The organism is Oceanospirillum maris DSM 6286 (assembly GCF_000422865.1).
Classification (GTDB): domain Bacteria; phylum Pseudomonadota; class Gammaproteobacteria; order Pseudomonadales; family Halomonadaceae; genus Oceanospirillum; species Oceanospirillum maris.
In genome coordinates, this window is record NZ_AUGW01000003.1 from 115,343 (window position 1) to 230,685 (window position 115,343).

General features: G+C 46.1%; 88 protein-coding genes and 1 tRNA gene (2 of these 89 running past the window's edge). 51 read left to right on the plus strand and 38 right to left on the minus strand.

The genetic code is table 11. From position 1 onward, the window contains the following. Window positions 1–427, minus strand: partial view of a pseudouridine synthase gene (locus tag G517_RS0100510; RefSeq protein WP_028302763.1) — the 5' portion only. It extends 260 nt beyond the left edge of the window; the window shows 427 of its 687 coding nt (coding positions 1–427); it begins with the start codon at window positions 425–427; its stop codon lies off the left edge, out of view. A 501-nt stretch (window positions 428–928) separates the two neighbouring features. On the opposite strand from G517_RS0100510, the gene clpS reads away from it, so the two are divergent. Both clpS and clpA read left to right on the plus strand, forming a co-directional pair. Continuing rightward, entirely contained in the window at window positions 929–1,291 is a 363-nt protein-coding gene (gene clpS, locus G517_RS0100515) for an ATP-dependent Clp protease adapter ClpS (protein ID WP_028302764.1), read from the plus strand. A gap of 73 nt (window positions 1,292–1,364) precedes the next feature. Then, the gene (clpA, locus tag G517_RS0100520; protein WP_028302765.1) at window positions 1,365–3,644 is read left to right on the plus strand and encodes an ATP-dependent Clp protease ATP-binding subunit ClpA; all 2,280 of its coding nucleotides are present in this window, start codon (window positions 1,365–1,367) and stop codon (window positions 3,642–3,644) included. A 144-nt stretch (window positions 3,645–3,788) separates the two neighbouring features. On the opposite strand, the gene infA is transcribed toward clpA, so the two are convergent. The 3 genes from infA to aat form a co-directional block, all read right to left on the minus strand. After that, on the minus strand, window positions 3,789–4,007 hold the full coding sequence (gene infA, locus G517_RS0100525) for a translation initiation factor IF-1 (protein WP_028302766.1): 219 nt from the start codon (window positions 4,005–4,007) through the stop codon (window positions 3,789–3,791). A 329-nt stretch (window positions 4,008–4,336) separates the two neighbouring features. Then, on the minus strand, window positions 4,337–5,086 hold the full coding sequence (locus G517_RS0100530) for an arginyltransferase (protein WP_028302767.1): 750 nt from the start codon (window positions 5,084–5,086) through the stop codon (window positions 4,337–4,339). Beyond that, entirely contained in the window at window positions 5,083–5,817 is a 735-nt protein-coding gene (aat, locus tag G517_RS17180; RefSeq protein WP_051205775.1) for a leucyl/phenylalanyl-tRNA--protein transferase, read from the minus strand. The genes G517_RS0100530 and aat overlap by 4 nt, the downstream gene beginning before the upstream one ends. Window positions 5,818–5,912: 95 nt before the next feature. Here aat and G517_RS0100540 point away from each other — a divergent pair, with 95 nt between their 5' ends. From G517_RS0100540 to G517_RS17185, 9 genes are all read left to right on the plus strand, one after another. After that, window positions 5,913–7,571, plus strand: a complete 1,659-nt coding sequence (locus G517_RS0100540; protein WP_028302768.1) for a DNA translocase FtsK 4TM domain-containing protein — start codon at window positions 5,913–5,915, stop codon at window positions 7,569–7,571. Window positions 7,572–7,597: 26 nt separating this feature from the next. After that, complete coding sequence (gene lolA, locus G517_RS0100545; RefSeq protein ID WP_051205778.1) at window positions 7,598–8,245, plus strand: outer membrane lipoprotein periplasmic chaperone LolA; 648 nt, start codon at window positions 7,598–7,600, stop codon at window positions 8,243–8,245. A gap of 18 nt (window positions 8,246–8,263) precedes the next feature. Then, window positions 8,264–9,592, plus strand: coding sequence for a replication-associated recombination protein A (locus tag G517_RS0100550; protein ID WP_028302770.1), 1,329 nt, complete (start codon window positions 8,264–8,266; stop codon window positions 9,590–9,592). A gap of 209 nt (window positions 9,593–9,801) precedes the next feature. Beyond that, a complete protein-coding gene (locus tag G517_RS0100555) occupies window positions 9,802–10,356 on the plus strand; it encodes a hemerythrin domain-containing protein (RefSeq protein WP_036589970.1) in 555 nt (184 codons plus the stop codon). Between the two features lie 270 nt (window positions 10,357–10,626). After that, entirely contained in the window at window positions 10,627–11,004 is a 378-nt protein-coding gene (gene crcB, locus G517_RS0100560) for a fluoride efflux transporter CrcB (RefSeq protein ID WP_028302772.1), read from the plus strand. A 34-nt stretch (window positions 11,005–11,038) separates the two neighbouring features. Further along, window positions 11,039–12,313 carry a serine--tRNA ligase gene (serS, locus tag G517_RS0100565; protein WP_028302773.1) on the plus strand — a complete coding sequence of 425 codons (1,275 nt, stop codon included), beginning with the start codon at window positions 11,039–11,041 and terminating at the stop codon, window positions 12,311–12,313. Between the two features lie 171 nt (window positions 12,314–12,484). Further along, entirely contained in the window at window positions 12,485–13,927 is a 1,443-nt protein-coding gene (cysG, locus tag G517_RS0100570; RefSeq protein ID WP_028302774.1) for a siroheme synthase CysG, read from the plus strand. Window positions 13,928–14,026: 99 nt separating this feature from the next. Next, on the plus strand, window positions 14,027–14,521 hold the full coding sequence (gene msrB / locus G517_RS0100575; RefSeq protein WP_028302775.1) for a peptide-methionine (R)-S-oxide reductase MsrB: 495 nt from the start codon (window positions 14,027–14,029) through the stop codon (window positions 14,519–14,521). 311 nt (window positions 14,522–14,832) lie between these two features. Beyond that, window positions 14,833–16,506, plus strand: coding sequence for a methyl-accepting chemotaxis protein (locus G517_RS17185; protein ID WP_051205780.1), 1,674 nt, complete (start codon window positions 14,833–14,835; stop codon window positions 16,504–16,506). Window positions 16,507–16,542: 36 nt separating this feature from the next. Here the strand turns inward: G517_RS17185 and G517_RS0100585 are convergent, their stop codons facing one another. The 4 genes from G517_RS0100585 to G517_RS0100600 all read right to left on the minus strand — a co-directional run bounded on the left by G517_RS0100585 (window position 16,543) and on the right by G517_RS0100600 (window position 20,119). Beyond that, window positions 16,543–17,232, minus strand: a complete 690-nt coding sequence (locus G517_RS0100585) for a response regulator (RefSeq protein ID WP_028302776.1) — start codon at window positions 17,230–17,232, stop codon at window positions 16,543–16,545. A gap of 133 nt (window positions 17,233–17,365) precedes the next feature. Further along, entirely contained in the window at window positions 17,366–18,505 is a 1,140-nt protein-coding gene (locus tag G517_RS0100590; RefSeq protein ID WP_028302777.1) for a 5-(carboxyamino)imidazole ribonucleotide synthase, read from the minus strand. 130 nt (window positions 18,506–18,635) lie between these two features. Beyond that, window positions 18,636–19,124, minus strand: coding sequence for a 5-(carboxyamino)imidazole ribonucleotide mutase (gene purE, locus G517_RS0100595; RefSeq protein WP_028302778.1), 489 nt, complete (start codon window positions 19,122–19,124; stop codon window positions 18,636–18,638). A gap of 332 nt (window positions 19,125–19,456) precedes the next feature. Then, entirely contained in the window at window positions 19,457–20,119 is a 663-nt protein-coding gene (locus G517_RS0100600) for a carbonic anhydrase (protein ID WP_028302779.1), read from the minus strand. A 249-nt stretch (window positions 20,120–20,368) separates the two neighbouring features. On the opposite strand from G517_RS0100600, the gene G517_RS17190 reads away from it, so the two are divergent. Continuing rightward, window positions 20,369–21,352, plus strand: coding sequence for a LysR family transcriptional regulator (locus tag G517_RS17190; protein ID WP_051205783.1), 984 nt, complete (start codon window positions 20,369–20,371; stop codon window positions 21,350–21,352). Window positions 21,353–21,673: 321 nt separating this feature from the next. Continuing rightward, window positions 21,674–22,639 carry a LysR family transcriptional regulator gene (locus G517_RS0100610; RefSeq protein ID WP_028302780.1) on the plus strand — a complete coding sequence of 322 codons (966 nt, stop codon included), beginning with the start codon at window positions 21,674–21,676 and terminating at the stop codon, window positions 22,637–22,639. On the opposite strand, the gene G517_RS0100615 is transcribed toward G517_RS0100610, so the two are convergent. The 3 genes from G517_RS0100615 to G517_RS20830 all read right to left on the minus strand — a co-directional run bounded on the left by G517_RS0100615 (window position 22,632) and on the right by G517_RS20830 (window position 26,279). Further along, window positions 22,632–23,642 carry an alpha-L-glutamate ligase-like protein gene (locus tag G517_RS0100615; protein WP_425413763.1) on the minus strand — a complete coding sequence of 337 codons (1,011 nt, stop codon included), beginning with the start codon at window positions 23,640–23,642 and terminating at the stop codon, window positions 22,632–22,634. The two genes, G517_RS0100610 and G517_RS0100615, sit on opposite strands and share 8 nt — an antisense overlap. A 1-nt stretch (window position 23,643) precedes the next feature. Next, a complete protein-coding gene (locus tag G517_RS0100620) occupies window positions 23,644–25,149 on the minus strand; it encodes an inactive transglutaminase family protein (protein WP_211224212.1) in 1,506 nt (501 codons plus the stop codon). 62 nt (window positions 25,150–25,211) lie between these two features. Then, entirely contained in the window at window positions 25,212–26,279 is a 1,068-nt protein-coding gene (locus G517_RS20830; protein WP_028302783.1) for an ATP-dependent zinc protease family protein, read from the minus strand. A 262-nt stretch (window positions 26,280–26,541) separates the two neighbouring features. Here G517_RS20830 and G517_RS0100630 point away from each other — a divergent pair, with 262 nt between their 5' ends. Next, the gene (locus G517_RS0100630) at window positions 26,542–27,465 is read left to right on the plus strand and encodes an AraC family transcriptional regulator (RefSeq protein WP_028302784.1); all 924 of its coding nucleotides are present in this window, start codon (window positions 26,542–26,544) and stop codon (window positions 27,463–27,465) included. Between the two features lie 32 nt (window positions 27,466–27,497). Here G517_RS0100630 and G517_RS0100635 read toward each other — a convergent pair whose 3' ends face one another. Both G517_RS0100635 and G517_RS0100640 read right to left on the minus strand, forming a co-directional pair. After that, complete coding sequence (locus G517_RS0100635) at window positions 27,498–28,100, minus strand: LysE family translocator (RefSeq protein WP_028302785.1); 603 nt, start codon at window positions 28,098–28,100, stop codon at window positions 27,498–27,500. 158 nt (window positions 28,101–28,258) lie between these two features. Next, window positions 28,259–28,912 (minus strand): LysE family translocator, encoded by a 654-nt coding sequence (locus G517_RS0100640; protein ID WP_036589974.1) that lies wholly within the window; start codon window positions 28,910–28,912, stop codon window positions 28,259–28,261. 178 nt (window positions 28,913–29,090) lie between these two features. On the opposite strand from G517_RS0100640, the gene G517_RS0100645 reads away from it, so the two are divergent. From G517_RS0100645 to bfr (G517_RS0100695), 11 genes are all read left to right on the plus strand, one after another. After that, window positions 29,091–29,564 (plus strand): Lrp/AsnC family transcriptional regulator, encoded by a 474-nt coding sequence (locus tag G517_RS0100645; RefSeq protein WP_028302787.1) that lies wholly within the window; start codon window positions 29,091–29,093, stop codon window positions 29,562–29,564. 227 nt (window positions 29,565–29,791) lie between these two features. Continuing rightward, window positions 29,792–54,622, plus strand: coding sequence for a hypothetical protein (locus G517_RS0100650; protein ID WP_028302788.1), 24,831 nt, complete (start codon window positions 29,792–29,794; stop codon window positions 54,620–54,622). A gap of 58 nt (window positions 54,623–54,680) precedes the next feature. Beyond that, window positions 54,681–55,004: a DUF3467 domain-containing protein gene (locus G517_RS17205; protein WP_084631992.1), complete on the plus strand. Its 324-nt coding sequence runs from the start codon at window positions 54,681–54,683 to the stop codon at window positions 55,002–55,004. A gap of 104 nt (window positions 55,005–55,108) precedes the next feature. After that, window positions 55,109–56,887, plus strand: coding sequence for an efflux RND transporter periplasmic adaptor subunit (locus G517_RS0100660; RefSeq protein WP_028302789.1), 1,779 nt, complete (start codon window positions 55,109–55,111; stop codon window positions 56,885–56,887). A 3-nt stretch (window positions 56,888–56,890) separates the two neighbouring features. Beyond that, window positions 56,891–59,029 (plus strand): biotin/lipoyl-binding protein, encoded by a 2,139-nt coding sequence (locus tag G517_RS0100665; protein WP_028302790.1) that lies wholly within the window; start codon window positions 56,891–56,893, stop codon window positions 59,027–59,029. After that, window positions 59,026–60,783, plus strand: coding sequence for a hypothetical protein (locus G517_RS0100670; RefSeq protein ID WP_028302791.1), 1,758 nt, complete (start codon window positions 59,026–59,028; stop codon window positions 60,781–60,783). Before G517_RS0100665 ends, G517_RS0100670 begins: the two co-directional genes overlap by 4 nt. A gap of 13 nt (window positions 60,784–60,796) precedes the next feature. Next, window positions 60,797–62,263, plus strand: a complete 1,467-nt coding sequence (locus tag G517_RS0100675) for a TolC family protein (RefSeq protein WP_028302792.1) — start codon at window positions 60,797–60,799, stop codon at window positions 62,261–62,263. 49 nt (window positions 62,264–62,312) lie between these two features. Next, window positions 62,313–63,113, plus strand: coding sequence for an efflux RND transporter periplasmic adaptor subunit (locus G517_RS0100680; RefSeq protein WP_157833123.1), 801 nt, complete (start codon window positions 62,313–62,315; stop codon window positions 63,111–63,113). An 8-nt stretch (window positions 63,114–63,121) separates the two neighbouring features. Further along, window positions 63,122–64,243: a tetratricopeptide repeat protein gene (locus G517_RS0100685; RefSeq protein ID WP_028302794.1), complete on the plus strand. Its 1,122-nt coding sequence runs from the start codon at window positions 63,122–63,124 to the stop codon at window positions 64,241–64,243. A gap of 262 nt (window positions 64,244–64,505) precedes the next feature. Next, on the plus strand, window positions 64,506–64,976 hold the full coding sequence (gene bfr / locus G517_RS0100690) for a bacterioferritin (RefSeq protein WP_028302795.1): 471 nt from the start codon (window positions 64,506–64,508) through the stop codon (window positions 64,974–64,976). A gap of 12 nt (window positions 64,977–64,988) precedes the next feature. Continuing rightward, on the plus strand, window positions 64,989–65,459 hold the full coding sequence (bfr, locus tag G517_RS0100695; RefSeq protein ID WP_028302796.1) for a bacterioferritin: 471 nt from the start codon (window positions 64,989–64,991) through the stop codon (window positions 65,457–65,459). Window positions 65,460–65,559: 100 nt separating this feature from the next. On the opposite strand, the gene G517_RS17210 is transcribed toward bfr (G517_RS0100695), so the two are convergent. Then, complete coding sequence (locus tag G517_RS17210; protein ID WP_051205785.1) at window positions 65,560–65,781, minus strand: (2Fe-2S)-binding protein; 222 nt, start codon at window positions 65,779–65,781, stop codon at window positions 65,560–65,562. Between the two features lie 175 nt (window positions 65,782–65,956). Continuing rightward, on the minus strand, window positions 65,957–66,505 hold the full coding sequence (locus G517_RS0100705) for a carboxymuconolactone decarboxylase family protein (protein ID WP_028302797.1): 549 nt from the start codon (window positions 66,503–66,505) through the stop codon (window positions 65,957–65,959). A 291-nt stretch (window positions 66,506–66,796) separates the two neighbouring features. On the opposite strand from G517_RS0100705, the gene G517_RS0100710 reads away from it, so the two are divergent. Then, window positions 66,797–67,408: a TetR/AcrR family transcriptional regulator gene (locus G517_RS0100710; protein WP_028302798.1), complete on the plus strand. Its 612-nt coding sequence runs from the start codon at window positions 66,797–66,799 to the stop codon at window positions 67,406–67,408. A 175-nt stretch (window positions 67,409–67,583) separates the two neighbouring features. Continuing rightward, complete coding sequence (locus G517_RS0100715; RefSeq protein WP_028302799.1) at window positions 67,584–68,930, plus strand: DUF4236 domain-containing protein; 1,347 nt, start codon at window positions 67,584–67,586, stop codon at window positions 68,928–68,930. Between the two features lie 244 nt (window positions 68,931–69,174). On the opposite strand, the gene G517_RS0100720 is transcribed toward G517_RS0100715, so the two are convergent. The 8 genes from G517_RS0100720 to thrS form a co-directional block, all read right to left on the minus strand. Then, a tRNA-Pro gene (locus tag G517_RS0100720) sits at window positions 69,175–69,251 on the minus strand. A gap of 208 nt (window positions 69,252–69,459) precedes the next feature. Continuing rightward, window positions 69,460–69,771, minus strand: coding sequence for an integration host factor subunit alpha (ihfA, locus tag G517_RS0100725; RefSeq protein WP_028302800.1), 312 nt, complete (start codon window positions 69,769–69,771; stop codon window positions 69,460–69,462). Between the two features lie 5 nt (window positions 69,772–69,776). Further along, window positions 69,777–72,152, minus strand: coding sequence for a phenylalanine--tRNA ligase subunit beta (gene pheT, locus G517_RS0100730; RefSeq protein WP_028302801.1), 2,376 nt, complete (start codon window positions 72,150–72,152; stop codon window positions 69,777–69,779). A 128-nt stretch (window positions 72,153–72,280) separates the two neighbouring features. Beyond that, entirely contained in the window at window positions 72,281–73,264 is a 984-nt protein-coding gene (gene pheS / locus G517_RS0100735; RefSeq protein ID WP_028302802.1) for a phenylalanine--tRNA ligase subunit alpha, read from the minus strand. Window positions 73,265–73,387: 123 nt separating this feature from the next. Further along, window positions 73,388–73,744: a 50S ribosomal protein L20 gene (rplT, locus tag G517_RS0100740; RefSeq protein ID WP_028302803.1), complete on the minus strand. Its 357-nt coding sequence runs from the start codon at window positions 73,742–73,744 to the stop codon at window positions 73,388–73,390. A gap of 30 nt (window positions 73,745–73,774) precedes the next feature. Continuing rightward, window positions 73,775–73,969, minus strand: coding sequence for a 50S ribosomal protein L35 (gene rpmI / locus G517_RS0100745; RefSeq protein WP_028302804.1), 195 nt, complete (start codon window positions 73,967–73,969; stop codon window positions 73,775–73,777). Window positions 73,970–74,076: 107 nt separating this feature from the next. After that, window positions 74,077–74,646, minus strand: coding sequence for a translation initiation factor IF-3 (gene infC, locus G517_RS0100750; RefSeq protein ID WP_425413765.1), 570 nt, complete (start codon window positions 74,644–74,646; stop codon window positions 74,077–74,079). Further along, entirely contained in the window at window positions 74,640–76,535 is a 1,896-nt protein-coding gene (thrS, locus tag G517_RS0100755) for a threonine--tRNA ligase (protein WP_028302806.1), read from the minus strand. Before thrS ends, infC begins: the two co-directional genes overlap by 7 nt. Before the next feature lie 487 nt (window positions 76,536–77,022). Between thrS and G517_RS0100760 the strand changes: the two genes are divergently transcribed. Both G517_RS0100760 and G517_RS17215 read left to right on the plus strand, forming a co-directional pair. After that, window positions 77,023–78,657, plus strand: coding sequence for an HD family phosphohydrolase (locus G517_RS0100760; RefSeq protein WP_051205788.1), 1,635 nt, complete (start codon window positions 77,023–77,025; stop codon window positions 78,655–78,657). 92 nt (window positions 78,658–78,749) lie between these two features. Next, a complete protein-coding gene (locus G517_RS17215) occupies window positions 78,750–79,517 on the plus strand; it encodes a 3',5'-cyclic-nucleotide phosphodiesterase (RefSeq protein ID WP_051205790.1) in 768 nt (255 codons plus the stop codon). Between the two features lie 71 nt (window positions 79,518–79,588). Here the strand turns inward: G517_RS17215 and G517_RS0100770 are convergent, their stop codons facing one another. Then, window positions 79,589–80,653, minus strand: a complete 1,065-nt coding sequence (locus G517_RS0100770; RefSeq protein ID WP_028302808.1) for an AI-2E family transporter — start codon at window positions 80,651–80,653, stop codon at window positions 79,589–79,591. A gap of 167 nt (window positions 80,654–80,820) precedes the next feature. Next, a complete protein-coding gene (locus tag G517_RS0100775; protein WP_028302809.1) occupies window positions 80,821–81,876 on the minus strand; it encodes a DUF2066 domain-containing protein in 1,056 nt (351 codons plus the stop codon). Between the two features lie 205 nt (window positions 81,877–82,081). On the opposite strand from G517_RS0100775, the gene purM reads away from it, so the two are divergent. The 3 genes from purM to G517_RS17220 are packed head-to-tail and all read left to right on the plus strand — an operon-like array spanning window position 82,082 to window position 84,552. Beyond that, window positions 82,082–83,137 carry a phosphoribosylformylglycinamidine cyclo-ligase gene (gene purM, locus G517_RS0100780; RefSeq protein WP_028302810.1) on the plus strand — a complete coding sequence of 352 codons (1,056 nt, stop codon included), beginning with the start codon at window positions 82,082–82,084 and terminating at the stop codon, window positions 83,135–83,137. Further along, window positions 83,137–83,781, plus strand: a complete 645-nt coding sequence (gene purN / locus G517_RS0100785) for a phosphoribosylglycinamide formyltransferase (RefSeq protein ID WP_028302811.1) — start codon at window positions 83,137–83,139, stop codon at window positions 83,779–83,781. The genes purM and purN overlap by 1 nt, the downstream gene beginning before the upstream one ends. Window positions 83,782–83,829: 48 nt before the next feature. Continuing rightward, complete coding sequence (locus G517_RS17220) at window positions 83,830–84,552, plus strand: DUF3108 domain-containing protein (RefSeq protein WP_051205793.1); 723 nt, start codon at window positions 83,830–83,832, stop codon at window positions 84,550–84,552. Between the two features lie 107 nt (window positions 84,553–84,659). Here G517_RS17220 and G517_RS0100795 read toward each other — a convergent pair whose 3' ends face one another. The 4 genes from G517_RS0100795 to apbC all read right to left on the minus strand — a co-directional run bounded on the left by G517_RS0100795 (window position 84,660) and on the right by apbC (window position 89,451). Next, complete coding sequence (locus G517_RS0100795; protein ID WP_028302812.1) at window positions 84,660–86,789, minus strand: TonB-dependent siderophore receptor; 2,130 nt, start codon at window positions 86,787–86,789, stop codon at window positions 84,660–84,662. Window positions 86,790–86,948: 159 nt separating this feature from the next. Continuing rightward, window positions 86,949–87,851 (minus strand): AraC family transcriptional regulator, encoded by a 903-nt coding sequence (locus G517_RS0100805; RefSeq protein WP_036589979.1) that lies wholly within the window; start codon window positions 87,849–87,851, stop codon window positions 86,949–86,951. 159 nt (window positions 87,852–88,010) lie between these two features. Continuing rightward, window positions 88,011–88,577, minus strand: coding sequence for a dCTP deaminase (gene dcd / locus G517_RS0100810; protein ID WP_028302814.1), 567 nt, complete (start codon window positions 88,575–88,577; stop codon window positions 88,011–88,013). Between the two features lie 70 nt (window positions 88,578–88,647). After that, the gene (gene apbC, locus G517_RS17225) at window positions 88,648–89,451 is read right to left on the minus strand and encodes an iron-sulfur cluster carrier protein ApbC (protein WP_084631997.1); all 804 of its coding nucleotides are present in this window, start codon (window positions 89,449–89,451) and stop codon (window positions 88,648–88,650) included. Between the two features lie 280 nt (window positions 89,452–89,731). On the opposite strand from apbC, the gene metG reads away from it, so the two are divergent. The 8 genes from metG (at window position 89,732) to G517_RS0100855 (ending at window position 99,839) form a co-directional block, all read left to right on the plus strand. Continuing rightward, complete coding sequence (metG, locus tag G517_RS0100820) at window positions 89,732–91,765, plus strand: methionine--tRNA ligase (RefSeq protein ID WP_028302815.1); 2,034 nt, start codon at window positions 89,732–89,734, stop codon at window positions 91,763–91,765. A 259-nt stretch (window positions 91,766–92,024) separates the two neighbouring features. Next, a complete protein-coding gene (rsxA, locus tag G517_RS0100825) occupies window positions 92,025–92,606 on the plus strand; it encodes an electron transport complex subunit RsxA (RefSeq protein ID WP_028302816.1) in 582 nt (193 codons plus the stop codon). Window positions 92,607–92,698: 92 nt separating this feature from the next. Then, window positions 92,699–93,325, plus strand: coding sequence for an electron transport complex subunit RsxB (gene rsxB / locus G517_RS0100830; RefSeq protein WP_028302817.1), 627 nt, complete (start codon window positions 92,699–92,701; stop codon window positions 93,323–93,325). After that, on the plus strand, window positions 93,325–95,793 hold the full coding sequence (rsxC, locus tag G517_RS0100835) for an electron transport complex subunit RsxC (protein ID WP_028302818.1): 2,469 nt from the start codon (window positions 93,325–93,327) through the stop codon (window positions 95,791–95,793). Before rsxB ends, rsxC begins: the two co-directional genes overlap by 1 nt. 14 nt (window positions 95,794–95,807) lie before the next feature. Next, a complete protein-coding gene (gene rsxD, locus G517_RS0100840; RefSeq protein ID WP_028302819.1) occupies window positions 95,808–96,878 on the plus strand; it encodes an electron transport complex subunit RsxD in 1,071 nt (356 codons plus the stop codon). 9 nt (window positions 96,879–96,887) lie between these two features. After that, window positions 96,888–97,583 carry an electron transport complex subunit RsxG gene (gene rsxG, locus G517_RS17230; protein ID WP_084631998.1) on the plus strand — a complete coding sequence of 232 codons (696 nt, stop codon included), beginning with the start codon at window positions 96,888–96,890 and terminating at the stop codon, window positions 97,581–97,583. A 73-nt stretch (window positions 97,584–97,656) separates the two neighbouring features. Then, window positions 97,657–98,367 (plus strand): electron transport complex subunit E, encoded by a 711-nt coding sequence (locus G517_RS0100850; RefSeq protein ID WP_036589981.1) that lies wholly within the window; start codon window positions 97,657–97,659, stop codon window positions 98,365–98,367. A gap of 128 nt (window positions 98,368–98,495) precedes the next feature. Beyond that, a complete protein-coding gene (locus G517_RS0100855) occupies window positions 98,496–99,839 on the plus strand; it encodes a DUF2252 family protein (protein ID WP_028302821.1) in 1,344 nt (447 codons plus the stop codon). Window positions 99,840–99,882: 43 nt separating this feature from the next. Here the strand turns inward: G517_RS0100855 and G517_RS0100860 are convergent, their stop codons facing one another. Both G517_RS0100860 and G517_RS0100865 read right to left on the minus strand, forming a co-directional pair. Next, on the minus strand, window positions 99,883–100,161 hold the full coding sequence (locus G517_RS0100860; RefSeq protein ID WP_028302822.1) for a Fic family protein: 279 nt from the start codon (window positions 100,159–100,161) through the stop codon (window positions 99,883–99,885). A gap of 182 nt (window positions 100,162–100,343) precedes the next feature. After that, window positions 100,344–100,976, minus strand: coding sequence for a LysE/ArgO family amino acid transporter (locus tag G517_RS0100865; RefSeq protein WP_211224204.1), 633 nt, complete (start codon window positions 100,974–100,976; stop codon window positions 100,344–100,346). Between the two features lie 113 nt (window positions 100,977–101,089). On the opposite strand from G517_RS0100865, the gene G517_RS0100870 reads away from it, so the two are divergent. Then, window positions 101,090–101,983, plus strand: a complete 894-nt coding sequence (locus G517_RS0100870) for a LysR family transcriptional regulator ArgP (protein ID WP_036589983.1) — start codon at window positions 101,090–101,092, stop codon at window positions 101,981–101,983. A gap of 24 nt (window positions 101,984–102,007) precedes the next feature. On the opposite strand, the gene G517_RS0100875 is transcribed toward G517_RS0100870, so the two are convergent. After that, the gene (locus tag G517_RS0100875; RefSeq protein ID WP_084631999.1) at window positions 102,008–103,189 is read right to left on the minus strand and encodes a benzoate/H(+) symporter BenE family transporter; all 1,182 of its coding nucleotides are present in this window, start codon (window positions 103,187–103,189) and stop codon (window positions 102,008–102,010) included. Between the two features lie 138 nt (window positions 103,190–103,327). Between G517_RS0100875 and G517_RS0100880 the strand changes: the two genes are divergently transcribed. Next, complete coding sequence (locus G517_RS0100880) at window positions 103,328–103,900, plus strand: helix-turn-helix domain-containing protein (protein ID WP_028302826.1); 573 nt, start codon at window positions 103,328–103,330, stop codon at window positions 103,898–103,900. Between the two features lie 28 nt (window positions 103,901–103,928). Here the strand turns inward: G517_RS0100880 and G517_RS17235 are convergent, their stop codons facing one another. From G517_RS17235 to G517_RS17240, 4 genes are read right to left on the minus strand one after another with little or no spacing between them, the layout of a single operon-like run. Then, complete coding sequence (locus G517_RS17235) at window positions 103,929–104,546, minus strand: DUF3299 domain-containing protein (RefSeq protein ID WP_051205795.1); 618 nt, start codon at window positions 104,544–104,546, stop codon at window positions 103,929–103,931. Between the two features lie 44 nt (window positions 104,547–104,590). After that, window positions 104,591–105,895: an ABC transporter permease gene (locus tag G517_RS0100890; protein WP_028302827.1), complete on the minus strand. Its 1,305-nt coding sequence runs from the start codon at window positions 105,893–105,895 to the stop codon at window positions 104,591–104,593. Beyond that, window positions 105,895–106,611, minus strand: a complete 717-nt coding sequence (locus G517_RS0100895; protein ID WP_245543156.1) for an ABC transporter ATP-binding protein — start codon at window positions 106,609–106,611, stop codon at window positions 105,895–105,897. The genes G517_RS0100890 and G517_RS0100895 overlap by 1 nt, the downstream gene beginning before the upstream one ends. After that, window positions 106,601–107,320 (minus strand): ZrgA family zinc uptake protein, encoded by a 720-nt coding sequence (locus G517_RS17240; protein WP_051205798.1) that lies wholly within the window; start codon window positions 107,318–107,320, stop codon window positions 106,601–106,603. Before G517_RS17240 ends, G517_RS0100895 begins: the two co-directional genes overlap by 11 nt. A gap of 194 nt (window positions 107,321–107,514) precedes the next feature. On the opposite strand from G517_RS17240, the gene nth reads away from it, so the two are divergent. The 8 genes from nth to G517_RS0100945 all read left to right on the plus strand — a co-directional run bounded on the left by nth (window position 107,515) and on the right by G517_RS0100945 (window position 114,028). Continuing rightward, window positions 107,515–108,150 carry an endonuclease III gene (gene nth, locus G517_RS0100905; protein WP_028302829.1) on the plus strand — a complete coding sequence of 212 codons (636 nt, stop codon included), beginning with the start codon at window positions 107,515–107,517 and terminating at the stop codon, window positions 108,148–108,150. A gap of 214 nt (window positions 108,151–108,364) precedes the next feature. Beyond that, window positions 108,365–108,538 carry a hypothetical protein gene (locus G517_RS20800; protein ID WP_169447895.1) on the plus strand — a complete coding sequence of 58 codons (174 nt, stop codon included), beginning with the start codon at window positions 108,365–108,367 and terminating at the stop codon, window positions 108,536–108,538. A 467-nt stretch (window positions 108,539–109,005) separates the two neighbouring features. Further along, window positions 109,006–109,980, plus strand: a complete 975-nt coding sequence (locus G517_RS0100920) for a cobalamin-binding protein (protein ID WP_211224205.1) — start codon at window positions 109,006–109,008, stop codon at window positions 109,978–109,980. Further along, on the plus strand, window positions 109,977–111,029 hold the full coding sequence (locus G517_RS17245) for an iron chelate uptake ABC transporter family permease subunit (RefSeq protein ID WP_084632001.1): 1,053 nt from the start codon (window positions 109,977–109,979) through the stop codon (window positions 111,027–111,029). Before G517_RS0100920 ends, G517_RS17245 begins: the two co-directional genes overlap by 4 nt. Then, window positions 111,026–111,805: an ABC transporter ATP-binding protein gene (locus G517_RS0100930; RefSeq protein WP_036589986.1), complete on the plus strand. Its 780-nt coding sequence runs from the start codon at window positions 111,026–111,028 to the stop codon at window positions 111,803–111,805. The genes G517_RS17245 and G517_RS0100930 overlap by 4 nt, the downstream gene beginning before the upstream one ends. 56 nt (window positions 111,806–111,861) lie before the next feature. Then, a complete protein-coding gene (locus G517_RS17250; protein ID WP_051205799.1) occupies window positions 111,862–112,494 on the plus strand; it encodes a diheme cytochrome c in 633 nt (210 codons plus the stop codon). Window positions 112,495–112,634: 140 nt separating this feature from the next. Further along, complete coding sequence (gloA, locus tag G517_RS0100940) at window positions 112,635–113,045, plus strand: lactoylglutathione lyase (RefSeq protein WP_028302832.1); 411 nt, start codon at window positions 112,635–112,637, stop codon at window positions 113,043–113,045. 188 nt (window positions 113,046–113,233) lie between these two features. Further along, complete coding sequence (locus G517_RS0100945; RefSeq protein ID WP_028302833.1) at window positions 113,234–114,028, plus strand: crotonase/enoyl-CoA hydratase family protein; 795 nt, start codon at window positions 113,234–113,236, stop codon at window positions 114,026–114,028. Window positions 114,029–114,060: 32 nt separating this feature from the next. Here the strand turns inward: G517_RS0100945 and G517_RS0100950 are convergent, their stop codons facing one another. Continuing rightward, window positions 114,061–114,531 carry a hypothetical protein gene (locus tag G517_RS0100950; protein WP_028302834.1) on the minus strand — a complete coding sequence of 157 codons (471 nt, stop codon included), beginning with the start codon at window positions 114,529–114,531 and terminating at the stop codon, window positions 114,061–114,063. 280 nt (window positions 114,532–114,811) lie between these two features. Here G517_RS0100950 and G517_RS0100955 point away from each other — a divergent pair, with 280 nt between their 5' ends. Beyond that, on the plus strand, window positions 114,812–115,138 hold the full coding sequence (locus G517_RS0100955; RefSeq protein WP_028302835.1) for a hypothetical protein: 327 nt from the start codon (window positions 114,812–114,814) through the stop codon (window positions 115,136–115,138). 16 nt (window positions 115,139–115,154) lie between these two features. Here the strand turns inward: G517_RS0100955 and G517_RS0100960 are convergent, their stop codons facing one another. Then, on the minus strand, window positions 115,155–115,343 hold the 3' end of the coding sequence (locus G517_RS0100960; protein WP_084632002.1) for a SulP family inorganic anion transporter. 1,617 nt of this gene lie beyond the right edge of the window; only the last 189 of its 1,806 coding nucleotides appear in the window; the start codon falls outside the window, past its right edge; it ends in the stop codon at window positions 115,155–115,157.

The following is a 115,343-nucleotide window of genomic DNA, read 5'->3' on the forward strand; positions in this document are numbered from 1 at the left end:
GCACTTGTCGATTACGGCCTTCACTAATAATCAACTCAACCCAGCTTGTTGGAATACTTTCCCGCTTTCGTACCGGAGGGTTACGCTCGGCAATGTTTGGCGGGGCAATTTTTCGAGCCTTGGCCGGGCGGGTTGGGCCATCCTTAAGCTCGACCCCTTGACGCAATTGCTGCAACGCCTCCTCTGTTACCGTACCCTCCACTTGAATCACATAGGTTTTCGGCAACTTCATATCCGGCGACGCGATTCGGTGTTGCAGCTTGCCATCATCCGTTAGCAGCAAAAGACCTTCTGAATCATAATCCAAACGCCCAGCCGGATAGATACCCGACGTAGAAATAAAATCGGCAAGCGTCGCACGACCTTCAGAGTCGGTAAATTGAGATAATACTTGGAAAGGTTTATTAAACAGAAAAAGCCGACTCATAGTTAAGGATGGTCCTTTTTAGCGTCAATTGGATATCAAAATCGTCAGGGAAAAGCGTGATCTATAGTACAACCAAGATAGATAATACAACCTAGAAGTGAGCAGATGCCAGGGATGAGAGGAACTGGAAAAAGCAACAAGCAGCCAAGAAGTACACGCCAAACAACCGGAGCAGGAGTTATACATGCTAGAGTTGAGGCTTAACTATGAGGGCTGTGTCTTTTCAATCTTTCAACAATTTTTCCTTACTTTTGCTTTATAACAAGATTATCAGCCCCATAATAGAAGTAGAAGGGTGCTAAACGTTGAAAGAAACTGAAGGGTATAAGGGTTTAAAAAAACTGAAACGTTAGAATTCTGACTCCATCACAAGAGCCTAAAATGATGAATTTTGTCTTTGTGAATGATTTATAAACTTGAGTTTAATGAAGACAGTGCTTATTTTTCTAACTAATGTGTCATTTAAACTAAACTTAGAAATAGAGGATTAGCGGTACTGCTATGACAGATCTTTTTTTCACCATCGTTAATCAGGACGAACACTCAGATCCTTTTCAGGACGACGGTGACAGCGGAGTAGCCGTTGCTCCCTCAAAACCTGAACTTCAGCGTCCATCCATGTACAAAGTAGTGATGCTGAACGATGACTACACACCGATGGAGTTTGTTGTTGAAGTGCTCTCCGTATTTTTCAATATGGATGAGGAGAAAGCCACGCAGGTCATGCTGGCAGTGCATACTCAAGGCAAGGGTGTGTGCGGAATTTTTACCAAGGATATTGCTGAAACCAAATGTGCCCAAGTAAATCAATGTTCAAGAGAACATGAACATCCGTTGATGTGTGATATTGAGCAGGCCGATTGATTAAGGCCTCGCGGGCTGATACCAGAATTCAGGGCCGATACTAAAAAATAGAGCGGCAAGAGAGGGTAGTCTCATGTTAAGCAAAGACCTCGAATCAACATTAAACGCTGCATTCACCGTAGCGCGCAGTAAACGTCATGAATTTATGACGGTAGAGCATTTACTTCTGGCATTGCTAGATAATGACTCTGCATCACGCGTGCTTCAGGCTTGCGGTGCCAATATGAATAAGCTGCGCATCGAGCTGCAGGACTTTATCAACTCGACGACGCCTCTAATTCCTGATGATCAACTTGAACGTGAAACCCAGCCTACTCTAGGCTTTCAGCGTGTACTGCAGCGTGCTGTTTTTCATGTGCAATCTTCCGGTAACAGCGAAGTAACCGGTGCCAATGTACTGGTCGCGATCTTTAGCGAACAGGAAAGCCAAGCGGTTTACTTCCTACGTCAACAAAATGTGGCTCGGGTGGACGCGGTTAACTATATCTCCCATGGTATCTCTAAAGTGTCCGGCCATGATATGCCGATGGAGCAAGAGCAGGGCCATGAAGAGACTGAAGATGGTACTCAAGAAGGCAGTGCAAACAATCCATTAACCAGCTACTCCACCAATCTCAATGAACAGGCCCGCCTAGGTCGAATCGACCCTTTAATTGGTCGTGAGCATGAGGTTGAACGTGTTATTCAGATTTTAGCGCGTCGTCGCAAAAACAACCCCTTGCTAGTGGGTGAGGCGGGCGTAGGTAAAACCGCCATCGCGGAAGGTTTAGCAAAACGCATTATTGATGGCGAAGTCCCCGATGTTATTGAAGAGAGCATCGTTTATTCCCTTGATATGGGCGCGTTGTTAGCTGGTACAAAATACCGTGGTGACTTTGAAAAACGCCTAAAAGCGTTGCTCGGCGAGCTAAAAAAACAACCCCATGCCATTCTGTTTATTGATGAAATTCATACTATTATCGGTGCCGGTGCCGCTTCTGGCGGTGTGATGGATGCATCGAATCTACTAAAACCCTTGCTTAGCTCCGGTGAGATTCGCTGTATTGGCTCGACAACCTTCCAAGAATTCCGAGGCATCTTTGAGAAAGATCGTGCTCTGGCTCGACGCTTCCAAAAAGTGGATGTAATGGAACCATCGGTTGATGACACCATTGCGATTCTTAAGGGTCTGCGTAGCCGGTTTGAGAAACACCATGAACTCAGCTACACCAACGAAGCACTAGAAGCCGCTGCTAAGCTGGCTGATCGTTATATTAATGATCGCCATATGCCAGATAAAGCCATTGATGTTATTGATGAGGCTGGCGCTTATCAGCGTCTGCTGCCCGTCGATCAACGGGTGGATACCATTGATGTGCCGCAAGTTGAAGCCGTTGTGGCCCAGATTGCTCGTATTCCACCAAAAAGTGTTACGACCTCTGATAAAAAAGTGCTTCTGGATCTGGAGAAGAATCTACAGATGTTGGTGTTTGGTCAGGATAATGCCATTACATCCCTGTCAAATGCGATTAAGCTTTCCCGTGCTGGACTGAAATCCGTTGAAAAACCGATAGGTTCCTTCCTATTTGCAGGGCCGACAGGGGTGGGTAAAACTGAAGTCAGCAAACAGCTGGCTAATATCATGGGCATCGAACTGATTCGCTTTGATATGTCGGAATATATGGAACGTCATACGGTTTCACGCTTAATTGGCGCGCCCCCTGGCTATGTTGGCTATGATCAAGGCGGCCTACTGACCGAAGCTGTGACGAAGAATCCGCACTGCGTTCTTTTACTGGATGAGATTGAAAAAGCGCACCCTGAAGTCTTCAACCTGCTACTGCAGGTTATGGATCACGGTACGCTAACCGATAACAATGGCCGCAAAGCAGACTTCCGTAATGTTGTTCTCATTATGACAACCAATGCGGGTGCTGAGGCGATCAGTCGCCGCTCTATTGGCTTCTCACATCAGGATCACAGTACGGATGGTATGGAAGCTCTGCGGAAAACCTTTACGCCAGAATTCCGTAACCGCCTAGATGGTGTTATTCAATTCTCGGCACTGAACTTTGAGATGATTCGCAACGTGGTTGATAAGTTCCTGGTGGAACTGCAAGCACAGCTGGATGAGAAAAAAGTACAGTTGGTACTGGATGATGACGTGAAATACTGGTTAGCGGAAAATGGCTATGATCCAGAGATGGGCGCTCGCCCAATGGCGCGCTTAATCCAAGAGAAGATCAAGAAGCCGTTAGCAGAAATTATTCTATTCGGTGATCTATCAGAAACCGGCGGCGGAGAAGTACATGTCTCCCTCGACGATAATGGCGAGATTGTACTAGAAGCTGAAAAAACAGGTGAAATGGCGTAACCCGCGCCAGCTCAGAAAAAAAGCTCTGTTTAGGCAGGGCTTTTTTTTGCCCTGTTTTAATTCAACCAAAAGCTTTAACGTTAGCCCAGATATGAAAAAACCCAGCAATTGCTGGGTTCTCCTAAAACTGTACCGCCGGTTATATTAACGAGCGCGGTAAACGATACGACCTTTAGTTAGGTCGTAAGGCGTCAGTTCCACTTTAACCTTGTCGCCAGTCAGGATGCGGATGTAGTTTTTACGCATCTTGCCGGAAATATGGGCAGTTACAATGTGACCGTTTTCCAGTTCTACACGGAACATTGTGTTTGGCAGCGTGTCAACCACAGTGCCTTCCATTTCAATAGATTCTTCTTTTGCCATGCAGGAATTACCTCGGGTTCTTCTGCTGTACTTAATGCCATGCTCACTTTAGCTAGGCTAGCTAATTTGTTAGAGCATTGAATGCGAATAATTGAGTGCTGCTAAGCTCAGTGGTAAATCGGATGACGCCACACACAAACGCCACACAAACAAATAAGCGCGCGTATTTTGCCTTATTTTCTCTCTCTAATCAAAAGTTCCCAGTAAAAAGCTAAAAAAAGAGTGAGAGAAAGGTCAATTGCCACTAATTTAGGCAGTTCAGTCCCTTTATTTCAGAACATTTGGTGCCAAAAAGATCATCCAACGGTATTACTCATTAAAGTTGTTCATTAAGATCCGTGCTCATCATCAATAAAAGTCACGGGATGCCAATGATGATCTTTTAACTGCTCTAAGGGCTGGTATTCGGTTTTGTAACTCATTTTATGACAGTTCTCAATCCAATATCCCAAATAAACGTAGGGTAAATGGTGAACTCTGGCATGTAGAATCAACCATAATACCACGAATACCCCTAATGAACGGCGTGTTAGATCAGGATCAAAGAATGTATAAATAGCCGACAGACCGTCGCTTAGGGTATCCATGGCGGATACCGCCACGAGCGTGCCCTCTGAGTCTCGAAATTCGACTAGATGAGCAAAGTTTTTATCCAAATTGAGAAACGACTTGTACTGCTCTTCTGAAGGCGGGTACATATCTCCATCGGAATGACGCTCATTAATATAACGCTCGTATAAAGCGTAATGATCTTCTCTAAAGCGTGCAGGCATCACCTTCGCTTTCAAATCTTTATTACGGTTTAATGCCTTACGATGCTTACGCTTTAACTGAAAGCTTTCCGTCGGCACTCGCACAGAAATACAAGCATTACAGCCCTTACAGTTAGGGCGGTAAAGGTGTTTACCACTTCGACGAAAACCTACTAAGGTGAGCAAATCATAAACTTGCCGAGTAACCGGTTGTTCTGGGTCTAAAAATAACGAGGTTGCTATGTGATCATCTAAATAGCTGCAATCATGAGGCACAGTCATATAAAAACGCAGTTGAGGTTCTATAAAGGGCGTATCGCTACTCAAAGCACAGACTCCTTAATGCGTTGTTCCAAACACCAGAGTTCAGGTGATGTTGATTCCAGTGGCATCGCTACATTGGCATATTCTGCAAGATAACCAAGAAAAACCTGCCTTTCGATCTCTTTAGCACCGAAACTAGCTAAGTGATCAGTGTAAACCTGACAGTCGATTAGCTCAAACTTCCATGCCTTTAGCTGCTCAACTAGATGGACAAAGGCAACCTTGGATGCATCCGTTGCTTTAGCAAACATCGACTCACCACAAAAAATACGTCCAATAGCAACACCATAAAGGCCACCAACTAATTGTCCGTCTTGCCACGCTTCAACAGAGTGCGCATATCCAGCGTGGTGTAGCGCTAAATAAGCTTGGCGCATTTCTGGTGTTAGCCAAGATTCTTCGGTGTAATTTCTTGCTGCTGCACAACCTTCTAAAACGGATTTAAAATCCTGATCAAAGGTAATATCGTATAATTGCTTGCGGAGTGTTTTTTTTAAGCTGCGTCGCACCTTGAACTCCGCTGGCAAAATCACCATGCGTGGGCTAGGAGACCACCAAAGAATTGGCTCTCCTGGATTGAACCACGGGAAAATACCGCTTTGGTAGGCATGTAGTAACCAATGGGCATTCAACTGCCCACCAAAGGCTAACAAGCCTGGGGGATCGCTTAAAGCCTCATCTACCGATGGAAATAACGGGGGTTGCTCGGGGTCGAGCCAGGGCAGTTCTATCATAAAAACAGCTCATTCATAGGTTTTTGGATGCCTTCGTTTTGCTTCTCTCTTCGCTAAGGTATTATAAGGCCATAATTCAATAGGGTGGATGTTTCATGACAACAGACGAACAACCTTCATCGAACAAGCCGTTTGAGACCGATCACCTACTTGCAGACCGTATTCGTAATGGAGCCCGTGAATGGGTTGTTATTCTAGTGCTAGGACTGTGCAGTCTTATTGTATTGGCCCTAGCAAGCTTTGACCCGAATGATGGCGGTTGGTCCAGTAGCCGTTCTCAAGGTATGCCTGAGAACCTGCTGGGGCGTTTTGGTGCCTATTTTTCAGATCTATTGCTCAGCTTTTTAGGCTACTCCGCCTATATGATCCCTATGGTGATGCTTTACTATGCATTCCACCGTATATTTTTCAGAGGTGAAAGAGAAGAGCTAGTAGGGCCGCAAGAAGAATGGCAGGAAGAACAGAACACAGAGCAACAGGAGATCGGCGGCAGCGCGCTTGGTCTGCGCGGCTTAGGGTTTGTCGTTTGGGTCTGCGCTAACGCAACTCTTGCAAGCTTGCACTTTTTCCAGCCTGACAGTCTATTGCCCAGTGGGCCAGGTGGCGTGGTAGGTGAGGCATTTACCAGTTTATTTCAGTACAACCTAGGCCTGATGGGCGCAACCCTAATAATGCTAGGCCTTTGGATGATCGGCTTTTCATTATTAACGGGCTGGTCCTGGCTTTTGATCATAGACACCTTAGGTTTTCATGCTGAAACCAGTACGATCAAGGTGTTTGAATGGCTACGACAGGAAGCCCGCGATTCAAGCGCAGGCTTACCTGAACAGTTCTCTGCACCGGATACCAGCCAGGTATATCGACGTAAGATAAGTGAACAATTTGGAAACGGTGACGGACTAGGAAATAGCGCCGAAAGCAGCGAGCTTAAGAATAAACCCGAAAGCATTTCTGAAAAAAATGATCTTGAAAATCAAGACGATGCTTTTTTCACACCATCGTCATTCACCACTACGCCATTAACACCAGCTCCCTCAATGGCTCCATTTACACCTGTTTTGATGCCGGATTCTTTTCCCCAAGAAGAGATTGATACGGAGTCTCAGGATGGTCATCAAGGTGATAGTCAAGATAACAGCCCCTCGCTTCAAGCCGATGCGAACGAGCATGGCCAGGCAGATATTCATGACAATGATCCGGCAGTATTCTACGACGAGCCTCAAGAACAAGAGCATTGGTTTCAACGCCTTAAAAACCAGCTCCCCCTGCTGCCGCCTATTTTCAGCCTAAAAGAGCCCTATAAAACCCCACGACCAAGCTCTGAACGTATATCTGAACGCATTGAGCCAGAAATTTCATTTCCATCTGCCTTTATTCCGGTAGATGAGCCAGAATCAGAACCCCATTTAGGCTTCAGCGAAGACAGAGCTAAGGCAGAGTCCCTTAGCGATAAAACAGAGAGAGCACCTGAAACCATAGAAAGCCTTGAGATGGAAAATCCTGAAATAGAACGCGATGAAATGGAAAGCTCTGAGATAAAGGATTCGGAAGTAAAAGGCTGGGAAATAAAAACCTCAGAAACAAAAAGCATTGATAAAAATATCAATCAGGATATCGAAAACGAAAGCCCCCATGATTTACCGGAAGATACGGCCTCTACATTGAACGGATGGGGAGAAAGTGGTGTCTCAGAAGAAGGCGGTATCTCGTTTGAGAGCTTAGGTAAAAGCCCTGATCTTAATCGTCATTCATGACTCATAGCATCTTAGTAAGGAATTATATGCAGCGTTTTGTATCGTTTTTTATGGCGTTTTCTTGCGCTTTCTTTTTCGTTATGGCCCTTCAGGTTTCCTCTGTACAGGCTGCTGCAACGCCCGTTGATCAGCTAACAAGGTTACTGAAAAACATGGCCAGCCTAGATGCTAATTTCCAACAGCGTATTTTGGATGCAAAAGGTGGCCGCTTACAGGAAGTGTCCGGCCACTTAAGTTTGGCCCGTCCGGGGAAATTTTATTGGCGTACCGAGACACCGTTCCCTCAAACCGTTGTTTCTGATGGTGAAACCCTTTGGCTGTATGATCCTGATCTGGAACAAGTCAGCATTCAGACCCTTGACCCAAACCAGAGCAGAACACCAGCTATGTTATTGAGCGGTGATATTGACGCTATTGAGCAACGCTTTATCGTCAAACTCACCCGAGACAGCGAACGCTTCCAAGAGTACTTACTGGTGCCTATTGAGCAAGACTCGCTCTTTGAAGAGTTGCGTTTGAGCTTTACAGGCGGTCAGCTATCCAGCTTGCTGCTGTCTGATAGCCTAGGCCAGCGCACATCCATTGAGCTGTATGATACCCAGCTTAATCCTTCGTTGCCGAATGACCGTTTTAGCTTTGCGGTACCGGAAGATGTTGATGTTATTTTGCAATAAACGGGAACGCTACTAACAATGGATCTTTTTGCTGAAGAGCCTAAATGGCAGCCCCTAGCGGCTCGAATGCGCCCAAAAGCCCTAGATGAATACTGCGGTCAGCAACACTTACTGGCTAAAAATAAGCCCTTGCGTCAAGCCATCGAACGTGACCAATTACACTCAATGATCTTTTGGGGGCCGCCGGGGGTAGGTAAAACAACCCTGGCCCGTTTGATTGCAGAACTGACAAAAGCGCGCTTTGAAAGTATCTCCGCCGTACTTTCTGGGGTAAAAGAGATTCGGGCAGCGGTAGAACGCGCCCAACAAACCCGCGCCCACGGCGGTAAAACGCTGTTATTTGTTGATGAGGTACATCGCTTCAACAAATCCCAGCAGGATGCATTCTTGCCCTACGTGGAAGATGGCACCTTTATTTTTGTCGGTGCGACAACAGAAAACCCCTCCTTCGAACTCAACAACGCCCTGCTTTCCCGAGCTCGGGTATATGTTCTGCGCCGCTTAGAAAATGCAGACTTAGTTGATGTATTGCGCCGGGCGTTAAGTGACTCTGAGCGAGGTCTTGGCCAGGAAGCACTACAGGTTACCGATGAGCATCTGGAGTTATTAGCTAAAGCCGCTGATGGCGATGCCCGCCGTGGACTTAACTTACTAGAGGTTGCCGCTGATTTAGCAGAGGATACCGATCAAGGCCGCAGGATTAATGCTCAAGTTATGTCCGAAGTGCTGGCGGAAAGTACGCGGCGTATGGATAAAGGTGGCGATCTATTCTACGAGCAGATCTCCGCCCTGCATAAATCAGTACGAGGCTCAGCGCCGGATGCTGCTCTATACTGGTTTTGTCGCATGTTAGATGGCGGCTGCGACCCTCTTTATATCGCAAGGCGGGTCGTGCGTATGGCGAGTGAAGATATTGGTAATGCAGACCCTAGGGCTTTACAGCTATGCTTAAGCGCCTGGGATGTTCAGGAGCGTCTTGGCAGCCCAGAAGGTGAACTGGCGGTGGCTCAAGGGATTCTTTATTTGGCCTCTGCACCAAAAAGTAACGCTGTCTACAAAGCTTATAATAAAGCCCGTGCCCATGTGACTGAAACCGGCAGCTTTGATGTGCCCGTTCACCTGCGCAACGCACCCACCAAATTAATGAAAGGGATGGGCTTTGGCCAGGAGTACCGTTATGCCCATGACGAACCCGACGCCTACGCAGCCGGTGAAAACTACTTTCCAGAGGCGTTAGCCGATACCCGTTATTATTTCCCCGAACATCGAGGCCTTGAGCAAAAAATCGCCCAAAAGCTGGAGTGGCTAGCGGAAAAAGATGCCGTTAGTGATCGAAAACGATATTAATACAGAGATCAAAAACGACACAAGGATCAAAAGCGATGGCTATGACCTGTGCCTCCTCCCCTAGCACCCTTAAAAAATATCAGGCATTTTTGATATAGGTCACTCCTCATTTCACCAAGGGTGACTATATTCGATAGAGACGCGGAATTAATCAATACGCATAATCGCCCAAGCGATTGCCCTCTCTACCGGATACACAGGAGGTGATCATGAGTCATATCATGTCACAACTGCATTTAGATCATTTGAATCTCAGCCGTTTATTAAATGTTTTAAAAGATAAGCTTGATCGGCTTAAAGCAGGTGAACGACCGGATTATCAGTTGATTCTGGATGTTGTCACCTACATTGTTGATTATGCCGACGCCCACCACCATCCTCTTGAAGATCAAATCTACGATCATGCCATTGCGCACTACCCTGACAGCCAGCCAGTACTAGAGGCCGTTGAGCAGGAACATAAAGTGATTCGCCACGACACCCATGAATTCCAACAGCTCATTAACAGTATTTTAATGGATAGCATTGTGTCGATGGATCTCTTTAACCAGCAGCTTGAAGACTTTATACGCCAACAATACGATCACCTTAACCAAGAAGAGGGCAACGTATTTCCTCTATTGGAGAAAACACTTCAGAACAGTGACTGGCAACAGCTTGAAAGCCGTTTACAGCACCATGATGACCCTTTGTTTGGTGAACATGTCGCCCAGGAGTATAAGCGTTTGTACAAATCACTCACTCAGTCTGATGCGGCGGCATAACCTCAATCACTGCTAAATATTAACTAAAAATAAGCTGATAATTGACGATGAACGGGCTGAAAGCTCGCTAATTGTTAACAAGTCGATGGATGAATCAAGCAATTCAGCCATATATCTTATGGATATCCTGCAATAATCCACCTCAAGGGCTTTGGTTAAGCCCTGCTTTTCACTACAATGACCCCCTTTAGATTTCCGTGATCCAATCAATACTCGTTATTTAGCCTAATGATGGCTAAACCATGATTAAACCTAAAACAAGGGGGCATCATGAATCAGATGTTAGCCGTAGCCATTGGCGGAGCATTTGGGGCTATGGGGCGCTATTGGGTGGTAGGGCTAGTAACGCAGTGGCTTGGTCGAGGTTTCCCTTATGGCACGCTGACCGTCAATATTGCGGGTTCTGTGCTCATTGGCTTTTTGTATACTGTTATCGTGCAGCAACTCAAGCTAGAGCCCCATGGTCAGGCAATACTGATGGCCGGATTTACAGGGGCATTCACCACCTTTTCCACTTTTGCACTGGAATCATTGAATCTTTTTCAAAGCGGACGGATATACGCAGCGCTGTTATATATAGTGCTTAGTGTCGCTTGCTGTTTAGCTGCGGTAGCCGTCGGCATGTGGTTAGGCAAATATTTTGCCTAACCGAGAATATGACTGAAACTAATGGGTAATCAAAATGCTTGATCCAAGGCTGATCCGTACGGATCTGGACGCTGTTGCGGAAAAACTGAAAATTCGCGGTTTTAAACTCGATTCAGCTCGCTTACAGGAGCTGGAAGCGCAGCGTAAAGCGCTGCAAACCGAAACTGAACAGCTTCAGAATGAGCGCAACACGCGATCCAAAGCGATTGGTAAAGCCAAAGCCTCCGGCGAAGATATTCAGCCATTACTAGCAGAAGTTAGTGATATGGGCGACCGTTTGGATGCAGGCAAACAAAAGCTGGCAGAGCTCCAAGAGCAACTCACCGACCTACTGTTAACCTTGCCGAATATCCCACATGAATCCGTACCGGCGGGTAACAGCGAAGATGATAACGTTGAAATACGTCGCTGGGGCACACCAAAAGAACTGGCCTTTGAGCCGAAAGATCATGTGGACCTAGGCGCACCTAACGGTCTGTTGGACTTTGAAACTGGCGTAAAAATCACCGGCTCACGCTTCGCGACCATGCGCGGTGACCTGGCGCGCCTACACCGCGCCCTAACGCAGTTTATGCTGAATACCCATACGGGTGATCACGGCTATACTGAAGTGTATGTGCCTTACATGGTGAATAAAGACTCACTACGTGGCACAGGCCAGCTGCCTAAGTTTGAAGAAGATCTATTTAAACTGCAGGGTGAAAGTGAATATTATTTGATTCCAACGGCAGAAGTCCCTGTAACCAACATGGTACGTGACGAGATTTTGGCCGCTAAAGATCTACCCTTGAAAATGACCGCCCATACGCCATGCTTCCGTAGCGAAGCGGGTTCTTATGGTCGTGATACCCGAGGTATGATCCGCCAGCACCAGTTTGAAAAAGTAGAAATGGTGCAGATCGTTGAGCCGTCTAAATCTTACGAAGCTTTAGAAGAACTTATCGGCCACGCTGAAAAGATTCTACAGCTGCTTGACCTACCCTACCGCGTTGTTAACCTGTGTGGCGGCGATATCGGTTTCTCTGCCGCTAAAACCTATGACATCGAAGTTTGGTTGCCAGGTCAGCAGAAATACCGTGAAATCTCATCATGCTCTAACTTTGAAGATTTCCAAGCCCGCCGTTTGCAAGCGCGCTACCGTAACCCAGAAACCAACAAGCCAGAATTACTGCACACGCTTAACGGCTCTGGCCTAGCGGTTGGTCGTACACTGGTTGCAGTGATGGAAAACTACCAAGATGCCGAAGGTCGTATCCACGTACCTGAAGTACTACAACCTTATATGGGTGGTGTAACGGTTATTGGTTAATTGATTCCCAATAAAGTCTATCACCGACAGAACGGCCTGTGCTGAAAAGCATGGGCCGTTTTTTTTAGACAAAAAACCAGCATAAAAGATATAAAAGACAACTTGTATATTTATTTTTGTTATAAGAAAATAATATAGACCTTTATTTGACCTGCCTGTGAGACCCGTTTAATGAAAATGCTTCCGTTAATGGCCAATACCCAAGAGTTTGGCGCTGTTGTGATTGGTTATGATGATGTGGCACGGCGTAAGCTACAGGCACTACTACGGGCGGAAGCTCGGGTGACAGTGGCAGCATCTCAGCCACTGTGTGATGAACTGAGGGCTTTGGTTGCAAAACACCATATACAAGAAGTGTCTGTGGAGCAGGCCTTAAGTCAACAGGAGCAATTTCCTCTGGTTATTCTGGTGGAGGGTGAGCCTGCTCAACTAAAAGCTCAAGCAATGCGTTTAAAGGCTCAGGGGCGCTTAGTTAATGTGGCGACGTATCCTGAATGGTCGAATGTTTCTCTACCTTATTTGATTGATCGTCATCCGGTAATGATCGCGGTGGGATCAACCGGTGAGGCACCGGTGCTGGCACGTATTATGAAAGCGCGACTGGATGCCCTTATTCCTCGCTCATTTGGCCGTTTAGCGCACCTGGTTCACCTTGGCAGTGAGCGTGTAAAAGCTTTGTTTCCAACACTGAAACAGCGTGAACGTTTTTGGTCTCAGCAATTGGAAGGTGCCGCCGGAGAATTAATGCTGTCCGGTCGGGAAGAGCAATCAGAACAGCTACTGAGTAATAATTTAGCCACTGCGGAAAGCCAAGTTAACCCATTATCTGCAGTTGTAGGTGAGGTCTATCTGGTGGGCGGTGGCCCTGGTGACCCTGAGCTACTGACGTTACGTGCAGTACGTCTAATTCAGCAGGCCGATGTGGTGCTGTACGATCGCTTGGTTGCCCCTGAAATTGTAGACCTGTGCAGGCCCGATGCTGAACGCATCTATGTGGGTAAAGCCCGTTCAGATCATGCGGTGCCTCAAGGGGATATCAACCAGTTGCTCGTTGAGCTTGCCTTACAGGGGAAGCGAGTACTGCGTTTAAAAGGCGGAGATCCTTTTATCTTTGGCCGAGGTGGGGAAGAAATCGAAACACTTAGCCAAAACCGAGTACCCTTTCAGGTAGTGCCGGGAATTACTGCGGCCTCTGGCTGCGCCGCTTATGCGGGCATTCCGTTAACCCATCGGGATCACGCCCAGTCCGTACGCTTTGTTACCGGTCATTTGAAAGATGGCAGTACAAACCTACCTTGGTCAGAATTAGCCATGCCCGCACAAACTCTTGTTTTTTATATGGGTTTGGTTGGTTTGCCAGAGATTACTCGTCAGTTGATCGCCCACGGACGCTCAGCGGATACGCCAGCGGCTCTGATTCAACAGGGAACAACTCGGAACCAGAAAAACTATATCGCAACCCTTGGCACACTAGCAGAACATATTGCGGATAAAGCAGTAGAGCCACCATCATTGATTATTGTGGGTGAAGTTGTCTCACTACACGACACACTTAACTGGTTTGACCCCGAACAGGCCGGTGGCAGCCAAGGCTTTTGGCAACGAAAGCATTAAGATTGGCTCAGATGAATATGGCCCTGCATCCAGTTACGCCGACACGACGTATATACTCTAAACCCTTTCTTATGCGTAAGAGATAATGAGGAGTAAGAGATGAAACGTCGTACTTTTTTACAGGCTTTAGTTGGATTGCCTGCGGCCATAAGCTTCGTGCCCTCTGTTGAGGCTAGCCATAAACCGGATCATCGTATTACGCCATTAAAGCTGAGTGAAAAAGAATGGAAGGCTCGCCTCAGCGATCAACAGTTTTATGTCCTGCGAGACGAAGGCACCGAACGGGCTTTTTCGAGTCACTTGAATGATGAAAAACGTGAAGGAGAGTACCGTTGTGCAGGCTGTGATCTTGCACTGTTTACCTCTGATCTAAAATTCGATAGCGGTACAGGATGGCCGAGCTTCTATACCGTTATTAAAGGGCATATTGATACCTCTACCGACTTTAAACTGATTTACCCTCGTACCGAATACCACTGTGTACGATGTGGAGGACACCAAGGACACGTGTTTAATGACGGCCCTCAGCCAACAGGGGAACGCTGGTGCAATAATGGCGTTGCTCTGCGTTTTGTACCCAAAGAACAGATATAGAAAGATCAGGCATAAGTGAGCAAAGCTTTGCTAGATTGATAAGCAACAGAAACATCTGAAACCGTTTGTGAAAACAAGCGGTTTTTTGTTGCCTGCTATTTGCTTTTGTCATCGTTATTGTGCGCTGCATATATAAATTACGACTAAATGTCCATGAATAATGCCATTATATTTTGTTTCTTGGACTAAAGTAGTGAATATACACATGGTTTCAAGCTTTATGATGAAGCGACTTAATAATAAGAAAGCATTTCTAAAATAATTACAAAAATAATACATTTTCCTGTGCAGGCAGGTGGAGCAGAATTGATATGAGTTTAGCTGCGAATCAAAAAGTAATACGAGGGGTTTTGGGGATACCTATTCTCGGAATAATTGGCTACGGCATCACGTCAGGGAGTATTTCGTTAGGGATAGGCATCGCTTTAATCGTAACAGCCCTTATCCCTATTGTTGGGATGATAGCAGGGGCCGGTGGTGGTCGCTCTCACCCGATATTAAACAACTTACTAAAGCTAGATGACGTTTCAACAACAGACCTTACCGAAGCTAGAAATATGCTACAGCAAAGAGGCATGGCAGGTTCATCCATCAGCCGCTTTGTGGGAGGCTATGCCAAGTTGCGTCAAATGGCAGAAGCCTTAGGCGGCACTGCCAGTAAAACAGCGATCGCAACCGCTGAGGTGTCTTATTTAGCCGATCAGATGGGAAAGCGCCTGGATACTCAGCAGGGTGAGGTTGAAACCGTAGCCACCCGAGTTGAGTCCATTACAGTGACCATGCATCAGGTATCGGTCAACGCTAGCAGCGTAACAGAGCTGGCAACTCAAGCTAAAGAATATAGTTTTACAGGCAGAGACGAGCTACAAGAGGCGATCACTCAAATGCGTGATATTAGCGCACGCACCGATCATGCCTTAGAACTGATTAACCAGCTCAATGAAAAATCTGGCCGTATTCAAGACGTTACTCGTGTGATTGAAGGGATTGCTGAACAGACCAACCTTTTAGCGTTAAATGCAGCGATTGAAGCCGCCCGAGCAGGGGAACATGGTCGTGGCTTTGCGGTAGTCGCAGATGAAGTACGTAACCTTGCCAGTAGAACCGCAGACTCAACCCAGCAAGTAGGGGATATTGTTCAAGAGATTCAATCCAGCACTCAAGAAGTGGTGACAACTATTGAGGATTTGGTTTCCCGCATCAATTTTGGCTCTGAAAAAGTTGAAACCGTAGGTAATCGCCTTGGCGATATGGCTGCCCAGTTCGACGAAGTTGAAAATCAGATCAGTGGTATTGCGGATGCGGTGGTTCATAGCCATGAGCATATCGAGGATATCTCCCGCTCTATCACCTCTTTAAAAGAAGAGGTGACGGAAGGTAATGACCAAATGCACGACCTTTCCCAGCAAGCAGAAAGTCTAATGGCGGGTGCTGAAACCATTACTGCAGAGCTCGCTCGACAAGCCTCTGCGGGACAACACCGAGAGTGCTATGCCGCATGCCGCGCTGCCGCATTAAGTGTGCAGCAGGCTTTTGAGAAAGCGATTAAAGATGGCACCCTAAGCCAAGACGATCTGTTTGATCGCAACTACAAACCCATCCCAGGCACCAGCCCGCAAAAATACTCGACCCGCTTTGATCAGTTCACTGACCGAGTATTACCGGCGATACAGGAGAATACATTAAACAGTAACGGCTTTGCTTATTCGATTATGATTGATGATCAGGGCTATGTACCCACCCATAACAACCAATACAACCATAAAGAAACAGGGAACCCCGAGGTTGATCTGGTAAAAAGCCGCAGTAAGCGACTCTTCAATGATAAAACCGGTATCCGTGCCGCCCAAAGCAAAGAAAAGCTGTTACTACAAACCTATAAACGTGACACTGGAGAGGTGTTACACGATCTTTCTGTACCTGTAGTGGTCAATGGACGTCACTGGGGTAGTTTCCGTGTGGGCTATTTACCTACAAACCGTTAACTCAATTTACCTACTTAATTTACCTATAAACAATGGCTAACGGCGTAAATAGTCTTCAACGTTAATATCCCGTGCAGCAATCACCGCTTGAATCCGGTTGGAAACCCCTAGTTTACGCAAGATGGCAGAGACATGAGCTTTTACCGTTGTCTCTGCAATGGATAGGGTGTAAGCGATCTGCTTATTAGATTCACCTTGAATCATATGCTGCAGCACAATAATTTGACGGCGAGTTAAGGATGACAGTAACTCAGGGTCAATAGCATCCGCTTGCTTTTGCTGTCGCAGAGCTTGAGCGCCGGATAAAGCTGTCGTGGAAGGGGTATCCCCTCGAATAATATCAGATGGTAGGTAGACACTACCGGCTAGAATCTGTTCTAGTGCTTTTTGCATTTGCTCTCTTGGTGATGATTTCGTGATAAAACCAACCGCCCCGAAGGTAATGGCTTGCAATACCACTTTTTTATCTTCCTCCGCAGAGACAATAACCACAGGAATAGAGGGCGCAGCCTCTCTCAATTTCATTAAGCCTTGAAAGCCATCCATACCATCCATATTGAGATCAAGCAGCACTAAATCAATATCATCATCGTCACTCACCTGCTTGAGGGTATCTTCTAGGTTGCAGGTTTCAATAATGTCGCTATCTGGGTAACGGCTACGAACAACATTAGCGATGGCTTCTCGAAAGATAGGATGATCATCAGCGGTAATTATTTTATACACGACAGATCCCTTGTTTATTATCATTCATTAGAATGCTAATAAGCATAATACAAAAAAACCGCGAGGCCAGTCGCGGTTTTTTTTGTCGCACCTTACGCACTTGGGCTAGAAAACTAGATCTGCCCGCCTATGCTTAGCCTTGAGGGTAAACTTTGGCTAAAGTCGCTTTAAGCTGTTCATCTAGCGCTTCATAGCTATCAGCGACCAAGTTGATATGCCCCATTTTACGACCTGGGCGTAGACTCTTGCCATAGCCATGTAGCTGTTGTTCGCTATCGACCAATACCGTCGGCTGAATATCAACACCCAATAGATTCACCATACCACTGATTTTCAGCGCTTGGGTATTACCAATCGGTAAGCCGGTAATTGCCCGTAAGTGGTTGTTAAATTGACTGCTGATGCAACCAAGCTGCGTCCAATGCCCAGAGTTATGAACCCGTGGGGCCATTTCATTAACGACTAAATGATCCTGACCGTTGCTAGCCTCTTCATTTACACCCTTGCCTTCCGTCACAAAGAACTCGATCGCAAGTACACCTACATAGTTTGAGGCGGTCAGTAGCTTATTACCGATCTCTTCTGCTTGTTGCTGCAATTCTGGTGTTAGGTTCGGGGCTGGAGCCTTAGAGGTGAGCAACGTGCCTGAACGGTGTAGATTTTCGGCCAGAGGGTAGAATCGAACATCACCCTTTGCATTACGCACAGCGATCAAAGAGACTTCACGTTTGAAATCAACAAAACCTTCCAAAACGCAATCCAAACGGCATACGTCTTCGTCTAAAGCCGCCGCATCTTCGGCGGTTTTAATACGCCATTGGCCGTAGCCATCATAGCCACCAGTACAGGTTTTCAGGATGGCAGGATAACCAATGACCTCTAGGGCCTCTAGAATATCTTGGCGGCTGCCGGTACGACGGTAAGGCGCTACATCAACACCTTGCTCATTGATCCAGCTTTTTTCCAGTCCACGATGACGGCAAGTCTCTAGCATTTTAGGATCAGGGTAAACAGGACAAAAAGCCTGTAGAGCCTTAAGGCGTTCTGTATCAACCGCTTCTTTTTCCACGGTGATGACATCTGGCTCGCCTAGCGCGCGATATAAAGCTTCAGCGTCTGGATAGTCTTCATCGTAAACGACCTCACCAAGGCTTTGAATGGGATCAAGAGAGTCGCCTTGTTGAACCAAATAGCGAAATTCAATACCCATAGGCCAACCAGATAAAGCCATCATGCGAGCCAATTGGCCGCTACCGACAACGGCAACTTTCATTATGTCATCCTCGTTCTTTCAAATGCTGCAACCCATGCTAGCGCTATAACCGATGCTATACCGCTATGACATGCTTTTAAACGGCTCAGTTTTAAACCCTAAATGTGTTTAAAACAGTGAAAGCCAAGTGCTAATCCGTAATCAATTCAAACGCCACGCTATCCGTTTGCTTTTTACGGAAGGCGATCAGGCGTTCACGTAGGGCTTCATCGTTCATAGCAAGCATTTGTGCCGCCATAAGACCCGCATTGTAAGCGCCAGCTTCACCAATAGCTTGAGTGCAAACGGCAACACCCCGTGGCATCTGTACGATAGAAAGCAGGCTATCCATACCTTTCAGGTAACGACTTGCAACAGGAACGGCAATGACCGGCAAATGAGTTTCGGCTGCGATCATACCTGGCAGATGTGCTGCACCACCAGCACCGGCGATAATCACTTCGGTACCTTCGTCATGGGCGCGCGTTGCAAACTCAACCAATCGTTGTGGGGTTCGATGAGCAGACACAACACCTGCAACATACTCAACACCTAACGCCTCAAGTGGCTTGGTGGCTTCTTGCATGGTGGCCCAGTCAGACTGGGAACCCATTACGATAGTGACTTTGGCAAATTTCATACGGTGGCTCTCCGATTTAATAGCCGATTTAAAACCCATTAAAAATAACAGTACCAACCCTGACCCAATATCGGGTAAGGCAACTGACAAAGAAGCGGGCTGAAAAATTAAGCTGTTTGTCTTAACCAACCTAGACCCAAATAGGGTGAAATGTCTGTTTAATCAATTAAATACGAAATTAACCAACAGGGCTGATTCAGCGAAAAAGAGGCGCACTATTATGCATTAATTTACCAAGAGATAAAAATAGATAATCACGACAAGAGACGTACTAACCTGTCCAAAGGTAAGTTAGTACGCTTAATCTAACAATAACAGGCCTAATGACGACCTTAATCTGTAAATGCACGAATCACATCAGCGTACTGCTCATCAAAATCATGGAACTCGGTATCTTGATAATTACAGCAGCGGACATCCCCTGTTTTAATATTGTAAATCCAACCATGGATATCCACTTTTCCGGTCGCCAGTTTGGCCGCAACAGCTGGGTGAGTACGTATATGCTGCACCTGTTGCAACACATTTTCTTCGATCGCTTCATTCAAGTGCTCATGGCCAACACAGGTGTTATGAGGAATTCCGTGTCGTTCTCGCACAATCTCCATCGCCGACCGACAGTGGCTTAGCCACTCTTTAACGTGGGGTAATCCATCTAGCGCGTTAATATCAAGAGCACCTTTAATCGCACCGCAATCGGTGTGACCACAAATAATAATATGGCGAACACCTAGCACAGCAACGGCGTACTCCACAGAGGCTGTCATACCACCGGTTTCATTACTGTGGGGTGGAATAATATTACCCGCATTACGACAGATAAACAGATCCCCCGGCGATGTACCCGTTAATAAGTTAGGGTCAATACGAGAGTCAGAACAGGTGACAAAAAGCACGTCAGGGTTTTGACCCGACGCCAGAGCACCAAACAAATCTTTATGTTCAGGGTAGACATTTTGGCGAAAATTGAGCAAGCCTTTAATGATTTTATCCACGCAGAGCCATCTCCAAAGTATTGTTATTATCGAGCTATCATCTTGGTTATATATCACGCCAACCAAATGCAAACCGCCCATTGGTTGTTATTTATAAGCATAATTTATACAGACTATTGTCTACTAAAGCTTTAATAGATAAAAATAGATAATATCTAGCTGATACATAGATTTTTATCTATGCTTTAACCTGCAATGCTTATCGCTACCTGTCACGATCAAACCCGATACGCAATAACGGAGCACGTCATGTCTGAGTCACGGCTGCAAGCCCGAGTTGGTACGTTACGCCAGTTAGAAATTCTATTAGCGGTATATCATCACGGCAGCATTAGCGAGGCCGCACGACAGTTGCACCTGACCCAGCCAACCGTGTCAATGCAGCTACGTAAGTTATCCGATGGCATGTCGATGCCCCTGTATTATCAAGTAGGGCGGCAGTTACAGCTAACAGAGGCCGGTCATGCAGCGGTAAAAACGGCGATTGAGGTACAAGGTTGTTTTGAACGCCTTGATATGAAACTGGCAGGCTTACAAGGGCTAACCACAGGTACGTTAAATCTTGCGATTGTAACTACGGCTAAATACTTTATTCCTCACTTGATCGGTGATTTTAGCCGTAAATTCCCCCAAATTGACGGCCGCTTTCACGTGGGTAATCGACAGCAAATTATTAAACGTTTACGCTCCGGCGAAGAAGACTTTTATGTCTTCAGCCATCCGCCAGAAAGCGATGCCCTAGAAATGATGGAGCTGCTTCCCAATCGACTGCAAGCTATAGCTCCTTTAGATCACGTATTAGCCCAAAGAGCAGAGCAAGGTGTTATCCCTTTAATCGAGTTTTGCCAAGCCCCCTTTTTGATGCGAGAAGAAGGCTCCGGCACCCGTCATGCCATAGAGATGCACCTGGCAAAGCAAGGCCTACAGCTTAATATTCGTATGACGATTGAAAGTAACGAGGCGATAAAACATTCGGTGATGTCAGGGCTAGGTGTATCCATTCTATCCGAACATACATTGGCGTTTGGTGAGCGGCAGGGCCTAGCAGTATTAGATGTTGACCACTTACCTATTATCAGCCACTGGTATTTAGCATGGTTAAAGGATAAACCGCTATCGCCAGTTGCTGCCGCCTTTTTAAATTACATCAAGCAATCAGGGCGGGAGCAAATTATGGCAGGCTTGGATCGTCGTAAATTTGAGTTTGAGCAAACAGAGCAAGACAAGGCATGAAGAAAGATTAGAGCGTAAATAAAGATTAGCGCGGGTCGAAGTAAAAGGCTCTTGTCAGTAAGTCGCTAAACCCTAAACCGCAAAGAAACCTGATACTTTGACCGCTGTCTTAAGGGGCCGCCCTAAGATCTGCGGCAAGGTTAACGGCTGATCACGATAAGGTAAAATTGATATTTTTTCGTTTACCTATAACCTATTACTTATAGATAAAATTCGACCAACTAGCCTGACTTAACAGGCTTAACCGATAAATTTAATGGTAATAGGAGTAGATCTAATGGAAACAGGAATAGATCTAATGAAAATAGGAATAGGTGATGCATGCCTCTCTCGGTACACAAACTAACAGGTCGTTTGACCTTTCGTCAGCTCCAGGTTTTTCAAGCCGTTTACGAACAAAGTAGCTACAGCAAAGCCGGGCAACTACTGGGATTGACACAACCCGCAGTCAGTAGCCAAATTAGACAGCTAGAGCAAGCGGTTGACCAACCTTTGTTTGAATATGTTGGACGACGGCTTTTTAGTACAGCGGCTGCCGAGCGTTTATCCGACAGTATTGAACACATTTTTATCGAACTCTCTAACTTGCAATCAGATTTAGGGGCACTAAAGGAAAATGTAGCAGGGGAGCTGCGCCTAGTGGCCGTCAGCACAGCGCAATATATGGTGCCTTACTTGCTGAAGGGCTTTTTAGATCTGCATCCTCAAATCAATGTCAGCGTTAAGGTCGTCAATCGTGCGACAGCGTTACAGCGCTTAAACGATAACAATGATGACCTGATTATTATGGGCATGGTGCCCGTGGATCGTGCGCTGATATCTTTACCTTTCCTAGATAACGAGCTTGTACCTGTCGTGCCAGAGGGTCATCCGTTATTATCCGACCCAAAGTCTAAAGTGACCCCTCAAGCTTTTTTAGACAGCCAACTCTTGGTACGAGAGCCCGGCTCCGGCAGTCGACTGGCATTAGAGCAACATTGCCAACAGCAAAAGCTAAGATTTAAGCCTACGATGGAGTTAGGTTCTAATGACTCGGTTAAACACGGCGTGATAGCAGGGCTTGGCGTAGGCGTTTTACCCAAACTGAGTATTACTGCAGAACTGGAGCTGGGCAAACTGAATATCGTCGATATACAGGGCTTTCCGTTACGCCGTGATTTCTGCGTGGTACATCCTCAGGCAAAACATCCAACCCCAGCGATGCAGGCTTTTTTAGATTACACCCAGCACAATATTGCTCAGTTTGAGGCTCTTTTCTTAAAAAGGTGCTCGCTTGATCTTAGGTAGCAAAGGCCTGCAAGCACCATGCAACACGTTCTTCCGCTGTTGCATGGGCAGCACCCTGCGCCTTCAGGGCTTCAACTTTTTGAAGTCTTGGCAATAGACCACAGCCATTAGCGGTCTGAATGGCAAGACCAGGACGGGCGTTTAACTCTAACACCATGGGGCCTTTGGTTTTATCCAGCACCATATCAGCGCCGATATAACCTAAACCTGTCATCTCCCATGCGCTGGCTGCCAACAATAACAACTGCTGCCAATCGGGAATAACTAAGGTATTTAGGGCGCGGCGGGTATCGGGATGATGGCTAATCGGTTGGTTATGCTGCACAGCCCGAACGGCTTTGCCGGTGGCAATATCCAGACCGACACCAACAGCCCCTTGATGCAAATTTGCTTTACCATCCGAACTTGCCGTGGAGCAACGCATCATCGCCATAATAGGATAGCCCTGAAAAACAATCACACGAATATCAGGTACACCTTCGTAACTAAAATCGACAAAATTATCGTTAAATTCAATCAGATTCTCAACCACGGCCACATCATTCTTGCCGCCTAACGAGAATAAACCGGCAAGGGTATTGGTTATATGGCGCTCAACATCTTGCTGATTAAGCTCAGCCCCTGATGCCTTAAAGTAACGCCCATCTTTGTGGTGAGTGATCACTAAAATACCTTTCCCACCCGACCCTTGAGCGGGCTTAATGACAAAGCCCCCCCAGTCAGAAACCATCTGATGTATTTCAGGCACATGCACTTGGCTGCGAATAACGCCGATAAGCTCAGGAACTGTCGCGCCAGCTCTCTGGGCAATAAACTTGGTTTTAAGCTTGTCATCCACCAGTGGATATTTGCTGCGATCATTGTAGCGACCAATATAACTATGGTTGCGTTTATTCATGCCTAAAATGCCGCGTTGATGCAACTTTTTTGGCCGACAAAAATGGCGACTAAAAGGCATCATAAGCCACTTAACACGGGCGCTAATACTGTGTCCAATACCCATATTAACGGTCTGCCAGAGGTTTAAAACGGCGTAATTCGCTAAGGCGATAACCGGTATAATTCCCTAGCATTAGGATTAGGGCCAAAATCATCAGCTGCAAACCTACAAAGTTAAAAGTGAGGTGACGTACCAGCTCTGAGGTCATAGCAAGATAAACGAGGATAGCAGTCAATAGTGAACCTCCTCCTTGAATAAACACCTCTTTTGCACCTTCTTCTTCCCAGAGAATTGACATACGTTCAATAGTCCATGACAAAATAATCATAGGGAAGAAAGTAATGCTTAATCCCTCAAGTAGCCCAATGCGATAGGCGATAACAGTAAAGACCGAGATAATTAAAATCACCGCGATAATCACAGCAGAGATACGAGCGACCAACAGAAGATTAAGCCGAGATAGGTAGCTGCGAATCATAAGCCCTGTGCCAACAATAAGCAGAAAACCGATAATACCGGTGAGTAACTGCGTTTGAACAAAGGCAACAGCAATCAGTACAGGCATAAACGTGCCAGAGGTTTTAAGGCCAACAATGATACGTAAAAAGACCACCAGTAAAGCACCGACAGGAATCAGCATGATGGTTTTAAACATCGCCTGCTCTTCCACTGGTAAACTGTGAATTGAGAAGTTAAGCAGATCTTCCGCTTCGATTTTCTCTCGGGTCGCTTGCTGAGGTGAAATATCTTGAGCAATCATCGAAAAGCTAATGGCAGACTGGCGGCCTCCGACTACATCAAGCAAACTGTGATAATCGTGGCTCCAGATCAGTAGATTACTGGGTTTACCTTCTGCTCCTGATATCGGATTGAACAATTGCCAACGCAATTTATTAGCATCCCAAACCTGCACCATAGGACGTATAACTTGACGACGGCGACCATCTTCAAGCTTGAGGCTAGCAACGATACGAGCCGGTATTTTTCGCATAGATAGCAAACTAACAATGGCATCTTCTCGATTGATAGAGTTAAGCAATAGCGCTGCATTTTGGTTCTTTGGGTCATTAAGCTGACGAATAATCTCACGGGTTAAGGTCAGATTGCCTGCAGATTGCTTAAAAGCTTCACTCAATAACGCTTGGGCGGCTGTTTGGCGTAGCTCTTCAAAAACATGTGGCGTAGGGATGCGCGGCGGATAAATAGTATATTCGGCATCAGGGTCAACTAAAAAGCGAGCTTTATAGTAGATCAGCTGCTTTCCCTCAGCAGACCGTATTGCCCATTGAGCACTACGCTTACCTTCATTCTCTTGCAAAGCAACACCATAGCCTTGAGAAGATGTGCTCTCGTTGATTAAGATAAAGCCCTGCTGGCTATTAGGCGCGGCCATAGATGCTTTAACAGGGTCACCGGTGGCATCAAATGCAATTCTAGCCTCAACTTCCCATTGTGCTCGGGATTCACCGGGCAACCAAGGCACACCATAAACAGAGTGACGATAAAGACTCAGTGCAAGGCCGATAACAACTAATGCAGCCACGAACAGATAAAAGGGTAGGCGATTGATCATAGAGTTCCGTTGTCGAGTCGATGTTAGGTTAGCAAGAATCTTCTGCACGGCTTAAAAGGTTAGCTTTTATTATCTTCCGCATCCTTATTTTCAGTGTCCTTTCTATTTTTGTCGCCATCCTTTTTTTCGTTCGCACTGGCGCTTTCAACGGTACTTTCTGGAGCTTGATACTTGGTATGAATATAAGATTTTCCCACATCAATTAGAGCAACATCTTTGAAAAACTCACGACCTAAGAGTATCGGATAAGTCATATTCGCTCGATTAGCTAATGTGAATTCTGTTTTTTCCCGTAATCCGCCAACTTGAATCCAAGCTTCAATAACAGGACGGCGCTCAGCTTTATCAGAGGATGCTTGAATGATTCTAACCCAACGAACAACCGGAGCTTCAATCACTTTAATGTTGCTCGCCTTGTCACTATGCAGCTCTGTGCTGCGTTCTGAGTCACCTATAGCATCAATATCGGTCTGATTATTTTCAGGCTCGCCACTTTTTTCTTTCTGGCTTCTTTCTTTCCGGCTACTTTCTTTCCGGCTACTTTCTTCCTCACGACTCTTCTCAAAACCTTTTCCACGACCTGCACTCGCTTTTACACGGGTCTTATCAATAGAAACCCGAGGCGATGAAGCCGATAATTTAAAACGAACCCACTCGTTACCGTTACGTTCAAACAGTTCTTGGTCAACGGCATGTATGGATGAGGTGGTGGCTCCTGAGTCTATGCGGGCTTTAAAGCTTTCCTGTGCGGCATCAAGCCAAACCCACTCTCTACTACCGAGTATCACTTTATCTAAGTTCGTTTGGGCAGGTAATACTGTTTTTGCAGGGGCAACCTTTTTTTCTTTTTTCTGTTTCATCAAGCTAACAATTTTCTTTTGATCGCTTTTCAATTGAGCTAGGCTTTTGTCGGTATCAGCCAATCGATCCTGCAACCATTGAAGCTGCCCTGCTTGCTCGGTATTCTGCGTTTCTAACGTTTGTAAACGCACATGTATATTGGCATCCATGGTCTGAATAGCATTAAGCGTTTGCTTATCTTGATTAAAAGCGCAACCAGACAGCAACCCTGTTAGGGCTATAAGCATCGCAATAGAGTATTTTTGAACGGGCAGAGGTATAAGCAAAAGAGGCTCTCTATAGTCTTAAATCGACAGATAATAGTCTTAAATCGACAAATAATAATCTTGAATCAGCAAATATATGGATTAGTCTACCTGAGATGATTTTACTGGAATAGCCTTATAAAGGTGTATTTTCTTGGTGAAATTTATCAGAGATATTAATTTTATTAGCACAAAAGGTTTATTTATCAGGTATCTATTAGGGTTTTCACGATAAACGACTCTCTTTATGCTAGATCAGCCTTTACCTGTGAGCTTTAAAAACATGCCAATTCCCAGAAACAATCTGCCGGTCTTCTGGCGGGATCCACGTTTTCCTTATCTTGAGCTGCGAGTGATTAAGGATGGCCATAAAGTATGTTATGCGCCCCATAGTCATCGTCAGTGGTCGATGGGGGTCATTTTGGCAGGACAGAGTTACTATCAGGTACAAAAGCTACCAGCAGAAGGCACAGGGACGCACTTCCATCAGATTCAAGCAGGTAGCTTAGTATTTATGAATCCAGATCAAGTCCATGCGTGTAGCGCCATTGATAATCAACCTTGGTCATACGGAATGTTTTATATTGATACGGCTTGGTTAGCAGATCGAGCCTATCAGATGGGTTTGCAGTCTAGTCAAAAATGGCAGGATATCCCGATTAACTTACTGAATCACTCAGGGCTATTTACATCGGTATCAGAGCTTATCTATAAACTACTGGCGACTCGACCAGCACAAATAGATGCCGTATCTAAACAAGATGACATAAACGCACCATCATCAGCGCTTTATTTAACCGCATCAATAGAAAAAAGTTTAAGCGATGTGTTACAGGTATTATTTAATCAGGCCTCAGGCGTGGTTGACGCTTCCCCTATAGCCTCCATCTCCCTCGTTATCGAGCGAGTAGCGGCTTTGGTTGATGATCAACCGCAGGAGTCCTTACCTCTGGAGACCCTAAGCCAACAGGCAGGCGTCACAACAACCCATTTGATACGTGCCTTTAAACGCCATTACGGTTTAACCCCCCATGCTTATCAAGTGAATCGCCGCCTGCAATTAGCGCAACAAGCGTTAAAACAAGGTATGCCTATTGTTGATGCCGCATTAATCGCAGGCTTTGCCGATCAACCCCATTTCCAAAGAGTATTTAAAAAAGTGCTACAGGCGACCCCAAACCGCTATCGCCAAGGGTTGATGTTATAAAGAGCCGATATAAATCATTGTTGCAATATGTACTACCCCAGAATAATCAGCAAACAACTGGCCAGTAACATTAGTGCTAAAACGCGATTAATACCCCGCAAAATGGCAGAGTTATCAACAAAACGACGCAAGAAGGCCCCCACAAAAACCCAGCTGGCCAGAGAAAACCAGCAAACAGGGAGGTAAAGCCCTGCAAAGATTAGCACCTCGGCAATATGCTGCCCGTCGGTGTAAGCTGCGATGCCGGATGCCGATGCCAACCAAGCTTTAGGATTTAGCCATTGCATAATGGCACCAGTCATAAAGCTGGGAGCATAATCTGTACTTTGTTCTGAATCCGCCCCTAACTCGCCATTATCTCGTAGTAAAATCCAACTCAAATAGAGCAGAAATGCGATACCACCCCATTGTAAAATTTGATTTAACGCAGGGAAACGCAGAAGTATCTGGTTCAGCCCCAAGCCTATTGCAATAAACAGTAGTACAAAGCCTAGGGTAGCCCCTGTAACAAACCAAAGCCCTACCGATAAGTGATGGCGCGTGCCACTGGTCAAGCCGACTAGGTTAACCGGCCCAGGGGTAATTGATGCCACCAAGGCAAAAATTGCCATTGATGAAAATGCTGAGAATTCCATACTGCCTCACTTGTGCGTATCTGATATTAGAAGAGCGCCGAGTGTGCGTGATATGGATAGGGCTGTATTGAACGAAATTGCGCCGATGAACCTCCTTTTGCTTATTGAGGTGAACCCCCTCTTGCTTCTTAATATTTTGAGAGGCTCACCCGCCATTATTACAATTCAGACAAGCTTAGGCGAATAGCTCCTGCCACAAAGACGCCGGAGAAGAGTAACTTCTGAACCATCTGTCCTGTGCGGCTGACTTTAACCCGAGAGGCTACCGCGCAGGTACTGGCGGCAACGGCCATATCAAATACGAGTCCTACGAGCACCAAAAGCACCCCTAGATAGAGATACTGTACGATCACTGGGCCTGATTCCGGGTGAATAAACTGAGGCAGCAGCAGCGAACAAAACATCAAAGCCTTAGGGTTTAGTAGATTGGTCAAAAAGCCACGGTGAATAGCCTGACGAGCCTGTTGGCTTTGACCGTGTCCTGAGGTGCTTTTCTGCTCTGAGGCAGCTTCTTGCTGAGAAAGTGATTTTGCCGAAATGATCTTCCAAGCCATAAAGAGCAGATACGCGGCCCCAATCCATTGAATAATCTGCAATAGATCTGGGTGAGTGGCGAGAAGGGCAGCAAGGCCAACACCGGAAAGTAACACATGTAATCCCCGGGCCGAGGACAAGCCGATGGACGTTACCATAGCCTGCTTAAAACCTTTACCAGAGGCGGCAGCCATTACCAACGCCATATCTGGCCCTGGCAACATATAGGCGGCACTGAGGGTGATGATATAAATGGAAAGCTCGGTCAGACTTAGCATGAGATAATCCCTACACTTGGATTCTTGTTTAGTCAAAACGGTTTAGAAAAAGTGGTTCAGAAAAAAGCGATTTAACCGGTTGAGTATTATCTTGCATTCAAGCTGGAATTAGATTGCTATCTCCACTATCTTTTACCATATTTTAGCAAGAATCTTTCATATTGAAATAGAGAATCACATGAATCCTCCAAATACGCGTCTGGATGAAACCGATAAACGGATTTTGCAGTTGTTACTGCAGGATGGGCGTTTGTCGAATGCCAAATTAGCAGAACAGCTACATTTAAGTGAAACACCTTGCTGGCGGCGCTTAAAACGGCTGGAGTCAGAGGGGTATATTGAAGGCTATCAGGCCCGTTTAAATCGGCATAAATTAGGCATGGGCGTGGTTGCTTTTGCCCAAGTAACCTTTGGTGATCATTCAGGACAGGCCCCGATGGCGTTTGAAGAAAAGATGGCCGAGATGCCGGAAATTCTGAGCTGCCATAACGTCTCCGGGGATTGTGACTACATTTTACAGATTGTGGCGGAAGACCTAGAACAATACGGTAATTTTGTCCGTGATCAGCTGCGGATTTTACCGGGAATTACGGCTATTCGCTCTAACTTAGCGTTACGGGAGGTGAAAGCTGGGCAGATGCTACCGGTTTAAGTGAGAGGAAGAGGGAAAGATATCAAAGAAATTTGCTATTTAGTTTATTCAACTGGAAATATGTTTGATTTTGATGCGATGAAATCAAACATGTATTTTATGTTTGATTTTGTCAGATTCCTTTCTTGTAAACTAAGTATAATGGAGGTTACAGAATCTATCTTTACAGATTCTAAGATCGAGGGCTGTTTAGAGATGCTCAGGTTAATGAATCTCCGGAGAATATTATGGCAAACCGTTTCTCAAATAAGAAAACTAAAAAAAACTTAAGCCGTAAAGCTCGTTTTGAGAAACTCGAGCCAAGGATAATGCTCGCTGGCGATCTATTACTAGATGGCATCGAATCTTTTAATATTGAACCCGATATTATCAGCCCTCCAGAAAATCTTTCAGATACCTTTTCAGATAGCCCTCACCTTGAGACTAAAAACCTCCAAGCCCCCCTTTTAAGTTATCAGCCTGAAGAGATTCTTGTTGGCGATATTACCGACAAAGCATATTGGAGTGCGGAACAGAACAGCGATGTACTACTGATTGAATCTTCACTGTCCGCAGGTGCTGCAGCAACTGCTATCTCTGCCCAAAATGAGCGCAACGAGCGGTCTGATATTTACTTAGGCTATGCTGATGATGAAACAGTTTTATCAGGTTCTATTTACCTAGACAGCAATGACTCCCTCACAGGCACCGGACAAGTTGACGGCTTAGTGACTAATGAAGGTGTTGTCGCGCCAGGTAACTCCCCCGGTGTTCAGATTGTTGATGCCTACGCACAGATGGATACAGGAACCCTACTGATTGAAGTCGGAGGGATGACGCCTGGTGGAACCGCTGAGAATATTTATGATGGCTATGATCAACTGAATGTCAGTCATCATGCTGAGCTGGATGGTTCTCTGGAAATCCGTTTGCTGAATGACTTCGATCCTGAAGTGGGTACGGAATTTGATATTCTGACCTTTGGTACTGTTTCAGGTGGCTTTGACCAGATTCAAGGTTTGTATATAGGTGAGGGTAAATATTTTTCGCCAACACTCAATGTCGACGGTGGCGTTACGTTAGTTGTTGAGCAACTGGACTTTGTGTCTGAATTGCTAGACTCAGGGGTAACTCAGGAGCAGATAACCGTTGGGCTTTCTGCAGTTGATCAGCTAATGGGTGTACTTGATCTGTCGGTTAGTATCGCTGATCAAAGTGCTGAATTAGAAAGCCAGCTTGATTCGGTGTCGTCAAATCTTGATGATCTGATGGATCAGCTCTACACACTGGCGACCGACACGACCTTTACCGGAACCGTTGGATTTTCAGGTCAGGTTGAGTTTCAAGGGCAATATCTGAGCGGTGATTTTGCGTTGACCGCTACGGTTGATGTCGATAATTTATCCAACAATGAATACCTTCTTTCCGCATCAAACCTGACGGGGCAGGCCGATGCTGGTGGTATTGCCTTAATCATGGAGCAGGGCGCAGGTCAACTGCGAGTAACCCAGGATGGGCTGGCGGGTATTCTATCCACTAACCTAACGGTTTCCGGCGTGGACAATATTGATGCGTCTTTTACTGGTGCATCGCTATCCTTTAATGAAACCAGCAGTGCTTTAGCTTTTGATGGTAAGGCTGCGGTGGCTGGGCAGGCTTTCCGTGCGGAAGGAGATGCTGCGTTATCTGTTCATGATGTCTTTTCAGCCAATGGTCAGCTTGTTATTGAGAAGCAGGCAGGGTTAACCCCCGATGAAGATTTCTTACTGTTGGGTGCTAAAGATCTGACGGTTAGCGCTCTTGGTTCGGCAACAGATCAACTGGGTCTCAGTCTTTCGAACGTTGACCTTATGCTTGCCCTAGATGAAGCGGAAGGCTCCGCCGGTTATGCACTTGAAATGACCGGTGACGTTGAGCTATCTGGTGAGGGTGTCGGTAGCGCGCTGCTGGGATCTCTCTCTGGACTAGAGCACCTAACATTACAGGTAAATACACTGGATCGGACGTTGAATGAAACACTGACCTTGAACGGTGAATCGCTAGCCTTAGACTTTGGGGCGGATCAAACCCAAGTTTCCCCTTATTTTGAAGCCCGTAATACAACACTGGATTTTGGTGATCAGGGTGCGTTGACCGGTGATTTCCGTTTTGAATTTATCAGTGACGGTTCCGATTCTGATGGTAATGGCATTGCCGACCAGTTTGATAATCAGTTGCTGATATCCGGCAGCCAGATCAGCGGTCAGCTATCTGATGGAGGCGTGGCGGTTGATCTTACTGATGGTAAGGTTGCCCTTATATTTAACAACCACTTTGATGGCCTGACGGATAGCAGTACGGATGCAGGTTGGTCTGTTGTCGCTACAGGTAACCTGTCTCTCACCGCAACCTCTTCTCTGGAACTCAGTGGCACAGATCTTAATGTGGTCTTTAGTTCATCGGGTACAGCCATAGATGATTCTATTACATTATTAGATGGCTCAACGTTGGATCTGTCCATTGAATCAGGCGAAGGGTTCTCTGTTACCGGCACGGTGACAGGTACGCTCACGGATATTGGCTCTGTTTCCGGCGATATTGAGCTGGTTAAAACCACTGCCGGAAACTACAGTTTTGATGCCAGCCGTCTTGAGCTGCCGGTTATTGGCGAACTGATCGGTGATCTTAGTTTTGATATTGATCCGCAACAGGATGCAGAAGGCGTTGTTACCGCATTATTTGGTGATAAAGTTGCTTTAAAAGGCCAGGGGATCAACCTGGTTGTACCTGCGGGCTTCGGAAATATTGACATTGTCGATGCCAGTTTTGGCCTTTTGCTAAAAGATGATCCTGACGGTGAGGCGCCTTTGTGGGCGCTGACCGCCCTGTCAAATCTAGCCGTGTCAGGAATATCCGGTATCAATAACTTGTCCGGTGAACGGGTTGCCTTCTCTTATAACGCCACGGGGGCATCTGTTGATCACACCTTTGCTTTTTCCGATGGTAGTGAGTCCTCCCTTGCTCTGAGTGCGGACGAAACAATGGCCCTACGGGGCGCATTAAATATTGATGTTGACGGCATTGGCCACCTAAGCGGCGACTTAAGCTTTATTCAGGATCAGAAAACCCTAACATTGTCTGACGACTCGACCATTACCGCCGATCGCTTTGTGATCTCCGGTGAGAATAGTGCGCTAGACATTGATGTGATCAACGATGCCGATTTTTCCCTTGAGGGTGCCGATTTTATTTTAGGGCGACTGGTCAATCAGGCTGATGATTCAGCGAGTTGGAACGCACTGTCTTTATCGGCAGATAGTGTTGCGCTTTCCGGTTTGTCTGATATCGAGCTATCCGGCACAAATTTCTCTTTAACAACAAGCCAAAGTGATCAGACCGCAGCGGTGAACTGGTCTGAGCAATCCCTGAGTTTGAATACTGATTCCGGCGTGCTGGGGCTTGACCTGACAGCGGATCAGTTAGGAGATTTCACAGCATCCGGTGCTTTAACACTAGACATGGCCGGATCAGCACAAGTTTCCGGTGACCTGACCCTTGAGCGTATGCTGGGCCAGAGCGTCTCCCTGAGTGACAATACAACGATTAGTTCTAACCTTTTAGCTTTCAGTGCCGATAATGCGGAGATCTTTGTAGGCGCTGACGCTGGTACTGCTGAAGCGATGGGACTGACTTTAAATACAGGTTTCAATGCTGTTGTTGGCGGCAGCTCTGACCTCCAGACAGATAGTGAAAATGAAGATGCCCGCTTCTTCGCATTACAGGCCAGTGGTGAGTCTCTTGCCTTTAACGGTTTTGGTGATTTAAGCCTGACGGCTGAAGCGGATCAGACCATTGATTTAGCCTTAAATCACTCGAACCTAAGTGATGATTTGGTTATTGATTTCACTGCGTCCGACCCAGGTGTTTTTGATCTTTCATTGAGTGATGCAGGAATCACGACCTCCGCTGACCTAGAGATTGATGCTGCCGGTTTAGCCTCTCTGTCTGGGAATTACGGTATTCAGTTTGAGCTTGTTGACGGAGTACCACGCTTCCTGTTGGCCGGTAGCGATATTGAAGCTTTCATCGGTGTTGATGCTATCGGCGGCCAGCTGACCGCAGGTGAATTGGGCTTGATTGTTGAAGCAACGGAATCCGGTGTCGGCTACGCCTTGCAGGGGCAAGGTACGATCACCAGTGTCGGTGATTCGCCCGTGAGCCTGACTGGAACGGCAATGCTGGATCTTAATGCGCTAGGGCGTTCCGTTGATGAAGCCTTTACCATTGATGGCATTACCCGAACACTGAGTTTTGATACCGCCGATTATGTCAGCCGTATTCAGCAATCTGATATAGATGTCGTGCTGAGCGATGTACTGGCGGATAGCCTGTATAGTCTTGGCGATATGCTGAACGACACCATGGGTTCGCTGGGCGTCAGCTATGACGACGAGGGTAATCAGATTGCCAATAGCCCTCTGTCGGAGTCTCTGCCGTTTATTGGCTACAGTCTTGATGACCTATCCAATATTTCACCCCTGTTTGAGATGGGACAGTACATTCAGCACTACCCGCATTATGCGGTTAATGGCGGGGAAGCCCTGCCGGAAGGTGATACCTATCCGATGCCAACGGACTATAGCTGGGATGCCACAGCGAATGAAGGTGCTGGTGCTTTAACCGCTCAACCGACAGTAAACGGCCTGCTGTCCTATCTGGAAGATAACTGGGTCAGTAATATTGGTGGTGCACCAGACAACCTGAGCATCAATATAACAGATGAAGGTCTCTCGTTTGGTTATCAGGGTACGATCGCCAATAGTAAAAACCTCCCCGTTGACCTGAATGATTCATTAAACAATCTGGGGCTTGAACTTGACCCGATCAATGTAGAGCTACTAACTGAAACCGATGTCGACCTGGCATTTTTAACCGATTGGAACCTATCCGATTTCGAGTTTCAGATGAAGAAATTTGATGTCAATATGGGGGCCAATGTCGATGACCTGCTTATTGATGCAAACTACGGCCCGTTAGGCGTAAGTATCGGTTCTGCCGAGGGTGAAAAGGGACAGGTTAATATTAACCTGGGTGCTGCGGTTACGATGGACGCGTCGGGTAACCTGTCCTACCAACTGACAGAAGATAATACCTCAGTAGTGCTGCCGGTTTATGCCGAAATGGCCGGTGTGGATCTGGTTGCGGATGATCCTGTTCGCTTTATGTTGGAAGGGCAACCCGCGACCGTTGGTGACTGGCAGCTAACCACTGAAAATCTAAACACACTATCCAAATTTGCGGATCTGTCGGTCACTCAGATGATCAGCATGTTCCCAGACTTTGTTGACCTGCTTGAGCAAACCTCCAGCAGCGATAGCATGATCACCAGCTTGCCTTTTACTGATACGGCACTAAGCGTGGTTCTAGATTTTGCTCAGGCTTTTGAATCCAATATTTATGAAGCAATTGATTTCAATAAAATCAATGAAACCTTGACCACTAATAGTACGGTAGCCGTTGATGCTGGCTCAAGTGTCGTCACAGGGCTATACGGGGTGGGCAGTGTCGCTAAAGGTGGGTATATCCAACTGGGTGGCGATGAGGGCGCAGTCTATCAAATTAAATCAGTGTCTGAGGATGGTAGCTCTGTTGAGCTGACAGAGAAGTTGGAGGAAGCCTACTCAGGGGCTGCAGAGATCACCACACTCAACCCATTTAAACCGGGTCTTATCTCTACTATTCAAGAATATATTACTGCGATTAATAACTCAGGTTTACTGCCGGATGGGGTTGACGTTAGTTATGACCCGGTTGAGAACCGATTCGTCGTTCCTCTAAGCTTTACTGAAACCAAAACATTAGGTGATCTGCCGATCGGTTTTGATTTTGATCTGCCGGGGCTGGAGTTATCCACTGATGCGACGGCTGAGATCGAAAGCGATTTAGCTGGCAGCCTGAATTTCTATATCGACTTTGATGGCGAGTCTCATACCGGAAATGTACAGCTAACCGCTGGAAGTGTTCAGTTTACGGATGCGGATGCCAACTTCTCTGACGCTGTCGTCGGCGGCACCCTTTGGCTAGGTAACGATGCCTATCGGGTGATTGAATGGGTTGATGCCCAGACGGTGAAACTGGTTGGGGCCATCGCTTCCGATTTTTCCGGTGAATACCTCCTCAAAGGTAGTGCAGAGCTTGGTGTTTCTGATCTGGAACTGGAAGGCAGTGTCAATCTGGACCGTGATGACCCAGAAGTTAGTGCCTTGTTGGGGCTGCTGGGGGCAACCGCAGGTGGTGCCGGTAGCGATTCTCAGATTCACGCCGGTGCAACGGTTAAGATCACTGCCAACAACCTGGCCGGTGGTGCAGATCTGGCATTGGATGACCTTTTATCTGGCGACCTCTCCTTTGACTACGATGCGTCAGGCAGTGCCTACGCTAAAATCAAAGGGCTGGAAGTAGATACTGGTATTGCCGGTGAGATCGACTTGGGTGATATTGCTCAGATTGAAGTGCATGTGCTGGATCTGTTTAACCCTGCAACAACTCCAACAACCGTTTATCAGCACCCAGCTTATCCGATGGATGTTGAGCTACTGGTCAATAATGGAACGGTTGCGAATAATGCCACGGTTGCGCTGCTGCCGGATGTGAATCAACTTCTTGATTTTAATAACCTGAGTTTTGCCGACATTATCGACGCGGTACAACTGGGTATCGACTTTATTCAGACTACGCTGGAAGAGCAAGCGTTCTATAACTACGAATTCCCGCTGATCAATTATTCATTGGCAGATGTGGTTAACTTCACTGAAGAGCTGTCAGTCGCACTTGAAGAGATTAACGATGAACCGGGACAGAGTGTTCAGTCTTTTGAAACTTTGTTTGAAGAAGCGCTGGGGGTAGAGGATGACAATACTCAGTCTGCCCGTGACCAAATTTTCTCCCTTGCTTTGAATCAAGGATCACTAGATGTCCATCTGAATTACAGCCAGCTCTTTACCGAACTTTTTGACTTCAGCCTTGATTTTGAATCACTGGCCGACATAGCGGGCTTGTCTGATAACTCAGACATTGAAGGACTGGATCTGTTTGTCGATCAGATTGGAGCCAGCAAGCTGGAGCTGGAAGCCATTTTTGATTTGCAGATTGATGCCGGTATTCAGATTACCGAAGGTACACCTGAGATTTTTCTGTACGACCATACTGGTATGGAGTCGGTTACGTCATCTATTGATAGCTTTGGGGCCTTGCTATTCGGGGCGGGCAGCGCGGTTATCTCTGAACCTTACTATGCAACGCTGTTAACCAATATTCAAAACAATACCGCTAGCTTTTCTAATGTGTCCCGTTTTAGTGCGCAAGTAAATATTGCCTCGACTGAAGATGAGCTTACAGACAATAGTCTTCTGAACGCCCAGCGCCAGGAAGCCATTATGAACCTGGCGGACCAGCTGAGTGATGATCTGGGCTTTATGGTTGATCTGACGGTAGGAGATCAATCAACGTCAGCGGATACAAGCAATATTGACCTTTTTGCAGAGGTCAGTGTTGAACGACAACAGGACGTTACGGTAGCCAGTGATAGCTTTGGTACCCATGCCTCTGTGGGGGTGCGTATTGCAGGCTCTGATCTTGAGCTGGGTTTTGATGTTGGGCCTATGTCCCTAGGAGTTGAGGGCGGTTCTGCAGTAATTGATGGCGATGGTGATATCAGCACCCAAGATTACGCCACTATGAATTTGATGCTTGCCCAGCAGTCTACCGATAACAATGACGGTCGTTATTACGTAACGGAGAACTTGAAAGATAATCTGGATGCCAGCTTTACCGGCGATATGGGAATTGTACTGCCCGTTCGGCTGGATGTTGATGGCCTGGAATTTACGCCAGAAGAAGAGATATCTATCTCGATTAACGAGGAAGTTGGAGACCTAGGTGATCTGCTGCTGAATCTAGCAGAAGGCACCGAAGATACAGATCTGCTGACGTTTGAGTTTCCGGCTTTGAACAGTCTGTATGAGCAACTTGGTGGAAACCTGAGTATTTTGGGGATTATTAATGATCCGACCATTTTGGTAGACGGTATCGATTTTGCTCTCGGTGGACTGCAGGATGTTCTTGGCGATGGGTTGGCCAGCGATCTCCCCCTTATCGGTGATGCGTTAGCCAGCCAGAGCGAATTCATTGAAGATATCCGACTGGGATTGTTGGCTGATCTTAATAAATATCTGAGTTCCAATGGCGGCACCATTGGTATCACCCAGGATGTGATGTATGACCTGTTCGCTGATGAACTGGGTATTCTTCAGGATAAAAACGGTGATTCGATAGTTGACCGAAACGATATCAGCATTGGTTGGTATGATGTTGAAGGGACGCACTTAGGTGACTGGGTAGAGGGTGGGGAAGTCTTGCTGGATGCTGATGCTATTCAGTTTGATATGACCTTAGGGGATTATATTTACGGATACGGCCTAGACCTACCATTAGATCTGGATCTACCCGGTTTTGATATGTCGCTTGATGGTGGCTTCGCACTGGAAACCTACTGGGATCTTGATTTTGGGTTGGGGCTAAGTGTTACTGACGGTTTTTATCTGGTGGATTCTGGTGAAGATGAGCTGGAGTTCAATGTTGATGTATATCTTGATGGTTCGCCAGAAGATTTTGATTCAGATGATGCTTTTACCGGTGAAGCCACGCTCCTTTTCTTCAAAGCCACGCTAACAGATAACAACCCAAATGATCGGGCCAGCGGTATGTACGGTAAATTTACCGTAGATGTTGACGGTGGTGGTGATGGCCGTCTGACGGCCAATGAGCTGATGGGGTCTAATCTGGGCAAAGTGTTTGCTTCTGAATTTGCCATCGACACAGAGCTTGATCTTGGCGTGACACTAGAGCTAGATGGTGTCGAAATTTTACCGACACTACTAGCAGACCTAACGATTGACTGGGATTGGGATCTGGAAAACGGTGCGGCAGACCCGGAAATCCATCTCAAAAATCTGGGTATTGAAGTTAGTAGCTTAGTCACTAATTTCCTGTTGCCGATTTCTGAAAATATTGCCTCAACCATTGAGCCGTTTGAGCCAGTCATCGATGCCCTGCAGCAGAAAATTCCAGGGCTGGATGTTCTTGGCATAAACAATACCATGGATTTAATCAATGTAATGATGCAGCTGGAGGGCCAAGATCCGATTGACTGGCGCTTTGTCTACGCTGCTGAGTTTATGTTGGAGCTGCCGGATATTCTGAATGATATGTCCGATGGCGGTGTCATCATGCTGGGTGATATTCAGAATCTTGGCCGACAGGATGTGATGTATGTTCCCGCTGTTGATGTGGCGATTCCTGAAGATTTTCGTCTTAGCATGGGTCAGATTGAAAAGGACTCTTCCGGTAGTAGTGCCAGTTATGGCAGCAGTTCTGAGGAACGCTCAGGTTTCAAAACCCTTGAGTATATTACGGATATTTCTAACTGGTTTAGCTTGCTAACAGGAGGAGATGCCACTCTATTTACCTATGAGATGCCACTGCTCAAATTTAATGCCTCAGTAGACGTGCCTATTGTTGGCCTGAAAATGGGGCCCGCGAAATTTGGAATTATGGGCTTTGGTGACTTAGAGGCTCAAGCTGATCTTGCCTTTGGTTTTGATACCTTGGGTATTAAGAACTCTCTAGTTTCCGGTAATCCACTCGATGCACTAGAAGGATTCTATGTCAGTGATTTCACCTTGCCGGAATTCAGTAACGGTTCGATTGTTTCCGGCACCGGCGGTGATGAAAAACCAGAGTTTTCTATTGATATTGATGTGGGTATCAAAGCTGCTGTTAGCGCTGCTGTAGTTGATGCAGGTCTTCGTGGTGGTATTGAATTTGCTGCAGATTTTGACATGCAAGATATCGTTAAGTCTATCCTGTCTAAAGATGCCAATGGTTACATTACCGATATCGATTATGAGTCTGATGGTAAAATTCGCCTGACTGAAATGCTCACTATGTGGAGCTATGAAGATGGTGGTGTTGAAAACCTGTTTAATGCCGAATTTGGCGCCGATTTCTTTGCCGATGCTTTCGTTGATGTTTATATACCTCTGGCGGGCTGGAAAAATGTTATTGAAAAAGAACTGTTCCGTGAGGAGCTGTTCTCTTTTGAATATGACGCGCCAATCGTTAAACCGACACTGGGTTCTGTGAACGATGGGACGCTCACTGTTCACGCAGGTAGTAAAGCCGGTGATCGGGAATATTTTAACATTACCGACGGCAATGAAGTCTTCTATCTCTATGGCGAAGATGGCACCGTTGGGGTTGAGTTTGACGGCTGGTATGAAGAGTTTAAGAACGTCACCAATGTTGTTGTCGATATGGGTGACGGCGACGATGTTCTGGATGCCTCTCGTTTAGCTGACGTCACGCTAAATGCCCGTGGCGGAGCCGGTAACGATAAAATTATCGCGTCCCAGGCGGGTGGTGAAATTTATGGTGATGCTGGTAATGACACACTTTCTGCCGTATTAAGTAGTACCGCCTCGGTTAAGCTTGATGGTGGCATTGGTAAAGATCGCCTGACCGGCGGTGAGGGCGACGATCATCTGATCGGTGGTGCCGGAGATGACCGTTTGGTTGCCAATGGAGGTAATGACCTACTCGACGGAGGTACGGGCACTGACCAGTTACAGGGTGGTGCAGGCGATGATGGCTACCGTTTTGAAGATGACTTCGGCTCTGATCGTTTTAGTGACAGCGAGGGTGCTATCGCCCTCGATTTCTCAGCAATAACCAAGACCATGGATAATACCCTGAGTCGTCAGGGCTTTAATTTTGTTAATGCTGAGGGTGATGAATTACGGGTTCGTGGCCAGGTTAATGACATTACACTGGGCAGCGCCGATGACCAGATTTATGTGAAAGACTTCCCAGACTGGGTGATCAATATTACCGATACCGGTGGTAATGATGACTACCGTATAACCACGGGGCGGGCAGATTCATCTATTGCTCAAGGTACATTGAATATTGAAGATGATACCGGCTCTTTTGATGAAATCATCATAGAACAAACACAGTTCACAAATGCTCTGAATCTTGACCTAGACACTATCGCCAATGGCCGTGAGATTATTAGCTATAACAACGGTCAGATTGAACGACTAACGGTGCAAGGTAAAAATACGTCTTATACCGAAACGACCGTTAACGCTTTGGATGGCCGCATCAGTGTTACCTCAACCGATGAGCTGAGTAATCTTGGCGCGACCGGCCTTAGGCTGATCGCTGAAGAGATCGATTTCCAATCGGCAATCGAGGCAGATCATATTATTGTTGATTCCCTTAATACCATTGAGCTGGACCAAAATTTAACGGCTGACGATTATGTCGACCTGCGCACCTGGGGTGACGATGCCAATATTGAGCTGAGCGGTGATGGTGATATCACCGTTAATGATGACTGGGATGAAACAGATGGCTGGGTTCGCTTGCAATCTGCAGATGGCGGACTGATTAACCTAGGCGATAACCTTATCACGGCAAAAGAAGGCTATCTGCAGATCCGTATGAAGGATCATATCGGCTCCTTAGAACACGCTGTACTTACGGATGTAAAAGAAGCCTCTATTTTCACCGAGAAAGGAGGTGAAGGTGATACTGTTCTTATTGAAGCCAATGACCTAGTTCTGAGAACAGAAAGTTATCTCAGTGATGTGGAGAATGACGGTTTCCGCCTGCAAGCTAATGCTGGTGAAGATCGCTGGGAAAGCCAGGTTAGTTGGGTTGATACCGCTACGACTGAATGGACCTCTCATTTACAGCAAACCCGCACCGATTTTGGCCTTGAAGCCGGGCAAGGTGATGTCTCTCTAACGCAATTGTCTAAAGATGCCAAGCTAACGCTTGAATCTGGTGTCTTAGCTGCCCGAGGGGATGAAGCCGATATTACACTGACCGTCGATGATATTGATTTTTTCAGTGGCCCGTCGATGGTCATCGCCTCCGGTGATCTAATCATTCAGGCTGAGAAATCAGTTTGGAACTACTTCCTTGGTTCTGCAGCAGAAACCTTTTCTGGCATTCAATACGGAAATGAGGCCTATATTGAAAACCCTGATGGTACGGTAAAAACGGACCATAGAGAGGGTATGGATCTTTCCACTAAAGACCTTGCCGCACTGGCAGATGGCTTTAATTCAGTGACCGTGGGTCGTACTGATGTGGGCAACACCATGACATTAGGTGATATTGGCTACCACGAAATAGCAACAAGTACGGATGCTAAAGACCCTGATGATTACCTGTCTACTTTCCGTGACACAACACACTTAAAATCCGACCTTCTTGATGTTCGGGGCGATGTGCAGGCCCTAGATAATAATCTGGAGGTTGATGCCCGGGTCATGAGTGTCAACGCCAAACAGCTCCATGATCCCAATGGTTTAGGTGCTTCAGGCCTGACCGCTAAAAATATCCTGCTGAACATCAAAGAACAGCTACATGTTGGCGGCTGGATGCTGGCGGATGATCTGATTGATATCCAGGTCACTGCATCTGATGGTACGGATAATAGCTATGATGCTGCCTACGGCACTAACAGCCTTTACACCGATAAAGGCAGCCTGATAGAAACCCGTAATGCCGATAGCGCTATTCTCATTGATACCCTAGGCAGTCAGGAACATGCCGGAACGGTTGAAGCGAAAGGTGCCGGGGCCAGTATTCAGCTAACGGCTGATGGTGCCATCTTGTTGAACGAAGGTTCTGTGGTTGCGGCCCGTGATGCGGCGGCAACGATCAGCTTGAGCTCAGAAGATGTTGTAGCGATCAATCCGGGTTCTGCTATTTCTGCCGGTATTGAATTTACCAATATTGATGGTAAGCCGGTTCCATCCATCACAGGGGCGGGTGCTTCTATTGAAGTGAACTCCGCTTATGCGCTGTTGGTGGGCGGCAGTGTGACCTCCAGTGGTGATCTGGCCCTGAACTCTAAGGGACAGAACTATGATGGTGCAGCATTCGGCGACTCAACTGATCCAAGCTACAGCCCGGATTTTGCCGTTTTCAATAAGACAGCCTACTTCGAGAACATCGGCCTGTCCGATGCGGATCATTATCTGACCGATCACGCCACAGGTTACGGCATGTTGGTGACCGGTACCGTGACCTCTCTGAAGGATCAGGGTAGCCTTGTATTGAGCTCCGGCGACGATCTGGTGGTTCGGGGTAACGTTAATGCCTTAGGTGCCAACTCTGATCTGACCTTCCACTCCGACAGTTCTGTTTATCTGGAAGGCTTTTTGACTTCGACTCACAGCCTGAATGTGCTGGGCGGGCTGGCTCTGCCGGGTAATCCAAACGAAAGCAATACACTGAACGGCGCTGACCAGCATGGCAGCAGCGTTTATATCCATGAAACCAGCCGTATTGTTACCTCCGAGGCTGGCAGTGTTATCTCCGTGGCGGGTGCTCAGGATATTGACCTGCACGGTGCTCTGGTTGCCGGTGGTGAGATTGGCGAGAACGGCGTTATCTGGAATGGCGGTGGTTCAGATCTAACGATTACTGCAGGTGAGCAGCTCCTGGTCAATACCGGTGTACTGGCCAGTCGTGATGTGACTCTGACAGGGGGCGTGCCGGGTACAGATGATAAACATACCCTTGTCGATGATAAACAGCTTAGTCTGTTGATGACCGCCGCTGGCGGCGTAACGTCTGCCGGTATTGGTGCTGATGGTGAAGGCGGGCAGGTTACGATCAATGCTCAGGGCGACATGGAGCTGATGGGTACGGTCGTGGCGGGTGGTGCGCTGTATCAGGAGTTTGATGCCGACAGCGGTGCGTTACTGGAGCAGTCGGTGAGCTGGTCCGATGAAACCGGTCACTTAACCATCAACAATACCGGTCAGACTTTTGTCGGTGGTACGACCTTGAATGCTGGTGGTGATGCCGTACAAACCGGTGGTTATCTGTTTGCCAAATCCGGCGCTGAGATTAACGGTGGTCAGTCTTCTGATGGTATCGGCACTCTGATCCAAGGTGCTTCTGATGTTGTGGTGCGTGATGCCGATGGCAATATCACCGTAACCGGTGTCGGTGATGTTGAGGTTAAAGGCCGCCTGATTGCTGGTGGTGATCTCGATCAGCAGCGTGATGCTAATGGTCGGGTGCTGGGCAGCGATGTAATCTACGATTACGGCCACTCAACCATTCGTATTGAAGCCGATGAACAAATTGTGATCGGCCGTGATCTGAAGGCCGGTGACTCGATTGATCTTGTTGGCGGCGATGATCCATCGGGCCAAGGCATCATTCTTTACGGATCTGCCACGCTGGAAACTTGGTCCGAAAACAGTGAAATTAATCTGAATGCACCGGGTGATGTCACCATCTATGCCCCAAGCCATGTAAATGAGATTCAGGCTCAGGGCTGGCGTGAGTGGTTTACCGGTAAGGTAGATCAGGATGTCACGCTGACACTTCAGATTGATAAGATCAGCTATACGCTAACGGCAGACGTTGTTATCAAGTCCGAAGATACTCAGGATAATGAACTGCCGAGCGACCTACTAGCGGATATTCAGACGGCAATGGAAGCGGCAGACTGGAAAATCAGCGATAGTCAATTACCGGATGAGTATATAAACGGCAGCCTTTATGAGCATTTTGCAGATGCTCAAAACACCGCATCGGTCGACCCTGATCTCGCTATTCAAACCTTTGAGGGCCGCCTGAATATTACCAGCGCCTACGACTTTAAACTTCTCAGCGATAGTGTTAACGCTGACCTTTTAGGTTTTGATACCACTACTGAGCAGTCCTCAACGCAGAAACAAGCGATTGCGGCCAGAGCGGAAGGCTCTATGGTTAATATCGGGTCAGCAATAGGCGAAAACGGCAAGCTTTATATTGCCGGTAAGGTACTGGCCCATGAGTCGATTAACCTTTACAGCGGCGTTTCAGATGATGGTAAGGATATTGAGTTAGGGGCGACCGGTGTTCTGGAAACCCTTGACGGTTCTATCGCCTTTGATGCCGGTGTTAACGGTGAACTTCGCGGTGACATTGTTGCCGGTGGTACTGGCAGTGATGTCGTTCTCTCTTCTGGTAACTCCCTGACCCTGATCGGTTCTATTACGGCTAACGACGAAGTAGTGATCTCTTCGGGTGCAGATGGCGCAGAGGGTTCCACCAGCCTAAGCATTCAAAGCACCAGTAAGATCTCGACATCGGCAGCGGGTGGTGAGATCCGCCTGCATACTGAACATGATATGTCTGTGAATGGTCGCGTTGGTTCTGTGGGTAACGATCTGGATTATCTGGAACTGACCTCTGCTCAGGGCACGATTATGCTGGAGCAGGAGTCGGGCCGTATCGAAACCGATAGTCTGCTGGTGATTGATGGTTATAACGTCGATCTGGCCGGTGTGGTTATCAGTCAGTTCGATACCGCAAGTAGCGATGACTTTGAAGTTCAGATTAATGCCGACAATGAATTGGAAATTCATACGGATGTGGCAGCGCAGGGCCGAGTGGACTTAACAGCATCAGTGATGAGCCTATTTGATACCCAGATGCAAGCCACAAGCTGGCAGCTGGCAGCTGCTGAGATCAACTTCTCCCAAGCAGGTTATCGCGACGACCAGACCGTGATGCTGGGGGCTTCTCTGCAGGCCGAAGACTGGATTCGTTTGCAGTCAGACAGTTTGAATCTAGGCTCCGGCTCCAAGCTGATGACCTCTGCTGATGGCAGTGAGATCGATCTTACTGCCACCAATATGCAGCTGTCCGGCTCTCTGCTGGCCGGTTATACCGGCGATGATGCCACCGGCGATCAGGCTCAGATTAACCTGAGCAGTGATGACCAGATTACGATGGGCGCTGCCAATGGTGGCATTGTTGATGGTCTGAGTGTTGATGTGGGTGCCAACCTGAAGGCAACCGGTGATATTACAATCGATATTAACGGTGATGGTTCACTAACACTGGAACAGAATCGCTTAAGTCAGATGGTGGCTCAGTCGCTTAAGGATGACGGTGATGCCGGTTATCAGGCTGCCAATATTCAGATTAACTCCACCGGAGATATGGTGCTGGGTGGTTATAACTCGGCCATGGATACCGGTGCGTCTGTATCAGTTAACAGCGCTAGTCAAATTCAGATTGATGGTATTACTGAAGCGGATACCTTAATTTCCCTATCTGGCGGAGATGATGCGGATAACAATATCAGCGTTATGCTGAATGCCCATCAGTACCAGTCGCTTAATGGCTACCTGGTGGATGATCAGGGCTGGATGATGAACGATGAGGGTTACCGGGTTGATGCCGACGGTGAGCTTCTTGATGCTGACGGTGAACTTCTGACTGAAGATGCGGAACCTGTTTCTGCCGGAGACCCTCTACAGCTTGCCGGAGGTACGCTGGATACCGCCTCCGGTGGACAAATTGAAATTAAGGGCACCCAGCGAGTTGATCTAAACGGCATGATTGGCCGCCCCGTGACGGTAGAGGATACCCTTATATCCCGTGTCTCTGAGCTATTGATAGAAGCTGATGAGATCTATGTTAGCGGTGGGGTTGTCAATACAAACGACGAGATCAACTTTAACGCTCGTAATATCAACCTGCTGGGTGATGCCATTGTAAATGCGCGGGGCCAATCTGGAGAGGTCCACTTCAACGCCGCTGAAAACATTCTCACGATGAACGGCTACGATGGTAAAGCCGCCTCCTGGATCAACGCCAGCCAGCAGGTTGACCTGCAGGGTGGTGTGGTGCATGTGGCCGGTGATATTACCAGTGACGAGCAGATTTTCCTCAACGCTGCCCAGCAAATCACTATCAATGGCGTACTGACATCTGGAAAGGATATTGATCTGCGAGCCGGTGTTGACCTGAATGATGCGGCGGCACTGTTTGCGGATACATTAGATGTTTCTGCTCTGAGTGACGGTTTGATTGAAATTACAGGCCAGGGGCAGATTGTCGCGTCTGGATCTGCCGAGGTTGTTGCCGGTGATGATGTCCTGCTGGCATCATCCGCTGAACTATCGGATGAGCAATTAGATCTGATGCGACCAACCATTACTTCTGACGCGGTGACCATTGAAGTTATCACCGGCTACCAGAAAGTTGCCACTGGCTCTATCAGTGTCGAAGAGGTGTTCTGGGAAAAAACCATCTATGAACGTGAGCTTGACCCAGAAACGATTGTAGTGGGCAATGAGTTCCAAACCCTTGACGTTACCTTGGTTCAGGATGGTTACTACAATGAGAGCACGGGGACTAAACGTGAGTTCTTTGTGGAAGGCGTGGACTACGATTATGACAATGTGGTCTGGAGCGCGACAGGCTCCACTGGGCCCTCTTCAGAGGCGGCAACATGGGGAGAGTTAAACGACAAACAAAAGTCCGCGGTGCTTAAGGAGCTGGGTTATAAAGAGTTATATGAATTCCGGTTTAGTAACCCAGTAACAGAGAGAACGGTAAATGGTAATCCATCCAGTAGTGCTTGGACGCCGGACTGGGTAATTGATGATTATATTACCGAGGCAAAAGACTACGGTACTGGGGAGCAAACCGAAGCTAATGCGGAGAGCTTCTATAACGGAACCTATGGCGCTGAATCCATTAAGTCATCAGAGCTAGCTTATGTCTCCCCTGTGGTCAGTGGCTGGGATGATAAAGTTATCTACATGCCAGAGGCTATATCAGAGTTTGTAACCCGTGTTGTGTCTCAGGGTGAGGCGGTTAGCTGGGAGGAAAAAGTCGGTGAGTACCGTGATCATGCGGTGGTTCAGTATGATCAGATTAAATCGGACTACGGCCAGACAACTTCCACTGGATATGAAGGCCTTGAGGATTACGGTGATTCCTCCAATGTCAGTATTAGTACAGAAGATAAAGATGGGACAACAAACGAGCGTTGGCTGGTTTCTTATGATCGTGATGGCGAGCGTGAGTTTGCTATCGAAGATGGTCGCCAGGGCGGTAGTAGTGTAAGTCGGGATTATAATCCTGACTGGTATACTTCTGAGGTGCTGACCACTGATGACGCAACGGATTATATTGGTAATTCAAATGCACTGAATGATACCGGTATGGAGCTGGCATTTGATATCAACGGAGTAAGGGTATACTCACCGGTAGGATATGACAGCACTTCTGCTTCTATTTCAAATAGCAGACTTACCGATACGACTACTCATGTTGTCGGTATTGAGTATGATTATATTGAACGGAAATATACTGTTTCATCCGGTCAATATACATTCTCAGATGCAATTAATAACTTTGGAGGGCTGTTACCTCTAGATAAAGATTTAGAAATACGGAGCTCAGCTGAAACTGGAGTTGCATTACCGACTACGCTGGAGCAGCTGAATAAGATAGCGGCACTTGTTCCAAATGATGTATCTGGAAGCCCTTTCCCTATCTTTTCAAAAGGATGGATTGCTTACGGTCAGCTTGATGACAGCAATGGGACTATTGTCGCAATCGAGTATATGAGTAACGGCCCCCAAGGCCCTAGTTTAAGCAGTTTCGATGTACAGCCTGGTATAATTTATGACCATGATGGTACAGATGTTGAGGATGAAGACTACTTCGCTATCAGTAACTCAGGATCAATAGATGACGTAAAAAATGCTGACAAGCAATACGTAATAAAAGAGTACCTACCCTATTGGAAACAGGCAGACGTTACTGAAGCCTTCGAGGACTATGAGTACAACTGGGTTTCTGTTTGGAATGACGTTTACGACACCCGTACCAACCTAAACTACTCATGGGTGAGTCAGGCCACTGATATTACCGAAGATCGCGCTAACTATGAAACCACTGAAGATGAGGTCAAGGTGGTGAAAGAGAAGGTCATTACCTTATGGCGCAATGATCCTATTTATGAAGAGCAAATCTCAAATCGCAGCAACCGTATTATGGAAGATGTAGGCTCATTTGATTATGGTGAGTTTGAGCACGATGCTATTGCAGCCAGTCAGGTGGTTATCACGGCAGGTGGCGATGTTGATATTAGCGGGCGGATAAGTGCTCAGACAGGTGACGGTGAGATTGTTATTCATTCTGGTAGCGACATTACCGTTGAAGGGCTATTACCTGAGGGTGTGGCAGATGATGGTACAACGCTGCCAGCTGAATCCTTACTAAATGCATCTCAATCGGTACAGCTGGTTGCAGATGACAATGTAACCTTGGCCAACTCATCGAAAGTAACCGTTGATGATGGTGATACCGAAGGCCGCAGTGAGCTGTTGATTCAGGCCGGAAATGCAGCGACTCTGGCTGGGGACATCACAGTAATGGATCGGCTTGAGGTTGATGCCGGAGGCGATGTCGCGCTTGAGAGTGATATTCAGGCCGGTAACCGTATTGATATTGCAGCGGGAACATCGGGTCAGGGTAATATCACCAGTAATATTAATGCGAACCTGCAAACAACCTTGATAGGTACGATAGAGATGGTTGCCGGTAGCATTAGTGGTGACATCCAGCTGGAAGATACAGCGATAACAACACAGTCCGAGCTTCGACTATTGGCTGATAGCGGTAGTATTACCCATACCGGTGGCCAGATAACCGCAAGTGATACCACACTTAGAGCTTTAAACTCCATCTCAGCACTAACCAATACCAGCAGCCTGGATGTTGATATTACCGGAATCGGAAGTCTAACCCTTGATAACGGCTTGGGTATGACCGCTGATATTCGACTGGAAGATGGATCTGTAAACCTGGTCAATTATGGTGCGCTGACGTTAAATCATGCCTCGGTGCGATCCGAGGACACGGACAACAATATCGACCTGACGGTATATAACGGAGGTCTTGAGCAACAAGGCGTTCTATCTACTGAGGGCGATATTACGCTTAATATCGCTAATGGCATTGAATACGCTGAAGCAGCAACCGCCATCCATGCGAACCAGCTGAATGTCGATGTTAGTGGCTCCGGTGATCTGAACCTGTTGCTGGAGGAGGTTAATGCACTGACATTGAATGCTCAGGCTGTTTCAGATGCCTATGTGGATGTTGTTTCCGGTGACCTAGCCCTTAAAGACATTCATCTTGCCGAAGGTGATCTTTTTGTGGATACACCGGACGCACTAACCGTTGGAGAGATCAATCTTCGCAATGCGGCTAAGGATGTGACGTTAACATCAGGGGATAGTATTACCGGCCTTTCCTTAACGGCGGGGCTGCAGAATATTACTGCGGATCAGTTGAATCTCAGTGCAGAGAATGCTATTTCAGGCCTGACAACCCAAATCAACAGTATTGTGGCAAACTCCGTCACTGCCGGTATCAGCCTGATCAACAGTGAAGACAGTCTGGATTATTTGACCCCTGTTACCGTCTCTGATGGCGAGACCCCCGAGGCAACGTTAACTGAAACCATCAATAGTCTTCGCTTGAGTAATGTCACTGCAGCGACGGATATTAATATCGTTTCTGATGGTTCGTTGGTGGCTGATATTGTTCAGTCTGATTCTGATACAGGGGCTGTCACGCTGACATCAGAGCAGGGCGATATTCTGATTCAACAAATGGATGCGGCAGAAGATTTGGGGCTTTCCGGGGCCAGCCTGATACTTGATGCGCAGGGTGTGATTAATGCGGATGGCTTGCTAGATGCCACGGAGCAGCTTGAATTACGCTCGGGAAGAGATCTGCTGATTAATACCGACCAGATCTTTAATGCAAATCAGCTTGCCTTTAGTTCAGGTCAGAGCTTAATCCTGGATGGCACCCTGAAAACCAGGGGTGAGTCAGTTTCTCTAACAGCCCATAATCAGCTGACAACCTCTGTTGACGGCCTTGTTATGCACGTGGATAGCACAGGCCTTGCTGATGGTCAGAATTTAAGCCAGCTAACCGTTTCTGCACCTGGAACCCATCTGGACGTTGTTAAAGTGGTTAATGAATACCACGGCATGACGTATTACAACGATTCCGCAGAATTTACGGAAGAAACGTACCCCGATACCCGCAGCGACTACCTCTACGATGAGGCCAATCAGACTTTCTATGCTGAATATATTAATGGCATGAAAGTATGGAACGGTTTCGCATCGAGTCTAAGTCAGGCCGGAGATAAGTCTCATAATTTTTATCTGGTTGATGAAACTAGCGATACAGTCTTTAGCACAGATGGCGTTGCTTTAACGGAAGCAGAGCTTGCAGGGTTAGTGCTTATTAGCGAAACGCTGATGCAGATAGATGACGCTAGCGTACTGGCCCGGCTGGATGTTCGTTTGGAGCAGCCTCAGACTGTATTGAACCTCAATCTGGGTGAACAGAGCATTGACCATATTGCCGTAGATTTTGGCACCAGTGTTTTCTTTAACGTAGAACAGCCTGAAATTGGTCAGCTGAAGATTGATTCTGAGGTATCTCAGGGCAGTCTGAATATCAGCACTGATGCCGATCTGGATCTGGATATTCAGGGTGATCTGGCAGGTCTTTCTCTATCAGGTATTTCTGTAGAAACCCAGGAAACCGCCATGGAGGGACAAGTTGAGCAGCTTGTTGCTTCGGGTGTCCTGGCAGATTATCTGGAAAAACCGTCACTGGAAACAGCAATTGCCGGTCAGGCTCAGATCTCAGTTACTGGCAACCTAACAATGGGTGATTTAGTCGTAGGCACTGAGCTTGCCATACAGGCTGATAGTATCAACCAGCTTGAGCAGTCATTGATCGAGACAACCGACCTATCTTTAGAAAGCACCGGTGATCTGTCTATCGGTAGCGTGACAGCAACGGGTGATGCATCTATTACCGCTCAAGGTAACCTCAGCCAGCATGAAGACAGTGTGCTTAACGCGGCTGTACTGAATATGACAACGTCCGGTGCAGATTTACAGACTCTGGATGTAACAGAGTTCACGTTAAATGCTCAGGGCGATGTCTTTATCGGAGACCTGACCGCCACCGGTAATGTGCTTATCGATTCATTGATGGCTGTAAGCCAACGCACGGATACGTCCATTAATGCACAAGACGTCTCTCTGTCTGGCACCGATATCACTCTAGCGGGTATGACTGCCACAACACTTTCGGTCGATGCGGATAACACGGTATCCCAGTTGGCCAATGGAGCCCTTGTGGTTACCGATGAGATCTCTATTTCTGCTGATGGCAATGCCCTGCTCGGTAATGCACAAACATTGTCTTATTCTGTAACGTCTGGCGATGCTATAGAGATGAATGAGGGTGCCGAGGTTAAGGCTGATGTCATATCACTGAGCGCTGATGGTGATATAAGCCTGGCCTCACTGGATGCTTCGCAGACGCTTAGCCTTCATGCTGATGGTGATATAAGTTCGTCTGAAAGCGAGATGGCCCAGATCAAGTCTCTGGTATTGGATTTAATTGCTGGCGGTGATGTCGATCTAACCTTTAATGTCGATGAAATAACAATAGAGGCTACCGGAGAACAAGCTGCTGTACATCTGATCGATGAGGATGACCTTATCGTTCGTCTGTTAACACAGCACAGCGGTTCTTTGACCGTTGAGACCTCAGGCGATATGGATATTGATTCTGCGGCCTTCACCCAAGATATCGAAGGCAACCAGATTAAGCTTTATTCCTCCATAGGTAGTATTGCCTTGGGTTTTGTAGACGCAGGTTATAACAACGGTAGCTTTGAAGCTTATGCTAAAGAGATTATTGAGCAAGTCGTTGAGGATGACGACGATGACTTGATTGCTAATGTCGTCGCCTTGAACGCCAACACAGAGCAAACCAATTTAGAAATCAGAGCGGCGATTCAGGATACTTATAAAAGCCTAATTGGTGAGATCTTTGGTGATCTAACGATTGAAGGTGAATACTCCGGCATCCTGGACGTTATTGTTCATGGTGACGTTATTATCCGCGATTCATCTTTTGATGCCACTCAGGGTGTTATTCAAGCGGACAGCAGCATTGTGTTTGAAGGTGATTTTGCATATACCGGTAGCACTCTGGAGCTATTAGGGCAAGATATTTCGTTTAATGACGATGGGCAGCTGAACTTAATCGGTTCTGATTTTAGCGCTGAAACATCCGGCTTGTTTGATATGGCATCCGGCAGTCAGATTACTGCTGATACGGGGTCGGTAACAATCTCCGCAAGTAAGATTGGCCTGGGTCAGGTGAGCACCTCAGCGAGTATGACGCTAAATTCTGATGGCGTTATTACAGATAACTCTATCGATGAAGATGCGAATATTATCGCTGGCGAGCTAACGATGAGCGGCTCTCAGATCGGCGATACAGGTGATGCAGATTTAGATATCAAGACCGACTTGATCTCAGACCTGAATGCATTGGACTCCGTCTTTATTGAACTATTAGATGAGACAGAGGCTGAAAGAATCTTTGTAGGTAATCAGGCCTTTATCAGTGTTCGCGAGGGTGACTTCATTCTTAAAGGACAGGATGTTATTGATATTGCAAAACCTTGGGACTTCTCAGTGGTTGGCAGCCTTGATCTGAACGTTGATCAAGGGGCTTTTGTGATGAGTAACAACACTGGGCTTACTACAGGAGCTTTAGCGTTGAGAGCATACGATAGCATGGTGCTTGATACGATTCAGAGCGATTTATCTGCCCAGATACAATCGACACAAGGGTCGGTCACCATGAATGACGGTGCGCAGTTAAGTGCCGAGAATCTATTCATGACCGCTGCGGATGATGTGCTGCTGGGATCGATGGAGATCGGTTCTGACCTGATGGTTGAGTCAACGGGTGGCGGGCTCTCTATGGCTGAAGGTACAACCCTGAACGCCGACAACGCCTCCCTGACCGCCGACAACGATATACTACTCAGTCGTTTATTTGTTGAGAACACCGCAAGAATTGAGTCGGTTTCTGGTGGAATTAAAGACAATCTTCTTACATCGGAAGATGCAAATATCAAAGCGGATGTGCTTTATCTGTCAGCATTGACAGGTATAGGCACCCTAGCGGACACGGATACCCAGGGTGATTTGAATATTGTAACGTCCGTTCTGTCGCTATATACCACAGAGGGTATCGCCAATGTTTCCTCCGAAACGGGATTCAGTGTCGGAAGCGAAGGTATCTGGGCGCTAGGAACAGAGGGGCTTATCCTCAACAGTGCGGGGCTTATCTCAGACTATACAGTCGCTTCAGGAATACGTGGTGAGTCTCTACCCACAGGAAGCCACTTAATCGTGACCTATACGGATGCTGTTAATACGACCATCACGGATATGAGCAGTATCAGTGAGGATAGTAATACAGACGACACTGATCTAGACGATGACAGCGAGATCGATGAAGAGGTTATCGACAACAATACCGGTGATATTGATCTGGACGATGGCAACGAGGTTGATGAAGAGATCATCGACAACAATACCGGCGATACTGATCTGGACGATGGCAGCGAGATCGATGAAGATATCATCGACAACAATACCGGTGATACGGACTTGGACGACGGCATCATTGTTGATGACAGCACAGATGTTGCAGACAATACCTCAAATAATCAGTCACTTGCTAACTTGCTGAGTTTCGCCGAACAGGAAGCTGATCGCTTTGACACCATTACAACGCAAGCTAATAACGTTGAACCTAAAGGTGGAACCTCTCTTCTACTTCAGCCCTTACAAGCATTATCCGAAAAAGGGCTACTAACTCTTGATCAGCTGAATATGAAAAATATACAGCCTTTGATGGAGTCTAATCAGACATCAGAGTATCAGCGCTTTTTATCTCCCGTTGATACTTATATGTTCAACCAACGCTCTTCTATCAACTTGTTTAGCTTTGATCCATCGCCTTCACAGGAAGTCCTTTTAGGGCAGATTGAAAGCCTCTCAAATCGCTTCTTACCTGACCAAATATTAGAAGACTTGGAGCTGCCTATTCTTGAGATGCTTGACCTTTTTGAAGACGACGAGGAAAACCTTAATGGCAATAGAGAAGTCGAACCAACATCCAATGACATAAGCCCGCCCGAGCAATCCGACACTGGAACAGAAGTCTCTGTTGAAGAAAATTCTAACCTAGACAGTGAGTTGGGTGCTTTATTTATAGATATTGAAACACTAACAGAATCCTAGCAATACTAACATTTAATTAATCAACGTCCAAAATGGGCTATTTCACTGGAGTATGAAAATGAGTAATGAAGAAAAGGCCAAGCAAGAATCACCAGTAATTAAATGGGATGATAAAGACATGCAAACCAGTTATGCCAACGTAAGTAATGTGGCAGTAACTCAGGACGAAGTAATGATGCTATTTGGTACTAGTCAGGTTTGGAATAATAGTCAAGATGAGATTGACGTCAGCCTGAGTAACCGTGTGATTATGACTCACTCTGCAGCTAAGCGCTTTTTACTGTTGTTAACCAAAACTTTAAGTGATTACGAAAAAGGGCAGAAGGCAATGCGTGAAGCCGCTGTTTCTGCTCAGGAACAGTCGAAAGATAGCGTACAGTAAATATGTAAATAAGGGCCTGAGCCTTATACTTTAGTGTAAGGCTCAGACTATTTTTTAAATATTATGAGAGTTATATCTGCTTGATTTCCGTTAAAGACATCTCCTTGCTAGATCATCTAAAAACAACCTCTGAGTTGAACGGTGGCGCTCATCTTTTCTGGCCAGAGTTTTGTGAGCAGATACAGCACTTTTTAGGTGCTGAAAGGTTCTTTGTTTTTGTCCGTAGAGAAGAGAAGCTCAGTCGGGTTGCAGGTAGCCCAGAATCTGTTGCAGACGAGCACTGGCTTACATTAACCCGCTCTGCATTACAGCATTCAAAGCCAATTCTTCATAAATCTCATGGGTTGAGAGTCGCTCAAAAAGTTTTAATTCCGGGAGAAGAAACGGAACTCGTTTTAGTTGCTGGATGGCTGGATAGCAAGATTGAGCTAGAAAACGAGAGGCTATTCAAATTCCGTATTGGCGCACAACTACCAGAACAATATCAGAGAAACCGAGCTCTTTCTCAGGTTAAAACGGATGTATCTCGTTTGGCTCAGGTTCTAGAGTTAGCCTCGAAACTACAGCACAAGGCTCATTTTTCGGAAGCGGCGCTTGAAAGCTGTAATTTCCTATCAGCAACAATGAACAGCCAAGTCGCTATTGGCTGGCTAGAACAAGATCAGGTGGTTCTAGCCGCATTAAATCACCAACCCCAACTGGTCACTGGTAGTACATTCTCATCACAACTAGAGCAGGTGATGGCTGAATCATTTGCTTTTGAGGAAGAGATTTGCCTTCATCGCCAGGATTCAGATAATGAGAAGGCTGAATACCCTGAACACCAAAAATTTCTTCAGCGAAAACCACTGTCCACTACCGTTTTGAGTATGCCTGTACAGCTTAAAGACAATACTGTCGGTGTTATCTTTCTTGAAAGAGACTCTACAGCATTTCAGGAAAGTGAGCTTTGGCTACTCCGTCTATTTGCTGAGCATATTTCCTATCCTTTGAATAGTTTATACCTAGACACGGGAACGCTTAGAGATCGCTGGAAAAGAGTGAAGTCTATTGTAGTAAGAAAAATAAGAGGTAAAAAAACATCTCGTGATTTGGTTCTTTTTGGCTCTGCTATTTTAATGCTTTTAGCTGTTCTACTATTCCCGCTGAAGTACCGAGTCGACGCCAACTTCATCCTCCAAACAGACTCCCTTAAGGTAGTAACAGCACCGTTTGATGGTTATTTAGCGTTATCCAATTTACGCAGTGGTGATGAGGTTTCTGAGGGGCAAATCGTTGCTGAACTGGATATTCGCGAATTACTACTTGAGCAAGCGGAAGCACTAGCGGATTTACAAAGATTACAGCGTGAGTCTAAAAAAGCCCGAGCCTCCAGTGCATTAGCCGATATGCAGATAGCATTGGCCCAGGTAGAGCAGGCTCAAAGTCATTTACAAAAAATCCGTTACCGTATTGAAGGTTCACAGATTAAATCACCATTCAACAGTATTTTAGTTGAAGGTGATCTTGCCCAACTATCTGGCTCACCTATTAGGCAAGGCGAGGTGTTGCTCAAGCTAGCATCCCTAAGCGATTTCTATCTTGAACTAGAAGCAAATGAACGAGTGATACAAGACCTATCGATTGGAATGACAGCAGATATTCGCTTTGTTACTCGTCCAGATGATATTTTCCAAGTGACTCTTGAGAAAATAATTCCTGTGGCGATGCATAAAGAAGGAGCCAATTCCTTCCGAATTCGTGCTTCATTTAATGGTTCTGTACCCGATTGGTGGCGTCCCGGCATGAGCGGTCTGGCTAAAGTTGATGCCGGAGAAAGGTCTATATTTTGGTTACTATTCCACAATTTGATCGATAGCTTTTACATGAAGTTTTGGTGGTAAAGCATGGATCTTTTTTCAGATAACTGGTTTCGTTTTGCCAATAGCCGAGCAGAGCTTAGTCCCACCATAGAAGTTAGCAAACAGTGTTATCGAGGTGAGTTTTGGTATGTACTGTTTGACCCTGCAAGCCAGAGTTATTTTAGGCTGCCTGTTGCTACCTACCGTTTTATCAGGTCACTTAACCTAAAGCGTACTTTAGATGAGGTTTGGCAAAATCAATTACATAAACAGCCCGACCTGGTTCCTTCTCAGCAAGATGTTATTCAGTTGCTAACACAGATGTACTCTAGTGGTGTTTTAGTTTTTGCAGTGCCAATCCCTGCTTCTAACATGTTGGAGAGTGCTGAGAAACAAAAAAAGAAGGAGCTAAGAAGTCGATGGATTAACTTCCTTTTTCTTAGATTCCGTCTGTTCAACCCCGATCCAATGCTAGAAAGCCTTAAACCTCTATACCCTTATATTATGGGGAAGTTAGGCATATTGGTTTGGCTTATAACGTTTGTTTTTTCTCTTGAGGCGGTTATGGGTAAGCCCTCTCAACTATTACAGCAGAGTGGCAATTTATTGGCATTCGACAATCTATTTTTACTTTATATCGCAATATTTATTGTTAAAGCACTTCATGAGCTTGGACATGGGGTTGTTTGTAAACACTTTGGGGGCAGTGTGCCACATGCAGGCGTAATGCTACTACTGTTTGCACCTGTGCCATATGTTGATGCTACATCGACGTGGCAGTTTGGCTCTAAATGGCAAAGAGTTTTGGTTGGCGCTGCAGGAATGCTAGTAGAACTTTGGTTAGCAGGACTAGCGGCTATCGTCTGGGCTAACTCACCTCCAGGTATTGTTAATGAACTACTGTACAACATCATGTTTGTAGCCTCAGTCACCACACTTTTGTTTAACTTAAATCCGTTGATGCGATTTGACGGCTACTACATTTTATCAGACCTTCTAGAAGAACCTAATCTTGGTACTCGAAGCAAGGTGATGTTTCGGCAATGGTTTGAAAAAACAATTTATCGATTACCTGTTCGTTACGATGAGCCCTTCTCTATTTTTCTGCTGACTTATCACATTTTGAGTTGGTGTTATCGCTTGGTTGTCTTATCAGGTATTTTGCTTTTTGTGGGTGACGAATATCCTAATATAGGTCTCGCTTTAGCCATTTTCCTGGGCATGGTTTGGTGGGGAATGCCTTTGCTTAAGTCATTAACGTCTATGGCTCAAGAGCCTCAAGGGAATCGCAGACAACATATTATGCGTGCTTGGCTGATAGGGGCAGGGATACCTGTACTATTTGCTGCTTTTATACCACTACCTTCCAATATTGTTGTACCTGGCGTCGTGCAGAGTGAGGTACAAAAACCGGTTGTCACCGCCAGTTCAGGAGTCATCCGTACTCTCAATATAAATAGTGGCGAATATATTGAAAAAGGGCAGTTATTACTAACATTATCAAACCCTGAACTAGAGCTTGAGCTGATATCTGTTCAAGCAGAAACTCAAAAAGCACGTGCGATGTTAATGCAGGCTCGCGCTCAAGGAGATGTTGACTCATTTCCTATCAACGCCCACCTGGAAGCATCTGAAAAACATGTTAAGGAATTAGAACGAAAACTATACGAGCTTAGTATGGTCGCCCCAGAATCCGGCATATGGATCAGTAACGATTTAAAAAAACTGACAGGCAGCTGGGTTCCACAGGGTGAAGAGCTGGGAAGTATTTCTTCTGTCGCAGCTCCCGTGATCACCGCCGTTGTCAGCCAGGAAGAAGCCTCTCGTATGTTCCAGCAGAAACCGAGTGCTTCTGCGTTAATCGTACGCTTAAAGGGGGATGCGTCGACAGACCTGACGATTAGGCATTACCAACTGGCCCCTTACTCTCAGGAGTATTTACCTTCAGAGGCTCTCAGTCTGCTAGCCGGTGGTGGTATCGCTGTAGCAGGTGAAGATGAAAAAGGTATCAAAGCTGCCGAACCTTTTTTCCTTTTCCGAGCACACATTCAATCTGACAACTTACATCCCGGTATTCTGCCTGGTAGAACTGCGGTCGTTAAGATCCATTTTTCTCCTGAGCCTCTTCTTACTCAGTGGTGGCGCTCAATTAGACAGTTCTTTCAGGGGAGATATCAATTATGAGTACTTCGCTGATTCAATATCAAGTCCTTGATAGGCCACGGACTCCTTTAATGTCTCCAGCAAAAGCACGGCTAATTTCAGCCTTGGACGGCATTAAAACCAGAGCTTATAAACATAAATTTCTGCAGCAAGCAGAGCATATTGTTACTTCAACCGTTTGTATCACCCATTCACAGCCGAAAACCGTTAGCCTGGATTCAGTTCTTGATTTGATGTGGCGCGATACTCATGTCAGAACTTTTTTTGAATCTCAAATCTATACTAAAAAGCAAGACGAAATAGCCTTTATTGCGGGAGTACTTGGGCTGTTATCAGGTTATTTTGTTGGGCTTAATGTTGAATTGAACAGGCCTGCGCTTATTCTGGCCGCTTTGTGTTTTGTAACTCAAGGTCGTAGTTGCCACCTTTTAGTCAGCAATGAACAAACCATCAAAGATATACTAGAAATATACAGCCCGCTTTTTTCTTATCTTAACATTGATCTAATTTCCGGCTACCAAGACCAATCACAAACAAATAAACAAAGTGGTAAGCCAACACTTACTATCACGACACCTCAGCGTTTATTGGCACAATATGTTGCCACAGTCCCATACCGTAGTGCTGATTTCCACCATAGAATTATTTCCTCACATTTTGGAGAGAAGCCTTTTTTAAATAACACATCCAGTCTTGATGTGGTTTTGATTGATCGTGTCGATGATTGTTTGCTGGATAATTATATTAAACCACTAACCCTCCATAGACCACGAAACTTACCAGGACTCGAAAAGACACTCGAAAGCATCTTATCCTGGGCATCTGATCTTGAGAGTACAAGCTACATAATAGATGGCCCAGAAGCAGTATATATAGGCAATACATCGTTACTGAATGATCCAAACCTTAAGACAGTAAAAGGTTTTTGGAAGAGTGAGCGAGTACTTACAGAACTCTCCAGCCATGCATTAATAGCGGTTCATGCTCTAGAGAAAGGGCGAGACTATAGTATAGAAGATGGAAAAATATGTGTTCTCAGCCCTGAAACAAGCAAGGTTCTGCCTAGTAAAATATTTCCTGAATGGACGAGGCAGTGTCTTGAGAAAAAAGAATCATTAGACATTTCTCCTGTAAGCGAAGTCGTTCATAGAAATAGTTATCAAGTTTTCTTTCGAGAGCGTTATCTTTTGGCAGGCACGGGAGTCGGCCTCAACTGGAATAGACAGGATTTCAATCTTCTTTATGGCAGTAAGGTTCTCCAACTAAGCTCAGCGTTACCTTCGTGCTTGGAAAGGCATCCCATCTATTTTGATTACACACAGCTTCTAGAAGCAATTTTAGCCCAGCTAGCGGTTAATAAAGCATTCTCCTATCTATATTTTTTCGATAAAACGCTTGAGCAGAAGCTTATAGAACACCTTGAGAGCACTTCTACACCGCCTTCTATAACATTTATCACATCCCTTGAAGAACTACAGAAATACTGTGTTTCAAGAGATAGCACTATTACTACAGAACAAGTTCTATTTCTGGGTACATCTGAAACAGGTCGAGATGAGGTTTACGTTGAAAAAATTTTGGGAGAGCGAATTAACAGAATGATACCTCTCGATTTTGCACAAAAAAAGCTAATGCATTCATTGCCTTTTGGACTTTCAAATATGTTATATCGATTACAGATAGGCCTAAGGCAACGTAAGAAGCGCTCGAAACTTCTATCCGAGCAATTAACAATTTTAAAATCAGAATATGGTCTTCAAGACCAGTGGATTTAAGGGCGAGTGTTCAATGTATAATAAATTATCTTTAGGATTTGGAGTCGCTTTAGTTACAGCCGTAGGCAGTGTTTCCGCCGCGAATGTTTCTCTAGAAGATTACGTCAGCCTAGTGTTAGAACAGAATAGTGAACTGGCTTATCAACGGCTTGATGTTGATATCGCATCAGAAGCAATCACGCTAAGCCAACAAGAGTTTGATACTCGGTTTACAGCGTCAGCAACGCGTACGGATACCTTTGTAAAGAATACAACGACAGAGAAACTTCAGCGCCAGTCTTACGCAGAATATTCAGCTGTTGATGACAATATTAATATAGGGTTTGAAAAGAAAGTTCGTTTTGGTACGAGCTTAGCCCTAAGTTACGATATTCAAAGAGCAAACAACTCCTTACAAACAGTAGCGGGGGAAGACGAAACAGAAATCAGCAGTTATGTTGGCATCAGCGTCGTTCAGCCTTTGTTAAAGAATTTTGGCTCCGAAAACAACACATTTGCTTATGAAGCCGCTCGCTTAGACTCAGAGAAATCCCGGTACGATTTCCAATCCAGAGCCTCAAATATTGCCAGAGAAGCCGTAGCAAACTATTTTGATGTGCAAAAAACATTTCACATCCTTAACTCACGGAAATCTGCAGTAGAGACCGCTGAGAAACTGCTTGAGGATGCTCAAGTACTTGTACAGCAAGGCCGTCTATCAGAGTATGACAAGCTCGACATTAGAGCGACCCTCGCTCAGCGTAAAGCCGAGTTCAGTATTGCTGACCAAGAATATAGAATGTCTGTCAATCGATTACAGCGATTACTCCCAGACCCCATTGATCCTACCATTATTGATCGCGATACATTGCCAAAAATTAGTCCGCTCTCTGTATCTCTAGATGATGCTTATAGCATTGCCTTAACTACTCGGCCAGACCTTGCTAACGCCCACCTTCAATTGAAGAAAGAGAAAATAATAAAGCGATCAGTCGAAAATGAGAATAACCCAGAGCTGAATTTAGTTATCAGTTATGGAGGAAATGGCTTAGAGGAGAATGAGGGCGATTCTTTGCAGGATGCACTCGATGGTAAGTACCGAACATGGAGCGCAGGGCTTGAGTTTAGCATGCCACTTGGATCAGATAGCAGAAGTAGCGCCCGTCGCTCAGCAGCGTTAAAACAACAGCAGTCTGAAATTGCCTTATCTGTACTGCAGCGCCAAGTTCGGAGTGATCTAATGCAGTCCTACGATATCGTTCAACAGGTCTATTCACAGCTACAACAGTACAAAGAGATTCTGAGTGGCCACAAGCAGCGCTTGGAAATTGATAGAGAAAAAGCGCTACAAGGTAATATTTCCTATATGGAATTAATGCGCCGACGTGATCTTCTGAACAATATTCGAGAAAAATTCATTCAAAATTTATTTAATTACCAGAAAGCTAAATACGAATTCTTCTATCATCAAGGAGCTTTACTTGATCAAGTCAGTTCCTGATATGGCATTCAAGATAACTTAAATGGCGGAGTTCTAATCTGTGAGACTATTGCAAGAATTTAAAGGCATGTGTATTGCTCTGCTTCTCGGCGTCGTTACTATTAACGCTAATGCAACAGAATACCCAGGGGTGACCAGTGCCTTCAGAAGTGCTGAGCTCTCTTTTGATGTCGCAGGCAAAATAAGAAGTATAAATGTCAGAGAGGGTGCCGCCGTTAGCAAAGGCCAGGATCTGATAGTGTTATACAACCAGATTGAGATGCTAGAGGTTAAGCGTAAATATCTTGTTTTTATCAGTAAGGCGGAGCTGAATGCTGCCATAAACAAAGAAAAAGCACTCAAAGGCCAACTGGAATCAGCCAAGCTTCTTTTTGACAGAGGTGCTGTAAGCGCTGAAGACCTGCAAAGAAAGGAGCTTGACTATCTCGCCATCTCGGCATCAAAGGAACAATTGACGACTCGGGAAAAAGTCGAAGAAGTCGAGTATCACTTAGCTAAGGCGGCGCTTAATTATCGGACTCTAAAAGCCCCCTTTACCGGTGTCGTCACTCGAATCATCAAAGATTTAGGGGAAAGTGTCGAAGCAAACCAGCCTATTCTCAAGCTGGTAGATCTAAGCAAAGGCTACGTCATTACTAATTTGGATCCTCAAATTGCGGTAGCTCTCAGAGAAAACCAGAAGGTAACAATCCATGTACAAGGGCTAGATGTATTTCAGGGTGAAATATCCTTTATTTCTCCAGAGATTGATCCAGCCAGCGGTCTCTTACAGATTAAAGTAATTTATGAAAACAAAGATCATAGAGTTCGCCCGGGTATTGCCGCTAAAATTGTTTTCCCTGATATATGAGCACACAGATGAAACTCAACCATATATTGCCGATATTGTGTCTTACAGGGTTATTTTCCTCTCACTTATCCCTCGCATCTGATGATGTATTAAGCGAGCGTGAATCTATTGAAATTGCTAAAGAGTTTGCTCGACTACAGCAATTGGACAAAGCTCTCATTTGGTACAAAGTCGCAGCAGAAAATGGCAATGTCCGTGCCCTTTTTATTGTTGGCATGGCAGAGATTAGAGGGATCGGCGTACAGAAAAACCCAACATCTGGCATAAAAAAAATATCTAGTGCCGCTAAAAAAGGGCTTGATGTAGCTCAGTTTTCACTGGGGTATCTCTATCAAAAAGGCAAACTTGGCCCTGTTGATTATGATAAAGCCCGTCAATGGTACTTAGCTGCAGCGAAACAACAGCTTGCTATTGCTGAAGTAGCGCTAGGTTCTTTATATGCCAAAGGTTGGGGTGTAGAAAAAGATTTTGATCAAGCTGAAAAGTGGTTCAGGCATGCTTACGCCAAAGGTCATATGGTCGGTGGATATAATCTAGCAATTCTTATGTTTAAAAGAGGGCAGTCTCAGGGCGATCTACTTAGGGCTATAAACATCTTTCAGCGGACGGCAGAATCTGGTCATACTCCATCGCAACTGGCCTTGAGTAAAATCTATCTGCAGGGGAAAAAGCCAGATCTGCTACCTTCAAGCGAGAAGGCTATTTTTTGGCTACAAAAAGCGGCAGGACAAGGAAGTTCACAGGCCCAATTGAGTATAGGCCGCCTTTATTTAAAAGGTGAATTATTGCCAACCAATGCCGAGCTAGCATTTTATTGGCTTAATAAATCAGCACGCCAAGGGCTGGTAAAAGCTCAGCTTGGTTTAGCCGCAGCGATGATTAAAGGCGATGTACTACCGAAGAACTTACCTGAAGCATACGTTTGGCTCTCGGTTGCATCAGCCTCTGGGCACGCTAAAGCTAATGAATTCAAAGAACGATTAGCAAAAGCATTAACCCATGAACACATTTGGGAATCTGACCTAAAGGCTAGAAAAATAATGATAGATATATCTAACCACTCAATAAAAGAGAAGAAAGAACCCTTAGATCAGCCGCTTGGCGCGGAATACCAAGGCATAAGCATTTAGAGTATATCCATCTTTGGAGCCCTTCCCTTTCTCTAACCTCGCCTCTATACGATATAATAAACAACTATTAATTATAGATATAAAACCGATCAAATATTGATGAGATTGTTTATTATTTGTATTGCTAGTTATCTGATAAATAAAAAATATTTGATACAAAGATTTTTTAATCTAAACGCGTTACATTAGGCCCCATTGAGTACGGTTGATATTTTCGTACTATAAACAAACGATAGCTAATAAACGTGATGAGGATAAGACCATGAAAGCTAATGCTGCGGTGGTTTCCGAGCTAAATGCTGCTCTTAAAGGGCAGTTGACTGCGATTAACCAAACCTTTTTGCATGCGCGTATGGCTAAAAATTGGGGCTTAGAAGAACTCAATAGCCATGAGTACAAGGCATCTATCAAGGCGATGAAACTTGCGGATGACTTAATTGAACGCATCCTTTTTCTAGAAGCCTTACCCTCTATGCAAGCTTTAAATCGCTTACACATTGGCGAAAGTATTCCAGAAACCTTAAGTGGTGATATGACCGTTTATACTGAGGTACGCGGCCAGCTGCTGAACGCTATTTCTGTCTGTGAAGATGCCAAGGATTATGTGAGCCGTGACATGCTAACAAAAGTGCTTGAAGAATCAGAAGAGCATATCGACTGGATCGAAACCCAGCTGTGGCAAATTGATAATGCCGGTATCCAAAACTATCTGGCTGCCCAGATAGAAGATTAAGGAGACATTGCAATGAAAGGTAATGCCAAAGTTCTAGAGCAACTACAGATATTGCTAAATAATGAATTGATGGCCAGAGACCAGTATATGGCTCACGCAATTCAGTTCAAAGACTGGGGTTTAAATAAACTCCATGAGCGCTTACATCACGAGATGGAAGAAGAAACAGAACACGCTGAAGCTATTATGGAACGCATGTTGTTTCTAGAAGCTGAGCCAAATATAAACGCTCAGGAAAAAGCCAATGTTGGTGCCGATGTCGCCAGTATGTTTAAAAATGATCTGCAAGTAGAATACGATGTAGGTCAAAGCCTAAAAGACGCTATCGCTATCTGTGAGCGAGAACAGGATTATATCAGCCGAAAAATGCTGCTTCAGTTGCTAGATGATACAGAAATGGATCATGCGTACTGGTTAGAACAGCAGCTAAGACTGATTGATATGATCGGAGTTGAAAACTATATCCAGAAACAGATGGTTTAACTTGCTAACCTAATTCTGATATGGCTTTTATGCGGTTAAAGCAAAGCTAGCCCCGATTTAAATTAAAACCGGACTCTAAGTTCCGGTTTTTTTTCGCCTGTCAGGCTGCGCGTTTCTGTGGTGAACAAATCTCAGTGGCAAGTTCGATAGCTGCTTTTTGATGGGTTGACTCATCTAAAATTTTACGGGTGTCTTTCACACACATGCCGCAGCTAAAGGCGATACCTAGTGCATCGCGTAATGCTTTAATAGAAAGATTACCCATTGATACTGATTCACGGATTTGTTGATCCGTTACACCTGCGCAAACACAAACATACATAGCAGCCACCAGACTTTGTTGATCTGACGATAATACTATTGATAACTCTTATCATTTGCAACACGTTTTTTTGACTAACCGTATGATCGTGCAATAAGTGATACTTGCAGCTACCTGCAACAGGGTAGCTGCGCCATAGCATGTGTCCATTGTGCTATGGTTGAAGCCAAAGCGCCTATTTAGACCATGTAAACGCTTCAAATACCTTGTCCACCGGCGTTTGTGCAACATGATTTACGTAGTTACTAATAACTTTCTGCGATAAACCAAGAATAACTTCTAGCACCTGCTTCTGGCCGTAACCGGCTTGGTAAAAAGACTCCAAATCTTGCGTTGAAACATTGCCACGGTTTCTGACCATGCTAAGAGTGAAATCTTTTAGAGCTTGTAACTTCTCCGTTGGCATCGCCTCATCATTACGCAGAGCTTCCGTTAGCGCTGGATCAACGTTCATTGAGTGCGCAATTCCCGTATGAGCTGGCACACAATAGTGACATTCGTGCTCAACATTGATGGTCTGCCATACAACCGTTAACTCTTCAGCATTAAATGAAGTCGCGGTGAAAAACTGATGCAGCTGAGTGTAAGCTTGCAGCGTCTCAGGAGATTCAGCCATAACCGAGTACAAACCAGGAATAGCGCCCATGCTTTTTTGGGCACCTTCTAAAATACCTTTTACGCTAGCCGGTGCTGTTTCAACGGTATGACGTTTAAATTCACTCATTTTTTTACCCCTACAATTAAATAATTAGCGCAGGGCACAACGTTGTAACCCTGAATATGGGATAAACTATAGAACAAATTGAACGATCGTTCAATATATTTTTTGAACACACGTTCAATAACAATCAAAACCTAATGCTAACCTATTGATTTAATAGTGATTAGCTTATTTATTTTTTCATAAAACCTCTTTTAGTCGTCTGCCTCCCAATAAATCCGCTTTACCTAGGACGCGATGATGCATACAATTTTGAACTATCGTTCAACTAGCAAGTAACAAGAGAGCTGAGTCATGGCTAAATCAGCAAAATTCGACCGCCAGCAGGTCATCGACAAAGCAACAGCCTTATATTGGCAAAAAGGGTTTCACGCAACATCAATGCGACACCTGCAAGATATTGTCGATATGCGACCAGGTAGTATTTATGCGGCCTTTGGTAGCAAAGAAGGTTTGTTCAAAGAGACATTACAAAATTATAAGCAAGCAGGAATGTCCCAGTTGGCAGAATGCCGAGCTAATAGCCAATCACCTATTACAGCCCTCAAAATGTTTATGCGGAAGCTAGTCATTGAAGCATCCCACGATGCGCCAAGCGGCATCTGTATGCTAGCGAAAACAGTAGCCGAATTAACCGATGAGCATCAAGCCTTACTAAATGAAGCCCGTCGCTTACTGTGTGAAATGGAGCACGCGTTCCAACAGCTTATTGCTGAAGCTCAAGAGCTTGGGGAAATCGATCAATCAAAGGACCCAGCCCGCCTAGCTGCCCATATTCAGGTGCAAATTTCAGGCTTGCGAATCTATGGAAAACTACATGCAGGAGACGCTCTACTCGAAGCAACATTGGAGCAGATGATAGACGATGTTTTTGCCTATCACCCATTTTCACTTTTTTGCCCATAAAATACTTTTGAGCATGAGGTGATCTTTCGGTTGTAGGTCTTCCGTCAAAGGTATAGCGTGCCTTTATTAGAAATAAGATAAGGATCCATATTTAAATAGAGACAGCTTTTCGGTCGCAACTCCATTTAAATATCGGTTGTATTTAAACAAGGACTGTATTTAAGCAGGAGCACTCATGGCTTTTCGTTTTCGCAACACTATCCGTATCGCCCCCGGCATTAGACTAAACCTTGGGAAAAGAGGTGTTAGCCTCTCCGCTGGCGTACGCGGGGCCAGTATCACGGCGGGTAAAAATGGAGTATATGGCAATGTTGGCCTACCCGGTACAGGTCTATCTTATCGCACTCGCTTAGATAAAAGCCCTGCCCATCGCCATCGAGTTGAACAGGAAGAAGCGCGCCAATACCGCGCCCAGCGCCAACAGGAGATGCAACAGCACAACCCTGATCTGAGTGACGTCCGTTTATCCCTGAACGATAAGGGTCTATTAATTCTGCATGACCTATCAGGACAGCCCCTTGAACCGAAACTTCGCCAACGCCTGCTGAATGATTTTAAAGCCGATATCCAAGAGTGGCTTGATGTTCAGATCGAACATATTAATGGCGATATGGATCTGCTGCTTAACCCTCACCTAGACATGCCGTCATCTGACAACCCTCCGCCAGAATATCCTGCCCAGCCCTTTACGGAACTACAGCCCGTTAAACCTCAGCTTACGGTGCTACAGGTTCAGCCTGAGCAGCCACAGCCACTTAAAATTAACTGGATTGATCGTTTAGTGCCAGGGCGAAAACAACGATTAACTGAAGCATGGCAACAGGCAGAAGATCAGTGGCGTGAGAATATTCAACACTGGGAGCAAGAAAAATCAGCACTTGAGCAGCAACACGCAGCAATCATCAGCAACTACGAGCTAGAGCTAACGCGTTGGCGAGCACTTAAAACCGCACATGATACTCAACAACATGAAGATGCCAATAACTTCTTACAACGCCTGAAAACAGACCCAGAGGTAATGGCCGCCACACTTCAAGCAGAACTAGAAGCCTTAGACTGGCCTCGTGAAACCTTAATTGATTTTGAGCTGGATGATACAGGCCAGTTATTAAAGCTCGATGTAGACCTCCCAGAGATAGAAGATTTTCCTCAGCAGGAAGCCCGATTAGGAGCACGAGAGTTACGCCTTGTTCTAAAGAAAAAAAGCCAGAGCCAACTACGCCAAGAATATGCACGCCACATTCATGGTGTACTACTGCGGATTATCGGTACCGCTTTTTCTACGTTGAACATACAGCAGCTGATTATTTCAGGTTATAGCCAACGCCTCAATCCAGCCACAGGCTATGTTGAAGATGAATATTTACTGTCTGCCAAAGTAGCTCGTAGCACCTTTGAACAGATCAATTTCAACAACTTAGAGGATGTTGACCCTATTCTTGCCTTGGACCGCTTTGAATTAACTCGGGATATGAGCAATAGCTTTATACTTCGTTGTATTAAGCCAAACAGTGAAGAATAAGAGCGGGCATCTGCTAGAAAAATACGGAACTGCGACAATGCATAGGGAAACGGATAATTCTTTTGCCAGCCCAATAGGCCTCTGAACGGTCGTATGCACACTGAAATCAATCTTATCAGGGACCAAACCAACTTTGACCCTACCTAAAAGCTCAGAAACTGAATTTATATTAACAAGGTTTTGGCAAACCGTAGACGAAAAAAAACAGCACCTTGTATAAGATGCTGTTTTTTAAGGTATTTATTGGTCGGGACGAGAGGATTCGAACCTCCGACCCCTACAACCCCATTGTAGTGCGCTACCAGGCTGCGCTACGTCCCGAACCGTGACGTATATTATACAAATGCTTTTAAGGTTTGCAATACTTTCAGAATATTATCAGTGCGTTACATTATATCCGCATGGGGTTTATCTTGAGTTATTAGCTTAAAAAGAGGCTGATCTAGAAAAGAAAACCCGCTAAAAAAAAGAAACCCGAGCCATCGAAATGGACTCGGGTTTTTTAGACGATTGTCTGACGCTAACCTGCCTATTGGCTCTGGTAGCTTGGATCGTCAAAGCTTTCAACGCGAGATTTAAGCTTTTGTCCCGGACGGAAAGTCACCACTCGTCGTGCAGAGATAGGAATCTCTTCACCGGTTTTGGGGTTACGTCCCGGACGCTCGCGCTTATCTCTCAGGTCAAAATTACCAAAGCCAGAAAGTTTAACTTGTTCGTTATCTTTCAGGCACTCACGAATTTCTTCAAAGAACAGCTCAACCATATCCTTTGCTTCACGCTTGGTAAGACCTAACTCAAGATACAGCTTTTCTGCCATTTCAGCTTTAGTTAACGCAGACATCTCTATCAGCTCCTCAGGCTTGCGCCAAACTGCTCCTGTGCTACAGATACAATTTGATCGACAAGGCTATTAATTTCCTCGTCATTTAGAGTGCGCGAAGCATGCTGCCACGTCAAGCCCAAAGCAACACTTTTTCGTTGCTCTTCAACACCTTTACCTTGATAAACATCAAATAAGCGCAGTTCTTTGAACCCTTCACCGGCATTTTCACGTACCGCAGCCATTAAGTACGCAACCGGCGTTGCTTCATCAATAATAAAGGCTAAATCACGGCGTACTTCTGGATACTTAGATAGAGAATCAAACTTAGCAACCGTACCGGCTTGCAAGGCAGCTTGCTTAACTTCAAAGACATAAATATTGCCTTTCAAGCCTAACTCTTTCTGTACAGAAGGATGCAAAGCACCGATAAAGCCGATGGCATCACCATTACGCAAGATTTGTGCCGTTTGGCCTGGGTGTAATGCAGGGTGCTCAGCAGGTTCAAAACTGACCTCTGCCAAAATACCGCTATCATCCAGCAGGGCTTCTAGATCACCTTTTAGATCAAAAAAGTCCACGGGCTGTGAGTCGCCCGTCCAACCCTCAGGCTCACGGCTACCGGTAGCGATAACCGCAACCATAGGATCTTGAACCATCGCATCGCCTTGCTGAATAAAGCATTGACCGCTTTCAAACAGGCGAATACGGCCTTGCTGTCGGTTTTGGTTGTACTGCACCGCTTTTGCCAATCCGGCAATTAGAGTGGTACGCATGACAGACAGATCAGCAGAGATCGGGTTGGCTAGGGCGATAGGCACGTTCTTAGGATCAAACAGCTTCGACAAGCCTGGTTCGATAAAGCTAAAGGTGATCGCTTCTTGATAACCACGGGCTGCCAGCGATTGACGAATCATACGGATCGGTTTGATCGCTTCCGGCTGAGCTTCAATACCCAATGCCATCGTTGGGCTTTTTACAGGAAGATTATCGTAACCATAAACCCGGGCCACTTCTTCAATAAGGTCCGCTTCGATGCTGATATCAAAACGATAGCTTGGTACTGCTGCGCGCCAATCATTGCCTTCTTTTGTCAGCTGTAAACCTAGGCGAGTCAAAATGTCTTCAACTTTTTCAGAAGGCATTTCCATGGCAAGCATTTGATTTAGACGTTCTGAACGCAAAACAACATCATGTCGCACGGGCAGCTTAGCGTTGTCTACCGCTTCAACGACAGGGCCTGCTTCACCGCCAACAATATCCAGCAGCAATTGTGTCGCACGGGCTATTGCACGGGCTTGCAAAGTGAAATCGACACCACGCTCGTAACGGTGGGAGGAGTCCGTATGTAAGCCATAAGAGCGGGCGCGACCGGCAATAGAGATAGGTTCAAAGAACGCGCACTCTAGGAAAATATCTGAAGTACTATCGGTGACTTTAGTTTGCTCGCCACCCATAATACCAGCCATTGCGACGGCTTTATCATGGTCTGCAATGACTAATGTGTCAGCGTTAAGCTTAACCTCTGAGCCATCCAGCAGTTGTAGCGCTTCATCTTGCTCTGCCAGACGCACTTTGATACCACCAGAAAGCGTCGCCAAATCAAAGGCGTGCATCGGCTGACCCAGTTCCATCAGAACAAAGTTGGTCACATCAACCACAGGATCAATGGCACGAACACCGCTGCGACGCAGTTTCTCAACCATCCATAACGGTGTTGTTGCTGTTGGGTTAATACCTTTGATAATACGACCCATATAGCGAGGGCAAGCATCACTATTGATCAGTTCAATCGGAAAAGTATCAGATACAGTCGCTTTAACGTCAGGTACGTCAGGTACGTTGACCGGCGTCTGGGCCAGCACACCGACTTCACGGGCCAGACCGGCAAGGCTTAGACAGTCACTGCGATTGGGCGTCAGATCCACTTCGATGATGGTGTCATCTAGGTTCAGGTATTCACGCAGATCAGCGCCTACCGGTGCATCAGCCGCTAGCTCCATAATACCGCCATGGTCATCAGAGATGCCTAGCTCATCTTCGGCACATAACATGCCAAAGGATTCAACTTGGCGCAGTTTCGCTTTTTTAATTTTAAAGTCGCCCGGTAAAACCGCGCCCACTTTTGCAAAACCAGTTTTCAAACCGGCACGGGCATTCGCTGCACCACACACAATTTGAAACGTTTCTGTGCCGTCAGAAACGCTACAAACTTGTAGTTTATCGGCATTAGGATGCTGTTCGGCGGCTAAAATTTCACCAATAACAACACCGCTGAAATCGTCAGCTGCTTTTTCTACGCCATCCACTTCAAGACCTGAGAGGGAGAGCAGACTTTCCAACTCATCCGTTGTGATCGACGGGTTTACCCACTCGCGGAGCCACTGTTCACTGAATTTCATTGTTCAATCCTGAATCTTCAATTCTTGCAACCTGCGCTCTTACTCTAATTTAAGATTTGATCTCACTATAGAGGTAAAAGCGCATTGATCGACTGCCTTAGCAGCCACTGTTCTGGCAAATACTCGCCTTAACGAAGCTGGTTTAAGAAACGCAGGTCGTTATCAAAGAACAGTCGTAGATCATTCACGCCGTAACGCAACATCGCCAGACGTTCAACACCCATACCGAAGGCAAAACCGGTGTATTCTTCGGGGTCGATACCAGAGCTTTCAAAAACTTTAGGGTGCACCATGCCGCAGCCTAAAACCTCTAGCCATTTGCCGTCGCCGCGATCAATATCCACTTCGATAGACGGTTCGGTAAAGGGGAAGTAAGACGGGCGAAAGCGTACTTTTACATTGTCTTCAAAGAAGGCTTTCAGGAACTGTTCCAAAATACCCTTCAAATCGGCGAAGCTGATATCTTTATCAACCAGAAGGCCTTCTACCTGATGAAACATCGGGGAATGGGTCTGGTCTGAATCACAGCGATAAACACGACCTGGGCAGATAATACGAATAGGGGGCTTATCGCTTTCCATCGTCCGCACCTGAACCGGTGAAGTATGGGTACGCAAGACAGTATTGGCATTAAAATAGAAGGTGTCGTGCATCGCACGCGCAGGATGGTGCGCGGGAATGTTCAAAGCTTCAAAATTATGGTAATCATCTTCGATCTCGGGGCCTTCAGCAACGCTGAAGCCGATAGAACCAAAGAAGTCTTCAATACGTTGAATCGTTTTGGTCACTGGGTGCAAACCACCAACAGACTGGCCGCGACCAGGCAGGGTGACATCCAATGTTTCAGCGGCAAGTTTTGCTTGCAGCTGGGCCGCATCAATGCCGGCTTTACGAGCATTTAGATCCTGTAATAAAGCATCTTTTGCTTTATTGATCTCGTCGCCCACTTTCGGGCGCTCTTCGGCGGATAACTTACCCAAGCCTTTCAAAAGCTGGGTTACTTCGCCTTTCTTACCTAAATATTGAACACGGATCTGATCCAGTGCCTGAGCATCGCTCGCGTCAGCGATGGCAGTACGGGCCTGATCTACTAGGGTTGCAAGATTTTCCATCGTCTGTGGGCTCCAAATAAAAATAGGGGAAGGCGCAGCGCCTTCCCCTATTCAAGACTCATGCGTTAGCACGGTCATCATCATTAACCCTAACGACACAAATTGCGTCGCTGGGAAACGATCTTAAGCTAGCGCTGCTTTCGCTTTCTCAACGATGGCAGCGAATACCGCTTTCTCGTGTACAGCAAGATCAGCTAGTACTTTACGGTCGATTTCAATGTTGGCATTTTTCAAACCAGCAATGAAACGGCTGTAAGATAGGCCGTTGATCCGTGCACCAGCGTTGATACGTGCAATCCACAGAGCGCGGAACTGACGTTTACGCTGACGGCGGTCACGGTACGCATACTGACCCGCTTTAATAACCGCTTGCTTAGCTACGCGGAATACACGGCTACGAGCACCGTAATAACCTTTAGCTTGCTTAAGAACTTTCTTATGACGACGACGCGCCACTACACCACGTTTTACGCGAGGCATACTACTCTCCTGACTTTAGAATTCAAAAAATTACAGATTAGGCAACATGCGTTTTACTAACGCCTGATCAGCAGCATGTAACTGCTTCATCGGACGCAAGTGACGCTTACGCTTAGTCGATTTTTTGGTCAGGATGTGGCTACGGAAAGATTGCTTGTGCTTAATTCCGTTACCTGTTTTGCGAAAACGCTTTGCAGCGCCGCTATTTGATTTGATTTTAGGCATTGTAAACAACACTCCGCATTCAAGTTTTTTTATCTGATAAGCAATACTAAGCCACTAAGCCTGATCGTTAGACGATCAAGCAAAGCGGTTAAGATATTGAACCAGGATTACTTTTTCTTCTTCGGCGACAGCAGCATCACCATCTGACGGCCTTCAAGTCTCGGACGAGACTCAACGACAATCATATCACCGAGGTCAGCTTCAATGCGTTGCATCAGCTTCATACCCAGTTCTTGGTGAGCCATCTCACGACCACGAAAACGTAGTGTGATTTTTGCTCTGTCACCCTCTTCAAGGAAACGTATCAGGTTGCGCAGTTTTACCTGATAATCCCCATCTTCCGTACCAGGACGGAACTTAACTTCCTTGACTTTAGTCTGAGTTTGGTTCTTCTTCTGAGCTGCTTTCTGTTTCTTCAGCTCATACTGATAACGACCGTAGTCCATAATCTTACATACGATCGGCTCAGACTTAGCAATTTGAACCAAATCCAGACCGGCCTCTGCAGCTTTCGCTAAGGCTTCAGCAAGTGGTACAACGCCCACCTGTTCGCCATCAGCATCAATTAAGCGCAGTTCCTTAGCACGAATGTTCTCATTAATTGGCGCAACCTCTACGTTGCGACCTCTTGGGTTATTCCGCTTAATAGCTAAATCTCCAATAATTCTTTTTAGCAGCCAGAACTCAGCAGGGCTTCTACTTGCTCTAAGCTCATGCTACCTAAGTCTTCACCAGACCGAGTACGCAGAGCTACTGTTCCTGACTCTACTTCTTTATCGCCGATAACGGCAAGATAAGGCACTTTATGAATTGTGTGCTCACGGATTTTAAAGCCGATTTTTTCGTTTCTCAAGTCCGAAGATGCACGAATGCCTTTATTTCTCAGGCTTTTTTCAATTTTTGAGCAATAATCGGCTTGTTTATCAGTAATATTCATTACTACAAGCTGTTTTGGTGCCAACCAAGTCGGCAGTGCGCCAGCGTAGTGTTCAATTAAAATACCGATAAAGCGCTCGAAAGAACCCAAAATCGCACGATGCAACATGACAGGTGTATGACGCTCACCATCGTGATCAACAAATTCAGCGCCTAAACGCCCCGGCATCGAGAAGTCTACCTGAATAGTACCACATTGCCACACACGACCGAGACAATCTTTTAGTGAGAATTCAATTTTAGGGCCATAAAAGGCACCTTCACCTGGCAATTCTTCCCAATCAAGGTTCTTCATGGTTAAAGCATCAGCAAGGGCTCGCTCAGACTTATCCCAGACTTCATCAGAACCTACGCGCTCTTCTGGTCGAGTCGACAGTTTGTATTCAATGTCGGTGAAACCAAAATCATGATAAACCTTATGTAAGAAATCAATAAAGTTTAATACTTCGTCTTGGATCTGATTTTCTGTGCAGAAGATATGCGCATCATCTTGAGTAAAGCCACGAACACGCATCAAGCCGTGCAAAGAACCAGAAAACTCATTACGGTGGCACGAGCCAAATTCAGCCAAACGTAGCGGTAGGTCACGGTATGACTTCAGGCCTTGGTTGAAGATCTGAATATGGCAAGGACAGTTCATCGGCTTAACGGCGTAGTCTCTATGCTCTGAGTGAGTCGTAAACATCTGGTCATGGAATTTCTCCCAATGGCCTGATTTTTCCCAAAGAGTACGTTCTACAACCTGTGGTGTTTTAATCTCTTTATAATCATGGTCATCCAGCATGCGGCGCATATAGCTTTCAATGGTCTGATATAAAGACCAGCCTTCAGGATGCCAAAACACCATGCCCGGTGCTTCTTCTTGCATATGGAACAGGTTCAGCTGCTTACCCAGCTTACGGTGATCGCGTTTTTCAGCTTCTTCTAAACGGTGCAAATGCTCTTTAAGGGTTTTTTTATCCCCCCAAGCGGTACCATAAATACGCTGTAGCATTTCATTCTTAGAATCGCCACGCCAATAAGCACCGGCAACTTTCATCAATTTGAATGCTTTAATATGACCTGTCGATGGCACATGAGGACCACGACACAGATCAATAAAATCACCTTGACTATAAAAAGACAAAGGCTGATCACCAGGAATATCCTTGATAATCTCTACTTTGTACTTTTCACCTTTTTCTTCAAATAGACGAATAGCCTCTTCGCGAGATAATACAGAACGATCAATCTTGTGATCTTTCTTCACTAACTCTTTCATGCGCCCTTCAATTTTTTCTAAATCTTCAGGCGTAAATGGGCGTTCAAATGCAAAATCGTAGTAGAAGCCGTTATCAATGACAGGCCCTATTGTAACCTGAGCCTCTGGAAACAGATCTTGGACAGCCATAGCCATCAAATGAGCACATGAGTGGCGAATGGTATCAATACCTTCTTCGTCACGGGCGGTCAAAATAGCAAGATCGCTGTCTTCTTCAATAAGAAATGAAGTATCAACGGGTGTTCCATTTACTTTACCGGCTAATGCGGCTTTAGCTAAACCAGCGCCGATATCCGCAGCAACATCATGTACAGTTACCGCTTGATTAAATGAACGCTGACTACCATCAGGAAGAGTAATTACGGGCATGACAAGTCCTATATCACATAGACCGACCCCTACGAAAGGCCTGTCTGTCAATTGATTAGAAAATACGAGTTAAACAATATATTAACTTCACGAAAACCTAGTCAGAATGCAAAAAAACAAACACTTGAAGAGGCAAGGCGCGAGATAATATCACTTCAAGAACGGTCGCGCTATCGCATGGGCAAAAACATTAGATGACACTAAAAAATACAGCCTTTATCATAGCCTTAGTACCCTTATTAGTGCTGCTGGTGCAGCCTTTTTCTTTTTTTCATTGTATATTGAGGCACTTAAGTCATAGTTTTAATCCCAACTAAGCCACAGGCTACAAATTGGATGCTAAAAACATATCAGTTTTAATACAGCGAATGATAAATAAGCACCCACAGAAGAACATGACTAGATCAAACTCTATACCAAGCTCCAAATAAAGCTCTAAACCAAGTTCTAGACCAAGACCCGAGCACTCGTAATCAAGGCAATTTTTATGCAAAACCTCAGTCTCGCGCCCAATATATCAACACTTGATACGCTCAATGAGATTGGCATTGCTCTTTCCGTTGAAAGTGATATGGACAGCTTACTCGAGCGGATTCTAATCAATGCCAAAAAGCTAACCAGTGCCGACGGTGGGACGCTGTATCTCTATAACAGCAAAATAAAATCTCTTGAGTTTAAAATTGTCCGCACCGACTCTTTGGGCATTAAGCTCGGAGGGAAGACAGGCGCGCCGATTAGTGCAAACTTTCGCCCGCTGCCTCTTTTTCTAGAAGATGGAACACCAAACGAGCAGATGATTGCTGCCTACGCAGTCCTGCACGACAAAACCATCAATATTGAAGATGCCTACACAGCCACTCAGTTTGATTTCTCCGGCACCCGAAAATTCGATGAAAGCACGGGATATCGCTCTAAGTCGTTTCTAACAATCCCGATGACCAACCATGAAAACGATATCATGGCCGTTCTTCAACTGCTGAATAAGGTCGATGAGAATGGCATCGTTATTCCTTTTTCACATCAAGATCAAGAACTTGCTGAATCTCTAGCATCTCAAGCAGCCGTTGCTTTAACGAATAAAGAGCTAATCGATGAAATGCAAAATCTGTTTGATGCTTTTATCAAACTAATCGCAACGGCCATCGATGACAAGTCACCTCACACGGGCAATCACTGTCGCCGTGTGCCGGAAGCCACCATGATGATCGCAGAGGCCGCCCATAATTCAGATGATGATTATTTTAAGTCCTTTACGATGGATTCATCCGATCGCTACGAATTAAAGGTCGCTTCGTGGCTGCATGACTGTGGAAAAATCACAACCCCCGTTCATGTGGTAGAGAAAGCCACAAAGCTAGAAACTATCCACGATAGAATTGAATTAGTTGCTGCGCGTTTTGAAATCCTAAAGCGGGATCTAGAAATATCCATGCTAAAACAAAGGATTAGTGCGTTTGAAAAAGGCGAAACAGATCACACTTCCATCATTGATCACTATGAAAAACTTGCTGAATCCCTAGCAGAAGATCTAACGTACGTTAGAGAGTGTAATAAGGGCGGGGAGTTTATGGCCGACACAAAAATCGCCCATGTGGAAAGCCTGTCAAAATTGACGTGGATCGATATGGAGGGCAACACACAGCCTCTTATTACAGAAGATGAGTGTTATAACTTGAGCATCCGCCGAGGGACAATCACTCAAGAAGAACGTGAGATCATCAATAATCATATGACGATCACAATTCGCATGTTGGAGCAGCTTCCATTTCCAAAGCACTTGCGTAATGTTCCAGAATACGCAGGCGGGCACCATGAACGAATGGATGGTAAAGGCTACCCTAAAGGGTTAACTCGCGACCAGATGTCTATTCCAGCACGCATTATGGCTGTCGCCGATGTTTTTGAAGCTCTAACATCTGCCGATCGACCGTATAAGAAAGCGATGCCACTAACTCAGGCATTAACGATTATGGGACGCATGGTTGAAGATAATCATTTAGATCCTGATATTTTTCGTTTATTTGTAACAACAAAGACATATTTGCAATATGCAACGAAGTTTCTAAAACCTGAACAAATTGATAAGGTTGATACTTCAAGCCTGCCAGGGATAGCTAGCTAATGCTTAGTGATAAAAAACACCAGCTTAACGATAAAAAATACCCATAAGCAAGCGACAACCATAACCAGCATGAGATAAAGGACATTACAACGATGTGGATTTCGATTCTAGGCTGCAGCGGAGGCATCGGGCCTGGTAACCGTACAACCTCTATATTAGTTGATAACGACATTCTGCTAGATGCTGGAAGCGGCGTTGGCGATCTTCAAATGCAACAGATGATTCAGATAAAGCATATTTTCATCTCACACTCTCATCTTGACCATATTGCCTTTCTTCCTTTTTTGGTCGATAGCATTTTCAGCCAAATAGAAGAACCGATACAGGTTTATGCGCTACCAGAAACGATTAAAGCACTTAAAGCTCATATCTTTAATTGGGTAGTATGGCCTGATTTTTCTGAGCTTCCGAATAAAGAAAAACCTGTTTTGGTTTTCAACGAGATAGCACCCTATCAAGATATACAGGTTGGAGAGCGCAACATAACCGCAGTGCCCGTCGAACATGTCGTGCCTGGGGTAGGTTATGTCGTGACAAACCAGCAAGGAAAAACGTTTGCGTTTAGTGGCGATACCGCTACTAATGATACCCTTTGGGAAGAGCTTAATAAGCGGCCAAGAGTTGACACGCTTATGATTGAGGCCGGTTATCCCAACAGCATGGAGTCCCTCAGCAAATTAGCTAAGCACTACACGCCTCAGATCTTGGCACAAGATATTAAGAAGCTAAAGCACCGGCCTCATTTAATGATCTCTCATTTAAAACCGGGGTTAGAAGTCCAAATCTCCGAAGAATTACACGAAGAGCTCAAAGATTATAAGATCACCTGCATTAAAAGTGGCGATAGCATTCAGCTATAACCCTAGTTGCAACTATAAAATAGTTCCAACCATTAAAGCCTAATCGTTAAGCTCTAGCCGTTGACTACTAACTAACACTTCGGCTCGATGCAATCACTGTCACTGTCTTTATAATAATCGTGCAGATGGCGTAGTAACACCATAATGATCGCTGCCACGGGAAGAGCGATCAACACACCAACAAAACCCGCCAGCTGACCACCTGCCATAATCGCAAAAATAACGGTCACAGGGTGCAAGCCAATCTTATCTCCCACTAGCAGCGGCGTTAAAGCAAAGCTCTCTAACAACTGGCCAGCACCAAAGACTAACGCGATCCAGACCAGCGGCATCCACTCTCCAAACTGAAACCAGCCAGCCAAAAGCCCCGCACCGATACCAATAATAGCGCCAAGATAAGGCACGATACTGGCAAGCCCTGCAAGCAAACCAACAACCAACGCCAATTTAAGCCCAACCAGCCAAAGCCCCGAAGCGTAAATAACGCTCAAACAAAGCATGACAAGCAACTGCCCTTTAATAAAAGAGCCTAAAACCTCATCGCACTCCACAGCCAAAGCTTCAGTTTTTTCTTGATAACGGTTAGGGAATAAATTGAGCACTTTAAACTTCAAGCGATCCCAATCCAACAATAGATAAAAGGTAACCACAGGGATAAGTCCAATATTGATGAGACCACCGATCAAGGCCATACCCGATTGCCCAATTTCCTTTAAAACCAACCCAACAATAGAACCCGCTTGACCAAGATGGCCGCTGAGCGCCTTTTGAATCATATCAAACTCAAACGTACCGACTTCTATACCGGTATATTGCTCAAGTAGCGGAACTGCAGTTGATTTTAACCAGTGAATGCCAACAGGAATAAACTCCTGAATTAATACCAACTGTCGACCGAGCAAAGGAATAAGAAAAAGCAGTAACAAAGTAAAAAACAACGTTAGACACAAAAAAACCAAGACAACTGAAAATCGTCGTGATAGCCCTCTATCTTCCAACCAATCTGCAAAGGGATCACCTATATAGGCCAATAACATGCCAGCTAAAAACGGCATAAGAATAGGCTGTAACAAATAGATAAGCGCAACACTGGCAACAAGTGCAATGACAATAATTCTTTGCTGAACACTACCCATTACAACCATCCTTAATGACTACTGTATAAACTAATACCTTTTAATAGGTGCCATTACCAATTACTAATAAGTACTTTTACCTCAGTATTTTCCTAAGTAAACAGGCATTCAAGTACACAGGCATTCAAATACATAAGCATTTAAGTACGTAGATATTTAAACACCGTCTAAGGCCGCCAGAAGAAGCTTTGCTCCAAACCATCAACGGTGGCCTTATCGGACTCTAAAAAAGAATCTAAGGCAAGTACAGATAGGAACTGACTTCTATCGCCTTTCAAAGCCACTCGGTAAGCCACACCGCTATCATCTATACGGGCAATTTCAACCCGCTCGACAATCTGCAAACTACCGAGGTAATGATTAAGCTTAGAGTAATCAGCAATACTTTTAATGCCTACAACGTTAAAAGCATAATCGCCAATATGAGTAGGACTAACGACTACCGCATATTTTTTGGCCAATATTTCGGCCAAAGCATCAACTGACTTTGTGAATAGCTCACGTATTTGATCAGACTGAAGCTCTATAACCTGTCTTTGATTACCCGCCTGCATAAGCCAGTGGGCGCGCCAGCCAGAACCAGAACGATAGAAGCGCCCGCTATATATGGCATCAGGCGCATAACGTACCGATGCGGCGCTAATGCGGTCACTAAATTGCCCCCAAATATCGCTCACGCTAATCAAGCGCTCATCGTCCAGATCCATTAACGGCAGCAATATAGGCACGCCCCGTCGCTGCCCTTCCGCTTCAAAAACCTCTGATAAGAGGGGATTGTTCTCGCTATTCACCACAAAACGCCCATTGGGGCCGTCAATCGCAAGCCATGCAAGCACATTAGGCCTATTCCCACCCCAAACAGATAGCTTGGACTGGCTTAACAGCGCCACTAAACTTTTACCTTCAAACCGCATTTTCAATCGATAACGAGATTGTTTAGCGGTATCGGCATTCTCATGATAGGAAAACTGAGCCAAATAGCTCTCAGCATTTTCTAGCAATTTTTGAACACTTTTATCTCTTAGCGTGCTTTTGTGCCCAGAAACTCTCACAAGAACTTCAGACAAACCAGCTTTCGCCGCACGCTTTCTTTGCTCTACCGATTGATCGCTAACAAATCTCTCACTCTCAAACAAGCCATCAATCTGTACCGCCATCGCGGGAAATATCACACCTGTTATCAGCAAAACAGTCGCCAAACAGCTAACCCAAAATTTCACCATGCAAACCTCTTCTACCCTGGCTACCGTAACCGAAGACATTCTACCTGATGCCGTTGTTGAGCACAGCCTATCTGCCAGAAAGAATAACCGTATTGTGAATCAGACTAAAAACCCAGCATTGCACCCGCCAAAGCGAGTGACCCTTGCCCCGAGGTAGGGTACAATCCCGCGCTGATTATCCTACTGCGATTCCACAGGATCCTTCATGAGCACCGACACGCAAAAATCGATTAGTTACAAAGACGCTGGCGTTGATATTGACGCAGGCAATGCACTGGTTGAGCGCATCAAAGGCACAGCCAAACGCACACACCGCCCAGAAGTATTGGGTGGCCTCGGAGGCTTTGGCGCACTGTGCGAACTGCCTACTCGCTACCGCGAGCCTGTTTTGGTTTCCGGCACCGACGGTGTAGGCACCAAACTACGCTTAGCGATGGATCTAAAAAAACATGACACCATCGGCATCGATCTTGTTGCCATGTGCGTCAACGATCTTGTGGTATGTGGTGCCGAGCCACTCTTCTTCCTTGATTACTATGCCACGGGCAAGCTGAATGTTGATATCGCAGCAGATGTTGTTCACGGTATTGGCGAAGGCTGCTTACAGGCCGGTGCTGCACTCGTTGGCGGCGAAACCGCTGAAATGCCGGGCATGTATGAGGGTGAAGATTACGATCTAGCCGGATTCTGCGTTGGTGTTGCTGAAAAGAGTGACGTTATTGACGGCACGAACGTTCAGCCTGGCCAAGCCTTGATCGGTCTAGCGTCTAGCGGCCCACACTCCAATGGCTACTCTCTGATCCGCAAGATCATCGAAGTAACCGACGCAGACCTCAATCAAATGATTGATGGTCAGTCTCTTGCCGATGCTCTAATGGCACCGACCCGCATCTATGTGAAATCAGTACTTAAGTTGATTGCTCAGCTTCCTGTACATGCTATTTCTCACATCACCGGTGGCGGTCTGCAAGAAAATCTACCTCGCGTTTTACCTGAAAAGGCTAAAGCCGTGGTTGACCTCAACAGCTGGAAGCGTCCAGAGGTCTTTAATTGGCTTCAGCGTGGTGGCAACGTAGAAGAATATGAAATGTATCGCACCCTAAACTGCGGTGTTGGCATGATTCTCGTTGTTGATCAAGATAACGCCCAAGCGGCTATCGACCTACTCAATGCCGAAGGCGAAACCGCTTGGCAGATAGGTTCTATCGCAGAAGCTGATGCTGAAGAAGAGCAAGTAGAACTACAGGGCCTGGCAAAATAATGTCTGGCTCAATTGTTATACTTATCTCTGGTAGCGGTAGTAATCTTCAAGCGATTATTGATGCCGTTGATGCCGGTGAAATCACCGGCCATATCAGCGCGGTTATTAGTAATCGGCCTGAGGCTTTCGGTTTGGAGCGCGCGAAAAATGTGGGCATCCATACCGAGGTTATTGATCACACCGGCTATAAAAGTCGTGAAATCTTTGACTTGAACTTGATTCGTAAAATTGATGAATTTGAACCCGATCTCGTTATCTTAGCGGGTTTTATGCGTATTTTAACGCCGGATTTCGTTCGTCGCTATAGCGGAAAGCTCATCAATATACACCCATCACTATTGCCCAAATATCAAGGCTTGCATACCCATAAGCGTGCTATTGAAGCCGGTGATAGTGAACATGGTGCTAGCGTACACTTCGTAACGGAAGAGCTAGATGGTGGCCCTGTCTTTATGCAGGCCAGCGTCCCTGTTTTATCGGGTGATACACCTGAAGCACTAGCACAGAGGGTGCTTATTCAAGAGCATAAGATCTTCCCGATTGCCGTTAAATGGTTTATGCAGGGCCGTGTTCAACTACAAAACGGCACCCCTCACCTGGATGGCGTATCGTTAGAAGGTAACATTCCACGGTTAACCTTGTAACGACAGCCCATATAGACCAACAGCAATAAGCCAAAAAGGAGGCGCATTATGCTGAAATGGATACTACTTATACCTCTATGGTTATTAGCAGTTCCCAGCTATGCGCTTCCTCTTAAACCTTTTAGCGCTACCTATAAAACCTCCTATGATCTTGGCTTTAGTATTGATATTGAAGCAGAGCGCACACTCAAGCAATCCCGTAACGGCCAGTGGATTCTCGATTTTCGTGCTAAAAATTGGTTTGCTCGCATCCAGCAAACCAGCACATTTTTTATCACGTCAACTTCTGAATTTAAGCCCTTACTGTATCGCCGCTACCAAAAAGTATTTGGTAAAAGCAAAGAGCAGAACGTTATTTTTCATTGGGATCGACAGCAAGTAACCAATGATATTGATAACAAACCGTGGAAAATGGATATTCCTCTAGACGCGCAAGACCTACTAAGTTACCAGCTAAAACTCCGTTACGACCTAATGCAACACCCGAAACAAAAACAGTTCCAATACCCGGTTGCCGATGGCGGAAGAATTAAAAACTTTACCTTTCGAGTCGTCGGTGAAGAAGTGATCGAAACCCCTATGGGCCGCTTAAACACATTCAAACTAGAAAGCCTGCGTCACTCTGAAATGGATGTTGAACATCTTGTTTGGCTGGCTAAAGACTGGGATAACCTATTGGTTAGAATTTCACCCGTTCTTCGTAAAGATAAAGAAGAGCCGGTGTTTTTAGTCAAAGCAACGTTAGCAGGAAAAAAAGTGGAAGGCTTTTAATACTGCCTTTCGCTAAGCCTTTCTATGAAAATATCTCTTATCAAAAGCGCCCCTTTCATTTATAGGAGGAGCGCCTTATTAGAGCATTTCGTTATAATTAAAACATCTTAAAAGCTATATCGGGCGCTAACCTCAACCGAACGATCCGCACCAAACCAGCAGTTAGAAGTGTCATAGCAGCTGTAGTAGGTTTCATCGAAAACGTTAGAAACAGCCAGTTTCACACTTGTACCCTGCCAATCGGCGGATAGTTGAGTTAAATCATAGCCAACAGACAAATCAACCAGCGTGTAAGAAGGTACTGTATCTGAGTTAGCGGAATCTATTTGCATCTCACCAACATGACGAAGCCCTGCACCCAATGATGCGCCAGTAAGCGGGGCATAGTTCAGCCAAAGACTCAGTTGCTGATCCGGTGTCCAAATAGGTGTATTCCCTTCAATACCACTATTGTCTTTTGTCACCTCAACATCTTGTAAAGTATAGGCCGCTGTCACACTTAATGCTTGTGTCACCTCTTTTTGCATTTCAAGCTCGATGCCACGAGAACGTACTTCTCCAACTTGAATTTGGTCGTATGCTGTACCGTCAGGGTCATTGGTTAAAACATTGCTTTTGGTAATTTCAAAGGCTGTTGCACTGGCGACGAAATCACTGCTTTGGTATTTAATACCGGCTTCCCATTGACTGGCGGTAGAGGTATCAAATGCGTTGCCGCTTTTATCAGAACCGCTTATAGGCTCAAAACTTTGCGCATAATTAACGAATGGTGAGAGTCCGTTATCAAACTGATAAAGCGCACCTATTCGACCACTGAGTTGGCTTTGATCAATGCGAGTACTCGCCGCTGCACCGTATTTTGTGCCGCTTTCATCATACGTAAAATTGTCGTATCGTCCGCCAGCAATAAAGACCCAATTATCTAAGCGAATCTGATCTTGTAAATAGAAGCCTACTTGCTCTTTTTCAATGGTGAAATCACTACTGTAGCCTGACGCTGCAAAATCCAGATCACCGGTAACAATTTGATAATGGTTTGGGTTAAACAAATCAAGACTAGGTGCGGCAGCATCTTCGTATTGGATGTCCGAGTTCAGCTTAAGGTAATCTAACCCGACTAAGATATTGTGCTCTGTATCATTTATATCAAATACCGCAGAAAGCTGGTTATCGATATTGACGCCCTCTGACGACTCATCCGTCAAATAAGCGCGGCGGTTTAAAGTTCTTTCGTTGCTATCTAGCCCTGCAGAATAGGTATTTTCTTGATAGGCATCAGCCATAGTCAGGCGGGTATTTTGCAAAAAGCGCCAAGTATCATTAATTTTATGATCTAGTTTATAGCCTAACAACAGGACTTCTCGATCATAAACATCCCAGTTTGCATCGCCAGCGTAGGCATCAGAGCTAAGCTGTCCATTGCTATTATCATAAACCGTACCCTTTGAAGGCAGCGATGAGTAAACCCCCATATCAGGGTCATTTTGGTAGTACATATTGAGATTAAGCTGGGTACTTTCAGAGAGCCTAATATCGAGGGAGGGCGCAATCAGCACACGCTTGTTCTCTGAGGTCACCGCTTGACCGTCAGATTCATTAGCACGGGCAACAACACGGTAGTTAATATCCTTGTTAACCCCCCCTGTTGTATCCAGGCTGATATCACGTTTTTTATCACTTCCAACGGTAACTTCAATCGTGTTTTTCGACCGATCCTGTGGTGCCTTGCTGATCAAGTTGACCATACCACCGGGGGGCATTTCACCGTATAGCGTTGATGTAGGCCCTTTGAAAATCTCAATTTGCTCAATAGCAATAACATCTATTTGCGGCTGTAAATTCCAGTCGTTATAAAGTAGCGGCAAACCATCGTAAAGCACCGTATCGTTGTCGAAGCCTCGAATATTAAACAGATCTAAGCGCGTTACCGCACCGCCGCGCAACTCGGTATTAACCCCAGAACTGTAACGAACAGCCTCAGCCACCGTCTCCACACCACGCGCATCTAAATTCTCTGCACTAATAATAGAGAGCGCCTGCGGTGTCTCATCGGGGTCCAATTGAGTTTTCGTTGCAGTATTACGATAGGCTTGGCCTTTTATCTCCAAGGTACTCAAGATGTTCTCTTCACTTGAGCTTGCTTCCGTTCCAGCGGCATAGGAAGAAGAGGAATAAGAAGACGCTGCGGCAATAGCGGCAGCCAATAATGTAGGTTTAAAATACAGTGAGCGTTTCATTCGTACTCCAAGAATACAACAGAGATAGTATTGAGAATGACTCTCATTATACTAGCCCGCTTAAAATGAAACTTAACCTTTTGGTGCATATTCCTCTCGATCATCCAGATCCCCCGATCAACAATTCAGTCAACAAAAGGCCAGTCAACAAAAGGCCAGTCAACGAGGTTCAATTGGCAGCCAGTATTCCATGTAACTATCGTTACTAATGGGATTGTAATTGGGTGAGTAGACCTCTAATTCGAAACCAGAAGCCCCTGAATAATTAGACTCCGGCAGCCAGTGCCCAATAAACCACTCCACTGCAGACTCTAGGGCGCTAACCATCCCATGAACGGGGATAACAGCATACTCCTGCTCTGGGATATTAAGCACTTTCGGAGCAGGGTATGACCCACAAGAAGAAGGATATGGCCCATAAGCCGGATAACCGGCCCAATATAAAAGCCGCTCAGGATGCTCATTTTGTTTACGATTATCAATAACACCCATCGGACTGTCTTTTGGTGATATTGGTGAACTCATCCTTTCTTGCTCAAGTGCTCTCCATACTTGTGGCACTCGCTCGATAAAATTGGGTTGTTCAGAAAAAGGACCGTAGATCCAGTCGCAACATCCAGTAATGCTAAACGCGGCTCGGTTTTCGATACGAATTTGAGTGAATGCTGTTGGCGTACTCCAAGTCCGCTTTGGTGTGCAATGTTTTAAAGGTGTTCGAAGGCCAATTCTCTTCCCTCTTTGTCGATATTCTCTTGGGGAGCACCGAAACATCTGCTTAAACGCTCGGCTAAAACTGATGTCAGATTCAAAGCCACAGGCCAAGGCAATATCTAAATGTCGATCTTGATTCCCTAACAATAATTCAGCGGCTTGGCTCAAACGTAACTCCCTGACATATTGCGCGACGGTAAGCCCTGTTGCATTGCCAAACACTCGTTGAAACTGCCAACGGGACCAACAACTCTTCTCCGCTAGTGCGGCAACACAAATAGGCTCGTCAAGGTGCTCATGAATATAGTCCAATACTTTTTCAATACGAGTCAATGTCGTGTTATTTGGCATAAGAATCAAGCTAAGTTAATAATGATTATCATTTGAAAAGTGATTGTAGCATGATCTATTTTTACGATTCATTCATTAAGGTTCTTTTTAAGGCATAAAATTAAGGCATAAAAAAAGCACCCGAAAGTGCTTTTTATTTTTTATCCTGAAAAATGCGAATCAAGTCTTTGGCAGCGTAACCCCGACCTGTCCTTGATACTTTCCGCCTCGATCACGATATGAGGTTTCACAGACTTCGTCAGATTCAAAGAATAGCATCTGAGCAACGCCTTCATTGGCGTAAATTTTTGCAGGAAGAGTTGTTGTATTGGAAAATTCCAAAGTCACATGACCTTCCCACTCAGGCTCAAGCGGCGTTACGTTAACGATAATACCGCAGCGTGCATAGGTCGATTTACCCAAGCAAACCGTCAACACATTACGGGGAATCCGAAAGTACTCAACCGTGCGTGCCAAAGCAAAAGAGTTGGGTGGAATAATACACACATCACTTTTGATATCGACAAAGCTTTTTTCGTCAAAATTCTTCGGGTCTACCGTTGCAGAATGAATGTTGGTAAATACCTTAAATTCATTAGCGCAACGTACATCGTAACCATAGCTTGAGGTACCAAAGGAGATCACACGCTGGCCATCGACGTAACGCACCTGCTCAGACTCAAAAGGTTCAATCATTGCATCGGACTCAGCCATACGGCGAATCCACTTATCAGACTTAATGGCCATAAACTTCCTACGTGTTAAATTTGAAAATCCTCAAATGATACAGCCTTGGCGCTGCCGATACAAAGATCTATCAATCACCAAAGGTAATCGTTGGCGCATCTTGCCCTGCAAGGCTTAACTGCTCAATCACGTTATCCGCAATATTTGAGAAAAAGCCTGCAATTTGTCCATCAGGCTCAGCAATAACCGACGGTCTACCGTTATCCGCTTGCTCGCGAATGCTTGACGCTAACGGTAATTGTCCTAGCAGCACGGTATCGTACTCTTTAGCGATGCGCTCGCCACCACCTTCGCCAAATACCGGCTCAGTATGACCACATTCACTACAGGTATGCAGACTCATATTTTCTACCACGCCCAGCACAGGGATTTTCACCTTGCGGAACATCTCAACACCTTTTTTGGCATCCAGCAGAGCAATGTCCTGCGGCGTAGTCACAATAACCGCACCGTTAACCTGGACTTTTTGCGCCAAAGTTAGCTGCACATCACCTGTACCCGGCGGCATATCGATCAATAGATAATCCAATGCAGGCCAATCGGTTTGCGTTAACATCTGCTGAAAAGCCCCGCTAACCATAGGCCCACGCCATACCATAGGGGTTTTTTCTGTCACTAAATAAGCCATCGACATGGTATACAACCCCTGCGCCTCAATAGGCCCAAAGGTATTTTCACCCTTCATTTGCGGACGAACACCATCAGCAACACCTAACATTAACGCTTGACTTGGGCCATAAACATCCGCATCCAGCAGACCGACTTTAAAACCCTTTGCTGCCAACGCCAACGCCAAATTTGCCGTTACCGTGGACTTGCCCACACCGCCTTTACCGGAGGCTACTGCGATAATACTTTTTACATCTTCCAGCATAACAACCTCATCTCTAAAACCGTCATCAATAAACTTTCTTTAAGCTTACCACAGCCTATACCCGAGTAAAGCACTGGGTTAATAGTCCGGTAACAGATTTTTCTCCTGACAAAATGTAATACAAAGATGAAAAAAATCCTTTCAGTCGCTATAGTTACCGGATTGTTTTTTCACCGGCGAAAGCCAGTCCCTGCCAAAGGTTAAAACACCTTAGGCCAACCGTCACCGACTGGCTTATCACCCGCCCAATCCGTTCAACACAAACCCGTAAAGAGACACCATGTCATCAGCTCGTAAAATCCTAGTGACCAGCGCACTCCCTTATGCCAACGGCTCCATTCATCTGGGACACCTGCTGGAATACATCCAGACCGATATCTGGGTTCGTTTTCAAAAACAACGGGGCCACCAGTGCTCCTACGTTTGCGCCGATGATGCCCACGGCACCGCGATCATGCTGCGTGCCGAGCAAGAAGGCATCACCTCGCAGCAATTGATCGATAAAGTGAACGCCGAGCATCGCGCAGACTTTGACCGATTTCTGGTCAACTTCGATAATTACTACTCCACACACTCAGAAGAGAACCGTGAGTTCTCTGAGCTGATTTACAAGCGCTTGCGTGATGCAGGGCATATTGCTACCCGCAACATTACTCAGATGTTCGACCCTGAGAAAGGTTTGTTCTTAGCCGACCGCTTTATCAAGGGGACCTGCCCGAAATGTAAAGCTGATGATCAATACGGCGATAACTGTGAAGCCTGTGGCGCAACCTATACACCGGCAGAATTGATCAACCCTAAATCAGCGATCTCTGGTGCGACACCGGTTGAAAAAGAATCTGAGCACTACTTTTTCAAGCTGCAAGATTTCCAGTCCATGCTGACCCAGTGGACTCAGAGCGGCACCCTGCACGAGCAGATCGCTAACAAGCTAAAAGAGTGGTTAGACGCAGGTCTGCATGAGTGGGATATCAGCCGTGACGCGCCTTACTTTGGCTTTGAGATCCCAGATGCACCGGGCAAATACTTCTACGTTTGGCTGGACGCCCCCATCGGCTACATGGCCAGCTTTAAAAACCTGTGCGCCCGCCGTGATGATCTGGAGTTTGATGATTACTGGAACAAAGATTCCGATGCTGAGCTGTACCACTTTATCGGCAAAGATATCATCAACTTCCATGCACTATTTTGGCCTGCCATGTTGGAAGGTGCTGATTTCCGCAAACCGACCGCCGTTAACGCCCACGGTTTTTTAACCGTCAACGGCCAGAAGATGTCCAAGTCTCGTGGCACCTTTATTAAAGCGCAAACCTTTGCAGAATTCCTTAATCCAGAATACCTGCGCTACTACTTTGCCGCGAAACTGACCAGTCGCCCGGAAGATCTCGACCTAAGCTTTGATGACTTCACCGCCCGTGTAAACTCTGACCTAATTGGTAAAGTGGTTAACATCGCCAGCCGCTGCGCAGGTTTTGTGAAAAAAGCCGGTGGTCAATTATCAGAAAACTGTGCAGAACCCGCCATGCTGCAAAATGCCGTCGCAATGGGTGAGCAGATCGCAGACTTTTACGAAAAACGTGAATTTGGTCGTGCAATCCGTCTAACGATGGAGCTAGCCGATATTGCCAACGCCTACATCGCCGACAAAGCCCCCTGGTCACTGGCCAAAGAAGAAGGTAAAGAACAGGAAGTACTAGAGATTTGCTCTGTCGGTATCAACTTATTCCGTCAGCTGATCACCTATCTAGCACCTGTATTACCAGTCATGAGCCAGCAAGCCGCTGAATTCCTGAAACTAGACAACCTGGACTGGGATTCCCGTGAGCAGCTACTATTAGGCCACGAGATCAATAAATTCAAACCACTAATGACCCGTGTCGAAAGTGATAAAATCGATGCGATGATCGAAGCATCAAAAGAAGTCTTGGCAGAAGAGCAAAAGCTGAAAGAGCAGCCAACCGGCCCTCTAGCAGAAGATCCTATTAGTGATGAGATTGAGTTTGATGATTTCGCCAAGCTGGATCTTCGTGTTGTGACCATCGTTGCCGCTGAGCACGTCAAAGGTGCCGACAAACTGATTCAGCTAACCTTAGATCTAGGCGGAGAAAGCCGCAACGTTTTTGCGGGTATTAAATCAGCCTATAAACCAGAAGATTTAGTGGGCCGTCAAACGGTGATGGTTGCTAACCTTAAACCCCGAAAAATGCGCTTTGGTTTATCCGAAGGCATGGTCATGGCCGCAGGCCCTGGTGGCGAAGATATTTTCCTTCTTACACCAGACCAGGGTGCACAAAATGGTATGCGTGTGAAATAACACCATAGATCACGCGAAGAAAAATCATAAAAAAGCAGAGGCACACGTCTCTGCTTTTTTTATGGTCTCTTCAGGAATATGTATCACTTACATATAACTATATCCTCTAAGCAAGCCCGTCTTTTTCCTTGTAGGTAATAACATAACGAAAGATAATAGGCCGCTTTAATAATTAGGTCTGATACGCATCAGCACAATATGCGAAAGATTCTATATAATCCGCCGCCTGATATCCTCTAACTTATGACGAAGATAACCGATGACTGAATACATCCTACTACTGATCAGTACGATTCTGGTGAACAACTTTGTTCTGGTTCAGTTTCTGGGCCTGTGCCCTTTTATGGGTGTTTCCAACAAGCTGGAATCAGCCATGGGTATGTCGCTGGCCACAACCTTTGTACTGACCCTTTCATCCTCAAGCAGCTATCTGGTTTATCACTTTGTGCTTGAGCCGTTAGGCATTGAATATCTGAAAACTATCGCCTTTATTATGATGATTGCGGTAGTTGTACAGTTCACCGAAATGGTCGTGCGTAAAACCAGCCCTCTGCTATACCGCGTGTTAGGCATCTTTTTACCCTTGATCACCACCAACTGTGCGGTACTTGGTGTGGCCCTGCTAAGCCTTAATCGCAATAGTGGTTTTGTTGAAGCAACCATTTACGGTTTTGGTGCTGCCGTTGGCTTCTCTTTGGTTTTAGTGCTCTTTGCGGCCATGCGGGAACGTATCGCTGTCGCCGATGTGCCTGCGCCTTTTAAAGGTTCTTCTATCGCCATGGTTACTGCAGGCTTAATGTCTCTCGCTTTTTTAGGCTTTAGCGGACTGGTGCAGCTTTAATAGGACAGGAACTGCATCCGAATAGCTGCAACATTTTTTTAATGTGCTCGATTGATTTTTGAGCCTGATACTCGCTTATACCGGACAAACAGATGATTGAGTTTCTTGCACAACACCCTGTTTTAGCCGCCGTTACTGGCCTGCTTACCCTGGCAGCCCTGTTCGGTGCCCTGCTAGGCTATGCCTCTATCCGCTTTAAAGTGGAGGGCAACCCCATCGTCGATCAAATCGATAGCCTGCTGCCACAAACCCAGTGCGGCCAATGTGGGCACCCAGGCTGTCATCCTTATGCGGAAGCAATCGCCAACGGCGATGACATTAATAAATGCCCCCCCGGCGGTGAAAGTACGATGGAAGCCCTAGCGGAACTGATGGGGCGAGACCCCATGCCGCTGGATGCTGATCCTGACACTATCGGTGTGAAAAAAGTCGCGTATATCCGCGAAGATGAGTGTATTGGCTGTACCAAATGTATTATCGCCTGCCCTGTTGACGCCATCGTTGGGGCAACAAAGCTAATGCACACGGTTATTGAAAGTGATTGCACCGGTTGTGACCTCTGCGTTGAACCTTGCCCTGTAGACTGTATTGATATGCTACCTGTTGAAACCACCGTTAAGAACTGGGGATGGAATCGCCCCCAAGGCCCTAACGCCCGCTTTGAACATCAAGTGTTTGCCTCAGATCGTCCTTTTACCACTGATGGGAGAGCTGTCTAATGCGTCTATGGGATTTTCACGGTGGCATTCATCCAGAAGAAAATAAGCAGCAATCGGTGCAGCAAGCACTTGTAAAAGCTCCCTTGCCTAAGCAGGTTGTTCTGCCGTTACAGCAACATATCGGAGCACCAGCGGAGCCGTTGGTCAGCGTAGGTGATACCGTTAAAACCGGCCAGCTTATCGCTCAAGCGGATGATTTTATTAGTGCCAATATTCACGCCTCTATTTCAGGTACGGTTACGGCGATAGATGAGCGCCCGATTCCCCATGCCTCGGGTATGAGTGATCTCTGTATCGTCATCGAATCTGATGGCCAAGATGATTGGGTGAAACTGGAACCTATAGCGGATTGGCAAAATGCTGATTCTGAAACCCTACTGAATGCTATCGCTAGGGCCGGTATCGTCGGCATGGGCGGGGCAGGTTTTCCAACAGCGGTTAAAGCCCGTATCCGGGAACAGCATACTATTGATACCTTGGTGATTAACGCCGCCGAGTGCGAGCCTTATATCACCGCCGATGATATGGCGATGCGGACGTACCCTGAACGACTAATTCAGGGGGTACAGATTTTATCTCAACTGGTTAAACCTAGCCGCTGCCTGATCGGTATTGAAGACAACAAACCAGAAGCGATTAAAGCGCTACACAGTGCCACTAAAGACACGGATATTGATGTAGTGGTCGTACCCACCAAATATCCTTCTGGCGGTGAGAAGCAACTTATTCAGATTTTAACTGGACGGGAAGTTCCCTCCGGTGGCTTACCCGCGGATATCGGCGTGATATGTCAAAACGTCGGTACGGCTATCGCTATCGCCAAGGCCGTCATACTGGGTGAGCCACTGATCAGCCGTATCACCACCCTGACCGGCAACGCCATGACCCGCCGTCAGAATGTCGATGTCCGTTTAGGGACGCCTATTAACGAGTTGCTGGATTTTGCAGGCTTTAACGCGGCTCTTGCTAGCCGTTTAATCATGGGTGGCCCTATGATGGGTTTTACCCTGACCAGCGACCGGCTCCCCGTAGTAAAAACCACCAACTGTTTATTAGCTCCTACCTCACAGGAGTTCCCAGACCCTGAACCGGAAAGCCCTTGCATCCGCTGCGGCATGTGTGAACAGGCTTGTCCGGCGGAGCTTCTGCCCCAGCAGCTGCATTGGTTTGCTAAAGCAGAAGAGTTTGAAAAAGCCCAGCTATTCAATCTGTTCGATTGCATTGAATGTGGTGCCTGCTCCTATGTCTGCCCGAGCAGTATTCCTCTGGTGCAGTATTACCGTTTTGCTAAAACAGAGATTCACAAAGAACAGGAAGAAGCGAAGAAAGCAGAACGGGCCAAAATTCGCTTTGAACAACGCCAAGCTCGACTTGAACGTGAAGAAGCCGAAAAAATCGCCGCTCGAAATGCCCGCATGGCCGCTGCTGCGGCAAAATCCGCTGCCGCCAAAGCCGCAGCACCGGCAACATCTGGCGCCTCACCTGTAACTCAAGGTTTAGCTCAAGGATTAGATGAAGCCGCTGCGAAGAAACTGAAAATCCAGCGGGCCGCTGCAACCGTCGCCTTGAAGAAAGCGGAAAAAGCCCTTACCGAAGCGGCCCTTGATAGCAACGCCAGCCCGGATAACAAGGCTATCCTTGAAGCCAATCATAAAGCCGCTCAAGAGAAACTAGCGGCTATCGACCAGCAATTAAACGGTGGAGCGCAGGCTAAAACTCAAGCTGGCGCCAACCCTCAACCTGCCGTCGCCACCAATCCAAACGGCCTTGATGATGCCGCCCTTAAGAAGCTGAAGATTCAACGGGCAGCGGCTAGCGTAGCACTGAAAAAAACAGAGAAGGCTCTAGCTGAAGCCACTGATGAAAACAGAGTGCAATTAGAAGCAACGTTTAAGGCGGCTCAAGATAAGGTCTCGGACATTGAACAGCAGCTAGGGATCGCCTCAGCTCAACCTGCAAGTAACGAGCAATCCGTAGCCGCGCCAAGCGCGGATCAGGAAAAGATTCTAAAACAAGCTAAAATTGCCGCAGCCGCCAGCAAGGCCGCCATGAAGAAAGCGGAAAAAGCATTAGTTCATGCGCAAAGTATTGGCGATACGGACGAGATCGCCGCCAAAGAAGCCGCAATCGTTACGGCTAAAGCGAATGCTGAAAAAGCAGCGGATAAGCTAGCGGCCTTGCAAGGCGTTACCCCAAAGGCCCCGGCAGCAGCAAGTCATTCAGCGTCTGACGCCACACCCGAGACCGATCTAGCGGCTAAACAGGAAAAAGCACTGAAGCAGGCTAAGATTATCGTTGCGGCCACTCGTACGGCTCTGAAGAAGGCTAAAAAAGCCTTAGCGGAAGCGCAGGACAGCAAAGATCCAGAGGCGATTAAAGCTCAGCAAGCGGTGGTTGAACGCTGCAAAACTAAATTTACCGGTGCCGAGCAAACATTAGCTCAGCTGACCAGTTCCGACGTATGTTAAGGGTTTAATCAATTATGGCATTTATTCGGGTTTCTTCTCCCCATCTGCACCGCCCCTTAAGTACCAATAAGGTGATGCAGACCGTTATTTTAGCCACCCTTCCGGGGTTGGCAGCCCTTACCTTGCTATTTGGGTGGGGATCGCTGATCAATGTAATCATTGCATCCGTTGTTGGGCTGACCTTTGAAGCCCTGATCCTAAAGATACGCCAGCGCAACCCGCTTCCAGCCATTAAGGATAACAGTGCGCTGCTGACCTGTGTTTTATTGGGTATTGCTTTGCCACCCTTAGCCCCTTGGTGGCTGCCTGTTACGGGTACGTTTGTTGCCATCGTGATCGCCAAGCAACTTTATGGTGGACTGGGGAATAACCCATTTAACCCTGCGATGGTCGCCTATGCCCTGTTGTTGATCTCCTTTCCGGTGGAGATGACCCAATGGGTCGCGCCAGCGGCCTTGTTGGATCATGGTTTATCCCTAGGCCAGAGCTTCAGTGCTGTTTTTAACGGGACACTCCTTAATGGTGGAACACTCTTTGGCAGTGGAACAGATGCCTTTACCATGGCAACACCCTTGGATGGCTTTAAGCATAAAGGCGCATTGATGGCCGATGAGTATTGGCAGCAAAACAGTGCCCAACCAGAGAATATTTGGCAAACATGGGCGATCGCTTCAACGGCGTTTCTGCTCGGTGGCCTGTATCTACTCTGGAAGCGCATTTTTACTTGGCATATTCCTGTTGCCATGCTGGGTAGCTTGCTGGTTATGTCCCTTCTCTTCTATGGTGCCGATGCCAGTAATTATGCCTCTCCTATGGTGCATCTATTCTCTGGGGCCACCCTGTTTGGCGCTTTTTTTATCGCCACCGACCCTGTTACCGCAGCGACCAGTAACAAAGGGAAACTTTGGTTTGGTGCCGGTATTGGCGTACTTGTTTATGTGATTCGCACATGGGGTAACTATCCTGATGCCATTGCTTTCTCGGTATTGCTGATGAATTTTGCCGCTCCTTTTATCGATTACTACACTCAGCCCCGCAGCTTTGGTCATAGCAAAGCCCGCAAAGGCATCAAAAACGAGCCGTAAGGAATCATCATGCATAGCCCAGCACCAGAACCTCAAAATTCGGAACAAGCCGTAGAAGCCGGTCTGTTAAAGTCTACCCTGCTACAGTCAATTATTCGCAGTAGTATCGGGCTTGGCATCTTTGCGATTGTTACCGCAGGTGTCATCGCCGTTACGCAGATCAATACGCAGGACAGCATTGCCGAAAATATTCGCCAAGCGCAAACTCGCAGTTTATATGAGATTTTGCCCGCGGATCAGATCGATAATGATCTACTTAGCAACACCCTGATACTCCCACCCAGCAAATTGCTAGGTAATCAGGACCCCATCCAAATCTATGTGGGCCGCAAAGAGGGACAAACCGTTGCCTTGCTGTTCCCTGTCACCACGCCCCACGGCTACAGTGGCAACATTGATCTATTGATTGGTGTTAAGCATAACGGTGAATTAGCCGGCGTGCGGGTGCTTAAGCATAGGGAAACACCAGGGTTGGGGGACAAAGTTGAAACCGCCAAGTCTAGCTGGATCAAGGGCTTTACCGGACTGTCCCTGGAAAACCCTGGGCCAGACGCGTGGAAAGTGAGAAAAGATGGCGGTCAAATTGACCAGTTCACCGGTGCGACCATTACGCCACGGGCCGTGGTGAATCAAACCCGTGCCGTTCTGGAGTATTTTGCCGAGCATCAAGAGACGTTGTTAAGCGCTAAGGCGAATACTAAGTGAGCTAACCTAATCAAGTTAAAAACCACAATAAGCAAATCGAATTAAAAAAACGAATTTAAAAGAGCAGCCGATTATGAGTGCAACAAAAAGTTATCAGGAAATTACCGCAGACGGTCTCTGGCATAACAACCCTGCGCTGGTGCAGCTCTTGGGTTTATGTCCGCTGCTGGCGGTTACTGGCTCGGTGGTAAACGCTCTGGGCTTAGGCTTTGCGACTATTTTGGTTTTAGTCGGCTCAAATCTATCCGTATCGATGATTCGTAACTTTGTGCCAGAACAGGTGCGCCTACCCGCTTTTGTAATGATTATTGCATCTTTTGTTACCTGTGCTGAACTTCTTATGCAAGCGTTTACTTACGAGCTATACCTTATTTTAGGTATCTTTATCCCACTGATCGTAACCAACTGCGTCATTTTAGGTCGAGCGGATGCCTTCGCCAGCAAGAACCCTATTTTGCCCGCTATGACCGATGGCTTAATGATGGGAGTGGGTTTCACTCTGGTACTGGTTTTACTGGGAGGTATGCGAGAACTCATCGGACAAGGCACTCTGTTCGAAAATATGCAGCTACTGTTTGGCCCAATGGCGGCTAGCTGGAAAATTGTTATTTTTGAAGATTACAGCTTTCTGTTTGCCATTTTGCCACCGGGAGCCTTCGTTGGTATGGGACTGTTGATCGCATTGAAAAATATTATTGATGGTAAGCTAAAAGATCGCGCTGAACGTCATAAAGCGGATGAGCCAAAACCAGTTGAAAACCGTCGCGTGCGTGTTACCGGCTAACCCTATAGCCTCTTCTGTGGTTCTTCGGCTGATCGGCAAAAAATGTTAAACTGAGAATTCTTTTTTCATTCTCTTTTCTTAGATACGTTTTTTTCAGATACGTTTTCCCCTCAGCCAAGGATGCAGATATGGCCACTGCCGCTAAAAAACCCAATCGACACAAATTAGTCCAGCAAGAATTAGAACGGGTCGATCACTCCGCCCTACTTATGGGCTGCCCTAAACATATCAAAATGGCGAGCAATCCTTTTGTCTTCCTACGTGGTTCCGCCCAGCTATTTTATGCGGATATTGCCCAAGGCAACCTTAAGCTGCCAGCACCTCTATTAAAGCTACCGCTGACGACGATTATGGGTGACTGCCACATCTCTAATTTTGGTTTTTTAAGTGAAGAGGGTGCCCATGGCGAAAGCGTTATCTTTGCACCTAACGATTTTGATGATGCCTGTATTGGTCATGCGGTTTGGGATTTAGCGCGCTTTTGTACCAGCCTTGGCCTAAGTGTTGATTTTGCCGAAGGTGTACTCGCAGGCCGTTATTCATTAGATGCGCCGATAGAGAACGATGATGGTTTAGCTGTCAGCCGCAAACAAAGCGCCAAAGCGATGCGTGCCTTTTTGCAAAGTTATCTGCAAACCTGTCAGGCCTGTGCTGATGATCCCGAGCAACGCAATCAGGTGCTTGATCGTTTTAAAAAAGGCCATATCTTGAATGCCCCCTACAAAAAAGCCAAAAAACGCATCTGGGGTGGCAAAAAATTCATGGAGAAAAGCTCCCTGGCAAAAGAGGTGAATATTGATCAGCAGCCACTTCGGTTTCGGAATCGGCCAGAACGCTTTAAACCCCTGATCAGCCATGAAGCCAAGGCTCTCATTCATCACTTTTCACCCTATATGGACGATACCATTCTTGATATTACCGAGCGCCTGAATGCGGGAACTGGCTCGGTGAATATGCGCCGCTTTTACTGCCTTGTTGGGCCAAAGAATTTTACCGGAACAGACGACCTAGCACTGTGCCACTTAGTTGAAGTGAAGCACCAGAGGCACGCCGCTCCCTTGTATCACTTCCCGAAACTAAGCCCCACCAACCGCCTAAATCCCGCCCATCTTACGGTGCATTGCCAACAGCGTATGCAACGCCGTCCAGATTTAGTACTGGATGAAGCTGAATGGCAAAATGCCCACTGGCTGATTCGCTCTCGCCATCATGCCCGTGTCGGTATCGACCCAGAGGATATTGTCTTTGGAGAACAGGCGATAAAAGGCGGTTTTAAGCAATACGCCGCCACCTGCGGGCAAGCTCTCGCCCTCGCCCACTGCCGAGGAGACCGCCGCTCCACACACTTTGAACAAGCCGTCGTCGCAGCGTTACCGGCACAGATAGATACCCTAATAAAAGCCTGTGAAGGTTATGTGGAGCAGGTCAAAGAGGATTGCCAGTATTTACAGAGGTTGTATTTGGAAGGGTAAGTTTAAGAATTGCGCCCATTAGCTAATGGGCGCAATAAAGCCTTTACCAATGAGCCAACAACTCCATAATGTCTTTGGTTTGTTCAGCCTTATCTTTGCCTTGCTTACTCTGGGTGCTTAAAAGATCTTTTGGGTGAGTAGGATTGCCTTCGATGCGATTACTATAGTAGCTATTGACTAAGCGAAGCAGCCACTCAAGAGAACCTCGAATTGAGTTAGGGATAGACCTGTTAAGCTCAGCATCAGCCCTGATCAGATCCACAATTTTGTCTTGATATTCACCAAGATCACTGGACTCTAAGTATGGAGTTATCGATATCATTATCGCTTCCCATAAGGCATTAAAATCATAATATATAATAGGTTGAAGTGCTTTACAGAAGTATAACTATCGTAATTTTCATCGCTATAAAAAGCGGTTCAAATATTCTAAAACCCCATAAAAAATAATATTTTTAGAATGATAATTCATATGATGTTAATCAGAAAATACTCTGGCGGTTGTTAAACCGCCGCGATCACCAAACTCGCTGCAATCGACCACATCACAAGGCAAACAAAGCCATCTAACACCCGCCATGCGATCGGTTTCTGAAACAGGGGGGCCAGCCAGCGTGCACCAAGGCTAATACCGAAGAACCAGATAAAAGAGAAGCTGATTGCACCTAGGCCAAACCAGAAGCGTTCTCCTTCTGGGTATTGCCCGCCAATACTACCGATTAGCACAACGGTATCCAGATAAGCATGGGGGTTGAGCAAGGTGACGGCCAGTGTGGTCAGCAGCGCTTTTTTCAGGCTAGTGGCACCTTTGTTGCGATCCGTTTCCAAGCTTTGATCCTTTAATGCAGAGCGCAGCGCTCCAAACCCATACCAAAACAGAAATGCTGCCCCCCCCCAACGGGCGACATTCAACCAAAGCTCGTTCTGGCTGATCAAAGCTCCCATTCCCATAACACCAAGGGTGATAAGTACTGCATCAAAAAAGCTACATATTCCCGCAATAGGCCAGTGATATTGGCGTTTTAATCCCTGAGATAGCACAAAGGCATTTTGCGCGCCTATCGCCATAATGAGGCCGGCACTGGTACCTAGGCCTTTTAATAAGGCCAACAGATATACACTCATTATTACACTCATCTTTTTCTCCTAAAAACACACATAGCGAAAACACGGCAGGTTGATGCAGGCATCTTGCTCTTGAGTAAAAATTAAGTAAAACTAATGATTTTAATCATTGATAAGAATTTCTAATGAGTTTATCTCTAGATCCAAAACAGCTTCGCGCCTTGCACGCGGTTATTGAAGAGCAAAGCTTTGATAAGGCCGCTAAACGCTTGCATGTCACCCAGTCGGCGATCTCTCAACGTATTCGTCAGCTGGAAGAAAAGTTAGGCCAAGCGGTGATTATTCGCAGTACACCTCTGATGCCAACGGCGACAGGACGACGGGTATTAAAGTTTTATTACCAGTTAAGTCTGCTAGAGGGCGAGTTAAGCCAAGGGTTGGATCAGGCTCAAGAACAGGGCTTCAGCCGTATGCCGATAGCGGTAAATGCCGACAGTTTAGATACGTGGCTACCGGAAGCCTTAGCGCCTCTGTTGCGCCAACAGCCTTGGGTGCTGGATATTAAAATTGATGACCAGGAGCAAACCCATCATTTGCTAAAAACAGGTGAAGTGTTAGGCAGCATCAGCTCATCCAGCCAGCCCATGCAGGGCTGTCACTGTATCCCGCTGGGAATAATGCGTTATCGAGCGTTAGCCTCACCGGCGTATATAACTCGATATTTTGCAAAGGGCGTTACGGCAGACACAATAGCCGAGGCTCCGGTGATGGAGTTCAACCACAAGGATGAGCTGCAAAATCACTACCTACGCCATATCGGTATTGATGCTCCTGTGTATCCTAAACATAGAGTTCCCGCGACAGGGCCTTATTTTCATCTGATTCAACTCGGTCTCGGCTGGGGCATGGTACCGGACCAGCAAAGCGCGACTTATTTAGCTCAGGGCATCGTCCAAGAGCTCACCCCTGAACAAGGTATCAATGTGCCGCTATATTGGCACGTATGGAACCTAAAATCTGCTAATTTAAAGCAACTGACAGAAGCGATAACACAGGGGGCAAAGCGTAGTTTGAGCTAAAGTGCCAAGGGTTCTTATGAATGATTACTTTTGTAAATAATATTTTTGTAAATGATAGGTGATAAGCCCAATCAACAACCCCCAGAACGCACTACCAACTCCGGCAATACTGACCCCAGAGGCCGTTACAAGGAAGGTTAATAATGCGGCTTCTCGCTCATCCGGCTGGACAAGTGCTGAGGCAAGACTATTGCCAATGGTTCCGAGTAGCGCTAAGCCAGCTATAGTGATAATAAGCGCCTGGGGGAAAGCCGCGAAAATAGCAACTACGCTCGCACCAAAAAGCCCTGTTACCAGATAAAACAGCCCGGCCCAAACTGAAGCCAAGTAGCGTTTTTTAGGGTCTTGCCCCGCTTCACGACCAGTACAGATGGCCGCCGTAATGGCGGCTAAGTTAAATGAAAAGCCACCTAAGGGCGCTAAAATCAAACCCGCAAAACCTGTCGAGGTTATCAAAGGAGAGACCGGAATGTGATAACCATTTGCCCGTAATACAGCAACACCAGGTACATTTTGCGATGCCATAGTGACAATAAAAAGAGGTACACCGATACCAATAAGCGCCTGCAAATTAAAACTTGGCGCAACCCAGGTTGGCGCTGCCAATTGCCACTCAACCCCCTCAAAAGACAGCTGCCCTTGGGTCAACGCCGTGATCATACCAATAAGCAGCACGACAGGAATCACATAACGGGGCAACAGATGTTTTATCACGATATAACCGCCAATCATTAAGCCAACCAATAGTAGATTTTGCTCAAGACTGGCAAAGGTATTGATGCCAAATGGCAACAGGACACCGGCAAGCATTGCTCCCGCTAAAGGCATAGGAACTTGATGCATCAACTTATCAAAAATACCGGTGATACCACAGAGGAAAATAAGACCTGAGCTAAATAGAAAAACACCGATAGCCTCGCTCAGGTTAAAGCCCGGCAGAGCCGTCACCAATAGAGCCGCCCCAGGAGTTGACCAAGCAGTAAGCACCGGTGTTTTAAAATAAAGAGATAATCCTGCACTGGTGATCCCCATACCAACACCTAACGCCCAAAGCCATGAGCTAATCTCTGCTCCAGTGGCACCGGCTGCTTCTGCTGCCTGAAAAATGATGACAGCAGAACTGGTATAACCCACTAAAACAGCGACAAAGCCCGCAGAAATATAGGACAAGCTAAAAAAAGATTTTAACGCTGAGATTGATCCCACAGAGAAGCCCCCTTACAATCAATAGCACTTTGTGCGCTATCACGTACAAATAACGGTTAGAGCGCGCAAGATAACACTTGTGCGCTATAGCGCACAATGTATTTATCGATTAAATTCTAGTCTTACGAGGCGATTACTGTGCAGGAACTCAGTCAGCACCTAAGCCATACCTTAAAGAAACTACGTAAAGAAAAAGAGTGGAGTCTTGATCGAACGGCAAAAGAAACCGGCGTAAGTAAGGCGATGCTTGGGCAGATTGAACGTGGGGAATCCAGCCCTACCGTGGCCACACTGTGGAAGATTGCCGGTGGTTTTCACTGCTCACTGTCCACTTTTATTGAGCCTTATAGCATTGAACCTTATAACCCTCATCCTTCGACCCTGATTCGAAATGCAAATGACCTACGCCATCAGCCTGCAAAAGATAAAATGCTGGTAGCGCCTATTTTTCCCTTTGACCCTCAACTCAGCTTTGAGGTTTTTGAGCTAACACTACTTCCCCATTATGAGCGCTACTCAGAGCCTCACGAAACAGGGGTTATCGAGTTTGTTTTAGTGTTAGAAGGTGAGATGGAGTTGTTTGTTGACCAGCAATGGCAAACACTCACCAAGGGAATGAGTGTTCGCTTTGCTGCCGATAAACCGCACGGTTATCGTAACCTAAGCACCGTTCAGGCGGTTTTTCATAATGTGATTCATTACCCTCGTTAACGTCTAGGCTTGCTAAGCTCAAGCGGGGCTAATATTCAATGGGTACAATATGCTCGGAATAAAGCGTGTAACCTGCCGTTGCAAGGTCTGTATTTTCTGTTTCTACCGATAAGCGACCACTGACCCACACCGCATTGTACAGCTCTGATTCTTGCACTGGGGTATCCGTTTTTACAAAAACGATCTGGTTAGATGGCGGTGGTGGCGTATGGATACAAGCACCAAAATAAGGCACCAGAAGAAATTCGGTAATACCTTCTGGAGTGACTTCAATGGGAACAATATACCCTCCCAATCGCACCGGCATACTATCTATCACCCCCAGCACTGGAGCCGACTGATAGGCTTTTTGTAGCTTTTCCATAATCTCTAAAATCAGAGGATCATCATCCGTCAGCAGTGCAATTTTCTCAGGATCGTATTGATCCAGTACCGCATCAGCCCGAAAGCCTTCCGGTATTAGATCTTCCCAATCCAGATCCAGTAACTGCTCACCCTCATCCCAACGGGACTGCACGCGCTCTGAGAGCTGATCAAACCCCTCAGGTTTGGCCGCTTGGGCAGATTGCGTACCCAGTAGCCATAAAACCACCATAACAAGCATCGCAAAAGCGATCGTTAGGGTGGTTGTTTTTATCCCCCTCATATAACACTCGTCTCCAAAACGCACTAATAATAGAATAAAGCACACTATAGTCTAACGGATAAACCTTCTGCCAAAGAGATACGATAGGCTCGTAATCCCGGCCATAGACCAACTAATAGTCCCGCAACGGCGATAACCGCTAAGAGCTTAAGCTCTAGCAAACTGAAAAAATTCACCGGCAGCCAAATACCCCAAAGTTCATACACCCAAGGCGCAGCAACCAACAATAATAGATAGAATAAACCGCTGCCACATAGCAGTCCGAGTAATGTCAGCATAAAGGCTTCGGCAACCAACAGCAGTAATACCTGTACAGGCCTAGCCCCTAAGGCTCGCAATATAGCTATCTCTCGGCGGCGCTCGTTTAAGCCGGTTAAAATCACCGACATTAGACCAACCAAGCCACTGATCACAACAAACCCTGCCACCACCAGTAGGGCATTTTCTGCGACACCAACTAATTGCCATACCTGCTGTAACGCCACCGCAGGAAGCACCGCCTGTAACGCTTCACTTTTACCGCTAACGGTTATTTTGCCTTCATTGATCGCTCTTTGTACCTGAAAAAGCTGTGTCTTTTTGTTGATGCCCACCAGTAATGCGGTAATAGATTGAGGCTGTAGCGTACTTTCATCTAAGCCACTGGCTTGTTTTTGACTAAAGCGCGCCCGCAGATCCTGTACAGCAGGTTTACCCCAGCCCACATGAATCGCTTCAATACTTTGCAAACTCACCAATACCGAGCGGTCAACCGGCGTACCAGTACGCTTTAATATCCCCACTAAGGTAAACGGCTTATCATCATGTTCTTTAAAACTGTGCCGCCCCATACCATGGGCTATCACCATCCTATCACCAATTTTGTAGCCTAATGTTTTAGCAACTTCAGCACCGATAACCGCTTGATAAAGCTTATCGAATCGCTCACCTTCAGCAAAGGCTAAGGGCTGCTTGCGGCCATAACGGTAGTGATCAAAATAAGCCGCCTCTGTTCCCATAACCCGATAGCCTTTATGGGAGTCCCCTAATGCCAAGGGAATCGTCCACGCCACTTCGGGCATCGCCGCAATTTCTTGTGCCGCTTTCCAGCTCATATTTGCGCTGGCATTTCCTAGCTGAAATACCGAATACAACAGCAGCTGTATATCGCCGCTGGGAGCACCCACAATAAGGTCAGTGCCAGAAATTGTTTGGTTAAAACTGGTGCGCGCTTCCGTTCTTACCCGCTCGACCGTCAGTAGAAGCGCCACACTAAAGGCGATAGTCAATACCGAGAGAAACACCGTTAATCGGCGATTCGCGAGACTCTTTAGAGATAACCGCAATAAGGTTGCCAAATTAATATCCATTACAGCCCCCCTTGAGAAACAGTGGCCTGATTAAGGCTTGGCAAGTGCAGGTGTCGATCAAAGTGATCTTTTAAACTTTCATCATGGCTCACAAATACCAGCGAGCTGCCACTATCTTGGGTTTCTGCCATTAAAAGCTGTAAAAACTGATCTCGACTTTGATGATCCAATGCAGAAGTCGGCTCATCGGCAATAATGACCGGCGGCGCGCCGATTAAAGCTCGGGCAACGGCCACTCGCTGCTGCTGACCGATGCTTAAACTCATCACCGAGTGCTGCCAAAGTGCTTCTGGCAACAATAAGCGGCTTAATAGGCGCTTTGCTTCGCTTAAGGCGCTAACCTGCCGAGTCTTAAGGGTCGCAGCCCGCTGACGGGAGAAATCACAGGCTAAGGTGATATTGTCCAGCACATTTAAGTAAGGTAGCAGATTAAATTGCTGAAAAACTAAACCAATATTATCCGCTCGAAAATGATCCCGCTGGGCAGCAGAAAGACGCTCAATACGCTGGCCTGCAATCTCAACCTGCCCTGCTTGAGGAACAACAACCCCTGCTAGAAGCGATAAAAGCGTGCTCTTACCGCAACCACTGGGGCCATAAACAAAGAGACGCTCGCCAGCGTTTAGCTGAAAAGCGTCGATTTGTAACGCAGGCTTGGCCTGCTTAGGCCAAGCAAAACTGAGTTGGTTTAACGCAATGATGGACTTACCACTCAAGATTCCCATCTCCTTCTTGTTCACTCACAACAACAGTACGCTCAGAGATCGCTTCAATACGTAGCAGCTCTAAATATGGCAGCTGACTGAACAGCTTTAATGTCGCAGGAGAAAGTGCATCACTATCGCAGTGGAAGGTGTAACGTGCCTCAACATTGACATGAGTTGAATGATCATGTCCATCGTGGTCATGCTCGCCTTCATCATGGTCGTGATCATCATGCACTTCTTCATCGTGGTCATGGTCGTGATCATCATGCGCCTCTTCATCGTGGCCATGGTCGTGATCATCATGCGCTTCTTCATCGTGGTCATGGTCATGGTTTTCATGCCCTGCTTCAGCCATAAAAGGCAGATCAACATCTTTTGACTCCAAAACACAACTGGCCGGTAATGCCAACCAGCGTTCAGGATGAGAAAAGACCTCTTTCGCATGGGCTAAGGAGGTATGCTCTTGATCATTTGTCGGTGGATGCTCATAGCCTAAAACACTATCAGCAGCGGCACTAAAGCTCACGCTCACCTCTTTACCTTCTTGAGCAATCGCCAAATTAGCAATGCCGTGCTCATGGGCACCAAACTCACTTGCACTTGACGATAAACTTGCAGTCAATGCAAAAGCGCTCGCCAGTAAAGGCAAGCCAATACGCAAGGATAAAAGAGATAAAGGGCTACGAATAGGCAGTGCTCGATTGATAGTTTTTTTCATCATATATCCATTGGTACGATGCGAATATTAGGAGTTTAACATGAGAGACTTAGGGTCAGTCTCTTAAAAAAGAAGGGGACATTTATAATCCAAAAACAATGACGTTACAACATAACATATAAATTATCATCCTTGGCATTCCCTTTAGAGACTGAAATAATATCGTATCCCTAAAATTGAGATTTTAAGCTCCCATGAACGCTGAAAAACGTTACGAAATTTTTTCCCGCCTACGGGCTAATAATCCACGCCCCACGACAGAGCTTAATTACTCCAGCTCGTTTGAACTTTTGATTGCCGTTATTCTTTCAGCTCAAGCCACGGATGTCGGCGTTAACAAAGCAACCGATAAACTTTACCCAGTAGCAAACACCCCTCAAGAAATTTACGATCTAGGCGTAGAAGGCCTAAAAACCTATATTAAAACGATCGGCTTATTTAATAGCAAAGCTGAAAATGTAATAAAAACATGTCGAATGCTGTTAGATCGGCATAACGGCGAGGTTCCTCAAACACGGGAAGCATTGGAAGCACTGCCTGGCGTCGGCCGTAAGACCGCCAACGTAGTATTAAATACGGCTTTTGGCCAACCTACTATCGCCGTCGACACCCATATTTTTCGGGTATCCAATCGAACAGGCATCGCAAAGGGAAAAAATGTTGATGAAGTCGAGAAAAAACTCATCCGCAACGTTCCCAAAGAATTCAAGCTGGACATTCATCACTGGCTAATCCTGCATGGCCGCTACACATGTATCGCCCGTAAACCACGCTGCGGTTCATGTATCATCGAAGATCTATGCGATTTTAAAGAAAAAACTGAGATTTAAATTTAGTGCTTTATAGCCTTATAAGGCTTTGATTGTAACAAGAGCGTTGTTCATGCGTAATCTACTTGAGCCAAATCAGCAAAGCTTCTTTTTTATCCTTTTTAAACCAATGTCATAAAAATGTCATTTGACCTTGCTAGAGGCAAAATGTATTGTGATTGTATATACATTGCATATCACAATGATATTCAATAAAAGCAGGCAATGATTACTTATGCCGACGGAAAAAAAGAAAAAAAATAGCCAACTGATTATTCGTATTAGCCAAGAAGAGAGAAATCAGTTTGTCTCTCTATGCGATACGCTAGATACCAGTGCCGCTCGGGAAGTACGCCGCTTTATACGCAGTTTTCTCGCAGAGCACCAGCAACCAATTGATCCTCGTTGATCAGGCTTAGTTCTGGATGCCTGCAATCTTGTCGCTCAAGTTAAACTTTAAGTTTGATGGGCGTTATTAAAAGTACTTTATGTACAACTAGGAGTAACATCATGGCTAAGGTAGCTAAAAAAGACGTTAAAAAAGAGATCAAAGCACGCGAAGCTAAGATCGAGAAGCAAGAAGGCAAAGTTAAAAAGCTGAAAAAATCACTGAAAAAAGCTAAATAAGCTTTTGTATTTCAGTCATTGAAGAAACGGCCTGCGGGCCGTTTTTTTTGCTTATCTTTTCCCATAAAACCATCGTTCTTATCTGTATTTTTATCACCCCTTATCACTAAAACCCTAAGCCTCTGCTTTATTTGTGCAGTCCTGCGCCGTTCTTGTTAAACTTGCCATCCGTTCGCTCCATAGCCTGCTGATATCAGGTTTTCCGGTTCTGTCGACGCTTTTTATTCTAGCTGCATAATGGATTCTCTCGTGAGCACTTGTCCTCTTCCATCTCAATCTCAGCCCTGCGTCTATACGCTTAGACATAAGCTTCAACACGCGGTCATGTTCATCGTTTTATCACTAGTGCTCATTGCCGCCTCATTACCTGTACTGGCAGAGGTTAGCGTCGAAGATGACCTTAAAAATACCATCACGCTAGAGCAGCCCGCTCAACGTATTATCAGCCTTGCCCCGAGTGTCACCGAGCTGCTGTTTAGCGCTGGAGCCGGTAGCAAAGTGGTTGCTGTTGTCGATTACAGTGACTTCCCTGAGGCAGCAAAAGAGTTGCCCCATGTGGGCGGGTACACGCAGCTCGACATTGAACGTATTTTAGTACTACAGCCGGATTTAGTGATTGGCTGGAAAAGCGGTAACCACCCCGATACATTAGAAAAGTTGCGCCAACTTGGCCTTCCCGTATACACCACAGAAACCCGTTACTTAGAACAGATCCCTGTAACATTAGAGAAGTTTGGTCGACTAGCAGGGACCTCTACTATCGCGAAAAAAGAAGCCGAACACTTTCGCCTCACCCTGCAAAAACTAAAAGACCAGTATCAACATAAAGCACCGGTGAAGGTGTTCTATCAAGTGTGGAATAAGCCGCTGATAACCATTAACAAAGAAAACTTAATCAATCAGGTGATCAATGTCTGTGGTGGGCAAAATGTGTTTGCTGAGCTAAGCAATATTGCGCCTCGCATTGATATTGAAGCCGTCCTTAAGGTAAATCCTGATGCCATTGTCGCCAGCGGCATGAGAGTTGAACGTCCCGAATGGTTGGATGAATGGAAAGACTGGCCAGCAATTAACGCCGTGCAAAAGCGGCAACTACACTTTATACCGCCGGGACATATCCAGCGCCAAACAGTGCGGGTTTTATTAGGGGCGGAGCAACTGTGCCAGCAACTTGATCAAACCCGTCACAGAATTGCAACCTCATCCACAGGAAACAATCAGTGAAGCCCCCCGCAACTAAAGCAGATAGTTTTAGCCAACAGCAAAAGCTACGGGCAACGTTCTGGCTTGGAGGTCTTGGCTTAGCCTGTTTGCTCAGCCTAATCTTGGCACTACTAACCGGCAGCATCAGCGTTAGCGGCTATGATTTGTGGCAACTGATTATCGACACCCTTACTTTATCGTCACCAAGTACTTCGTCTAACACTTTAGCCACCACCGTGATGACCGAGCTAAGACTACCCCGCGCTTTATCCGCTTTGGTCGTAGGCGCAGAACTGGCCTTGGCAGGCTGTTTAATGCAGGTTTTATTGCGCAACCCATTAGCAGACCCCTATGTATTGGGCGTTTCCGGTGGTGCAGCGGTAGGCGCCCTGTTCAGTATTATGTCGGGCTTGGGGGCTTTCTGGGTCTCTGGCAGTGCTTTTGTAGGTGCTTTAACTAACCTGTTATTGGTATTTGGTCTATCCCATGCAAAAGGGGTTTGGTCGCCATCACGCTTACTCCTAACAGGCGTTGTAACGGCCGCCGGCTGGGGGGCGGTTATCAGTTTTATGCTATCTATTGGGGAAGACAATCAGCTAAGAGGAATGCTGTTTTGGTTGATGGGCGATCTGAGTCGAGCATCGTTACCTGGCTGGCACGGGCTATTTCTACTGATAAGCCTTGTTATTAGCGCATTATTGGCACGGCCTTTAAATATGATGCTCCGCGGCGAACTGCAAGCGAAAGCCCTTGGCGTTTCAGTGTACCCACTCCAGATCACCCTGTATTTACTGGCATCGGTGCTGACAGCCTCTGCGGTAACCCAAGCCGGAAGTGTCGGCTTTCTTGGTTTGGTCGTGCCCCATATTTTACGTTTAAGCTTAGGTTCCGATCATCGCCTGTTGCTACCCGCAACGGCCCTAGCCGGCGCTTGTTTATTACTTTTGGCGGACACCCTTGCAAGAACCTTAATTGCCCCCCAGCAATTACCTGTGGGGGTTATCACCGCTTTTATTGGCGTGCCAGTCTTTCTTTGGGTGCTACAAAAAAGCAATCGAGGCCTAACATGACCCACATATCCCCCCCATTGCTCAGCACGCTAGGACTTACGGTCACCATCGCCGGTAAAACCCTGTGTCAGGATTGGGCTCTAGCGCTTAATCAAGGTGAGATATGGGGGATTTTAGGCGGTAATGGTGCCGGAAAAACAACCTTATTACATACCCTAGCAGGACTTAGAGCCGCAGATAATGGACAAGTGCTGTTACAAGGTATTCCCTTGGAACAACTTAAAAGCCGGCAACGAGCACAGCAGCTAGGCTTTCTACTGCAAGATGATAGCACGGCGTTTCCTGCCACGGTGCTAGAGACCGCCTTGCAGGGTCGTCACCCACATTTAGGCCCTTTTGCCTGGGAGAGCCAATCTGATGAAAATCTAGCTCACAATGCCTTGCAACGGGTTGAGTTAGATGATTTTTGCCAGCGCAACATCGATCAACTTTCCGGTGGTGAACGTCAACGCCTTAAAATTGCGACGTTGATGGTACAGCAACCCAAGATTTGGCTATTGGATGAACCGGCAAACCACCTTGACCTACACCATCAAGTGAGCCTTTTACAGCAGCTACTTGCTGATGTAAAACAGCAATCGGGCTGCCTTCTGATGAGCCTCCATGACCTCAATCTAGCGCAACGTTTTTGTGATCATCTGATATTACTTTTTCCAGAAGGCCCTATGATAGGCACAAAGGAGGAGCTGCTGACGGAAGAGCGACTCGAACAACTTTACCAACACCCTATTCGACGGCTTGAAACTGAAGCTGGGCCAGTGTTTATTCCTGCCTAGGCTTATATTTAATATTTATACCCCTGTTAAACCGACTAAATCCATAGGGATCGACCATGCTGCGCTATCTTTTACTCTTGAGTAAACCTTCCAATCGGCAGAGCATCAAGCCTCTTGTGTTACGGGTTATTACGTTAATACTATTGCCGATATCATCAGCCTATTCGCCATCCGCTTATAGTGCTTGGTGGTCACTTGACAGCGATAGTAAAGAGCGCGGCTATCAAGCGCTTCTACCGGATAACACTACACCTGCTTCCATGAGCTATCAATACGAGTGCGGTGCCTGCCATATCGCCTACCCGCCACAGGTTTTACCAAAAGCTAGCTGGCAATCACTCTTGTCCAATCTAGGGAATCACTTTGGCGAAGACGCACGCCTTGATAAAGCTCAGCCTCAAGAATTACAGGACTATCTAACCCTTTACGCCAGCGATAGCGACAACGCAGGGAAATTTTCCGACTTTACCAAGCGCCTGCAAAACCCAGCCCCTATTCGTATTACTCAACTGAATTTCTGGCGTTTGAAACACGACAAAATACTCAAAAAGAAGCAACAACTTATTATTAACAATCCTGATGTCGGCAGCGCCAGCCGTTGTAATGCCTGTCATGAGAAAGCTGAGCAAGGCCTATTTCAGAAGCATACCGTGCAGATTCCCAATATTGATAAGCGAGAATATAAATAGCCCTCATAAGCCATCTGCTGATTAATTACTCTGACCTAGCATCAATTGCAATCAGCCAAAGCGCCCCAACCATTTCAGCTATCACAGACACAAAGAACACCAAGATTCTTTTACTGACCGATTAGCAAACCGGAGAGATTATGCGTTTACTACATACGATGTTACGGGTTGGCAACCTGCAAAAGTCGATTGATTTTTACACCAAAGTTATGGATATGACACTGCTGCGCCAGTCTGAAAATAAAGAGTATGAATACACCTTAGCGTTTCTAGGCTATGGCGATGAATCAGACACCACGGTTATCGAATTAACCTATAACTGGGGCACGTCGGAATATGACATGGGTAATGCCTTTGGTCACTTGGCTATTGCCGTTGATGATGTTTACCTCGCCTGCGATAAAATTCGCGCTGCCGGTGGCATCATTACCCGTGAGCCAGGCCCAGTAAAAGGCGGCAATACCGAGATCGCCTTTGTGCGTGACCCCGACGGTTACGCCATTGAGCTGATCGCCAGCCAATTTGCAGGGAAAGGTTTAGGCCAAGACTAATTTTTAGCGCCTAAGGCGCTAACGATAACCGGCACAACTCACGATAACCGGCACAAGGTGTTTAACCTTGCGCCGGTTTTTTTATGCCTAAAAGAATAGAGTATTTTGAATGACAGGGTTCTTGAGCAAAATTCAAACAAGTGTTTAAATGCAAGAAGACCAATACAACAATAATCAAGGAATTCACTATGCCAAATACATTACCAGTGTCGCTTGAGATAGCCCATCATATTGCTGTTGTGCGCTTTAATCGCCCTGAAAAAATGAATGCTCTGGATATGCCAACCTTTGCTGAAATCCTAAAAATACAGGAGCAGATTGCAGCAAATAGCAATATTCGAGCAGTCGTATTAACCGCTGCCGGTGATAACTTCTGTGCAGGTTTAGACGTACAGTCCGTTATGATTGACCCCGCTGCTGTGGAAACGCTACTGAGCCATCCAGAGAATAAAAACTGGCTAGGTAACTACGTGCAGCAGATCGTCGTGGGTTGGCAGCAGCTGAATATTCCTGTGATTGCCGCGTTAAAGGGATATGTTTTTGGTGGTGGCTTACAGATTGCGTTAGGGGCCGATTTTAGGATTAGCGCACCGGATAGTCAGTTATCCATCATGGAGATTCGTTGGGGCATTATTCCTGATATGGGTATTTCAGTAGTTGCACCGTCTCTTATCGCCCGAGACCAACTCAAATTACTGGCCATGACCGGTGATCGCATCTCAGGGGAACAGGCACTTAACTTTGGCTTAGTCACCCAACTAGCCAACGATCCAGAGCAAAAAGCGATGACACTTGCTCAGCAACTTTGTCAGAAGAACCCTCAAGCGGTTCAAGGTATTAAACAGCTATTTAACGGGGAACATCTTGAGGCATCCCAACGCTTGGCTTTAGAAGAAGAGACTCAGCGTAAAATTCTATTCAGCGCCAATCAGTTAGAAGCTGTTCAAGCAAACCTACAAAAGCGTGATCCTGTTTTTAAATAATCACTCCTTTTGAATAGGAGAGCAAGAAGGGCTTAGCTGAATTCTAGATAAGGCTTAAGCCCACGAAAACAGATCCAGACTAGCGGGTACGTACTGACAAGGGTCGTTAACATATCGGCTAAGCTGTGATAACCCAAATGATGCATCAAAACACCATAAGCCACCCCTGATACCAAAGCGATGACCAGTGCTATGGCAAGTACAGAGCGGCATAATAAGGAGAGACGGTTATGGCTCGTCTCTCTGAATGGAATAAGCACAAACACCAGCAGCATTTGATAGAAAGGTAACAAAATAGCAGTATGGGTGCTGTAATCCAGCCCCCAGCGCTGCCACAACCCTAACAATCCTTCTAGAAAGCTAAAGCCAAATATCAGGGCACAACACAGAGATAAGCCAATGACACTACGCGTTAACACGCCAAGCCGATGCCCCGTCCAAAGTACACCAAAGCACAGTAATGGAGTATAAAAGTCTGCAACAATAGCCCACACGCCCCACATCTTATATTCCCTATAAATTGAACCGAATCTCATTTATAAACAGAACATTACCTACAGACCAAACTTCATCTACAAATCAATACGTTAGAACCACTTTACCCTTCATGTCTTTAACGTTAGTCTTAGTCGTTTGCCAACACGGATGAACACCAAAAAAGACTTAAATCATCACACTTTTAATTAAATACCAACCACAGTCCCTTTTACCGTACCCTTTAATTTAGCATGCGCTTAAAGCACATCGCTTGATATGCTTTATGGGGTACACGGAGTTCTTAACATGGATTCTTTAACGAGAACCTTAAGCGAACGGGCTCGCCAGCTAACCCGTGAATTTCTAGAGCCACATACCGAGGTTTTTAAAGGCGCAGCAGAACTGACCGCCAGCGGCTCTCAGGCGCTAAGCATTGTCAACCTTGAATTAACCCGTTTAACCTTAAACTACCAACAGCTAGAGGAAAAAGTGGCGGTTATTGAAGGTTTTTCACAGGCTTTAGCACAGCTAAAATGGAACGCTGAGGATGCCGCTCACTTGGTGCGCAATTTAGAAAAACAGTTACTACCGGCTAAAACTGTTAGAAACAACCAAGATAAGCCCTGCACATAAAGACTCAGCCTCCCCGTTAGAGATCACACAGATCACGCATCGCCTCATGGGTACTCAAATAGATTTGACCAGGGGCGATGCGTTCTAAAAAGTGCGTTTGCCGGAACTGATCCATAACCGGCCCCTTCACATCCGAAAGATGTAACGTGATACCAGACTCACGCAGGTTCTCAATCATCATTTCAAGCGTTTCTAGAGCACTGGC

Excerpts from the sequence above, each read along its gene's own strand:
- G517_RS0100955 (WP_028302835.1), top strand. The coding sequence starts at position 114,812 with ATGGATTCTTTAACGAGAACCTTAAGCGAACGGGCTCGCCAGCTAACC.
- G517_RS20800 (WP_169447895.1), top strand. The coding sequence starts at position 108,365 with ATGCCGACGGAAAAAAAGAAAAAAAATAGCCAACTGATTATTCGTATT.
- G517_RS0100710 (WP_028302798.1), top strand. The coding sequence starts at position 66,797 with ATGGCTAAATCAGCAAAATTCGACCGCCAGCAGGTCATCGACAAAGCA.
- G517_RS17215 (WP_051205790.1), top strand. The coding sequence starts at position 78,750 with ATGTGGATTTCGATTCTAGGCTGCAGCGGAGGCATCGGGCCTGGTAAC.
- G517_RS0100945 (WP_028302833.1), top strand. The coding sequence starts at position 113,234 with ATGCCAAATACATTACCAGTGTCGCTTGAGATAGCCCATCATATTGCT.
- purE (WP_028302778.1), bottom strand. The coding sequence starts at position 19,124 with ATGAAATTTGCCAAAGTCACTATCGTAATGGGTTCCCAGTCTGACTGG.
- G517_RS0100950 (WP_028302834.1), bottom strand. The coding sequence starts at position 114,531 with ATGTGGGGCGTGTGGGCTATTGTTGCAGACTTTTATACTCCATTACTG.
- pheT (WP_028302801.1), bottom strand. The coding sequence starts at position 72,152 with ATGAAATTCAGTGAACAGTGGCTCCGCGAGTGGGTAAACCCGTCGATC.
- G517_RS0100705 (WP_028302797.1), bottom strand. The coding sequence starts at position 66,505 with ATGAGTGAATTTAAACGTCATACCGTTGAAACAGCACCGGCTAGCGTA.
- G517_RS0100550 (WP_028302770.1), top strand. The coding sequence starts at position 8,264 with ATGGATCTTTTTGCTGAAGAGCCTAAATGGCAGCCCCTAGCGGCTCGA.
- G517_RS0100855 (WP_028302821.1), top strand. The coding sequence starts at position 98,496 with ATGGCCACTGCCGCTAAAAAACCCAATCGACACAAATTAGTCCAGCAA.
- rsxG (WP_084631998.1), top strand. The coding sequence starts at position 96,888 with ATGCATAGCCCAGCACCAGAACCTCAAAATTCGGAACAAGCCGTAGAA.
- purN (WP_028302811.1), top strand. The coding sequence starts at position 83,137 with ATGTCTGGCTCAATTGTTATACTTATCTCTGGTAGCGGTAGTAATCTT.
- G517_RS0100715 (WP_028302799.1), top strand. The coding sequence starts at position 67,584 with ATGGCTTTTCGTTTTCGCAACACTATCCGTATCGCCCCCGGCATTAGA.
- rsxD (WP_028302819.1), top strand. The coding sequence starts at position 95,808 with ATGGCATTTATTCGGGTTTCTTCTCCCCATCTGCACCGCCCCTTAAGT.
- G517_RS17250 (WP_051205799.1), top strand. The coding sequence starts at position 111,862 with ATGCTGCGCTATCTTTTACTCTTGAGTAAACCTTCCAATCGGCAGAGC.
- aat (WP_051205775.1), bottom strand. The coding sequence starts at position 5,817 with ATGATAGAACTGCCCTGGCTCGACCCCGAGCAACCCCCGTTATTTCCA.
- G517_RS0100685 (WP_028302794.1), top strand. The coding sequence starts at position 63,122 with ATGAAACTCAACCATATATTGCCGATATTGTGTCTTACAGGGTTATTT.
- G517_RS0100850 (WP_036589981.1), top strand. The coding sequence starts at position 97,657 with ATGAGTGCAACAAAAAGTTATCAGGAAATTACCGCAGACGGTCTCTGG.
- G517_RS0100615 (WP_425413763.1), bottom strand. The coding sequence starts at position 23,642 with ATGGGTATTGGACACAGTATTAGCGCCCGTGTTAAGTGGCTTATGATG.
- purM (WP_028302810.1), top strand. The coding sequence starts at position 82,082 with ATGAGCACCGACACGCAAAAATCGATTAGTTACAAAGACGCTGGCGTT.
- cysG (WP_028302774.1), top strand. The coding sequence starts at position 12,485 with ATGAAAATGCTTCCGTTAATGGCCAATACCCAAGAGTTTGGCGCTGTT.
- G517_RS0100930 (WP_036589986.1), top strand. The coding sequence starts at position 111,026 with ATGACCCACATATCCCCCCCATTGCTCAGCACGCTAGGACTTACGGTC.
- crcB (WP_028302772.1), top strand. The coding sequence starts at position 10,627 with ATGAATCAGATGTTAGCCGTAGCCATTGGCGGAGCATTTGGGGCTATG.
- apbC (WP_084631997.1), bottom strand. The coding sequence starts at position 89,451 with ATGCTGGAAGATGTAAAAAGTATTATCGCAGTAGCCTCCGGTAAAGGC.
- rsxA (WP_028302816.1), top strand. The coding sequence starts at position 92,025 with ATGACTGAATACATCCTACTACTGATCAGTACGATTCTGGTGAACAAC.
- G517_RS17220 (WP_051205793.1), top strand. The coding sequence starts at position 83,830 with ATGCTGAAATGGATACTACTTATACCTCTATGGTTATTAGCAGTTCCC.
- clpA (WP_028302765.1), top strand. The coding sequence starts at position 1,365 with ATGTTAAGCAAAGACCTCGAATCAACATTAAACGCTGCATTCACCGTA.
- G517_RS0100635 (WP_028302785.1), bottom strand. The coding sequence starts at position 28,100 with ATGGAATTCTCAGCATTTTCATCAATGGCAATTTTTGCCTTGGTGGCA.
- lolA (WP_051205778.1), top strand. The coding sequence starts at position 7,598 with ATGCAGCGTTTTGTATCGTTTTTTATGGCGTTTTCTTGCGCTTTCTTT.
- gloA (WP_028302832.1), top strand. The coding sequence starts at position 112,635 with ATGCGTTTACTACATACGATGTTACGGGTTGGCAACCTGCAAAAGTCG.
- bfr (WP_028302795.1), top strand. The coding sequence starts at position 64,506 with ATGAAAGCTAATGCTGCGGTGGTTTCCGAGCTAAATGCTGCTCTTAAA.
- clpS (WP_028302764.1), top strand. The coding sequence starts at position 929 with ATGACAGATCTTTTTTTCACCATCGTTAATCAGGACGAACACTCAGAT.
- G517_RS0100795 (WP_028302812.1), bottom strand. The coding sequence starts at position 86,789 with ATGAAACGCTCACTGTATTTTAAACCTACATTATTGGCTGCCGCTATT.
- G517_RS0100675 (WP_028302792.1), top strand. The coding sequence starts at position 60,797 with ATGTATAATAAATTATCTTTAGGATTTGGAGTCGCTTTAGTTACAGCC.
- metG (WP_028302815.1), top strand. The coding sequence starts at position 89,732 with ATGTCATCAGCTCGTAAAATCCTAGTGACCAGCGCACTCCCTTATGCC.
- G517_RS0100630 (WP_028302784.1), top strand. The coding sequence starts at position 26,542 with ATGCCAATTCCCAGAAACAATCTGCCGGTCTTCTGGCGGGATCCACGT.
- G517_RS0100770 (WP_028302808.1), bottom strand. The coding sequence starts at position 80,653 with ATGGGTAGTGTTCAGCAAAGAATTATTGTCATTGCACTTGTTGCCAGT.
- G517_RS0100860 (WP_028302822.1), bottom strand. The coding sequence starts at position 100,161 with ATGATATCGATAACTCCATACTTAGAGTCCAGTGATCTTGGTGAATAT.
- dcd (WP_028302814.1), bottom strand. The coding sequence starts at position 88,577 with ATGGCCATTAAGTCTGATAAGTGGATTCGCCGTATGGCTGAGTCCGAT.
- rsxC (WP_028302818.1), top strand. The coding sequence starts at position 93,325 with ATGCGTCTATGGGATTTTCACGGTGGCATTCATCCAGAAGAAAATAAG.
- pheS (WP_028302802.1), bottom strand. The coding sequence starts at position 73,264 with ATGGAAAATCTTGCAACCCTAGTAGATCAGGCCCGTACTGCCATCGCT.
- msrB (WP_028302775.1), top strand. The coding sequence starts at position 14,027 with ATGAAACGTCGTACTTTTTTACAGGCTTTAGTTGGATTGCCTGCGGCC.
- G517_RS17205 (WP_084631992.1), top strand. The coding sequence starts at position 54,681 with ATGAGTAATGAAGAAAAGGCCAAGCAAGAATCACCAGTAATTAAATGG.
- serS (WP_028302773.1), top strand. The coding sequence starts at position 11,039 with ATGCTTGATCCAAGGCTGATCCGTACGGATCTGGACGCTGTTGCGGAA.
- G517_RS17190 (WP_051205783.1), top strand. The coding sequence starts at position 20,369 with ATGTCTGAGTCACGGCTGCAAGCCCGAGTTGGTACGTTACGCCAGTTA.
- G517_RS0100805 (WP_036589979.1), bottom strand. The coding sequence starts at position 87,851 with ATGCCAAATAACACGACATTGACTCGTATTGAAAAAGTATTGGACTAT.
- G517_RS0100670 (WP_028302791.1), top strand. The coding sequence starts at position 59,026 with ATGAGTACTTCGCTGATTCAATATCAAGTCCTTGATAGGCCACGGACT.
- G517_RS0100640 (WP_036589974.1), bottom strand. The coding sequence starts at position 28,912 with ATGCTAAGTCTGACCGAGCTTTCCATTTATATCATCACCCTCAGTGCC.
- rsxB (WP_028302817.1), top strand. The coding sequence starts at position 92,699 with ATGATTGAGTTTCTTGCACAACACCCTGTTTTAGCCGCCGTTACTGGC.
- G517_RS0100540 (WP_028302768.1), top strand. The coding sequence starts at position 5,913 with ATGACAACAGACGAACAACCTTCATCGAACAAGCCGTTTGAGACCGAT.
- G517_RS0100760 (WP_051205788.1), top strand. The coding sequence starts at position 77,023 with ATGCAAAACCTCAGTCTCGCGCCCAATATATCAACACTTGATACGCTC.
- G517_RS0100610 (WP_028302780.1), top strand. The coding sequence starts at position 21,674 with ATGCCTCTCTCGGTACACAAACTAACAGGTCGTTTGACCTTTCGTCAG.
- rpmI (WP_028302804.1), bottom strand. The coding sequence starts at position 73,969 with ATGCCTAAAATCAAATCAAATAGCGGCGCTGCAAAGCGTTTTCGCAAA.
- ihfA (WP_028302800.1), bottom strand. The coding sequence starts at position 69,771 with ATGTCTGCGTTAACTAAAGCTGAAATGGCAGAAAAGCTGTATCTTGAG.
- G517_RS0100650 (WP_028302788.1), top strand. The coding sequence starts at position 29,792 with ATGGCAAACCGTTTCTCAAATAAGAAAACTAAAAAAAACTTAAGCCGT.
- G517_RS0100590 (WP_028302777.1), bottom strand. The coding sequence starts at position 18,505 with ATGAAAGTTGCCGTTGTCGGTAGCGGCCAATTGGCTCGCATGATGGCT.
- G517_RS17185 (WP_051205780.1), top strand. The coding sequence starts at position 14,833 with ATGAGTTTAGCTGCGAATCAAAAAGTAATACGAGGGGTTTTGGGGATA.
- G517_RS17235 (WP_051205795.1), bottom strand. The coding sequence starts at position 104,546 with ATGAGGGGGATAAAAACAACCACCCTAACGATCGCTTTTGCGATGCTT.
- bfr (WP_028302796.1), top strand. The coding sequence starts at position 64,989 with ATGAAAGGTAATGCCAAAGTTCTAGAGCAACTACAGATATTGCTAAAT.
- thrS (WP_028302806.1), bottom strand. The coding sequence starts at position 76,535 with ATGCCCGTAATTACTCTTCCTGATGGTAGTCAGCGTTCATTTAATCAA.
- G517_RS17210 (WP_051205785.1), bottom strand. The coding sequence starts at position 65,781 with ATGTATGTTTGTGTTTGCGCAGGTGTAACGGATCAACAAATCCGTGAA.
- G517_RS0100775 (WP_028302809.1), bottom strand. The coding sequence starts at position 81,876 with ATGGTGAAATTTTGGGTTAGCTGTTTGGCGACTGTTTTGCTGATAACA.
- rplT (WP_028302803.1), bottom strand. The coding sequence starts at position 73,744 with ATGCCTCGCGTAAAACGTGGTGTAGTGGCGCGTCGTCGTCATAAGAAA.
- infA (WP_028302766.1), bottom strand. The coding sequence starts at position 4,007 with ATGGCAAAAGAAGAATCTATTGAAATGGAAGGCACTGTGGTTGACACG.
- G517_RS0100555 (WP_036589970.1), top strand. The coding sequence starts at position 9,802 with ATGAGTCATATCATGTCACAACTGCATTTAGATCATTTGAATCTCAGC.
- G517_RS17240 (WP_051205798.1), bottom strand. The coding sequence starts at position 107,320 with ATGAAAAAAACTATCAATCGAGCACTGCCTATTCGTAGCCCTTTATCT.
- G517_RS0100865 (WP_211224204.1), bottom strand. The coding sequence starts at position 100,976 with ATGAGTGTAATAATGAGTGTATATCTGTTGGCCTTATTAAAAGGCCTA.
- G517_RS0100645 (WP_028302787.1), top strand. The coding sequence starts at position 29,091 with ATGAATCCTCCAAATACGCGTCTGGATGAAACCGATAAACGGATTTTG.
- nth (WP_028302829.1), top strand. The coding sequence starts at position 107,515 with ATGAACGCTGAAAAACGTTACGAAATTTTTTCCCGCCTACGGGCTAAT.
- G517_RS0100890 (WP_028302827.1), bottom strand. The coding sequence starts at position 105,895 with ATGGATATTAATTTGGCAACCTTATTGCGGTTATCTCTAAAGAGTCTC.
- G517_RS0100870 (WP_036589983.1), top strand. The coding sequence starts at position 101,090 with ATGAGTTTATCTCTAGATCCAAAACAGCTTCGCGCCTTGCACGCGGTT.
- G517_RS0100665 (WP_028302790.1), top strand. The coding sequence starts at position 56,891 with ATGGATCTTTTTTCAGATAACTGGTTTCGTTTTGCCAATAGCCGAGCA.